The 115,343-nt window shown below is 60.1% G+C and carries 99 protein-coding genes, 1 tRNA gene, 1 pseudogene and 1 riboswitch (2 of these 102 running past the window's edge); of the genes and pseudogenes, 68 read left to right on the forward strand and 33 right to left on the reverse strand.

From position 1 onward, the window contains the following. Both KOL99_RS11335 and KOL99_RS11340 read right to left on the reverse strand, forming a co-directional pair. Positions 1–208 carry the beginning of a LamG-like jellyroll fold domain-containing protein gene (locus KOL99_RS11335; protein ID WP_216510582.1) on the reverse strand. The gene continues 2,738 nt to the left of window position 1, outside the view, so 208 of the gene's 2,946 nt are visible here — the first part of the coding sequence; the start codon lies at positions 206–208; its stop codon lies off the left edge, out of view. 199 nt (positions 209–407) lie between these two features. Beyond that, positions 408–484, reverse strand: a riboswitch (cyclic di-GMP riboswitch). A gap of 291 nt (positions 485–775) precedes the next feature. Continuing rightward, complete coding sequence (locus KOL99_RS11340) at positions 776–1,450, reverse strand: hypothetical protein (RefSeq protein WP_216510583.1); 675 nt, start codon at positions 1,448–1,450, stop codon at positions 776–778. 587 nt (positions 1,451–2,037) lie between these two features. On the opposite strand from KOL99_RS11340, the gene KOL99_RS11345 reads away from it, so the two are divergent. The 7 genes from KOL99_RS11345 (at position 2,038) to KOL99_RS11375 (ending at position 15,009) form a co-directional block, all read left to right on the forward strand. Then, a complete protein-coding gene (locus tag KOL99_RS11345) occupies positions 2,038–3,306 on the forward strand; it encodes an amidohydrolase (protein ID WP_216510584.1) in 1,269 nt (422 codons plus the stop codon). A 43-nt stretch (positions 3,307–3,349) separates the two neighbouring features. Further along, positions 3,350–4,033, forward strand: coding sequence for a trimeric intracellular cation channel family protein (locus tag KOL99_RS11350; protein WP_216510585.1), 684 nt, complete (start codon positions 3,350–3,352; stop codon positions 4,031–4,033). A gap of 539 nt (positions 4,034–4,572) precedes the next feature. After that, complete coding sequence (locus KOL99_RS11355) at positions 4,573–5,901, forward strand: tyrosine-type recombinase/integrase (RefSeq protein WP_216510586.1); 1,329 nt, start codon at positions 4,573–4,575, stop codon at positions 5,899–5,901. A 743-nt stretch (positions 5,902–6,644) separates the two neighbouring features. After that, on the forward strand, positions 6,645–9,251 hold the full coding sequence (locus tag KOL99_RS11360; RefSeq protein WP_216510587.1) for a choice-of-anchor D domain-containing protein: 2,607 nt from the start codon (positions 6,645–6,647) through the stop codon (positions 9,249–9,251). An 81-nt stretch (positions 9,252–9,332) separates the two neighbouring features. After that, positions 9,333–11,879 (forward strand): carboxypeptidase regulatory-like domain-containing protein, encoded by a 2,547-nt coding sequence (locus KOL99_RS11365; RefSeq protein WP_216510588.1) that lies wholly within the window; start codon positions 9,333–9,335, stop codon positions 11,877–11,879. Next, positions 11,858–12,442 (forward strand): hypothetical protein, encoded by a 585-nt coding sequence (locus tag KOL99_RS11370; RefSeq protein WP_216510589.1) that lies wholly within the window; start codon positions 11,858–11,860, stop codon positions 12,440–12,442. Before KOL99_RS11365 ends, KOL99_RS11370 begins: the two co-directional genes overlap by 22 nt. Before the next feature lie 2 nt (positions 12,443–12,444). Continuing rightward, entirely contained in the window at positions 12,445–15,009 is a 2,565-nt protein-coding gene (locus tag KOL99_RS11375; RefSeq protein ID WP_216510590.1) for a hypothetical protein, read from the forward strand. Positions 15,010–15,575: 566 nt separating this feature from the next. Here KOL99_RS11375 and traI read toward each other — a convergent pair. Then, positions 15,576–17,819 carry a TraI/MobA(P) family conjugative relaxase gene (traI, locus tag KOL99_RS11380; protein WP_216510591.1) on the reverse strand — a complete coding sequence of 748 codons (2,244 nt, stop codon included), beginning with the start codon at positions 17,817–17,819 and terminating at the stop codon, positions 15,576–15,578. A gap of 45 nt (positions 17,820–17,864) precedes the next feature. After that, entirely contained in the window at positions 17,865–18,227 is a 363-nt protein-coding gene (traJ, locus tag KOL99_RS11385; RefSeq protein ID WP_216510592.1) for a conjugal transfer transcriptional regulator TraJ, read from the reverse strand. A gap of 397 nt (positions 18,228–18,624) precedes the next feature. Between traJ and KOL99_RS11390 the strand changes: the two genes are divergently transcribed. The 4 genes from KOL99_RS11390 (at position 18,625) to KOL99_RS11405 (ending at position 20,241) form a co-directional block, all read left to right on the forward strand. Beyond that, on the forward strand, positions 18,625–19,005 hold the full coding sequence (locus KOL99_RS11390; protein ID WP_216510593.1) for a TraK family protein: 381 nt from the start codon (positions 18,625–18,627) through the stop codon (positions 19,003–19,005). Between the two features lie 67 nt (positions 19,006–19,072). After that, the gene (locus KOL99_RS11395; RefSeq protein WP_216510594.1) at positions 19,073–19,333 is read left to right on the forward strand and encodes a helix-turn-helix transcriptional regulator; all 261 of its coding nucleotides are present in this window, start codon (positions 19,073–19,075) and stop codon (positions 19,331–19,333) included. Positions 19,334–19,459: 126 nt separating this feature from the next. Continuing rightward, the gene (locus KOL99_RS11400) at positions 19,460–19,747 is read left to right on the forward strand and encodes a DUF4258 domain-containing protein (RefSeq protein ID WP_216510595.1); all 288 of its coding nucleotides are present in this window, start codon (positions 19,460–19,462) and stop codon (positions 19,745–19,747) included. After that, complete coding sequence (locus KOL99_RS11405) at positions 19,744–20,241, forward strand: type II TA system antitoxin MqsA family protein (RefSeq protein WP_216510596.1); 498 nt, start codon at positions 19,744–19,746, stop codon at positions 20,239–20,241. The genes KOL99_RS11400 and KOL99_RS11405 overlap by 4 nt, the downstream gene beginning before the upstream one ends. A gap of 280 nt (positions 20,242–20,521) precedes the next feature. Here KOL99_RS11405 and KOL99_RS11410 read toward each other — a convergent pair. The 3 genes from KOL99_RS11410 to KOL99_RS11420 all read right to left on the reverse strand — a co-directional run bounded on the left by KOL99_RS11410 (position 20,522) and on the right by KOL99_RS11420 (position 21,876). Continuing rightward, positions 20,522–20,596: transfer RNA gene (locus KOL99_RS11410), tRNA-Cys, on the reverse strand. 60 nt (positions 20,597–20,656) lie between these two features. Next, the gene (pgsA, locus tag KOL99_RS11415) at positions 20,657–21,247 is read right to left on the reverse strand and encodes a CDP-diacylglycerol--glycerol-3-phosphate 3-phosphatidyltransferase (RefSeq protein ID WP_216510597.1); all 591 of its coding nucleotides are present in this window, start codon (positions 21,245–21,247) and stop codon (positions 20,657–20,659) included. A gap of 14 nt (positions 21,248–21,261) precedes the next feature. Next, positions 21,262–21,876 carry a lytic transglycosylase domain-containing protein gene (locus tag KOL99_RS11420; RefSeq protein ID WP_216510598.1) on the reverse strand — a complete coding sequence of 205 codons (615 nt, stop codon included), beginning with the start codon at positions 21,874–21,876 and terminating at the stop codon, positions 21,262–21,264. Positions 21,877–22,219: 343 nt separating this feature from the next. Here KOL99_RS11420 and nadB point away from each other — a divergent pair, with 343 nt between their 5' ends. The 7 genes from nadB (at position 22,220) to KOL99_RS11455 (ending at position 30,980) form a co-directional block, all read left to right on the forward strand. Then, complete coding sequence (gene nadB, locus KOL99_RS11425; RefSeq protein ID WP_216510599.1) at positions 22,220–23,815, forward strand: L-aspartate oxidase; 1,596 nt, start codon at positions 22,220–22,222, stop codon at positions 23,813–23,815. Positions 23,816–23,825: 10 nt separating this feature from the next. Further along, complete coding sequence (locus KOL99_RS11430; protein ID WP_216510600.1) at positions 23,826–24,101, forward strand: chorismate mutase; 276 nt, start codon at positions 23,826–23,828, stop codon at positions 24,099–24,101. Between the two features lie 14 nt (positions 24,102–24,115). Then, the gene (locus tag KOL99_RS11435; protein WP_216510601.1) at positions 24,116–24,325 is read left to right on the forward strand and encodes a hypothetical protein; all 210 of its coding nucleotides are present in this window, start codon (positions 24,116–24,118) and stop codon (positions 24,323–24,325) included. Continuing rightward, complete coding sequence (glnD, locus tag KOL99_RS11440) at positions 24,325–27,009, forward strand: [protein-PII] uridylyltransferase (protein ID WP_216510602.1); 2,685 nt, start codon at positions 24,325–24,327, stop codon at positions 27,007–27,009. Before KOL99_RS11435 ends, glnD begins: the two co-directional genes overlap by 1 nt. Then, positions 27,009–27,887, forward strand: coding sequence for a site-specific tyrosine recombinase XerD (gene xerD, locus KOL99_RS11445; RefSeq protein WP_216510603.1), 879 nt, complete (start codon positions 27,009–27,011; stop codon positions 27,885–27,887). Before glnD ends, xerD begins: the two co-directional genes overlap by 1 nt. 284 nt (positions 27,888–28,171) lie before the next feature. Next, positions 28,172–29,371 carry a cofactor-independent phosphoglycerate mutase gene (locus KOL99_RS11450; RefSeq protein ID WP_216510604.1) on the forward strand — a complete coding sequence of 400 codons (1,200 nt, stop codon included), beginning with the start codon at positions 28,172–28,174 and terminating at the stop codon, positions 29,369–29,371. Between the two features lie 304 nt (positions 29,372–29,675). Then, entirely contained in the window at positions 29,676–30,980 is a 1,305-nt protein-coding gene (locus KOL99_RS11455) for an aminotransferase class I/II-fold pyridoxal phosphate-dependent enzyme (RefSeq protein ID WP_216510605.1), read from the forward strand. Positions 30,981–31,325: 345 nt separating this feature from the next. On the opposite strand, the gene lepB is transcribed toward KOL99_RS11455, so the two are convergent. From lepB to KOL99_RS11470, 3 genes are all read right to left on the reverse strand, one after another. After that, complete coding sequence (lepB, locus tag KOL99_RS11460; RefSeq protein ID WP_216510606.1) at positions 31,326–31,997, reverse strand: signal peptidase I; 672 nt, start codon at positions 31,995–31,997, stop codon at positions 31,326–31,328. Between the two features lie 55 nt (positions 31,998–32,052). After that, the gene (gene lepA, locus KOL99_RS11465; RefSeq protein WP_216510607.1) at positions 32,053–33,852 is read right to left on the reverse strand and encodes a translation elongation factor 4; all 1,800 of its coding nucleotides are present in this window, start codon (positions 33,850–33,852) and stop codon (positions 32,053–32,055) included. 166 nt (positions 33,853–34,018) lie between these two features. Then, a complete protein-coding gene (locus KOL99_RS11470) occupies positions 34,019–35,662 on the reverse strand; it encodes a methyl-accepting chemotaxis protein (RefSeq protein WP_216510608.1) in 1,644 nt (547 codons plus the stop codon). A gap of 194 nt (positions 35,663–35,856) precedes the next feature. Here KOL99_RS11470 and KOL99_RS11475 point away from each other — a divergent pair, with 194 nt between their 5' ends. After that, positions 35,857–36,963 carry a putative NPN-dependent ornithine cyclodeaminase gene (locus tag KOL99_RS11475; protein WP_216510609.1) on the forward strand — a complete coding sequence of 369 codons (1,107 nt, stop codon included), beginning with the start codon at positions 35,857–35,859 and terminating at the stop codon, positions 36,961–36,963. After that, positions 36,960–37,871 carry an arginase gene (gene rocF / locus KOL99_RS11480; protein WP_328760161.1) on the forward strand — a complete coding sequence of 304 codons (912 nt, stop codon included), beginning with the start codon at positions 36,960–36,962 and terminating at the stop codon, positions 37,869–37,871. The genes KOL99_RS11475 and rocF overlap by 4 nt, the downstream gene beginning before the upstream one ends. Positions 37,872–37,950: 79 nt before the next feature. On the opposite strand, the gene KOL99_RS11485 is transcribed toward rocF, so the two are convergent. The 8 genes from KOL99_RS11485 to rsmD form a co-directional block, all read right to left on the reverse strand. Further along, positions 37,951–38,334 (reverse strand): hypothetical protein, encoded by a 384-nt coding sequence (locus KOL99_RS11485; RefSeq protein ID WP_216510610.1) that lies wholly within the window; start codon positions 38,332–38,334, stop codon positions 37,951–37,953. Between the two features lie 87 nt (positions 38,335–38,421). Further along, positions 38,422–38,754: a hypothetical protein gene (locus KOL99_RS11490; RefSeq protein ID WP_216510611.1), complete on the reverse strand. Its 333-nt coding sequence runs from the start codon at positions 38,752–38,754 to the stop codon at positions 38,422–38,424. 176 nt (positions 38,755–38,930) lie between these two features. Next, positions 38,931–39,473 (reverse strand): beta-class carbonic anhydrase, encoded by a 543-nt coding sequence (locus KOL99_RS11495; protein ID WP_216510612.1) that lies wholly within the window; start codon positions 39,471–39,473, stop codon positions 38,931–38,933. A gap of 112 nt (positions 39,474–39,585) precedes the next feature. Then, a complete protein-coding gene (locus KOL99_RS11500; protein WP_216510613.1) occupies positions 39,586–41,835 on the reverse strand; it encodes an NADP-dependent malic enzyme in 2,250 nt (749 codons plus the stop codon). A gap of 63 nt (positions 41,836–41,898) precedes the next feature. Further along, positions 41,899–42,462 carry a helix-turn-helix domain-containing protein gene (locus KOL99_RS11505; RefSeq protein ID WP_216510614.1) on the reverse strand — a complete coding sequence of 188 codons (564 nt, stop codon included), beginning with the start codon at positions 42,460–42,462 and terminating at the stop codon, positions 41,899–41,901. A gap of 485 nt (positions 42,463–42,947) precedes the next feature. Further along, on the reverse strand, positions 42,948–43,139 hold the full coding sequence (locus tag KOL99_RS11510; protein ID WP_216510615.1) for a DUF1858 domain-containing protein: 192 nt from the start codon (positions 43,137–43,139) through the stop codon (positions 42,948–42,950). A gap of 176 nt (positions 43,140–43,315) precedes the next feature. Further along, on the reverse strand, positions 43,316–43,807 hold the full coding sequence (gene coaD, locus KOL99_RS11515) for a pantetheine-phosphate adenylyltransferase (protein WP_216510616.1): 492 nt from the start codon (positions 43,805–43,807) through the stop codon (positions 43,316–43,318). After that, positions 43,798–44,379, reverse strand: a complete 582-nt coding sequence (rsmD, locus tag KOL99_RS11520) for a 16S rRNA (guanine(966)-N(2))-methyltransferase RsmD (RefSeq protein ID WP_216510617.1) — start codon at positions 44,377–44,379, stop codon at positions 43,798–43,800. The genes coaD and rsmD overlap by 10 nt, the downstream gene beginning before the upstream one ends. 224 nt (positions 44,380–44,603) lie before the next feature. On the opposite strand from rsmD, the gene KOL99_RS11525 reads away from it, so the two are divergent. Both KOL99_RS11525 and KOL99_RS11530 read left to right on the forward strand, forming a co-directional pair. Further along, on the forward strand, positions 44,604–45,752 hold the full coding sequence (locus KOL99_RS11525; protein ID WP_216510618.1) for a deoxyguanosinetriphosphate triphosphohydrolase: 1,149 nt from the start codon (positions 44,604–44,606) through the stop codon (positions 45,750–45,752). 120 nt (positions 45,753–45,872) lie between these two features. Beyond that, positions 45,873–46,280, forward strand: coding sequence for a bacteriohemerythrin (locus KOL99_RS11530; protein ID WP_216510619.1), 408 nt, complete (start codon positions 45,873–45,875; stop codon positions 46,278–46,280). Positions 46,281–46,360: 80 nt separating this feature from the next. Here KOL99_RS11530 and yhbY read toward each other — a convergent pair whose 3' ends face one another. Then, positions 46,361–46,657, reverse strand: coding sequence for a ribosome assembly RNA-binding protein YhbY (gene yhbY / locus KOL99_RS11535; RefSeq protein WP_216510620.1), 297 nt, complete (start codon positions 46,655–46,657; stop codon positions 46,361–46,363). 489 nt (positions 46,658–47,146) lie between these two features. Here yhbY and pyrR point away from each other — a divergent pair, with 489 nt between their 5' ends. From pyrR to KOL99_RS11590, 11 genes are all read left to right on the forward strand, one after another. Beyond that, on the forward strand, positions 47,147–47,680 hold the full coding sequence (pyrR, locus tag KOL99_RS11540; RefSeq protein WP_216510621.1) for a bifunctional pyr operon transcriptional regulator/uracil phosphoribosyltransferase PyrR: 534 nt from the start codon (positions 47,147–47,149) through the stop codon (positions 47,678–47,680). 101 nt (positions 47,681–47,781) lie between these two features. Then, positions 47,782–48,714, forward strand: coding sequence for an aspartate carbamoyltransferase catalytic subunit (locus KOL99_RS11545; protein WP_216510622.1), 933 nt, complete (start codon positions 47,782–47,784; stop codon positions 48,712–48,714). A gap of 162 nt (positions 48,715–48,876) precedes the next feature. Continuing rightward, positions 48,877–50,151, forward strand: a complete 1,275-nt coding sequence (locus KOL99_RS11550; RefSeq protein ID WP_216510623.1) for a dihydroorotase — start codon at positions 48,877–48,879, stop codon at positions 50,149–50,151. Between the two features lie 207 nt (positions 50,152–50,358). Continuing rightward, on the forward strand, positions 50,359–51,483 hold the full coding sequence (gene carA, locus KOL99_RS11555) for a glutamine-hydrolyzing carbamoyl-phosphate synthase small subunit (protein WP_216510624.1): 1,125 nt from the start codon (positions 50,359–50,361) through the stop codon (positions 51,481–51,483). Positions 51,484–51,632: 149 nt separating this feature from the next. Beyond that, a complete protein-coding gene (locus KOL99_RS11560) occupies positions 51,633–52,550 on the forward strand; it encodes a radical SAM protein (RefSeq protein ID WP_216510625.1) in 918 nt (305 codons plus the stop codon). Between the two features lie 402 nt (positions 52,551–52,952). Beyond that, positions 52,953–56,198 carry a carbamoyl-phosphate synthase large subunit gene (carB, locus tag KOL99_RS11565; RefSeq protein WP_216510626.1) on the forward strand — a complete coding sequence of 1,082 codons (3,246 nt, stop codon included), beginning with the start codon at positions 52,953–52,955 and terminating at the stop codon, positions 56,196–56,198. Between the two features lie 106 nt (positions 56,199–56,304). Next, positions 56,305–56,781 carry a transcription elongation factor GreA gene (gene greA / locus KOL99_RS11570; RefSeq protein ID WP_216499045.1) on the forward strand — a complete coding sequence of 159 codons (477 nt, stop codon included), beginning with the start codon at positions 56,305–56,307 and terminating at the stop codon, positions 56,779–56,781. A 66-nt stretch (positions 56,782–56,847) separates the two neighbouring features. After that, positions 56,848–57,045 carry a DUF1858 domain-containing protein gene (locus KOL99_RS11575; protein ID WP_183346418.1) on the forward strand — a complete coding sequence of 66 codons (198 nt, stop codon included), beginning with the start codon at positions 56,848–56,850 and terminating at the stop codon, positions 57,043–57,045. 47 nt (positions 57,046–57,092) lie between these two features. After that, complete coding sequence (recG, locus tag KOL99_RS11580) at positions 57,093–59,405, forward strand: ATP-dependent DNA helicase RecG (RefSeq protein WP_216510627.1); 2,313 nt, start codon at positions 57,093–57,095, stop codon at positions 59,403–59,405. A gap of 55 nt (positions 59,406–59,460) precedes the next feature. After that, the gene (locus KOL99_RS11585; RefSeq protein WP_216510628.1) at positions 59,461–60,207 is read left to right on the forward strand and encodes an ABC transporter ATP-binding protein; all 747 of its coding nucleotides are present in this window, start codon (positions 59,461–59,463) and stop codon (positions 60,205–60,207) included. Then, positions 60,207–60,995: an ABC transporter permease gene (locus KOL99_RS11590; protein WP_216510629.1), complete on the forward strand. Its 789-nt coding sequence runs from the start codon at positions 60,207–60,209 to the stop codon at positions 60,993–60,995. The genes KOL99_RS11585 and KOL99_RS11590 overlap by 1 nt, the downstream gene beginning before the upstream one ends. A 452-nt stretch (positions 60,996–61,447) precedes the next feature. Here KOL99_RS11590 and KOL99_RS11595 read toward each other — a convergent pair whose 3' ends face one another. From KOL99_RS11595 to KOL99_RS21910, 3 genes and pseudogenes are all read right to left on the reverse strand, one after another. Then, positions 61,448–62,500: a threonine aldolase family protein gene (locus tag KOL99_RS11595; protein ID WP_216510630.1), complete on the reverse strand. Its 1,053-nt coding sequence runs from the start codon at positions 62,498–62,500 to the stop codon at positions 61,448–61,450. Between the two features lie 109 nt (positions 62,501–62,609). Beyond that, on the reverse strand, positions 62,610–63,137 hold the full coding sequence (locus tag KOL99_RS21905; protein WP_328760411.1) for a DMT family transporter: 528 nt from the start codon (positions 63,135–63,137) through the stop codon (positions 62,610–62,612). Positions 63,138–63,164: 27 nt separating this feature from the next. Further along, positions 63,165–63,506 (reverse strand): annotated as a pseudogene (locus tag KOL99_RS21910) (EamA family transporter); the annotation flags it as partial. Positions 63,507–63,702: 196 nt separating this feature from the next. Here KOL99_RS21910 and KOL99_RS11605 point away from each other — a divergent pair. The 7 genes from KOL99_RS11605 (at position 63,703) to KOL99_RS11635 (ending at position 71,170) form a co-directional block, all read left to right on the forward strand. Next, on the forward strand, positions 63,703–64,446 hold the full coding sequence (locus KOL99_RS11605) for a basic amino acid ABC transporter substrate-binding protein (protein WP_216510632.1): 744 nt from the start codon (positions 63,703–63,705) through the stop codon (positions 64,444–64,446). Between the two features lie 139 nt (positions 64,447–64,585). Beyond that, the gene (locus tag KOL99_RS11610; protein ID WP_216510633.1) at positions 64,586–65,371 is read left to right on the forward strand and encodes an amino acid ABC transporter permease; all 786 of its coding nucleotides are present in this window, start codon (positions 64,586–64,588) and stop codon (positions 65,369–65,371) included. Next, positions 65,358–66,104, forward strand: coding sequence for an amino acid ABC transporter ATP-binding protein (locus KOL99_RS11615; RefSeq protein WP_328760168.1), 747 nt, complete (start codon positions 65,358–65,360; stop codon positions 66,102–66,104). Before KOL99_RS11610 ends, KOL99_RS11615 begins: the two co-directional genes overlap by 14 nt. A gap of 153 nt (positions 66,105–66,257) precedes the next feature. Continuing rightward, complete coding sequence (locus KOL99_RS11620) at positions 66,258–67,592, forward strand: alginate export family protein (RefSeq protein WP_216510634.1); 1,335 nt, start codon at positions 66,258–66,260, stop codon at positions 67,590–67,592. A 152-nt stretch (positions 67,593–67,744) separates the two neighbouring features. Beyond that, positions 67,745–68,938, forward strand: a complete 1,194-nt coding sequence (locus tag KOL99_RS11625) for an ABC transporter substrate-binding protein (protein ID WP_216510635.1) — start codon at positions 67,745–67,747, stop codon at positions 68,936–68,938. A gap of 450 nt (positions 68,939–69,388) precedes the next feature. Beyond that, positions 69,389–70,246 carry a zinc metalloprotease HtpX gene (gene htpX / locus KOL99_RS11630; RefSeq protein WP_216510636.1) on the forward strand — a complete coding sequence of 286 codons (858 nt, stop codon included), beginning with the start codon at positions 69,389–69,391 and terminating at the stop codon, positions 70,244–70,246. Positions 70,247–70,417: 171 nt separating this feature from the next. Next, positions 70,418–71,170, forward strand: coding sequence for a TerC family protein (locus tag KOL99_RS11635; protein ID WP_216510637.1), 753 nt, complete (start codon positions 70,418–70,420; stop codon positions 71,168–71,170). A 64-nt stretch (positions 71,171–71,234) separates the two neighbouring features. Here the strand turns inward: KOL99_RS11635 and KOL99_RS11640 are convergent, their stop codons facing one another. Continuing rightward, positions 71,235–71,480: a hypothetical protein gene (locus KOL99_RS11640; RefSeq protein ID WP_216510638.1), complete on the reverse strand. Its 246-nt coding sequence runs from the start codon at positions 71,478–71,480 to the stop codon at positions 71,235–71,237. A gap of 225 nt (positions 71,481–71,705) precedes the next feature. On the opposite strand from KOL99_RS11640, the gene KOL99_RS11645 reads away from it, so the two are divergent. Genes KOL99_RS11645 through KOL99_RS11655 form a run of 3 tightly spaced genes read left to right on the forward strand, consistent with a single transcriptional unit; the run spans position 71,706 to position 77,358 of the window. Continuing rightward, positions 71,706–73,001, forward strand: a complete 1,296-nt coding sequence (locus KOL99_RS11645) for a TolC family protein (protein WP_216510639.1) — start codon at positions 71,706–71,708, stop codon at positions 72,999–73,001. Then, the gene (locus KOL99_RS11650; protein WP_216510640.1) at positions 72,998–74,239 is read left to right on the forward strand and encodes an efflux RND transporter periplasmic adaptor subunit; all 1,242 of its coding nucleotides are present in this window, start codon (positions 72,998–73,000) and stop codon (positions 74,237–74,239) included. Before KOL99_RS11645 ends, KOL99_RS11650 begins: the two co-directional genes overlap by 4 nt. A gap of 14 nt (positions 74,240–74,253) precedes the next feature. Then, positions 74,254–77,358, forward strand: a complete 3,105-nt coding sequence (locus tag KOL99_RS11655) for an efflux RND transporter permease subunit (protein ID WP_216510641.1) — start codon at positions 74,254–74,256, stop codon at positions 77,356–77,358. Positions 77,359–77,515: 157 nt separating this feature from the next. Here KOL99_RS11655 and KOL99_RS11660 read toward each other — a convergent pair whose 3' ends face one another. Then, positions 77,516–78,325 carry a transporter gene (locus KOL99_RS11660; protein ID WP_236026064.1) on the reverse strand — a complete coding sequence of 270 codons (810 nt, stop codon included), beginning with the start codon at positions 78,323–78,325 and terminating at the stop codon, positions 77,516–77,518. A 531-nt stretch (positions 78,326–78,856) separates the two neighbouring features. On the opposite strand from KOL99_RS11660, the gene KOL99_RS11665 reads away from it, so the two are divergent. From KOL99_RS11665 to rarD, 8 genes are all read left to right on the forward strand, one after another. Beyond that, on the forward strand, positions 78,857–79,732 hold the full coding sequence (locus tag KOL99_RS11665; protein WP_216499028.1) for a branched-chain amino acid ABC transporter permease: 876 nt from the start codon (positions 78,857–78,859) through the stop codon (positions 79,730–79,732). 5 nt (positions 79,733–79,737) lie between these two features. Continuing rightward, positions 79,738–80,637 (forward strand): branched-chain amino acid ABC transporter permease, encoded by a 900-nt coding sequence (locus tag KOL99_RS11670; protein WP_216510642.1) that lies wholly within the window; start codon positions 79,738–79,740, stop codon positions 80,635–80,637. Between the two features lie 34 nt (positions 80,638–80,671). After that, positions 80,672–81,445, forward strand: a complete 774-nt coding sequence (locus KOL99_RS11675) for an ABC transporter ATP-binding protein (protein WP_216510643.1) — start codon at positions 80,672–80,674, stop codon at positions 81,443–81,445. Beyond that, positions 81,438–82,139 (forward strand): ABC transporter ATP-binding protein, encoded by a 702-nt coding sequence (locus tag KOL99_RS11680; protein WP_216510644.1) that lies wholly within the window; start codon positions 81,438–81,440, stop codon positions 82,137–82,139. Before KOL99_RS11675 ends, KOL99_RS11680 begins: the two co-directional genes overlap by 8 nt. A gap of 1 nt (position 82,140) precedes the next feature. After that, on the forward strand, positions 82,141–83,055 hold the full coding sequence (locus tag KOL99_RS11685) for a DMT family transporter (RefSeq protein ID WP_216510645.1): 915 nt from the start codon (positions 82,141–82,143) through the stop codon (positions 83,053–83,055). A 109-nt stretch (positions 83,056–83,164) separates the two neighbouring features. Continuing rightward, positions 83,165–83,647: a YbaK/EbsC family protein gene (locus tag KOL99_RS11690; protein WP_216510646.1), complete on the forward strand. Its 483-nt coding sequence runs from the start codon at positions 83,165–83,167 to the stop codon at positions 83,645–83,647. A 316-nt stretch (positions 83,648–83,963) separates the two neighbouring features. Then, positions 83,964–85,331, forward strand: coding sequence for a sodium-dependent transporter (locus tag KOL99_RS11695; protein WP_216510647.1), 1,368 nt, complete (start codon positions 83,964–83,966; stop codon positions 85,329–85,331). 178 nt (positions 85,332–85,509) lie between these two features. Beyond that, positions 85,510–86,421 (forward strand): EamA family transporter RarD, encoded by a 912-nt coding sequence (rarD, locus tag KOL99_RS11700; protein ID WP_216510648.1) that lies wholly within the window; start codon positions 85,510–85,512, stop codon positions 86,419–86,421. Positions 86,422–86,433: 12 nt separating this feature from the next. On the opposite strand, the gene KOL99_RS11705 is transcribed toward rarD, so the two are convergent. Both KOL99_RS11705 and KOL99_RS11710 read right to left on the reverse strand, forming a co-directional pair. Then, on the reverse strand, positions 86,434–86,709 hold the full coding sequence (locus KOL99_RS11705) for a type II toxin-antitoxin system RelE/ParE family toxin (protein ID WP_216510649.1): 276 nt from the start codon (positions 86,707–86,709) through the stop codon (positions 86,434–86,436). After that, positions 86,706–86,969 (reverse strand): type II toxin-antitoxin system Phd/YefM family antitoxin, encoded by a 264-nt coding sequence (locus KOL99_RS11710; RefSeq protein ID WP_216510650.1) that lies wholly within the window; start codon positions 86,967–86,969, stop codon positions 86,706–86,708. Before KOL99_RS11710 ends, KOL99_RS11705 begins: the two co-directional genes overlap by 4 nt. A gap of 178 nt (positions 86,970–87,147) precedes the next feature. Here KOL99_RS11710 and KOL99_RS11715 point away from each other — a divergent pair, with 178 nt between their 5' ends. The 5 genes from KOL99_RS11715 to KOL99_RS11735 all read left to right on the forward strand — a co-directional run bounded on the left by KOL99_RS11715 (position 87,148) and on the right by KOL99_RS11735 (position 95,407). Next, on the forward strand, positions 87,148–88,593 hold the full coding sequence (locus KOL99_RS11715) for a sigma-54 interaction domain-containing protein (RefSeq protein ID WP_216510651.1): 1,446 nt from the start codon (positions 87,148–87,150) through the stop codon (positions 88,591–88,593). Between the two features lie 462 nt (positions 88,594–89,055). Further along, positions 89,056–92,070, forward strand: coding sequence for an L-glutamate gamma-semialdehyde dehydrogenase (gene pruA, locus KOL99_RS11720; protein ID WP_216510652.1), 3,015 nt, complete (start codon positions 89,056–89,058; stop codon positions 92,068–92,070). A 405-nt stretch (positions 92,071–92,475) separates the two neighbouring features. Further along, positions 92,476–93,456, forward strand: a complete 981-nt coding sequence (locus KOL99_RS11725; RefSeq protein WP_216510653.1) for a class 1 fructose-bisphosphatase — start codon at positions 92,476–92,478, stop codon at positions 93,454–93,456. A gap of 98 nt (positions 93,457–93,554) precedes the next feature. Then, positions 93,555–93,800: a hypothetical protein gene (locus tag KOL99_RS11730; protein WP_216510654.1), complete on the forward strand. Its 246-nt coding sequence runs from the start codon at positions 93,555–93,557 to the stop codon at positions 93,798–93,800. A gap of 152 nt (positions 93,801–93,952) precedes the next feature. Next, positions 93,953–95,407 (forward strand): sigma-54-dependent transcriptional regulator, encoded by a 1,455-nt coding sequence (locus KOL99_RS11735; protein ID WP_216510655.1) that lies wholly within the window; start codon positions 93,953–93,955, stop codon positions 95,405–95,407. 186 nt (positions 95,408–95,593) lie between these two features. On the opposite strand, the gene KOL99_RS11740 is transcribed toward KOL99_RS11735, so the two are convergent. Next, positions 95,594–96,637: a response regulator gene (locus tag KOL99_RS11740; protein WP_216510656.1), complete on the reverse strand. Its 1,044-nt coding sequence runs from the start codon at positions 96,635–96,637 to the stop codon at positions 95,594–95,596. After that, positions 96,634–98,958, reverse strand: a complete 2,325-nt coding sequence (locus KOL99_RS11745; protein WP_216510657.1) for a PAS domain S-box protein — start codon at positions 98,956–98,958, stop codon at positions 96,634–96,636. The genes KOL99_RS11740 and KOL99_RS11745 overlap by 4 nt, the downstream gene beginning before the upstream one ends. 202 nt (positions 98,959–99,160) lie before the next feature. On the opposite strand from KOL99_RS11745, the gene KOL99_RS11750 reads away from it, so the two are divergent. From KOL99_RS11750 to KOL99_RS11770, 5 genes are all read left to right on the forward strand, one after another. Beyond that, entirely contained in the window at positions 99,161–100,279 is a 1,119-nt protein-coding gene (locus tag KOL99_RS11750) for an efflux RND transporter periplasmic adaptor subunit (RefSeq protein WP_328760181.1), read from the forward strand. Further along, positions 100,276–103,374 carry an efflux RND transporter permease subunit gene (locus KOL99_RS11755; RefSeq protein ID WP_216510658.1) on the forward strand — a complete coding sequence of 1,033 codons (3,099 nt, stop codon included), beginning with the start codon at positions 100,276–100,278 and terminating at the stop codon, positions 103,372–103,374. The genes KOL99_RS11750 and KOL99_RS11755 overlap by 4 nt, the downstream gene beginning before the upstream one ends. 48 nt (positions 103,375–103,422) lie before the next feature. Continuing rightward, positions 103,423–104,364 carry a flagellar hook-length control protein FliK gene (fliK, locus tag KOL99_RS11760; RefSeq protein ID WP_216510659.1) on the forward strand — a complete coding sequence of 314 codons (942 nt, stop codon included), beginning with the start codon at positions 103,423–103,425 and terminating at the stop codon, positions 104,362–104,364. Next, positions 104,357–104,641 (forward strand): EscU/YscU/HrcU family type III secretion system export apparatus switch protein, encoded by a 285-nt coding sequence (locus tag KOL99_RS11765; RefSeq protein WP_216510660.1) that lies wholly within the window; start codon positions 104,357–104,359, stop codon positions 104,639–104,641. The genes fliK and KOL99_RS11765 overlap by 8 nt, the downstream gene beginning before the upstream one ends. A gap of 146 nt (positions 104,642–104,787) precedes the next feature. Then, a complete protein-coding gene (locus KOL99_RS11770) occupies positions 104,788–105,375 on the forward strand; it encodes a hypothetical protein (RefSeq protein ID WP_216510661.1) in 588 nt (195 codons plus the stop codon). 10 nt (positions 105,376–105,385) lie between these two features. Here the strand turns inward: KOL99_RS11770 and KOL99_RS11775 are convergent, their stop codons facing one another. The 3 genes from KOL99_RS11775 to purM all read right to left on the reverse strand — a co-directional run bounded on the left by KOL99_RS11775 (position 105,386) and on the right by purM (position 108,021). Continuing rightward, positions 105,386–106,228 carry a ChaN family lipoprotein gene (locus KOL99_RS11775; protein WP_216510662.1) on the reverse strand — a complete coding sequence of 281 codons (843 nt, stop codon included), beginning with the start codon at positions 106,226–106,228 and terminating at the stop codon, positions 105,386–105,388. 115 nt (positions 106,229–106,343) lie between these two features. Further along, on the reverse strand, positions 106,344–106,958 hold the full coding sequence (gene purN, locus KOL99_RS11780; RefSeq protein WP_216510663.1) for a phosphoribosylglycinamide formyltransferase: 615 nt from the start codon (positions 106,956–106,958) through the stop codon (positions 106,344–106,346). A 16-nt stretch (positions 106,959–106,974) separates the two neighbouring features. After that, a complete protein-coding gene (gene purM, locus KOL99_RS11785; protein ID WP_216510664.1) occupies positions 106,975–108,021 on the reverse strand; it encodes a phosphoribosylformylglycinamidine cyclo-ligase in 1,047 nt (348 codons plus the stop codon). 143 nt (positions 108,022–108,164) lie between these two features. On the opposite strand from purM, the gene rimI reads away from it, so the two are divergent. The 7 genes from rimI (at position 108,165) to KOL99_RS11820 (ending at position 113,693) form a co-directional block, all read left to right on the forward strand. Further along, positions 108,165–108,611, forward strand: a complete 447-nt coding sequence (gene rimI / locus KOL99_RS11790; RefSeq protein ID WP_216510665.1) for a ribosomal protein S18-alanine N-acetyltransferase — start codon at positions 108,165–108,167, stop codon at positions 108,609–108,611. Next, positions 108,601–109,410, forward strand: a complete 810-nt coding sequence (locus tag KOL99_RS11795) for a dihydroorotate dehydrogenase electron transfer subunit (protein WP_216510666.1) — start codon at positions 108,601–108,603, stop codon at positions 109,408–109,410. Before rimI ends, KOL99_RS11795 begins: the two co-directional genes overlap by 11 nt. A 2-nt stretch (positions 109,411–109,412) precedes the next feature. Next, the gene (locus tag KOL99_RS11800) at positions 109,413–110,330 is read left to right on the forward strand and encodes a dihydroorotate dehydrogenase (RefSeq protein WP_216510667.1); all 918 of its coding nucleotides are present in this window, start codon (positions 109,413–109,415) and stop codon (positions 110,328–110,330) included. Further along, positions 110,330–111,361 carry a KamA family radical SAM protein gene (locus KOL99_RS11805; protein ID WP_216510668.1) on the forward strand — a complete coding sequence of 344 codons (1,032 nt, stop codon included), beginning with the start codon at positions 110,330–110,332 and terminating at the stop codon, positions 111,359–111,361. Before KOL99_RS11800 ends, KOL99_RS11805 begins: the two co-directional genes overlap by 1 nt. 226 nt (positions 111,362–111,587) lie before the next feature. Continuing rightward, on the forward strand, positions 111,588–112,496 hold the full coding sequence (locus KOL99_RS11810) for a LysR family transcriptional regulator (RefSeq protein WP_216510669.1): 909 nt from the start codon (positions 111,588–111,590) through the stop codon (positions 112,494–112,496). 579 nt (positions 112,497–113,075) lie between these two features. Further along, positions 113,076–113,234 carry a hypothetical protein gene (locus KOL99_RS11815; protein WP_216510670.1) on the forward strand — a complete coding sequence of 53 codons (159 nt, stop codon included), beginning with the start codon at positions 113,076–113,078 and terminating at the stop codon, positions 113,232–113,234. Between the two features lie 66 nt (positions 113,235–113,300). Next, a complete protein-coding gene (locus KOL99_RS11820) occupies positions 113,301–113,693 on the forward strand; it encodes a TraR/DksA family transcriptional regulator (protein ID WP_216510671.1) in 393 nt (130 codons plus the stop codon). A gap of 173 nt (positions 113,694–113,866) precedes the next feature. On the opposite strand, the gene KOL99_RS11825 is transcribed toward KOL99_RS11820, so the two are convergent. Then, positions 113,867–114,955: a dethiobiotin synthase gene (locus KOL99_RS11825; protein ID WP_216510672.1), complete on the reverse strand. Its 1,089-nt coding sequence runs from the start codon at positions 114,953–114,955 to the stop codon at positions 113,867–113,869. Between the two features lie 85 nt (positions 114,956–115,040). After that, on the reverse strand, positions 115,041–115,343 hold the end of the coding sequence (locus KOL99_RS11830) for a SpoIIE family protein phosphatase (RefSeq protein WP_216510673.1). Its footprint extends 1,611 nt past the window's final position; only the last 303 of its 1,914 coding nucleotides appear in the window; the start codon falls outside the window, past its right edge — the gene reads right to left on this strand; its stop codon occupies positions 115,041–115,043.

A 115,343-nucleotide genomic window follows, 5' to 3' on the forward strand; every position in this document is an offset into this window, starting at 1 on the left:
CCTTCCTGTTAGTGCTGAAGGCGACCCCGTTATACCCCGTTCCGTTGTTGGAATTTCCGGAGGTATCCGACCACCCCCCGTCCATGTGCCAGATGCCGACAAGATCGGGGTCTGTAGCGTTTGACAACGCTGCCATGGATGAAACCGGCACCGTGATGAGCGCCAGCAGCATCAACATTCCCACCACCGCATAACGTACTGAATCCATTTGGAGCCTCCTTGTTGCAGAGTCACGTCAACATTGAATTTCAAATCACCGCTCTCCCGTTGAACGGGGAGTAGCTGCGGCATACAAAGATGACTCGTCTCCGGGAAGCTGGATAAAAAAAAGGAGCGCAATCATCTTCCGAAGACGATTGCGCTCCTTTTTCACGAAAAAACCGGGTGCCAGGATGCAAATCCATCTCTTCGGCAACCCGGCCATCCTAAGCTAGGACCCGTGGCTTTGCGTCACCAGATTACTCTGGTTTTGCCCGTTCGGAGAACGTTTAGTTATTTTATCGCACCATTAGCATGCATTGAGAAAAAAAACAATACTTTTATGAAGACGGCGAGCCCCTCAATTGGACCGGCGCTCCTTCCCGTGGGGCATGGAGGGACATGAGGGACATGGGGGCGCCCATGATTTCAAGGGACATGGGGACGCCCATGATTTCAAGGGACATGGGGACGCCCATGATTTCATGCGTTTCTTCCGACGTCATGGCAAAGGGAAACGCATAATTTCATGGGCGTCCCCCTGTTGTTCCCCGGGCAATGTCCACCGAAGGTAACGTTATGCGCCGCCCACGCAACTGGGGTAGGGAGCTGATTCGCCTGGAACGATGGGGCACAACTTGATGGGGGTAAGCCTTTTGAGGCGATCGGCCCATTTCTTGTCGTCGAGCTTAATTGGAGTGGGCGATGCAGCGCTTCTTTCTGCCCATTGAATGGTGTAGTAGTCGCTCTCGCCCTTGATGACGATGAGGAGCATGGATTCGCTGTATACATCGCCAGTAGGGTTTGCGATTCCGCAACCGACAACAGCGGCGAATGCATCGTAGCTGCCGAGCTTGAATGCACCTAAACCAGTTCCGCTGAATGAGGCGGGGCAGACCTTCTTGAAACCACCGGCAATCGAATTGGCAACCCCCTCCGGGGTAACCTTCGGATTCGATGCAAGCCCCTTCGATCCCGTGACCGTGACCATCTGCGACCACTTCTTTGTGTTTTCTCCGGCGAGAACTGATTCACTGATGTATTGAGTGCCATTTGTGTTTTCAAAAACCGGTGTAAATCCCTTAGGAAAGGAGAGCATGACGAGTTGGCCAAAAATGGGGCTAATCGATTTCACCGAATATCCCTGTTCCCTCAAGGTCTCAACTTCATCCATCTTTGGCAGTTTGTCATTGGCGCCGGCAAACGGACTGGTCGAGAGCAATACAAGCATTATCAGCAAAATTTTGAGCATCCCTTACTCCTTTGGCAATTTTCTGGTGGGCATTCGGCAAGCTCGCAATGGTGCCAAATTGCTTGCCAGGAACCATACCATACCAGGCTGACGTTCGGGAGCAAGAGAAAAGGGGGGGCAGGGAGGAATCCGGCAGACAAAAGCAAAGCCCCCTACCAAACTTCGATAGGAGGCTTCTACTACACAAACCAAGGAGGCTTCTTTTTACTGCAAGTTCTCTCTAATGTAAATAAAAATTAACAGCGCTGTTGCCTTTTGACCACAACTCTCGAAGAGCAGAAAGTTTCCGGCTGACATCGACCACACACGCAACTGCCGACAGATTTCGCAGGTAAAGGGGGAAAAGTGGCCTGTCCCCTTTTTCTTTGGGCTGATACAGCTTTCCACCTGGTGGAAAATGTATGAGATTGTGGCACAACCTTTTTATGGTTTACTTTACGAACCTGCGCCGTCGACAGAGAGCGAGGACCGGAGCGTGGGTCTTTGGCGGTGAATGATTCGATGCGAACACAAAAAGAGTGCCCTGACACGGGAGACGGCCGCCGGCACTTCAACCTAGCCCCACCAGTGTTGCGAGGAAGAAAGGTATGAACACAAAGACAGCAACTGCCTCGGATCTTGTCCTGAAGAATCTCGATCGGCTGATCCCCGACATCGAAGCACTCTACAAGGATGTGCATGCCCACCCCGAGTTGTCGATGCAAGAGACGCGTACCGCAAAGCTGGCGGCGGATTGGCTTGTCAGGGCGGGTTACGACGTGACAACCGGGGTCGGCAAGACGGGAGTGGTAGGCCTGCTCCGCAACGGGGAAGGGCCGACGGTCATGGTGCGTGCCGACATGGATGCGCTACCCATTGAAGAGGCAACCGATCTTTCCTATGCGAGCCAAGAGACCACGACGGATGCGGAAGGAAAAGCCGTGTCGGTCGGACATATGTGTGGCCATGACATCCATGTGGCTTGGCTTGCCGGCGCCGCCGCTTTGTTCGCTCAGGCACGCAATGCCTGGCGAGGAACGTTGATGGTCGTCTTCCAACCAGGCGAGGAGACGGCGCAGGGTGCCCAGGCCATGATCGACGATGGCCTCCTCGTCCGTTTCCCCCAACCGGTTGTCGTGCTTGGGCAGCACGTCATGCTGGGAGCGGCCGGTGACATCGCCGGAAGTGCCGGCCCCATCACCTCGGCGGCGGACAGCCTTCAAATCAAGCTGTTCGGCCGTGGTGCACACGGGTCGATGCCGCAAGCCAGCGTTGACCCCGTGGTCATGGCCGCGTCCATCGTCCTGCGGCTTCAGACTATCGTTTCCCGCGAGGTGGCCGCGACCGAGGCCGCAGTCGTCACGGTCGGCGTCGTGCAAGCCGGCACCAAGGAGAATGTCATACCGGACGAGGCCATCATAAAGCTGAACGTGCGGACATTCGATGCCGGTGTCCGCGAGCGCGTGCTGGCTGCCATCGAGCGGATCGTCAATGCCGAGGCCGCAGCTTCCGGTGCTCCCCGGAGCCCGGAGATCACGCCCTTGGACCGGTATCCGCTCAATGTAAACGACGAGGCGGCAAGCCAACGGATCGCCGAAGCCTTCCGCGCTCATTTCTCCCCGGCGCGCGTGCACCATACCGGGCCGGCGCCGGCGAGCGAAGACTTCGGCTGTTTCGGGACGGCCTGGCGCGTGCCATCGGTTTTCTGGTTTGTCGGCGGCACCGACCGGGAAACCTATGCAAAGGCCAAAGAGGCGGGAACCCTCAATAAGCTGCCGGTGAACCATAGCCCCTTGTTCGCCCCTGTGCTCCATCCAACGTTGGAAACCGGTGTCGAGACCTTGGTCGTCGCGGCGCTCACATGGCTTGCCTCATAGGGCGTGCAGGTCGCCGGTGCGGTAAGGGATCGCGGAGTGTGAGATGACTGAGAACGGGATGGGAACGCTTTTGCTGGTGCTTGATCTCACCGGCACTTTTGTCTTTGCGCTGAGCGGCGCAATGGCAGGAATAAAGCGCCGCCTTGACCTGTTCGGCGTCTTGGTCCTGTCGTTTGCGGCGGGGAATGCCGGAGGCATAGTCCGCGACTTGTTGATCGACTCTACGCCACCGGCAGCCATTAGCAACTGGTACTACCTGGCGGTTTCACTGCTTGCCGGAATGGTTACCTTTTGGCGCCCCTCCATCATCGACCGTTTGCGCAGTCCGGTCCTCCTGTTTGACGCCGCCGGACTGGGACTCTTCGCTGTTGCCGGCACGCAAAAAGCCCTCGTATTCGGTCTCAACCCCGCCATGGCTGCGGTTCTTGGCATGCTGACCGGGATCGGAGGCGGCATGAGCCGCGATGTGCTCCTGACCGAGGTTCCCGCCGTATTGCGCTCCGATATTTATGCCATGGCGGCCTTAGCCGGCGCCGCCGTAGTTGTGATCGGCTCTGCATTGCGGTTGCCGGCGACGGCGGTGACCATTGCCGGTGCGGTCCTCTGTTTCGGGCTGCGGCTCATGGCCATCCGCTGGGGCTGGCATCTCCCGATCGCCGGCGCCCCCGAGCAACCGGCCACGCCCGCCTCGAAGGAGAGGAAGGATGACGGCGAAACGAGGCGGTGAGAAAATCTCAAAAGCAGCAACGTCCCCCGTAGGCTCCTGCTAACCGCCACGTCTCTTCCAGAAGCAGCTCGGTTCCTGCCGTCGCGATTGGGCGCATGACTTTTGTTCTGAAGGGCCACCTCCAGCAAACATCCTATTCAACCCTTTGGAAAGGATGATATGCCGGCGGCGATGTCAGCGAAAGAAATTGCAGGGGAGGTGGCGCCACAGTTGTGGGCATAGGGAAGAGCTTCGTGGATTACTACGGATGTACTACGGCATAAAGAAAAAGGGCTTACAGTGTGTCACTGTAAGCCCTTTTTCTATTTGGAGGCGGCAATCGGATTTGAACCGATGAATGAAGGATTTGCAGTTTAAGCAATCCTTATTTTCAGCGTGTTTCACGGTGTTTCAAAACATTTCAAATTAAGGTCTAACATATTGACAATACGTGATTATTAGTGTAATTTTCTTTTCAGGATGTTTCACGGTATACCGTCCAAGCACAGACTTTTTTACAGCGATATTGCAGCGATCGCTGCAAAAAACACGAGGGGAAAATGGCACGAACCAAAAGCACGATGTTCACCGACACCATGATAAGGAAGCTGAAACCCGAGGAGGTGAAGTACACTCGCTCCGAGGGGAACGGCTTTACCGTCAGGGTACTTCCTTCCGGGGCCAAGGTCTGGCTTTATCTCTACCGGCTGAATGAGAAGCGCTGGGAGCTGAACCTCGGGACCTATCCACAGTTGTCGCTGGAGGAGGCGCGGGAACAGTTCGAGGCGGCCCGCAAGAAGGTGAAGGGTGGAGTGAACCCGGCAGCCGAGCCCGAGGAGGTGACGGAGGAGGTGCCTGAGGAACGAAGGCGTGACCTCACTTTCGACGAGTTGGCCCGGGAGTACATCGCCAACAACGTGGAGGGGCAACTGGTCGAATCCTCCGTGTACGGCATCAAGCGCATCCTGTTAACGACGGGGAAGAAGGGGACGCTCGATGATTTCAAGACCTGGCGCTCCAGGAAGGTCGCTAGCATCACGACGGAGGAGGCGGCGAAGCTCGTCAAGGACGTCTCGGCGAGGTCGGCTGCAGCTGCACGTAACCTGATCCGGGCAGCGCGGCCAATGTTCTCCTATGCCCTGGCGCGGGAGATGGTGAAGACGAACCCCTTCATCCTCGGTAGCGTGAAGAGTTTCCTCTCCAAGCCGGTGCAGGTGAGACTGGTGCCTGGCGTTAGGAGCAGGACCTTCAGCGAGGATGAGATAAGGCATTTCTGGAAGGAACTCTCCAGGGCCACCGGGGGCGTAGAGGCAAGGAACGCCCTGCGTTTAATTCTCCTCACCGGGCAGCGACCGGGCGAGGTGCTAGGGCTGCATTCCGACGAGATCGAGGGTAACTGGTGGACGCTTCCAAAGGAGAGGACTAAAGCCCGCTATGACAAGAACCGCATGGACCACCGTGTATTTTTGGTGCCCGAGGCGCTGGCGCTGATTGGGGACAAGAAGGGGTATATTTTCGAGTCGCGGGTAAAGAACAGGGGAGGTGGGGAGTCTGAACTGAGACCGATATCGACCAATGCTCTCGGGCACCTGGTTCTCGTGAACAAGTACCTGGGGCTGCCACCATGGGGGCCACACGATCTGCGCCGCACCTGCCGCACCTACATGTCCGACATCGACGGCATCAGCGCGAGCGCCGCCGAGGCAATACTGAATCACGCCAGGGAGGGGACTAAGAAGAACTACGACCACCACCGGTACCTGCGCCAGATCGAGACGGCGCTGACCCTTTGGCGAGACAAGCTGGTGGAGGTCATCGGCGGATCCCTGGTACCGGGGCTGCCGGACAACGTGATACCCATCCGGCGCAAGGAGGCTGTGGCAGAATAACGCGGGATGTCAGCCTCCCGAGTTGCAGGTTCCTGTTGCAGGCAAAACATCAAACACAGGTTTTCGTTGGCGGGGCTGGAGCGGTGACGGCCACCGTCAACTCGCTTGCTGATCCCGGCAGGTTGAGAGCTGGAAAGCCGAAAGAACCTGAAGTATCGGCCGCGCGTAGCCGTCCTTCAGGCAAACTATTAACCCCTCAGCGCGAAAAGTCATGCACGGAAGTCATCAACCAATGGTGGACCATACCAAGCCCCTCCGGTAAGCCTTAGTTTCCAAGATCCCGTCTCCGCTTCCGCCTCCGCTCCAGCTACGCCGCTCCCCCGAAAAACGGCTTCCTTCACAACACCGTTCCCCCGGCTGCCGTCCCCGCAGGCTGACAGGTATTATTGGGAAAATATAATTGTGTGTATTCCGCATTGTCATAGGCTGAGGTGTTCTTACTCACGGGCAAAACTAATGGCTGATTGTAAAAAAATGAACATGTGAAAAACTTTACAGTTGATCCTAAGCCACTGTCTCTGTTCCATTAACTTGCGTTTCTGATCCAGTGACTGTAAAAAAATGAACAGTTGGTGTTGTCTAATAATTCGACCTAATACGAAATAACTCGTCGGTTCCATTATCATTTTCGTGTATGGGCAATTTGGCGCAGTTTTTGTTAAGTAAGAGTTTTCTGATCATCCCGGCACCACACATTCCAGCCACCGCAAAACGGCAAGAGGCTAGGAGGCAAAGGAGAGTACATGAAAGATATAGGGTATTCAATAAGGGTTCTTGCGCTGTCCCTTCTTCTGATTGTATTGACTGCGGTGTCAGCTTTCGCTGTTGACAGCGACGGTGATGGTATTGATGATAGTACCGATAACTGCCAAACTGTGTACAACCAGGATCAGCTTGATAGCAATGGTGACGGTGTCGGAGATGCCTGTACCAGATCGTTCTGCGTTACTAGCAGTGCAGAGCTCCAGGAAGTGCTAACTTCCGCTGTGACAGACAACAGACATGACATAATCATGCTTGAACAGGGGATGTACGCGGTCCCCGACTCCAGCGGTTTCTTCGCAAATTTGGAAGACGCATACGGGATAACTCTGTCAGGAGGTTATTTCGACGGATGCCGGAAGAGAGAACTCAATCCCGCTAACACTGTTCTCTATGACCCCACCTCTTCAAAAGGTATCCTCGGAATCAATAGAGACAACAACACCTGGGTGCCCTATGCGTCCAAAGTTGTTGTAGACGGACTGACCATCAGGTCTGGGACTTCTGGCGTCGGCCTTGACGATTGTGCATATGAGGTCGTGTTTGCAAATAACATCCTCTCGGGGAACGGAGCATCTGGCTCCTTGATGTCCGGTAAACTTTCTATTAAGGACAACGTAATAACTGAAAATCACGACACCATTAGGGGGATTGGACTGCTGGTCATTGGGTATTACGATTTGCTCATGTCTAAGAACGTTATAACACGTAATACGGTCTCCAGCCGCGGTGGGCGTGGGGCAGGAGTAGAGATCTGGAATTCCGGGAACGTGTCTCTTTTGGACAACGTTGTTGCGGGGAACACACTCAACGGGTTGAGTGGCTACGGGTATGGAGCCGGTGTTTACTCCCAATCGACCAATCTTACATTGATCAATAATACCTTCACGAATAACACTGTAAGCACTTATAACCCAATCGGCCAAGGCGGAGGTATTTTCTATATTGTCGATGGCGCCGCTAATTTTTACAACAACACCATATGGGGGAACTCAGCCTCAGAAGGTGGAGATATATTTGATTCCTCAAGTGTGCCAAGAACGAATGCTTTCTATAACAACTTCACCCCGTTAAAAGCGCAGGTCATGTTGCAAACACAGGGGAGTAACATAAATGTCGACCCTCTGTTTGTAAACTCCACAACAGGCGATTATCGTCTCACTACGAGTTCACCTCTGATCAACAAGGGGAGCAATGCCGCCCCTTCTCTGCCTGTGGAAGATCTTTCTGGGCATCCCAGAATAGCGGAGGGTATCGCTGACATTGGCGCATACGAGAACAATCCTATTACTGCCTCATTCAGTGCTACGCCGCTTAAAGGCCTGTCGCCGCTAATGGTGAACTTCACGGACCTCTCTCGCTCAAACAAGGGGGCGATTGTCGCATGGTCGTGGGATTTCAACAATGACGGTATTACGGACTCCACCGAAAGGAATCCTTCGTTTCTTTACAGCGGAACTGGCAATTACACCGTTCGTTTGACCGTAACCGACGTAAGTGGCGCCGTGAACACCACCTCGAAGGAAGGATACATAGCTATTGGAGATACTACTGATAGCGATGGTGACGGTGTCATAGACGTCTTGGACAACTGCCCCCATACCTACAACCCGCAGCAGATAGATCTTGATGGTGACGGGATAGGAGATGTTTGCCAAAGCCACACTCTATTGACTCAAGCCATGTCATGTACTGGTCTCAAATCTCAGACCGCTATGGATATCAGTCCCGTTGATCAAACTGCTCTTTTGAAGGACGGCCTCACAAGCCAAGGCGTCATCATACAAAAAAGTAAAGGAATTTTCGATATTCTCAGCTTACGGGCAAACATCGACTCGACTAAACTTTCTGCAGCTGCTTTGAATCTGTACGTCAGCCAAGGGACCTCTGTTGTAGTCACGGTATATGCTTACGCTGCGGACGGTCTTTCCGTGCAAGCAACCGCACTGTCATTCACCGTCAGCACAGGATGGAACAAGCTAAATATTACCCCCATCCTCCACCTGATGGATGGGTTCGGCTTTATGAAAATAAGGATTGTAACGACAGGGAATTTTGGCGTTTCGGAGGCATATTTCTCAGAGGCTGTTGATGAACAAGAAATATCCGTAACTCCGTCAAAACTCGACTTCGGCTCAATTGAAGTCGGCACCTCAAAAGTCCTCAATCTCACTGTTTCAAATGCAGGAAAAGGTAATCTGAAAATAGTGAAAATAGTGCCGCCGGCTGTACCGTTTACGGTCACATCGGATGGTTGTACCGGAATTGTCCTTCCCTCCTTGGCAACCTGCTCTGTGGCAGTTAGTTTTACCCACGCTTCTGCTGGTACTCACTTCGACTCCCTACAAATACTCTCGAGCGATGAAGATCATTCCACCCTCCGTGTTCGGCTCACCGCCATACACGAGCCAGCGGACTTAACCGTGACCGTGACAGAGGGTGATCCTACCGGCCTTTACTACAAGCTTGGAGGGGTTCAGGTGACTGTGACAGATCCTGTAGGTCCAATCATGAAAGCAACATGGGACACGAATTCTATGGGGGGGGGGTACGCCGACTTTTATGGTCTTACTCCCGGTGCTTTTTAGGTCACCTGTCAGAAAGAGGGATACTCCAGAAAGAGTGTCAGTGGCGTATTGCAAAGCGGACAGAATACCGCAGTTGTCTCGATGGCAAGAATGTGGCCGGTCTCGGTCAGCATTGCATCGCCACAAGACGGGGCTGTTGTCAACACCTCTTCAATCACCGTCAGCGGCAGCGTTAACAATAATGCCCAAGTCACCGTCAACGGAGTTCAGGCCTCTGTTGTCAACGGATCGTACAGTGTATCGATAGCACTGATTGAAGGAGCTAATACGATAACTGTCCAGGCAAAGGACCAGGATGATCAAGTAGCTAGCCAAAGCATTAACGTGACCTGCATTATTAGTGGGAACATTATCGGCACCGTTACCAACTCATTGAGCGGCTCGGCGCTGCCATCGGCAACCGTATCCGTTACCGATTCCGCAAACGGACTTCACACTGCTGTTTCCACCGGCGACGGCAAATTTACCATTACAGGGATCCCGTTAGGGAGCTTTCGAGGAAATGTAACCAAGGATGGATATGCTACATATACTTTTTCAGGGACGATCACGCCCGGCGGAACAGTAACCATCAATGCTGGCATGGCGCCAATACTCCCCATAATAAGTGCCGCAACAGCAAACTCCTCAACCGTTGACTCGGCGATCATCTCGTGGACCACCGATCAACCAGCCGGCAGCCTGGTGGAATACGGTGCAACCGTAGGCTACGGTAACACGGCAACTGACGGGGCACTGGTGACGAATCACGTTGTTACCATTTCCGGGCTCGTTTCTGCCACCGCGTACCATTTTCGGGTATCCTCGACAAACCAGAACGGTTTTACTTCGACATCGGGAGACTTGACCTTCACGACACCGCAGTTTACCGCCAAGACGCTTGGCGATTTCGGCAACGTGACTGTGATGGAGGTGACTGGAAACTACGACATCAACAAGGGGGACGGGACCTTGAACGTCCTCCCACGTCAGGAGATCGCCAAGGAGTACTTCCGCACGCACGCGGACGCCGTTGATTTCCTGGTTATCCTCTCCAACTTCGATTACGCTATGCCCGACTCTGAGGCCAAGGGGTTCTATCTGGGCGTTAAGAATGACACTCAGGGAATAGGGCAGGCCCTCTTCGACAACTCCCCCTCATTCGGAAGCGCCGGCAAGCTTTACGGCACCATCGACCTGGGGAACGTAACGGCGCTCGCGGCGAACCCGTACGGGCCGAAACTTGACGAGACGATCATCACCCTTAACCACGAACTGATGCACCGCTTCGGTGCGTACGTCCGATTCAAGAACCCGGATGGCAGCTTGAATGATGCTCTCCTCGGGCGCGACGCGGCGCATTGGAGCTACCTCCTCGATACCCAAGGCTCCGTCATGTACGGCAACGGCTGGAGGGACAACGGCGACGGCACCTACACCTCCACGGCCATGCAAAACGGCTTCAGCCCGCTGGACCTGTACCTCATGGGTATGATCCCGAAGGAGCAGGTGTCGCCCATGCTTTTGATTGAGAATCCCAGCATCGACAAAAATCAGATTCCGCAACTAGGTGCTAAGGTTACGGGAACGGCAAAAACGGTAACTGTAGACGATATCATTGCAGCAGAGGGCACACGTATTCCCGATGCTAGCGTGTCACGGAAGTCATTCAAGGTGGGATTTGTGTTGCTCATGACGCCAGGAGGCACCACCACAACTGCGACCGCCGCTATCGAAACCTTGAGAACAGCATGGGCTGGAAAACTTGCCGAACTGACCCGGAGGGGCGGCAGCATTGAGGGGGTAGTGCCGAGCCTGACTGTGCAGATTGAAGCACCACTCGAAAACGCCACTGTCACTGGTCGGGATTGCGCTGTAAGCGGCACGGTCATCAACTCAACCGGCGCTGAGACAGGCATTATGGTCAACGGTATTCCTGCCACCATCAGCGGCAGCCGCTTCATCGCCAATCATGTTCCTTTGGTAGAAGGTACCAACTCAATCCAGATCAAGGCCACCGATGCCAATGGGCTGACTACTACGCAAAGCCGGAGCGTCACGGCCCAAATCGGCAATTATCTCCGCGTCATTTCCAATATCGAATCCGGCACGGCACCGTTGGATATATCAATCCGGTTGGACGGCAATTTCGTCATTGCCAATCCGACGGTCGGCGTTGCCGGGCCAGTGCCAGTCTTACTAACACCTAGATCGGGTCCTGCAGAATTTACCGCGAATTTCACAGTCGAGGGGACCTACACCATCACCGCCAGTGCGCTTGGGCCGGACGGGCAGATGTACACAAGCTCAGGGAGCATTACGGTCATGAGCAGGTCGCAGCTTGAGGTGCTATTGCAAGGGAAATGGGAAGGGATGAAGTCAAAGCTGATGGCGAAGGATGTGGAAGGGGCTGTAGCGCATCTCCTAACATCAGCGCAAAATGCTTACCGGACCGGCTTTACTGCTTATGTGGACAAGCTACCGCTTTTGGCTCAAGATCTGCCGTCAATTGAACTGGTTTACGCTTCCGAACAACGAGCGAAGGCACGCTTGTTTCGTGAAGAAACAGTCAAAGGGCAGAAGGTGGTGATCGGCTATCCGGTGTATTACATCCAGGAGGACGGAACGTGGAAGCTGGTCAATTTTTAGCTGTTGCTGGCAAGTACATACGCAAGCTGTTTCTTGCTGCACTATTCTTTTCTTGCGCAGGCTGTGTCAGCTTTGTGCGGGTAGACGGCCCGTATGAAGGATGGGTCATAGATGCGGTTACGAAAAAGCCGGTGGAGGGGGTAGTCGTTCATGGCGACTGGTACAAGGTCTGGGGCACGGTAGGTGGCGCCTCCAGCAAATGGTATGACAGCGCCGAGACGCTGACGGACCGAAACGGCGCGTTCAAAATTCCAGGAAAAGGCTTGCTGCTTCTTAGCAATCTTGACGAACTCCATTTGACGATCTTCAAGGCGGGGTACAAGCAATGGCCACCAAATTCTTGGTCCGGTCTCAAGGGGCAGTGGCCAAATGATGAGGTAGCTTGGGAAGGGGACCGTCCGACTTTCCGGCTGAAAGGATTGAGTATGGAAGAGCGCAGAAAGAGCTTTGTCACCATGCCAGTTGGAGTGTCAGGCAAAAAACTTGATTTGATGAAACGTGAGAGTAACAAAGAAAATATTGAGCTAGGGCTACCCTCAGACACTTTATACACCTTGGAGTGATTATGAAATCATTTTTTTATTGCGTAGCTGTAATGGCGATATTCATTGCCGGCAATTCGTATGGGTGGAACGACATCGAAACGCATCCCACCCTTTCGCAATATGCTGCTACTAGAGTCTTTGATAACGATTTCCTTAATATTTCCTTTCGACAAGGGGGAGTTGAACGAACAGTGAGGGATTGGATCCGCGAAGGGGCCGAACGGGAGGATGACTGGGCATGGTACTGGCCACCCACTGCCCGCTCGGGTAACCACTTTCATGCGCCGAACCGGTCACTGAACCGGACGGGGTGGCGGGAGACCTCCGGAATGTCGACACCTCTATGGGCACAGGATAAAACAGAACAGGAGAAATTCTTTGGGGGAGATTGGTCGTGGGGAACGGTGCGGGATCATCTTTACAACTATGTCACCGCCACTAGCAAAGAAGCAGAGGATGACAACCTGGTCAAGATGCTCAAGGGACTCGGTTACCAGATGCACTTGGTACAGGACATGTCCCAGCCGAACCATGTGCGGGACGATACCCATATACCCGATGGCTTTGGCTGGAAATGGATAGTCAACGGATTTGAGACCTGGGCTAAAGACAACGATATAAAAGTGATTCGAGAGCAAATACTGGATAAGAAGGATGCTGTCGGCGAAAATGTGTATCCTGTTCCAGAAGTTCAGGTTGATCTTACTAAGCTGTTCAATGATGATCCAACCAAGGCGCCTGTAGCCAGGTTGTCCGATACCCGCGAAGGAATGGATGTATTGGTTAAGGATGCAGCCAATAATCCTATTTCTTATGTTATTACGCCATCTACCTCGCTTTCCCAAGGGTTGGCTCAATATACTAACAGCAACTTTTTCTCGGAGAGTACCGCCTTTGCCGCTGACCGCTATGCACCGACCGAAACGCGCTATCACTTCCCATACCCGCGGAAGAGTGAAACGAATTTGCAGGATTTCATTGATAACTATCTTGACCCCGTGGTGCGAACCGATGTTGACGGGAAGAGTTATAAGACCTTCCAGATTGCCAAGCAGAACACAACCGGTGAACCTCTCAACTGCCTAACCATGCCCGGCCCCAACACTCTTAAATTCTTTGAGGAGTATGGAGGGGAAGGAGGGATGTTTTACAGTTCGTTTCGTCTTGATGAAAGCTGTATGAAGGAATACGCAGAAAAACTGATTCCTCGCACGGTAGGCTATTCAGCAGCCATGCTGAACTATTTTTTAAGGGGAAATCTGACCGTCACGGTTCCGCAAGACATGCTACCCACCAGTAAGCAAATCCGCCTAAATGTCCGCAACAACACGCAGACGGGTGAAGCCATGAATGGTGGCTCGGTCGATCTAATGGTTATCTTCAGGCAGTACAAGAAAAATGGCACCGCATCAGCTGGAACACTTGTGCCTGACGGCGATTATATATTCCGTAAGTACTCGCTTAGGGGGTGCACAAGAGAAAATCCTGTTTGTACGATCGACACATCCGGCACATCACTCGATTTTGATTTGTCTAATGATCCGCTACCGCCATTGGCCCGGGATGTCTCTCTGATTGTTGTATACCGAGGCCGACTCGGCAATGAACCGGATGCTGTGGCCTATGAGCAGATATTCCTGGATGGTGTTGCTGGCGATCTGGATATTTCACTACCGCCACGTGGCGTCTATGCTTCGGTGAGTGGAGAGAGCACGGCAAAGACCTTCAATGATTTTGCTTTGACTGCAAAGAACACATCGCCCACTGCCACTGGTCCCGGGAGCACAGAGTTGCTGGTGATTTTTCGTGACGCCTTGGGCAATCCTTTCCTGTCTCAGCCCGTTGATTCTTCTCCTGAAATCAAATATGCAAGTGCGACCGTTGCAGATCAGTCCTCTATTCCGGCGAATGGTGCTGCCGAGTTGCTATTCTCCTTGGCAAATGCGCAGATTCCGGTAACTGCAACGGATGTGTATGTATATCTGATCCATACTGCGCAAGATGGTACGACTGTTCATGGCTATCGCGACATCTCCGAACCAACACCGGTCGACATCTTCAACAACACCGATTTCGTCTGCCTGCAGAATGAATGGCACCCTGCGGGAGAGCCGTCTACGATCACTTTGGCTGACCAACTAGGTAATCACAACGGAAGCGACGATGATATTGATGCCTTCAGACACGATCTTGCCAATATCTATTACGAACTGACGTCGCAGGCTCAACCGGTCACTGTCTCTGCAACTGATTATACATTCTTCGAACCGGGGTCTGTTGCCCCTGCAACCGTCAAGCGTCTGGGGTTTGTCCTCACAGATTATGCGTTACAGTACAGTTCCATGCGCGACTTCGTTCATATCGATCCAAATGACGGGTGGATTGGAGGCGTCGGTACTGTCGCCACCCTCGAACCGGGCATGGGTGTCAGAAACCAGACCGATGCAAGTGGGAAATATACCTATCCCCTTATGTACAATATGCGCGGGAAGCCGATGTGGGGGAGCACCGGCACGATATATGGGAATGGGAAGTTACCGGTTAACTCGACCTGCGACTGGTCGCTACTGCCCGTTGTTCCATAAGTACCCCACACCTTGCAAAGGCGTTTGACCCGGCTTGATCGGCCAGCCGTCATGAAAGTATCTCCGCAATAACGCTGCAATTGAGACTCATCCCTCCTCTCCTTAGAGGAAGAAGGGGGCTTAACCACTGAACACGAGAAAACTAATGGCATCTTTTATGGGCAAGGACTTGTCCTACCGGATTACAAATGGATCGTTATATAGGGTGGCGACCCGAGGGTGGTCTAGAGAGTTCAGCAGCCAAATTGGAAGGGCCCCTTGGGCGGCCCTTCCAATTGAAAGCGAGGAACCGTGCATAAAGCGGCCACCAATACGGGAGCGCCTGGGGGGATGCAGCCCTCCCGACAACCCTAATGAGCGCCTGACCCAACTCAATCTGACCTTGGAAGGTTTGACCGCTTCGGTCAGTTTTCTGCGCGGGATTGGGGCGGCTATTGGTTGCCAAGCCGGTGAGGAACGAGAAGCCTCTTTTCGGCGGCGATCTGGTCTGCACCCATATCTTCCTGTGGGGGCAGAGAAGCTCGCCCGTTGTATGCCGTTTTCACGGGGGGACTTTGGTGTCTTGATCAAATTCGTGGGGGGCGGCCTTTCGTTTTTTGGCCGGAGTCTGCCCCTTCGGTTCCACCGCGCCCCCTATTTCGTGTAACGGAACCATTTGCTGACACGGTGATGCTTTCCCCTATTTGGACGCGCTTGAGTCGGAGAGCGGTACCGGCGCCGATAGGCAGGACCATGATCTCCTCGTCCCGTTTCAGAAGCACCAGGAACTCACCATCCACCTTGCGGAGTCCGGCAAAGTCGGCGGCGCCTCTGTCTGCCGGGTCGTAGCGGCGGTGTTTAGGCATGTCTGAGGATTTCAGCCGAATTGCCTCGCGATCGGCAACGTATTTCTCAGCGGCTGCCTGGCCTAGCGTCATTTCTACTAGCCGGGAAATATCCCGTCGAACGGGGTAATCCGGTTTGGTCCCTTGCCGCTCCAAATGATCAGGAACATCATGCGGCAATAGCACCTCACCTCCGCCGGCCAACTGAAGCACACCGAGTTCTGACAGCTCTCGCAAACGATTCTGGCCTTGGGGCGGCGGCTTTCGTCCAATGCCTTCGACCGTGGGCTTACAGTAATGGGCTGCGTGTCCACTTGTTTTCTCCCGGAGGATTCCGGATTCCAGCAGTTCCTGGCGATGGCGCTCCAATGCGGCATCGTCAAAGGTAATGGGCAACCTGCCGACGGCCGCCACCCGGACGACCTGTTCCTTGAAGGCTTCGGTACCGTTGACTGCGATGCAACAACCATACTTTTCCGACGCCAAGAGTAGCGCGTCCTGCAGCCCCTCTATTGTGTACCCCCTCGAAACCTGAAGCCTGTCCCCGTCATCGCGTATCGCGGTCGAGCCGATGTAATAGATGACCGTTCCTTTTTTGGTGATGCCGTCTCGTTCTGCCACTATCGGTGCATTCTTCCGGCCGCCCTTGCCGGTTACGGTGTTTCCTTTCAGACCGGTTGCCGCATCGCGGGCGCGCAAAACGGCTAGGGCCTCGGGGTCTCCCTCGACGGCCTTCGCCCTCAACCAGTCGGCCCATGACCGCCATGGGTATTTTCCATCGACGGCCAGACGCTCGGCTGTGCATTGTCTTTTGATCCTCCGGATATCCTCACGGAGTATGTTGTTGATCACGCCATAGAGGACTCTTTTAATCCGCCCGTTGGCTTTCACGGCCTTGATCTTATCCCGCTTTAGCTTTGCCATTCGTTTGGCCGAGTCGACCAGACGCTCTTTCCGCTCCGCTATTTTGGTCTTTTCTGCCGCCCGCGCCGTCGCGGCTATTTGGTGGTTCTCCCGGTACTTCGCGTACAGCTTGCCGGTGTCGTATCGGGAATGCATCGGCTGCGCTCGGTAACGCCTGCCGCTTGTTTTTACTGCTTCAAGATTCGAGAGGTTCCGCAGGACGGTTTGCCTGTTCGGTGGGGGTATGGCACCTATGTTGCCCGTAGGCTGCGATTGCGCCAGACGCGCCTGCATGGCCCGCATGGTGTCCACCTCGTCGAGCGGCTCGAAAGCCCCCAATCGTTTCTCCAGCTTGCTTTTCGACAGTTCCCTTGAAACCGAACTTGCCTTGACGCCAAGCCTGTCACCGTTCGTGATGACGAGACCGTTGCCTCTTTCCTCAAGTTTCAACCCGCTGTTGGCCAGCATGGCGTGCAATTGGGCCCAACTTTCGGCTAGACGCATCTCTTCGACACACTCGCGCTGGATCCACCCCAACAGGCTTTGCACCCCGGCATGCCTTTCCATGTCGGCAGCACGGTTCTCGCTTCCATTCCTCAACACCTGGTGGTTGTCTGGTTGGAGACCGTATTGTTGTTCGAGTTTTTGGCAGACTTTCGCCAGGGTTGTGTGATCGTAGTAAGGATCGTGAATGGTGTGGCGTGTCGGGTGAATCTTGTTGATCGCGATGTGAAAGTGCAGATTGTCTGTGTCGTTGTGGACGACACAGACCCGCTGATGCTCGCTGTAACCTAACTCGTTGCAGATCCTCTCCTCGATCGCTTTCAAAGTGGCGTCAACCGGTTCCTCCCCTGCACGAAAACTGACTATCAAGTGATAGGTTTTGTCTGATACCGCCCGTGTATTGCGAGCCTGGGTGTTGAGGACTTCGAGGATGGCGACCTGCCACTTTTCAGATTGACAATTGCTGACGGTCACATAGCCGAGACGTTGATGCTTTCCCTGTCTATCGGTTAGATACTTCACCAAACCACCGTAATCGCTCCTGCCCACGGACCTCATCGGTACCTTCTTCGCGATCATGCAGCGGCCTCCCGGGAACGTTGTTTTTAGCGGCTGAAAATTTCCTCACCGCGAGGCCTTTGGTAGAACCACCGTCTGCATGATTTCCTGCATCTTGCCCTGAGTGTTTTCGATTTGGGCAAGGACGGCACGGATGAGTCTCTCGCCATACTGCGCCGTGCGCGGGTCATCGGTGAGCCATAGCTTTAGGAGGCCGCCCAGACGGCCAAGATCTCCGTTGATACGTGCTAACTCGTCAACTTGGTCACGGTCCAGGATGCTATGCACCTGGTAGCCCAATCCCACGTTCCGCAGATAGGCGGCGACAGGGAGGCCGGTGGACGCGGCCAACTTCTCGATAGTGGCTTTCTCGTCCGGTCGCACCGGGACGTGCAGTTGTTGCGCACGTGGCCTGTTCTTTTCAGCCATGATGGCCTCTTTGAGGAGTACGACTTCAAGGGGGGGACGGCGGCAGCCGTCCAGCCTCGCAGAGCAGGATACCCGTTGAGCACGTAGTGCGAATAAGGGGAGGTGAAGATAGTTAACCGGCTCGCCGGTTAGCTAACTTCACATATCCTGCCCCGCTCCGGACCGCGATTTTTCCGATACGGTTTTTCGACCTTCGCTATTTTACCGCAACGCTACATGGAATTAGTGATATTGAATTAGATTTTTACAAAATTCTGCAAGATCGGCGGTAGAATTTCGATGCCGCGGTAAAGTAGCGTTAAAGTAGCGGTAACGAAGCGGTAGCGTGGCTGTTGCAAAGGCGACAGCGTAGCGATTAAATAGCGGCAAAATCCGATGGGCAAAATGAGGTGGGCAGATGAAAACTCTCTCTGAACGCATAGCGGCCAGGGCAGTCGATAATAAGCCGATGACCTCCAATAAAAAAAAGAACCGGGCCGTTTTCCTGACTTTGCGTCCCGACATCATACAGGCGCTCAACGACGGGTGGCCGGTCAGGGAAATCTGGGAAACCCTGCATGAGGAGGGAAAGGTGGCTTTCGGTTATTCCGCATTCTGCGGTTACACAAACCGCCTGATCCTGGCTCAGTCCAGCCGCCATCAGGAACCGCCTGTCAATGAGCTTTCCGAGGCACACAAGCCGGCAAACACTGGTAAGAAGGCACCGGAAACAAAAGACACCCCCAAAACAAGCGGGTTCACCTTCAACCCTTCACCCAAGAAGGAGGACTTGATCTGATGGTTAAAGTCCATGTTGTGTTGCAGGCAAGGCATCTGACGTTCTTTTACCAGGGAGGAGGTCTCGCGTGGAGAACGATAAATTGATCAGGCGCAGACAGTTGTTGGAGCTGATCGGAATGAGCCATACGACGCAGTGGAGACTGGAGAGGGCGGGGCGGTTCCCGGCGAGGGTGAGGATAGGGGCCGGATCGGTCGGCTGGCACTTGGCGGAGGTTGAGGAGTGGGTCAGGGAGCGGGAGAGGGTGCAAGGGGGCGCCCAGCAGGATAGGGCAGCTGTGACGCTGGAGGCGGGCGTTACCGACGACGGCTTCCGTGGGAAGAGATGACCTGACCAAGCCCACCTTGCTTCGCAATATTTTTTCCTATAAGTTGTACCATCTCTCTGTCGCCCTTCTATTAAGTTGTGTTGAGCACAACTTTTGTTTTGAACGCAACCCCTAAAGGTGTATAGTATGCTTAACGAACCGTTGAAGCGAACCGAGACGAAGAAACTGATCCTGTCCATCTTGAAAGACGGGGATGTCTCATTTGCTCAACCCCACGCGCTGGAGCGGCTGGAAAAGCACGGCATGTCCACCCTGGATTGCCTGAACGTACTGCGCGGCGGGACCGTCGAGGAGGCGGAGTACGAAAACGGGGAGTGGCGCTACCGGGTGCACACCGGGAAGATGACGGTGGTGGTCCGGTTCGAGGACGAGACGGAATTGATGATCGTAACCGCATGGAGGATGCTGAAATGAGATGCCCGGTTTGCGAGCGAGCCGAGTTGGTGGAAAAGGTGCAGAACTACCACTACCGCGAATGCGGCCTCGGGAACGTGGTCCTTACAGGGATCACGGTGAGGAGTTGCCCGGAGTGCGGGGCGCTGGTGCCTAAGATACCCAGGATGGAGGCCCTGCACGACTGCATCGCCCATGCCCTGGTGAAGAAGGAAGAACGGCTCACCCCGGAAGAGATCGTATTCCTAAGGAAGTCCCTCGGCTGGTCTGGTGCCGATTTCGCCGACAACCTGCACTGCGACAAGTCCCAGGTCTCCAAGTGGGAGAACGGGCGGGTGCCGATGAGCAAGCAGAACGAGTTGCTCTTCCGCGAGATCGTCGCGCGCGGTAAGAAGATCGACGACTACAAAAGGACCGATGCGGCACGCAAGGAGGCGGGCAAGGTTGTCTCCCTCTTCGTCAGCATGGATGACAGTAAACGCCAGTGGACCGACGAGTGGAGGGAAGCGGCGTAGCGGTTCCAAAAAAAGGGAAGGCGCCAGGCGCAAAAAGACCCGGCCACCTAGAAGTGGTGCCGGGTTTTTTTTATGGTTCGGTCATTACGGTCTGGATTTATTACGGCATCTATTACGGCATGAAATGATTTCCGTGTCGTTCACTGAGGCCTCGATGGAGGGGGACGTGCCGGTTCCTGCCTTGCCATGTGGTGGCTGGGGGGCTGCAAAGTTATTGCAGCGATTTTTACAGCGATGAAAAAAGGGCTTACGACCTGAAATCGTAAGCCCTTGTTTTTATTGGAGGCGGCAATCGGATTTGAACCGATGAATGAAGGATTTGCAGTCCTTTGCCTTACCACTTGGCCATGCCGCCTTGTGCATCGAAGGAGCCCGTTTATAACCTGATTCCCTCGCCTGTGTCAATACGAAATTTTTATTTGGCTATCACTCGCACAAATTTGCTCAGGTAGTCGACACCGCTCCAGATGGTGATGATTGTCGCGATCCAGAGATAGAACATGCCGACGTTGTGCATGTTGACAATCACCAGCGGATGGTGGATGCCGAAGAACCAGTGGTAGTCGTAGTGCAGCAAAAGCCCGATGATGGCCACCAACTGGAAAATGGTCTTGAACTTGCCCAGGTTGCTGGCGGCGATCACGATCCCCTCGGTGGAGGCGATGCCGCGCAGGCCGGTGATGATCATCTCGCGCCCGAGGATCACCAGCACCATCCAGGCGGGCACCCGGTTGAAGGGGAGAATCATGATCAGCGCGGCCATGACGATCAGCTTGTCGGCGATCGGGTCCAGGAACTTGCCGAACACGGTGACGATCCCCATCCTCCTGGCGAGATACCCGTCCAGCCAGTCGGTGACCGATGCGGCGGCGAACAGCGCCGCGGCCCAGAAGCCGGGCTCGCGGTCGGGCGACAGCAAAAGCACGCACAGAAGCGGGATGGCCGCTATGCGCAGCATGGTCAGAATGTTCGGGAGGTTCATGATCTGGGCTGGGGTGGAGGGCATGCTTGGCCTTTGCGCTATCTGTAGCTGTTACGGTAACTGAGTACCTTGGACACGTAGGTCTGGGTTTCGGGATAGGGGGGGACGCCGCCGTACTTGGCCACCGCGTTGAGCCCGCAGTTGTAGGCGGCGACGGCCAGCGACTCGTTGCCCTTGAAGGTGTCCAAAAGGAACCTGAGGTAACGCACCCCGCCGCGGATGTTGTCTGAGGGGTTGAATGAATCGGCGACCTTCAGCCCCTGGGCGGTCTTGGGCATGAGTTGCATCAGACCCTGGGCCCCCTTGGGCGACACCGCGCTCGGGTTGTAGCCGCTCTCGGCATGGATCACCGCCTTCACCAGCGAACTGTCGACACCGAACTCGCGCGAGCAGGAGCTGATGATGGGTTCGAACTCGGCGGGGTTTCTGGCATAGCCGGAGAGCTTGAAGGCGGTCCTGAGCCGCTTGTCCTTCTTGATGTCACGCATGAAGATCTTGAAACGGTTGTCGGTGGGGGCGTCGGTGAAGTGAACGGTGCCGTCGGGATCTTCGTACTTATATATGTCGGCGCGCGCCGGTGCCGGGATGCACCACGACAACGCGGCCACGGTCAGGATGGCTGCTGCAAAAAGTCGGTGTGACGTCAAGCGCATGAGCTTCCTTTTTTAATGGGACAGGGAATTCCGCCACGGAAATATATAGACTAATAAGCATGATAATTCAAGGTCTAATGTAAGGTTGGCGGGCTATAACCAGTCAAAAGTCTTGACAAAAATCTTGGGCGGATCAATAATTTGCGGGTTTTCCCGAGCCGGTTACGCGAAGAACGCAAGGTACCCGCGACGCACACCAAGAAATCTCCTTTGAGGGCAAAGGCCCAACGTTGCCGCCATGACCCCCTAAGCCTTTCCTGAAGTACTCGCGACTGCTGCACGACTTCGTCTCAAACATTCGGTCTCAAGAAACGCCTAATCCAGCTTACCGGGGGGTAGTTTGATGAAGGAGAAAACTGATTTTCTGGTGATCGGCAGCGGTATCGCGGGGCTTTCCTTCGCGTTGCAGGCCGCGGCCCACGGCAAGGTCGCGGTGGTCACCAAAAGGGATATCTCGGAGTCGGCCACGAACTACGCGCAGGGAGGGATCGCCACGGTCTCGTCCGAAGAGGACACCTTCGACGCGCACGTGCAGGACACCCTGGTCGCCGGCGCCGGCATCTGCCACGAGGACGTGGTGCGCATGGTGGTCGAGGAGGGGCCCCAGGTGATCCGCAACCTGATCGACTGGGGGGTGCAGTTCACCAAGAGCGGCGACGACTACGATCTCACCCGCGAGGGTGGCCACAGCGCGCGGCGCATCCTGCACGCCGAGGACATCACCGGCCGCGAGATCGAGCGCGCCCTGGTGGCGGCTGCCAAGAAGCACGAGAACATCACCATCTACGAGAACCACATCGCCATCGATCTCGTCACCGAGTCGAAGGTGCTGAAGCAGAAGCTGGAGCACAACCGCTGCCTGGGCGCCCACGTGCTCGACAAGGACTCCGGCGTGGTGCGGACCTTCACCGCCCGCATCACGCTCCTCGCTTCCGGCGGCGCCGGCAAGGTCTACCTCTACACCTGCAATCCGGACGTCGCCACCGGTGACGGCGTCGCCATGGCCTACCGTGCCGGCGCGACCATCGCCAACATGGAATTCATGCAATTCCACCCGACCACGCTCTACCACCCCAACGCCCGTTCCTTCCTGATCTCCGAGGCGGTGCGCGGCGAGGGGGCCGTTCTCAAGCGCCGCGACGGCACGGCCTTCATGGAGAAGTACCACCATCTGAAGGACCTCGCCCCGCGCGACATCGTGGCCCGCGCCATCGACAACGAGATGAAGACCTACGGCGACGACTGCGTCTACCTGGATATCAGGCACCGCGGCGCCGAGTACATCACCTCCCGCTTCCCCAACATCTACCAGACCTGCCTCGAGTACGGCATCGACATGACCACCGAGATGCTCCCGGTGGTCCCCGCGGCGCATTACCTGTGCGGCGGCGTGCAGGTGGACTTCAACGCCGAGACGGACATAAAGCACCTCTACGCCATCGGCGAGGTCGCCTTCACCGGCTTGCACGGCGGCAACCGCCTGGCCAGTAACTCGCTCCTCGAGGCGGCGGTGTACGCGGGGCGCGCCTACGAGCACGCGGTCAAGGTCTTGAAGGACGAAACGTTCTCCTTCCCGCAGATCCCCGAGTGGGACGCCGGCACCGCGACCAACTCCGACGAGATGGTGGTGGTCTCCCAGAACTGGGACGAGATCCGCCGCTTCATGTGGAACTACGTCGGCATCGTGAGAAGCGACAAGCGCCTGGCGCGCGCCATGCGCCGCATCGAGCTGATTCAGGACGAGATCGAGGAGTACTACTGGAACTTCATCGTCACCTCGGACCTGATCGAACTCAGGAACATCGCCACCGTCGCCCAGTTGATCGTCGCCTGTGCCCAGATGCGCAAGGAATCGCGCGGGCTCAACTACAACATCGACTACCCGGGCGTGGACGACGTGAACTGGAAGCGCGACACCCACATCAAGAAGAAGTTCTGAGGACGCCGCCATGGGCATTGACGACATCAGGGACGAAATCGACCGGCTGGACAGCGAACTGCTGCGCATCTTCAACGAGCGCGCCTCCCTCGCCCTCAAAATAGGGGAGATCAAGAAGGGGCTCGACCTGCCGGTCTATGATCCGTCCCGGGAGAAGCGGATCTTCGCCCGGATGACGGCGGAGAACGAGGGGCCCCTGGACGACCAGGCCATCGTGCGGCTCTTCGAGAGGGTGATCGACGAATCGCGCCGCCTGGAGCGCATCATGACCCGCGGCGAACACTAAAGGGAGGTTGGCAGGTGCTGATCGTTATGCGTAAGACGGCCGACGAAAAGGCCCAGGAAGAGATCAAGTCGTTCCTCATCGAGCGTGGCTTCGACATCCACCAGTCCACCGGCGCGAACCGGGTCATCATAGGGGTCATCGGCGACACCGAGAGCCTCACCGAGTCGGACATCCAGGCTTTCCCGGGTGTCCTGCAGGTTGTGCGGATCGCCAAGGAAGAGTGATGCGCCTCAACATAAACGCATACCTCTCCGAGGCGATGAAGGGAAACGGCAAGAGCTTCGAGGAGAAGCGCGGCGCCTACCTCGCCGCGGCGCGCGAATTCCTCGAGCACTTCCGCGAGGAGTCCAAGCGCTCGCACCGGGAAGGGGAAGACGGCATCGCCGTGGTGCAGTCCATCACCGCCATGACCGATGCCCTGGTTACCCGGCTCTTCACCGCGCTTTCGGATGATTTGCAGATGCACAAGACCGGTCAGCTCGCCCTTATCGCGGTGGGTGGCTACGGGCGGCGCGAGTTGAACCCGTACTCGGACCTGGACCTCCTTTTCCTGTACTCCGGCAAGGACTCCAAGGTGGTGGAGGAGGCGGCCAACCGTCTGCTCTACTTCCTGTGGGATCTGCGCCTGGACGTCGGCTACTCGGTGCGCACCATAGCCGACTGCGTCGAGATGGCGGGCAACGACGTCACCGTGAAGACCGCGCTTCTGGACGCGCGCCTGCTCATCGGCAGCGAGCACCTCTTCTCGGAGCTGAAGAAGATAATGGTGACCCAGGTGCTCGCCAAGAGAAGCGACTCCTTCATCAACGAAAAGCTCGAGGAACTGAGGAAAAGGCGCGAGAAGTACGGCTCCAGCGTCTACATCCTGGAACCCAACATCAAGGAAGGTGAGGGGTGCCTCAGGGACCTGCACACCGCGATGTGGGTCGCCAAGATCAAGTACAAGGTGGACGAGCCGCGCGAGCTGGTCATGAAGGGGGTCCTCTCGGAAGAGGAGCTCGGCATGTACTACAGCTCGCTCTCTTATCTGTGGCGCATCCGCAACGAGCTGCATTATCTCGCCGGCAGGAAGAACGACCAGCTCACCTTCGAGGCCCAGACCTCCATCGCCCGCTTCTTCGGCTACGAGGACAAGGGGAAGACCCTCGCCGTCGAGCAGTTCATGCAGGACTTCTACCTGCACGCCAACCGGGTCGAGCACTTCAGTTCCCTCCTCATCACCAAGTGCAGCCAGCGCGAGGACTCCACCCGCAAGATCCTGGGCTACTTCACCCGCCGCCCGGTCGGGGACGGCTTCTACGTGATGAAGGGCGAACTGGTGGTCCCGGACGAAACCGTGATCGCCAAGGATCCGGTGCGGCTCATCAAGATCTTCGAACACGCCCAGAAGCAGGGGGTGGCGCTCTCCCTGGCCACCAAGACCCTGATCCGCAACAACCTGGACCTGGTCAACGACAAATTCCGCCGCTCCAAGGAGGCCAACGCCTCCTTCATCAACATCCTGCAGTCCGAGAAGAAGGTCTACGACACCCTGCAGCAGATGCACCACCTGGGCTTTCTGATCCGCTTCATCCCTGAGTTCGAGCGCATCTACTGCAAGGTGCAGCACGACGTCTACCACATCTACACCGTCGATACCCATACCCTCTTCGCCGTGGAGGAACTCGCCAAGCTCTGGCGCGGCGAGCACAAGGACACCCTGCCGCTTTTGACCCAGCTCGCCATGGAGGTCGACAAGCGCTGGCTGCTCCTTCTCGCCGTTTTGTTCCACGACATCGGCAAGGGGGGAGGGGGCGGACACGCGGAAGTGGGCGCCGAGTTGACCAAGACTATCGCCCGCCGCATGGGGCTCATCAAGGAAGATTCGGAACGGCTTCAGTTTTTGGTGCGCCAGCACCTCCTTCTGGCCCACATCGCCCAGCGCCGCGACCTGCACGACGAGCGCATGATCATCCAGTTCGCGCGCCAGATGGAGAAGAGCGAGAACCTGAAGATGCTCTACCTTCTGACCTACGCCGACATCAAGGCGGTGGGGCCGGAGGTGTGGACCGAATGGAAGGCGCTCTTGCTGCAGGAACTCTACGAGAAGGCGTTCACCGTGCTGGAGCGTGGCGACTTCAAGCTGGAGGCGTCCGGGGACCGGGTGCGCCGCGTCAAGAGGACGGTATTCGACCTGTTGGCGGACGACTATCCGGGGCAGCTCATCAAGGAAGAGTTACAGGCGCTCACGACGAGGCACCTGCTCTCCTACTCCCCCGAGGTCCTTTCAGGGCATGTGCGCACGCTGCTCGAGATGCCCAAGAAGCTTTTGGTGCTGCAGCTCTCCCACGAGGTGGACCGGGGCTATACCAACTGCACCATTTGCACCTACGACATCCCGGGGCTCTTCTCCATGATCACCGGCGTGATGGCGGCCAACGGCATGAACATCCTCGGCGCCCAGATCCACACCAACACCAACGAGAAGGTGCTGGACATCCTGCAGGTGAACTCCCCGCAGGGGTTCGTGATCACCGAGGAGAGCCGCTGGACCCGCTTCGAGTCTGATCTGAGGCAGGTACTGGAAGGAAAGGTCCGGGTGGGACAACTGGTGGCCAAGCGCAACCGTCCCAGCATCCTCACCGAGAAGGCGAAACCGACCGTGCCGGCGCGGGTCGAGATCGACAACGAGGTCTCCTCCGACTACACGGTCATCGACATCTACGCCCACGACAAGGTGGGGATTTTGTACAGCATCACCAGCACGCTCACCAGGCTCGGGCTCTACATCGGCGTGTCCAAGATCTCCACCAAGGTCGACCAGGTCGCCGACGTGTTCTACGTGAAGAACATCTTCGGGCAGAAGATCACCGAGCCTGGCAAGCTCGAGGAAATCCGCAAGGAGCTCCTCGCCGCCGTGGATGGCTAGTGGACCGCTACCTCGACCTGTTTCTGAACTACCTGGTCGTCGAGAAGGGCGCCGCCGCCAATACGGTGGCCGCCTACAGCCGTGACCTGACCCGCTACCTCGCCTACCTTGGGGAACGGGAACCCGCACAGGTGAAGGCGAGCGACGTCACCGGCTACCTCGCCAAGCTCAAAGGGGAGGGGATCTCCCCCCGGAGCCGCGCCCGGGCGCTTTCGGCGCTCAGGATGCTGCACCGTTTCCTGGTGCGCGAGGGGTATTGCGAAGTGAACCCGACGGCAATCGTCGAGGCGCCCAAGGGGCTCCAGAAGCTGCCGAGCGTGCTGAGTGCGCGCGAGGTTGAGGCGCTTTTGGCGTCGCCGCTGGACACCGGCGCCATAGAGTTGCGCGACAAGGCGATGCTGGAACTCCTCTACGCCACGGGGCTCAGGGTTTCCGAGCTGGTGGGACTGAAGATCGGCGACGTCAACATCGACGCCGGGTACCTGATGACCATCGGCAAGGGGGATAAGGAGCGCTTGATCCCGATGGGGGCGAGCGCGTGTCACGCGGTGGGCGAGTACCTGGAGCAGGCGCGCCAGGAGCTCTTGAAGCAGAAGAGTTCGCCGCTGCTCTTTCTGAGCCGGCTCGGCGAGGGGATGACGCGGCAGGCCTTCTGGAACATCATCAAGAAGAGGGCGCTGCAGGCGGGAGTGAGGAGCGGCATCTCGCCGCACACCTTGCGGCACTCCTTCGCGACGCACCTGTTGGAGAACGGCGCGGATTTGCGGAGCGTGCAGATCATGCTGGGGCATGCCGACCTCTCGACGACGCAGATCTACACACACGTGACGCGCGAGCGGCTGAAGCGGCTGCACGAGAAGGCGCACCCGAGGGGATAACTAATAAAAGCCTCAACGCAAAGACGCAAAGGCGCGGAGACGCTAAGAAGGTCTTTCGGGTTACACCATCAGTTCGTTTGCACTTTGCGCCTTTGCGGCTTCGCGTCTTTGCGTTAATGATTTAAAAACGAAACGAACAAGCCCATATTTTTAACGCAAAGGCGCAGAGGCGCTAAGAAAACCTGGAAAAGCTTTTGGATTGTTTTACCCTTTTACCCTTTGCGGCTTTGCGTTAACAAAACTGTTTTTATCTCAACATAGAACACTGATAAAGGATGGATGCTATGAAGTATGTTGTGTTGCTCGGAGACGGGATGTCGGACCAGCCGGTCGGGGCTTTGGAAGGGAAAACGCCGCTGCAGGCGGCTAAGACGCCTAACATGGATTTCATGGCCAAGCGCGGTACTCTGGGCCTCGCCCACACGGTGCCGCAAGGGTACGCTCCGGGCTCGGACGTCGCCAACCTCTCCATGTTCGGCTACAATCCGGTCGACTGCTACACCGGCCGCTCGCCGCTGGAAGCGGCCAGCATGGGCGTGTCGCTGGGCCCTGACGACGTAGCTTTCCGCCTCAACCTGGTGCACCTGGAGGCACGCGGCGGCAAGCTGATCATGGAGGATTACTCCGCCGGCCACATCTCCAGCGCCGACGGGCGTGAACTGGTCGAAGAACTGCAGCGCCAGCTCGGGAACGAGGAGTTCTCCTTCCACCCCGGCGTCAGCTACCGCCACCTCATGGTCTGGCACGGCGGCAGGACCCAGATCAAGATGACACCGCCCCACGACATCTCCGGGCAGTCCATCACCGAGCACATGCCCACCGGCGAGGGCGCCGACAAGCTCATCTACCTGATGAACTCCTCGCAGATGATCTTCCACAACCACCCGCAGTACAAGCGTCGCGCCGCCGCAGGCGAGGTGCCGGCCAACTCCATCTGGCTGTGGGGACACGGCAAGGCCCCGGCCATGGACACCTTTGACGCACGCTTCGGCCTCACCGGCGCCGTTATCTCGGCGGTCGACCTGATCAAGGGGATCGGTGTCTACGCCGGCCTCGACATCATCAACGTTCCCGGCGCTACCGGCTACCTCGACACCAACTTCGACGGCAAGGCCCAGGCCGCCATCGACGCGCTTAAGACGCACGACTTCGTCTTCGTGCACGTCGAGGCCCCGGACGAGGCGTCGCACTCCGGCAAGCTCGCCGACAAGATCGAGGCCATCGAACTCTTCGACGAGAAGGTGGTGGGGGCGGTGCTGCAGGGAGTGAAGCAGTTCGGCGACTACCGCATCCTCTGCGCTCCCGACCATCCCACCCCGATCACCCTGATGACCCATAGCTCCGATCCGGTTCCCTTCGTGATCTACGCCGGAGAGGAGAAGGAGAAAGCGGGCGTGGCCGGGTACGACGAGGCTTCGGCAGCTGCGACCGGGCTCAAGGTGGAGCCGGGGTACAAGCTGATGGAGATGCTGCTGGGACGGTAGGGGCAGAACCGGTTGCTGGAAAGGAGACCTTCCTTGCGGCACGGGCGGCTGGGCAAATGATTATTTGCCCCTACAGCGGTGGTGTCGTAGGTGGTTCCGGTAGGGGCGAATAATCATTCGCCCCTTACCCGCTTCGCACGCCTCTCCCGCCTGCTTTTTGTTTAATAGATGAGAACATCTCCCCGTATCCTCACATTAAGCGTTGACAACTGCCTGGCCTCGGGTTTTAATGGCCAGTCTATTACTTCCTAATCTCATCGGTCCTGCCCCCGGGCATATCACATTAAGCTTCAGGAGGAATTTGATGAATCCATTAGCCGCGGAGTTAAACGAGTCTCTGGCCCAGCACAGCCCCCATGTCCTGGAGATGCTGTCTGATCTCGGCAAGAACCTCTTCTTCCCCAAGGGAATCCTTACCCAGTCGGCTGAAGCCAAGGAAAAAGCTACCAAGTTCAACGCCACCATCGGTATCGCCACCGAGAATGGCGGCCCGATGTACCTCTCCTGCATTCAGGATAAGCTGACCGCCTTCGACCCGAAGGACATCTACCCGTACGCACCGCCGGCAGGCAAGCCGGAGCTGCGCGCCCTGTGGCGCGAGAAGATGCTGCGCGAAAACCCGAGCCAGGTCGGCAAGCATTTCAGCAGCCCCATCGTCACCAACGCGCTCACCCACGGCCTCTCCATCGTCGCAGACATGTTCGTCGACAAGGGGGATCACCTGATCCTGCCGGACATGCTCTGGGGTAACTACAACCTCACCTTCGGCACCTGCAGCGGCGCCATCGTGAAGAAGTACCCGACCTTCACCGCCAACGGCGGCTTCGACGTGGACGCCTTCAAAGCGACCCTGCAGAACTCCGCCGAGGAGAAAGGGAAGGTCATCGTACTGCTGAACTTCCCGAACAACCCGAGCGGCTACACCCCGACCGTCGCCGAGGGCGATGCCCTGGTCGCCGCCATCAAGGAAGTCGCGGAGGGTGGCTGCAACGTGGTCGCCATCAGCGACGACGCCTACTTCGGCCTCTTCTACGAGGACAGCCTGAAGGAGTCCCTCTTCGGCAAGCTGGCCAACCTCCACCCGCGCATCCTCGCGGTCAAGCTGGACGGTGCCACCAAGGAAGAGTTCGTCTGGGGCTTCCGCACCGGCTTCATCACCTTCGCCGATGGCAACGAGTACGAGAACGCGCCGGTAATGACCGCCCTGGAGAAGAAGGCCATGGGCATCATCCGTGCCCGCATTTCCAACTGCCCGCACCCCTCCCAGACCTTCGTCATCGAGGCGCTGCGCTCCCCGGACTTCCTCAAGCAGAAAGAGGAGAAGTTCCAGATCATGAAGGGACGCGCCCTGAAGACCAAGGAAGTGCTGAACAGCGGCAAGTACGAGAAGGCCTGGGATTACTACCCGTTCAACTCCGGCTACTTCATGTGCCTAAAGCTTAAGACCGTGGACGCCGAGAAGCTTCGCGTGCACCTGCTGGACAAGTACGGCGTTGGCGCCATCTCCACCACCAAGACCGACCTCCGTATCGCCTTCTCCTGCATCGCCGAGCAGGATATTCCGGAGCTCTTCGACATCATCTACAAGGGCGTGCAGGACCTGGCGTAGAGGAACGGCCGTTCTAAGTTCAACGTTCCAGGTTCTACGTTTTAACCTTAAAAAGCCCCTGACCGCGTTCGCGGCAGGGGCTTTTTTCTTTTCAGCGAGTTCACCGTACCTGTAGGGGCGAATAATCATTCGCCCGCCTCTGTCCACTCGAATGAACAAAGACAAACAGGGATAAAGGGGGTAAAGGGGATAAACCAGCAACGTCTTGGTCCTGATCCCCTGCATCCCGTTTATCCCTGTCAAAACGTCTGTGGGGTGCAAAAGAAAAGGGCTCTCCGATGCCGAGAGCCCTTCGCGTACCGTAGGTTTAACGTAGAACGTAGAACCTAGAACGTAGAACCTGTTTTAGTCAATAAGCTTGCCGATGGCGTTAAACCGGGGGCGCATCTTGTCCTTGTCCCAGGACCAGTACTTGATGAAGGCCAGACCCTTGATCTTGTCCATCTTCACGAAGCCCCAGAAGCGGCTGTCGTAGGAACGGTCGCGGTTGTCGCCCATGACGAAGTAGGAGTCGGCGGGGACGGTGACCGGATCCTTGAAGTCCCTCGGGTTGTACTCCTTGGGAACGGTGTCGGGCTCCTTGTGCACTTCGTGCGGATTGGTGTAGAGCTTCCCGTTCACGTAGACGCGCTTGTCCCTCACTTCGACCACGTCGCCGGGGACGCCGATGACGCGCTTGATGAAGTCCTTGGTCGGGTCCTCGGGGTACTCGAACACGATCACGTCACCCCGCTTGGGGGAGCGGATCTTGAGGATGCGGCCCTCGAGCCCGGGAATCTTGGTGCCGTAGATGAACTTGTTGACCAGCAGGTGGTCCCCGATAGCCAGGGTGTCTTCCATGGAGCCGGAGGGAATCTTGAACGCCTGCACGATGAAGGTGCGGATGACCATGGCCAACAGCACCGCGATGATGATCGACTCGAGGTACTCGCGGACGATGTGCTTGGCCTTGGCCGGCCGTACCTCTTTGGCAGGATCGGCGGGTTTATCTTCGCAAACGTTCTTGTAATCTTCCATTCGCTGTTGCTTCCTTTTGGGGGGATGGGAGGGCGCGAGCCGTCCTTGATTGCGGCTAACCTTCGACTTTGAGGATGGCCAGAAACGCCTCTTGCGGCAGTTCGACGTTGCCCACGTTCTTCATGCGCTTCTTCCCTTCTTTCTGCTTCTCCAGGAGTTTGCGCTTCCTGGTGATGTCGCCGCCGTAGCATTTGGCGAGAACGTCCTTCCTCATCGCCTTCACGGTCTCGCGGGCGATGACCTTGGTGCCCACCGCCGCCTGGATGGCGATTTCGAACATCTGGCGCGGGATCAGTTCCTTCATCTTGGAGACCAGCTCCCGGCCGCGGTAGTAGGCCTTGTCCTTGTGGATGATGAGGGAGAGGGCGTCGACCACCTCGCCGTTGATCATGATGTTGAGGCGCACCAGCTCGCTCTGCCGGTAGTCCAAAAGTTCGTAGTCGAGGGAGGCGTACCCCTTGGTGATCGACTTGAGGCGGTCGTAGAAATCGAGCACCACCTCGTTCAGCGGCAGCTCGTAGACCACCATGACCCGGGTCGGGGTCAGGTACTTGATCTCGCGCTGCACGCCGCGCTTCTCTTCGCAAAGCGCCAGGATGCCACCCACGAACTCGTTGGGGACGTGGATTGAGGCGAGGATGAACGGCTCCTCGACGTAGGCGATCTCCTGGGTCGGCGGGAGCTGGTTCGCGCTCTGGATGTGGACCATGTTGCCGTCGGTGCCGTGCACGCGGTACACGACGGTGGGGGCGGTGGTGATCAGTTCCAGGTTGAACTCGCGCTCCAGACGCTCCTGGATGATCTCCATGTGCAAAAGGCCCAGGAAGCCGCAGCGGAAACCGAAGCCGAGCGCGAGTGAGGTCTCCGGGTCGTAGGAGAAGGAGGAATCGTTCAGCTTGAGCTTCGCCAGTGCGTCGCGCAGGCTCTCGTACTGCGAGGTGTCGATCGGGTAGAGCCCGGAGAACACCATCGGCTTCACTTCCTTGTAGCCGGGGAGCGCCGCGTCGCAGGGGTTGTGCACCAGCGTGACGGTGTCGCCTACCTTGGCGTCGGCGACTTCCCTGATCCCGGCGATGATGAAACCTACCTCGCCGGCGCTGAGCGCCGCGACCTCGCGCATGTCGGGGGAGAAGACGCCGGCCTTCAGCACCTCGTAGCTCTTCCGGTTGGACATGAGTTGGATCTTGTCGCCCTTCTTCACCGTGCCGTCCACGATGCGCACCAGGATGATGACCCCCTGGTACTGGTCGTACCATGAGTCGAACAGGAGCGCCTTGAGCGGCTTGCCCGGGTCGCCCTGCGGCGGCGGGATCTTCTTGACGATCTCTTCAAGGATGTCCTTGGTGCCGATACCTTCCTTCGCGCTGGCGAGGACGGCGTCGTGGGTGTCGAGGCCGATGATCTCCTCGATCTCGGCCTTGACCCGCTCCGGTTCGGCCGCGGGGAGGTCGATCTTGTTCAGCACCACGAAGACTTCGAGGTTCGCGTCCAGGGCCAGGTACACGTTGGCCAGGGTCTGCGCCTCGACCCCTTGGGAGGCGTCGACCACGAGCAGGCCACCCTCGCAGGCGGTCAGCGAGCGGGAGACCTCGTAGGTGAAGTCGACGTGCCCGGGGGTGTCGATCAGGTTCAGGACGTAGTCCTTGCCGTCCTCGGCCCGGTAGTTGAGACGGACGGTCTGGGCCTTGATGGTGATGCCGCGTTCGCGTTCCAGGTCCATCTTGTCGAGGAACTGGTCCTGCTTCTCGCGGGCCGAGAGTGTGCCGGTGAATTCGAGAAGGCGGTCGGCCAGGGTGGATTTGCCGTGATCGATGTGGGCGATGATGGAAAAGTTGCGGATATGCTCGAGTACCATATTGTCCTTTATCACGCGGAGGTTAACTCGCGAATGATATAGAACGAAGGGGTAATTGTAAAGGGATTTCTAGGCGTAGACGGGAGTTAGCGCGGGAGCCGCCGGCGGCGGCGCGGGAGACGGGGGAAGGGGGGAGAGGGGTGTCTTCCCCTCTCCCTTGGAGACATCAGGCCAGCCTGAACTGACCGACCAGGCGCTGCAGGTCTTTCGAGAGGGCGGCCAGGTTGCTGGCCGCGTTGGCGCAGCTGTGCGCTCCCCGGGAGGTGTCCTGCACCACCTCGGTGATCTGCATGATGTTGTTGGTGATCTCGCCCGTGGTCGCGGTCTGCTCCTCGGCCGCGGTGGCGATCTGGTTCACCTGTTCGGTCACCTCGCTGATCTGCCGCAGGATCTCCTGCAGCGATTCGCCGGATTTCGCCGCCTCGCGGGTACCGTTCTCGACCTGGCGCACCCCTTCCTCCATGGCGCCCACGGCCTCGCGCGTCTCGTTCTGGATCGACTTGATCATCTCGCCGATCTCGCGGGTGGCGCGGGTGGTCCGTTCGGCGAGCGCCCGGACCTCGTCGGCGACCACGGCGAAACCGCGCCCCTGCTCGCCGGCGCGCGCCGCCTCGATGGCCGCGTTCAGGGCCAGGAGGTTGGTCTGGTCGGCGATATCCTCGATGGTGCCGATGATGGCCCCGATCTGGTCGCTGCGCTCGCCAAGCCCCGCCACCGTCGCCGCCGAGGTCTGCACCTGGGCCGCGATCCGGCTCATCACCTGCACGGTCTGCTCGACCACCGCCCTGCCTGCCTGGGCGCGTCCGGTCGCCTGTTCGCCACCTTCGGCGGCCCTGTGGCAGCTCTGGGCGATGTCGGCGGAAGTGGCGGCCATCTCCTCGCTTGCGGTCGCCACGGTACTGGTCTGGGACGCGACCTCCTCGGCGCCGGTGGCGATCTGTTCGGAGGTGCTGTGCAGGTCGTTGGCAGCGGCGGCGACCTTGAGGCTGTTAGCCACCACCTGGTTCATGGTGTCGTTGAGCTTCTGCGCCATCTCGTTCACTTCCGCTGCCAGCATCCCCATCTCATCGCGGGTCCTGATGCTGGAGCGGGCGGTGAGGTCACCCGCCGCCACATCGGCCAGGGTGTCGAATACCATCTTGAGCGGCCTGCTGATGGAGTTGGCGATCAGGAGCCCGATCACCCCAAGCAGCACGGCTGCGAGGGCGGTGAGGCCGATCATGAAGATCTGTGATGAGTGGAAGGCGGCGAGGTCCTGCTGGTAGAGGTCCTTGGCACTCTTCTCGTTGTCGGCCACGAGCTCGCTGATCGCGTCGGCCGGCTTCTTGTATAGCGGCGCTACCGAGTTGGTTGCGAAGTTGACCGTGTCCTTGCGGGCCTCGGGGTTGCCGGCGCTTTGCTGGGTCAGCTGCTGCAGCTTGGCTCCCTGTACCAGGTACTCGTCGTACCCCTGCTTGAACACGGCGATTAGGCTCTTCTCCTTGGCGTCAAGGTTGTACTTCAGGAACTTGGCCTGCGTTTCCTCGATGCGCTGCTTCCTCTTTTCCAGGTCGTCCACCCGCTCCTTGATCTTCGCGGGGTCTTCGAGCAGCATCATGTAGACCAGGTCCAGCCTGATGGCCAGCAGGTCGTTCTTCATGTTGTTGAGCATGCCCACGTGGGACACCGAGGTGTTCATATCCGCCTGGTCGTCCGACATGACCCGCATCTTGTGCAGGCTGGCACCGGCAATGACAACCAGCGTGGCTACGGCTATGGCCACAAGGCACAACGACTTCGTTTTCACCTTCAGGTTCATCCAAAAGCTCATAACAGTCCTCCTTGCTGCGATTCGGTTGCAGGATCGATACTGAGTACTATCGGCCATATTCCCACAAACTTGAGGAGGCAATCGACAACATCAATCATGACTGTGACGCAGTGTGAGCCGGTCATTGTAACCCGTCGGATGCATGATAAAGTTTCCCTTCGCACAGCCCTAATCCGATGCCAAGGAGGGTTTCCATGTCCCATAGCGACGTCATTCCTTTCTATACTCCTCCCGACTTCCGTCGGCCCAAACTGGCCGCTGCGCCGGCGGCGACGTTCGTGCCCGCTCCTGCGGACGGCGTGCTGCCGGAGAACTTCCACGCCACCTCCAACCACCCGGAATACGTGCACCTGGGGGGAGGGGAGTGGCTCATCGCGCCGCAGAGCCGGATGGACTGCGTCCTCGTGCTGCGCGACAGGGAGCTGGACGTGGTGGAACCGCGCCGGGTGCGCCGGGGCGACATGGTGGCCGTCGGGCGCACCGAGAACGGTGAGGAGGGTATCTATCTCCACATCGGCGGCTTCTTGAACCTCGCCGAGCCCTTCGCGGACAAGTTCTCGTTCAGAAGCCGCGGCACCAGGGAGACCCCCTTCTCCCGCTCCTACGACGAGCTGTACCAGGTGCTGCGGCACGACCGCGACCACGGCTATATCGTCTGGGTGCTCGGGCCGGCGGTCGCCTTCGACATGGACTGCAGAACCGCCATGCAGGGGCTGATCGAGGCGGGGTACTGCCATGCGCTGTTGGCCGGCAACGCCCTCGCCACCCACGACCTCGAGGCGGCCCGTTTCCGCACCGGCCTTGGCCAGAACATCTACACCCAGGCGATCATGCCCATGGGGCACTACAACCACCTGGACATCATCAACGAGGCGCGCCAGGCGGGGGGGATCCCGCAGACCATCGAGAAGCTTGGGCTCGACGACGGCATCATGTATGCCTGCACCAGGAAGAAGATCCCCTTCGTGCTGGCCGGCTCCATCCGCGACGACGGGCCGCTGCCGGAGGTGATCCCCGACGCCTACCAGGCCCAGGACGCCATGCGGGTGCACGCGAGGAAGGCCACCACGGTCCTAGCCATCGCGACGCAGCTCCACTCCATCGCCTTCGGCAACATGGTGCCGAGCTACCGGGTCGAGGCGGACGGGCGGGTACGGCCGGTATATTTCTACGTGGTGGACATGGCCGAGTTCTCGGTGGACAAACTGGCCAACCGCGGCTCGGCGCAGGCGGTAGGGCTTTTGACCAACGCGCAGGACTTCGTGGTGAATCTCTGGAACCATCTCAAGAAGCTTCAGTGATCAGGAAAGGTTACGTCATGGAAAACGGCATCAGGATGATAGGGGTACCGCTGGATTTGGGGCAGGAGCAGCGCGGCGTCGATCTGGGGCCGGGCGCGCTGCGCTACGCGGGGCTTTCGTCGCGGCTGTCGGGACTAGGCTACATAGTCGAGGATATCGGCAACCTTCCCGTGCCGGTGCGCGACGTGTTGGGCGCCGAGCGGGAGGCACGCTACCTCCCCTCCATCCGGCAGGTCTGCGAGACGGTCTACCAGGCCGGGCACAGCGCGGTCACCCAGGGATTCATGCCCATCTTCATGGGCGGAGACCATTCCATGGCGATAGGGTCCATCGGCGGGGTGACCGAGGAGCAGCCGTCGGCGGTGATCTGGGTCGACGCCCACGGCGACTACAACACCCCGCAAAGCAGCCCCAGCGGCAACATCCACGGCATGGCGCTGGCGGCGCTTTTGGGTGAGGGGTTCCCGGAACTGGTCAACGTGGGGCGCCCGGGGGCGAAGCTGCACGCCTCGGACATCATCCTGATCGGCCTGCGCGAGCTCGACAAGGAGGAGAAGCTGCGCCTGCGCGCCTCGGGAATCAAGGGGTACACCATGCGCGACATCGATGAGCGGGGCATGGCGGCCATCGCGCACGAGGCGCTGGGGCGGCTCGCCCACCGCACCCGCCTGCACGTGAGCCTCGACCTGGACGGGCTGGATCCGCTTGAAGTGCCGGGGGTCGGGACCACGTCGCCGGGCGGGATCACCTACCGCGAGGCGCAGCTACTGATGGAGATCATCGCCGACACGGGCCTTTTGCGGTCGATGGACATCGTGGAGATAAACCCGATCCTCGACAACAGTAACCGCACCGCCAAGATCGCGGTGGAACTGACCGCGTCCGCCTTCGGGGCATCCATCCTCTAGAGGCGCGGCAGCGTCGCGACAAAAAAAAGCCTGTCCGGGTGCCGGACAGGCTTTTTCATATTTAACGACAGGGGTATGGTTAGCTGCCGACCTTGGCGGGTTTCACCACCTTGAGCTTCTCGGCGATGAACATGTAGCCTTGGGGGTACTTGGTGAACTTGCCGGTCGCGTTGATCTCGTCGCCCACCTTGGGGGCCTCGGCGGGGTACTTCACCGGGATGAAGACCTTTTCGCATCCCTTTTTGCACTGCGCCTCATTGGTGTCCATGACCCCGATCACGCCTTTGTCGTAGGGAGAGATGCCGGCCATGACGCCGTTTAGGGTGATGGTTTCGGTAAAGAGCTGCGGGTTGGTGCCTACCTCGGCGACGCTGACCGTTTTTACCTGCCCGACCTTGCCTACGGTGACGGCAAGCACCACGCCGAGTACGATGGCTACCGCGATGATGATCGTCTTTTGCACGCTGATTCTCCTGAAAGTGTTATGTGCCGCGAGGGAAGGGTTGCTTCCCGCCCCGCAGCCGGATCCCGGGTGGAACGATGGAGGGTGCTACGCCGCCTCGGGCGGGTAATCGATACTGCGCACGAAGGCGCTCAATGGGGGGCGCTTGGGAGGATGCTGGGGCAATTCTTCCTGGTAGATGGGAGCGCGTTGCACCGTCACCGGGGCGTGGAGGACCATGGTGATGCAGGCGAAACAAGGACAATCGGGGGAGGAGCTGTGGCCCGGGCCGGTGGCCGGGTGATCGCCGCCGGTATCGCAACAGGCCGCATGAACGGGGTCCTGTGCCAAGGTGGCGGCCGTGGCAGCCATACCGCTCAGGGTCAACAGGGAGACAACCAGTATCAGAGCTCCGAATATGCGCAGAAATTCCCGTTTCACGCCGACCACTTTATGAACTTTCCTTCTTCGTTGTCAAGCTGAAAAAATGCCTGATCCAGTCGGGAAAGCCGCTGTTTCAAGGCAGGCGTCGTCGACATAAAAGAAGGCCCGCGCCTCCATCGAGGAGGGGCGGGCCTTTGACACCGGTGAGGGGATGCCGAGAGGAAGAGCTCGCTTCAGTACCCCGGCACCACGACCTCGAGGTGGCCGTCGTTGGGGCAGAAGATGAGCCCGTGCACCGGCACGTCCTTGGGTATGAGCGGGCTGTTGCGGATGATGCCGGTGACCCGCTCCACGTTCTCCTCCGGGCAGCTGAAGGCGCCCACCCACTGGCCGAGATCGGGGACCAGGGCGTCGATGGCAGCCGGGTCGACGCCCCGCTCCACCATCTTCTCCTTGAGCTGCTCCACGTCCACCGACCCCATGCCGCAATCCTTGTGGCCGATCACGAAGATCTCCTCGACGCCGAGCAGGAAGACGGCGGCAACCAGGCTGCGGATCACGCCGCCGTTGGGGTCGACCAGGGTGTTGCCCGCGTTCTTGATCACCTTGGCGTCGCCGCGCTTGATCCCCATGGCGGGCTCGAGGAAATCGACCAGGCGGGTGTCCATGCAGGTGAAGATGGCAAGCTGTTTCTTGGGGTCCTTGGGAAGGGGAGGGAACGCTCCGGGGCGGACGAATTTTTTATTGTGGGTCAGGACTTTGTCGAGAAGAGTCATTGTTCTCCGTTTCCTTGTCGTTAGATGTGCAAAACGGCTTTTTTAAGCCGAAACTTCGCGCAAGTCAAGGAAAAGAGGCCTCCGCCCGGTATACGGGCGGAGGCCTCATGGTCTAGGCGTTCTGAACGTCCACGACCGCGATGGCGGCCATGTTGACCACGTCGTGCACGTCATCGCCGCGCTGCAGCACGTGCACCGGCTTGTTCATCCCCATGAGGATGGGGCCGATGGCCTCGGCGCCACCCAGGCGGCGCAGCAGCTTATAGCAGATGTTGCCGGAGTTGAGGTCCGGGAAGATGAGCACGTTGGCCGGGGTCTTCAGCTTTGAGAAGGTGAAGCCGTCGAGCAGTTCCGGCACCACCGCGGTGTCGGCCTGCATCTCACCCTCGACGATCAGGCTGGGCGCGCGCTCCTTGACCAGCTCCACGGCGCGCTTCACCTTCCTGGTCTGCGGGTGGTCCACCGAGCCGAAGTTGGAGAAGGAGAGCATGGCGATGCGCGGCTCGATGCCGAGCATGGTGACCTTCTCCGCGGCTAAGATGGCGGTCTCGGCCAGCTCCTCCGCGGTCGGGTCGATGGTCACCGTGGTGTCGGCCAGGAAGTAGACCTCCTTCTTGAACACCATCATGTACAGGCCGTGCACGCTGGAGAGGCCGGCCTGCTTGCCGAGCACCTGCAGCGCCGGACGGATCGTTTCCGGGTAGTGGGTGTCGATGCCCCCGAGGAGGGTGTCGGCGTGCCCCTGGGCCACCATCATGGTGGCGAACTGCACCCGGGATTTCCTGCGCATGATGCGCTGGCATTCCGAGAGGGTGAGCCCTTTTCTCTGGCGCCTGCGGTAGAGCTCCTGCGCGTAATCGTCGGTGTGCTCGCTGTCGGTCGGGTCGACGATGGGGACGTCGAGGTCGAGGTTCAGGTCGTCCATCTTCTGCTGGATCTTCTTCCGGTCGCCAACCAGGATCGGCTGGGCGATCCCTTCTTCCACCAGGGTCTGTGCCGCGCGCAGGATCTTCTCGTTGTCACCCTCGGGGAAGACCACCTTTTTCGGGTCGCTCTTCGCCTTGTTGATGATCATGCGCATCACTTCCTTGGAACGCCCCTGGGTCGACTCGAGCTGCTCGATGTACTTCGCCATGTCCTCGATGGGCATGCGCGCCACGCCGCTGTCCATGGCCGCCTGGGCGATGGCCGGCGCCACGTGCAGAAGGACGCGCGGGTCGAACGGCTTGGGGATGATGTAGTTCGGTCCGAAGGAGAATTTCTCGTTGCCGTAGGCCTTGGAGACCGAGTCCGGCACCTCCTCCTGGGCGAGTTTCGCCAGCGCGTGCACCGCGGCGAGTTTCATCTCCTCGTTGATGGCGGTTGCGCGCACGTCCAGCGCCCCGCGGAAGATGAAGGGGAAGCCGAGCACGTTGTTCACCTGGTTCGGGTAGTCGCTTCTGCCGGTGGCGATGATCACGTCGCCGCGCACCGCGTGCGCCTCCTCCGGGGTGATCTCCGGGTCGGGGTTCGCCATGGCGAAGATGATCGGATTGGGCGCCATGCTCCGGATCATCTCCGGCGTGAATGCCCCCTTGGCGGAAAGGCCGAAGAGGACGTCGGCACCCTTGGCCGCCTCCTCCAGGGTGCGGAAGGGGGTGTCGGCGGCGAAGAGCTCCTTGTACGGGTTCATCCCCTCGACCCTGCCCTTGTAGATGACCCCCTTGGTGTCGCACATGATCATGTTGTTGGGTTTCACGCCCAGGGCGATGGCGAGCTTGGCGCAGGAGTTGGCCGAGGCGCCGGCGCCGTTCACGACGATCCTTATGTCCTCGATCTTCTTGCCCACGAGCTGCAGCGCGTTCAAGAGCGCCGCCGACGAGATGATGGCGGTGCCGTGCTGGTCGTCGTGAAAGACCGGGATGTTCATGGTCTTTTTAAGCTCTTCCTCGATGTAGAAGCACTCCGGCGCCTTGATGTCCTCGAGGTTGATGCCGCCGAAGGTCGGCTCGAGGAGCTGGCACGCCTTGATGATCTCGTCCGGGTTCTCCGTGTTGAGCTCGATGTCGAAGACGTCGATGTCGGCGAAGCGCTTGAAGAGGACCCCTTTACCCTCCATGACCGGCTTGCCGGCGAGCGCGCCCAGGTTGCCAAGGCCAAGGACCGCGGTGCCGTTGGAGACGACGGCGACGAGATTGCCCTTGGCGGTGTACTTGTAGGCGTCGTCGGGGTTCTCCTGGATGGCGAGGCAGGGCTCGGCGACACCGGGAGAGTAGGCAAGCGACAGGTCCGCCGCGGTCTGGCACGGTTTGGTGGCGATGACTTCTATCTTCCCTTTTCTACCGCTGGAGTGGTAGTCGAGTGCTCCCATTTTCTTGCTCATGTACTTCCTCCTTTGACCCATAGGATGAGCGGCTGCCCGCCATCGAATCCGTTCTGCTTGTATTTATTTCGTCACGACCACCAGAACCTTTACCTCTTTGCCGTCGTGGCTCAGAAGCCGGTGCCCGATGCTCGATTCGAAATAGAGGGAATCCCCTTCGTGCAGGGTGATCTTCTTGTCGTCCAAGAGAAAATCGGCGTTGCCCTTCATGACGTAGATGAACTCCTCGCCGTCATGGCTGTAGGTGTTGGCCTCCGGCGCCTTCTCGGTCAGGGTGACCATGAAGGCGTCCATCTTCTTGTTCTGCTTGTAGAAGGAGAGGGACTCGTAGAAGTATCCCTGCTTGGTCCCCTCCTTGGAGATGACCCGGGGGACGATGCGCCGCTCGTGCGCGCGCACCACCTCGAACTTGCGGTCGTCTTCGTCCTCGCTGAAAAGCTGCGCCAGCTTGATGTCGAAGAACTTGGCGATCTTGGAGAGGGTGGCTATCGGGGGGGAGACGTTGTCGTTCTCGATCTGCGAGATCAGGGCCGGGGAGAAACCGGTCTCGTTGGCCACCGCCTGCAGGGTAAGTTTCCGGGCCTGTCGCAGTTTCTTCAGTCTCGACCCGATGTTGTACTCTGACATGACGCTGCTCCTGTGGTGAATAATCCAGCGTTTTACTTCGGCTAAAATTATTCAGTTTTGGTAAAAAGTCAATTTAAATAGTGAAACCAAGAAAAAATTAATCGAGCCGGTAAGCTGGCGAGGTGACAGAGGGTAGCACGTCCGGCGGCGTTCAGGCAAGGGTACGTTGGGGCTTGGGCGAATGTCTTTACCGTGTTTTAAAATCGCGTTTACTGATATCGAACCGGTGGCGGTTGATGTGTCGTTTTTCGGGCTTTGGACGCGGTGGTGAGGCCGGGCTTGCTGGTATGGGTGGATATGCTTTCGGAGTGATCGATGCGACACGGCGTCCCCTCTCCCTCCGGGAGAGGGTCAGGGTGGGGGAGTCTGAAGCAGCCGGCGGGCCCTCACCCGCCCTTTGGGCACCCTCTCCCGGAGCGAGAGGGTAGGGGAATGGAAGGCCCTCGTTAACCTCGCCGAGGATGAGGTGTGGCGGGGGGCACACCTCAGGAGATGCTTTTGTTCAACTCGTCGAGAAGGGCCTTGAGGTCGGCTTTGTGCACGGTCGCCCCGTGCTCCAGTTGCTCGAAATCGGCGATTTGGCAGTCGTAGCAGTCCAGTCCGTAACGTTCGAAGACGGGGAGGGTTTGCGGGTAGCGCCTGAGGATTTCGCTGATGGTCATGTCCTTGCTGATCATAGGGCCTCCTGTGACTTCGTCCTGTGGAAATGAAAAAAGGCGCTGCTATCCGCAAACGCCTCTCATGCTATCCAACGTGAAGGAGAAAAAAAGGGGAGAGGCTACTCTTCCCGTTTCCCTGTCTGCCGGGTCTTTCCAAAAGTAGCCTGTCCCCTTTGTTCTTGCGGTCGGTCATGTCAGCGCCCCGGCCTGAACTTGTTGTCGAGCGCGCTCTTCACCAGCGGCGGCACCAGCTTGTCCACCGGACCGTTCAGGTGGCTCACTTCCTTCACGATGGAGGAGGAGAGGTAGCTGTAGGGGACCGAGGTCATCATGAACAGCGTCTCCACCTCGCGGGTGATGTTGCGGTTCATCTGCGCCAGCTGGAACTCGAACTCGAAATCGGAGACCGCCCGCAAGCCGCGGATGACCACGGTGGCGCCGGCGCGGCGTACATAGTCGACCAGGAGTCCCTCGAAGGTCTCGACCCGCGCCTGCGGGCGATCCCTCAGGATCTCCGTGAGCATGTCGATCCGCTCCTGGACGGTGAACAGGGCGTTCTTCTCGGAGTTTCTGGCGACGGCCACGATCACGCCGTCGAAAATCTTCAGGGCGCGGTCGATGATGTCCAGATGTCCGTAGGTTACGGGATCGAAAGAGCCTGGATAAACAGCCACTCTCAGGGGCACGGTTCACCTCTGTCTGAAAGGGTCAGGAAGGAGAGGGCGGTGTCGCCGTAGACGCGGCGCTCGCTTTCAACCAGCCTGCCGAAACGCGTTGGTACATCCTCTTTGGCGGAGAACTCGGCGACCACGGTGGTGCCGGCATCGATGAACGGCGAGGTCGACAGCAGCTCCAGCAGCCGTTGCGTGTGCCCCTCGGCGTAAGGAGGGTCGAGGAACACCAGGTGGAACGCGGGCTCGCCGCGGGAGAGCCATCGTACCGCCGCGGCTGCATCCTGCACCACGACCTTGGCGCGGTCGGTGAGCCTGGTCGCTTCCAGGTTCTTGCGGATCAGCTCCGCGGACTCCCGGTGCGAGTCGATGAAGAGCGCGCTCTCCGCGCCGCGGCTGAGCGCCTCGATGCCGAGGTTGCCGGTGCCGGCGAAGACGTCCAGCACCCGCATCCCGGAGAAGTCGCCCAGGCGACTCACCAGGATGCTGAAGAGCGCCTCCTTGACGCGGTCGGCGGTGGGGCGTACCCGATGATTTTTCGGGGCCAGCAGCTGCCGGCCGCGGGCGCTTCCCGCGATCACACGCATGAAGAGCATCTCCGCTGTGGATAGGTCATAAAGAGAACAACTCCCTGGTCTGCGCAGGTCTTGATGCTATGGCAGCGTGTCGGGCGGCACGTATGTATGACATTGCCCCCGCAAGCTGCTCTATTAGCACGATGCATGGATAAGGTCAATCAAGTTTGCTGTTGACAGGGTTGCCGGCCAGTATATAAATTACCTACTTTTAACTGACTTGAGCAGGGGGGCGGATGAAAGAGGGCAATGCCTTGGAGCGCAGCGATCTCGCCGGTTACGCGGCCACCAGCGCCACATCCCGCGGACGCAGGTACCATGAGGAATTCAGGGACAACCGTCCCGCTTTCGAAAGGGATCGCGACCGCATCATTCACTGTGCCGCGTTCAGGCGCCTGGAGTACAAGACCCAGGTTTTCGTCAACCACGAAGGGGATTACTACCGCACCCGCCTCACCCATTCGCTCGAAGTCGCCCAGATAGGGAAGGGGATCGCGCGAAGGCTTGGCCTGAACGAGGAGCTGACCGAGGCGCTCGCGCTGGCCCACGACCTCGGGCACACCCCGTTCGGGCACACCGGCGAGGAGGTGCTGAACCGCCTCATGGAGGGGTGCGGCGGCTTCGAGCACAACCTGCAGTCGCTGCGCGTGGTGGACGAGTTGGAGGAGCGCTATCCCGGCTTCAACGGCCTCAACCTCTCCTGGGAGGTGCGCGAGGGGATCGCCAAGCACTCCTCTCCCTACGATTCCCCCGCCCCCATCTTCGCCGAATTCCTCCCCGGCACCGTCCCCACCATCGAGGCGCAGCTCATCAACTTCGCCGACGAGATCGCCTACAACAACCACGACATCGACGACGGCCTGAAGTCGGGCTACATCAATCTCGCCCAGCTCAAGAACGCCGAGCTCTGGAACGAGGTGTACGAAGGCATCCTGGTGCGCTACCCCGACCTGGATGTGGACCGTGCCGTCTGCCAGACTGTGAGCGCGCTGATCGGGGTGCTGATCAACGACCTCGTGCAGACCACGGCGGACAACATCGCCAAGCTGAAGATCAAGACCCAGGAGGACCTGAGGCGGGTGAACGTCCCGGTGGTCTCTTTCAGCCCGGCCATGACCGAGCGCAACGCGCAGCTCAAGCGCTTTTTGTTCCAGAACCTGTACCGCCACTACAAGGTCGAGCGGATGCGGGTCAAGGCGGAGCGCTACCTGACCGAGCTGTTCGAGGTCTACCTGAAGCACCCGACGCTGCTCCCCATGAAGCACCAGATGAAGATGGAGCGCGAAGGGCGCGAGCGGGTCATCTGCGACTACATAGCCGGCATGACCGACCGTTTCGCCCTGGACGAGTTCAAGAAACTGTTTGAGCCTTACGAGAGGGTCTAGCAGCAGTGCCGGTCGAAGTAATTCCGTAAACAAAGAACAATCATTCTGTGACTTGATCCTTAGCCAAAAGGTGTGATAATTACGCGCTCAGGGGAAATCAATACTGTTGAGGTGATTGGGATGGCTTATCTTGAGTGGAGTGATGCACTGAGCGTTAAGGTGAAGGAGATCGACGACCAGCACAGGAACCTGGTGGACATGCTGAATGCGCTGCACGACGCGCACATGGCGCGGGCGGGGAAGGAGGCGCAGAAGGAGATCATCGCCTCGATGGTGACCTACGTGGCCAGTCACTTCCGGATGGAAGAGGCCTACATGCAGAAGTTCCAGTACCCCGAATTCCTGGCGCACAAAAGAGAGCACGACGAGTTCGCGGCAAAGGCCATGGACCTGCAGCACCGGGTGGACAACCAGGGCCTCATCTTCACCGCCGAGATCCTGGAATTCCTCAAGCGCTGGCTGCAGGACCATATTCTGGGGACCGACATGAAGTACGCCGCCCTGTTCAACGCGTCCGGCCTGCGCTAGCCGTTTTCTCCTTCCAAATGAATAAAAGCCTCCCTGGCATGTCCTGGGAGGCTTTTTTCGTAGTGGGTGCGGCTTTTTCGTTATTTCGCCTTGGGCAGCTCCAGTTTCGGCTCCTTGGCCTGCTTGTAGAGCAGCAGGGTGCGTCCCAGCACCTGGGCCAGTTCCGCCTCGCAGGCGGTGCAAAGCTCTTCCGCCACACTGTGGCGGTCCATGAGGCAGCTTTCCAGGACCTTTACCTTGATCAGTTCATGGCTCGCCAGCGCCTCGATGGTTTCCTTGATCAGCGCCTCGCTGACGTCGCTCTTGCCCACCTGGATCACCGGTTTCAGGCCGTGCCCGAGCGCCCGGAGAAATCTCTTCTGCTTTCCTGTCAACATCACTTCTTCCTTTGTACCCATGCAGGTTGGCGGGACGGGCCCGCTACGCTCTGCAAAAAGTCTTCATTATTCCGAGAACGGTGCGAGCTTTATAGCATTTTGACCCCGCTATGGCAAGGACCGTGAAGGTGGTGCGGTCGGCAGCGCGTGCAGTGAGTTACAGCAGCGGCTCTGCCGTCACATTGGGATAAGGAACCAGTGGCTGATTCACTCGCCAGTGTGAGTGAAACTTAATCGTATTCTGCCAGTTCCAGTCCTCCTTTTTCTTGACTCTGCCGGGCCTCGATGCTACTTTGTCTCAAATTTATCCGTGCCTTTTAAATTAGCCCCGTGAGGTTAGCAAAGGTGAAGCATAAAGCACTCTTTTACTATCTAAAGAAAGAGCCTTTTCGCCCATCTGCGCGGAAAGGCTCTTTTTAATTACGCGCCTCGGCGCGGCACGAAAAACCGATTCACGACAGGCGCTTACGCCGATGACAGGGGGTTATTATGGCTGAAAACACTGTGATACTGGATGGCACCGGCGTAAAAAGGGCCCTGACCAGGATAGCCCACGAGGTGCTCGAGAAGAACAAGGGGGTCGAGGGACTCGTGCTGGTCGGCATCAGGACCGGCGGCGTGCACCTGGCCCAGGAATTGGGCGCACGCCTGAGCGAGATCGAAGGGGTAGACGTCCCGGTCGGTGCGGTGGATATCACCATGTACCGCGACGACATCAAGGGGCACCACGAGCACCTTCCGGTCGGCAAGACCGAGCTTCCCTTCTCCGTGGAAGGAAAGAAGGTGGTGCTGGTTGACGACGTCCTTTTCACCGGCCGCACCATCCGCGCCGCCATGGACGCCATCTTCGACCAGGGGCGTCCTGCGTGCCTCCAACTCGCCGTTCTGGTGGACCGCGGGCACCGCGACCTCCCCATCCGGGCCGACTTCGTCGGGCGCAACGTGCCGACCAGCCGCAGCGAGAACATCATGGTTGCCTTCGACGCCGACAACAAGCCGACCGAGGTCATCCTGCAAAAGTAGGGGCGAATAACCATTCGCCCTGGAACTGCTTCAACTCTTTGAATGTTTTTGAACGCGCCACGTACGGTGCGTGGCGCAAAACTAGTTTCTGGGGGGGGACCATGGGTTTCAGGCACAAAGACATCATCGCCCTGAAGGATCTGACCAAGGAGGAGATCGAGCTGCTCCTCGACACGGCGGACAACCTAAGCGAGATCAACCAGCGGGACATCAAGAAGGTGCCGACTCTGCGCGGCAAGACGGTGATCAACCTTTTCTACGAGGCTTCCACCAGGACCCGTACCTCCTTCGAGATCGCCGCCAAGCGGCTGTCCGCCGACGCCGTCAACATCACCGCGTCGACCAGTTCCGTGGTCAAGGGCGAAACCCTCTCCGACACCGCCGCCAACATCCTCGCGATGAAGCCGGACATCATCGTCATGCGCCACTCGGTTTCCGGCGCCCACGAGTACCTCGCCAAGCGCGTCTCCTGCTCCGTGATCAACGCCGGTGACGGCGCCCACGAGCATCCCTCCCAGGGGCTTCTGGACATGCTGACCATGCGCCAGAAGTTCGGCAAACTGGCCGGTCTGAAGGTCGCCATCGTCGGCGACATCACCCACAGCCGCGTGGCTCGCTCCAACATCTACGGCCTCACCACCATGGGCGCCCAGGTCTTTTTGGCCGGCCCGCCGACCATGATGCCCCCCGGCATCGAGCGGCTGGGCAACGTGACCGTCTGCAAGGACATGCGCGAGGCGGTGGACCAGGCCGACGTGGTCATGATGCTCAGGATCCAGCTGGAGCGCCAGGGCAAGACCCTGGTTCCCAGCATGAGGGAATATTCCCGCTACTTCGGCCTCAACCCCGCCGTGCTCGACCTGGCCAAGAAAGACGCCATCGTCATGCACCCCGGCCCAATCAACCGCGGTGTGGAACTCGCCTCCTCGGTGGCCGACTGCGACCAGTCCGCGGTCCTGAAGCAGGTGGAGAACGGCGTGGCGGTCAGGATGGCCATGCTGTACCACGTCTGTGGCGGAGAGCCCGTCGAGTAGAGGCCGTTCTACGTTCTATGTTCTACGTTCTACGTGGACATAGACCACTGAACCTTTTTACGAATATCGAGAGGCTGTTCTTCGTACTACCCTGCGCTCGGGCCGTGGCCTTTAACGTAGAACTTAGAACGTAGAACATAGAACTTGTTTTTGGAGGTTTGCATGAATCTTCTGATAAAAGGTGGGCGCGTGATCGATCCTTCGCAGGGGATCGACGAAACCATGGATGTGCTGATTGCCGACGGCGTGGTCCTGGAGCTGGGGCAGGGGCTGACCGCACCGGATGGGACCTCGACCATCGACGCCTCCGGGCTCCTGGTGACCCCGGGCCTGATCGACATGCACGTGCACCTGCGCGATCCGGGCCTCGAGTACAAAGAGGACATCGCCACCGGCAGCCGCGCCGCAGCGGCAGGGGGCTTCACCTCGGTCGCCTGCATGCCCAACACCTCGCCGGTGATCGACAACAAGGCGGTCGCCTGCTACGTGGTCAACAAGGCCAAGAGCGAGGCGCTGGTCAACGTCTTCCCGATCGGCTCCATCACCAAGGGGAGCAAGGGGGACAGCCTGGCCGAGATGGGCGACCTCAAAGAGGCGGGCTGTGTCGCGGTCTCCGATGACGGCAAGCCGGTGTGCAACTCCGAGCTGATGCGCCGCGCCCTCGAGTACGCCAAGGGGATCGGCATCACCGTGATCTCCCATTCCGAGGACCTCGCCCTGGTGGGTGAGGGGGTGATGAACGAAGGGTTCGTCTCCACCGAGCTCGGGCTCAAGGGGATCCCCTGGGCGGCCGAAGATATCGCGGTGGCCCGCGAGGTCTACCTCGCCGAGTTCGCCTGCGCCCCGGTGCACATCGCCCACATCTCCACCGCCGGCTCCGCGCGCATCATCCGCAACGCCAAGGCCCGCGGCGTCAAGGTGACCTGCGAGACCGCGCCGCACTACTTCACCCTGACCGACGACGCGGTGCGCGGCTACAACACCAACGCCAAGATGAACCCGCCGCTTCGTGGCGAGTCCGACGTGGCAGCCATGAAGGCGGCGCTTGCCGACGGCACCATTGACGCCATCGCCACCGATCATGCTCCGCACCACCCGGACGAGAAGGACGTCGAGTTCAACGTCGCGTTGAACGGCATCGTCGGCCTGGAAACCTCCCTGCCGCTGTCGCTGAAGCTGGTCGAGGAAGGGGTACTGGATCTTAAAGGTCTGGTTTCGGTGATGTCCTGCAACCCCGCGAAGATCCTCGGGATCGATCGCGGCACCCTGAGGGTCGGCGCGGTCGGCGACGTCACCGTCATCGATCCTGGCAAGGAGTGGCAGGTAGAAGCGGACAAGCTGGAATCGAAGTCGAAGAACTCGCCGTTCCTGGGGTGGAAGATGAAGGGGAAGGCGGCGTACACCGTGGTCAAGGGACAGGTGGTGTACCAGGCGTAAGTTCGCGAGTGCGAGGCGCTGTAGGGGCGAATAATTATTCGCCCAACCACCGGTGCCTCGCCATCGCCCATGGCTAGTCGGTCAGAGATGCAAGAGAAGGGGGGTGAATGATTATTCGCCCCTACAGTTGCCGATGGGCGACAAGGCATAGGTCGCAATATCGCGCTCACTGCGCGGCAGAAATATAACGGATTCGGGAGAAGATACATGAAAGCAGTGCTGGCTCTGGCGGACGGCCGGATTTTTAAAGGGAAGGCCTTCGGTGCAACGGGCGAAACCAGCGGCGAGGTGGTGTTCAACACCGCCATGTCGGGATACCAGGAAGTGCTCACCGACCCCTCGTACAAGGGGCAGATGGTCACCATGACCTATACCCAGATCGGCAATACCGGGATCAATCCGGAGGACATCGAGAGCAACCAGCTCTACCTCTCCGGTTTCATCGTGCGCGAGTACCTTGATTGCTACTCCAACTACCGCGCCACCATGAGCCTGGACGCCTACCTCAAGGAGAACGGCGTGGTTGGCATCCAGGGGATCGACACCCGCGCCCTGACCCGGCACCTGCGCGACAAGGGGGCACAGAACGGCATCATCTCCACCATCGATTTCGATCCGGAGAGCCTGGTCAGAAAGGCCCGCGCCATCCCGTCCATGAGCGGCCTGGACCTCGCCACCGGCGTCACCTGCTCCGCCCCCTACCACTGGACCCAGGGGCTTTGGGACCTGCAGACCGGCTACCCGGAAGTCGACAAGAGGGATCTCAAGTACAAGGTGGTCGCCTACGACTTCGGCATCAAGCTGAACATCCTGCGCTGCCTGGTCTCCGCGGGCTGCGATGTGACCGTGGTGCCGGCCACCTTCCCGGCCGAATCCGCGCTTGCCATGAATCCGGACGGCATCTTCCTCTCCAACGGCCCGGGCGACCCGGAGCCGATGAAGGAAGTCATCGAGAACATCAAGAAGTTCGTCGGCAAGAAGCCGATCTTCGGCATCTGCCTCGGCCACCAGCTCCTGGGGCTCGCCCTGGGCGGCCGCACCATCAAGCTGAAGTTCGGCAACCATGGCTCGAACCTCCCGGTCATGGACATCGCCACCAGGAAGGTCGAGATCACCGCCCAGAATCACGGCTTCTCGGTCGACATCCTGTCGCTCTCCAACGTGGCGGGCCTCGCCCACGAGAACCTGAACGACCAGACCGTCGAGGGTATGGCGCACAAGACGCTCCCCATCTTCTCGGTGCAGCACCACCCCGAGGCGTCCCCCGGTCCGCACGACTCGCACTACCTGTTCGACAGGTTCGTGGAGTTGATGGAGAAGCATAAAGGGTAATAGACCTTCCCCCCTCCCAGCCTCCCCCCTCCGGGGGGAGGAGCTAACGTCACTCCCGCGGTGAGCTGCAGTGTTCCCGCCCCCGGAGGGGGAGGGGTAGGGAGGGGGAAGCAGTTCGGTGATAAGTTGAAGGACGTGGCAGTAGGTAGATGAAATATCTAGAGCTTTACGAAACCGGCGAGCTGTCCCGACGCATCAAGATGGCCTACGCACGCCTCACCGCCTGCGACCTCTGCCCCCATGCCTGCGGTGTGAACCGGATGGCTGGGGAGACGGGGCTGTGCGAAAGCGGCAAAGAGGTGCGCATCGCCTCCGCCAACGTGCACCGCGGCGAGGAACCGCCCATCTCCGGCACCAAGGGGTCCGGCACCATCTTCCTGTCGGGATGCACCCTGAACTGCAAGTTCTGTCAGAACTTCCCGATCAGCCAACTGAGAAACGGCACCGACCTGACGGTGGGGCAGTTGGCGGACAAGATGGTGGGGCTGCAGAAAAAGGGCGTGCACAACATAAACTTCGTCACGCCGACCCACTTCACGCCGCAGATCCTGGCCGCTCTTTACCTCGCCATCCGCAAGGGGTTCCGCATCCCCATCGTGTGGAACACGAGCGGGTACGAAAGCCTGGAGACCCTGGCCCTGCTGGATGGCGTGGTGGATATCTACCTGCCCGACATGAAGTACTGCTGCAACGATGTCGCCGTAAAGCTCTCCGGCGCCAAGGGTTACACCGAGGTGAACCGGAAGGCGCTGCCGGAGATGCTGAGGCAGGTTGGACATCTTGAGTGCGACGAGAACGGCATCGGCGTGCGCGGCTTGATCGTCAGGCACCTGGTTCTGCCACAGGGGCAGGCGGGGAGCCCGGAGACGCTGGCCTGGATTGCTGAAAACCTTGGGACGGAAACGCACATTGCTTTGATGAGCCAGTATTTCCCGGCCCACGCCGCCGCGCAGACGCCTGGGATTGAAAGAAGGATCACCAGCGCAGAGTACGCCGAGGCGGTAGAGGCGCTGGAAGAGCTGGAGTTGGAAAACGGGTGGGTGCAGGAAGAACCTTTGGGCGAATGATTATTCGCCCCTACAACGACCTGACCTGCAGACGCATCATGATTCTCCGCAAGGGGACCTCGGCACCCTGTAGGGGCGAATAATCATTCGCCCTTACAACGACCTGACCTGCAGACGCATCATTGTTCTCCGCCAAGGGACCCGGCACCCTGTAGGGGCGAATAATCATTCGCCCTTACAATGACCTGACCTGCAGACGCAACATGATTCTCCGCAAGGGGACTCCGGCACCCTGTAGGGGCGAATAATCATTCGCCCTTACAATGACCTGACCTGCAGACGCAACATGATTCTCCGCAAGGGGACCCCGGCACCCTGTAGGGGCGAATAATCATTCGCCCGCCTTTAAAGATTCGCTTTCGACGGAACGTGTTTAATAAAGAGTAAATGGAGTGATTTACAATGCCTAAACGCACAGACATCAAGAAGATCCTCATCATCGGCGCGGGCCCGATCGTCATCGGCCAGGCGTGCGAGTTCGACTACTCCGGCACCCAGGCCTGCAAGGCCCTCAAGGAGGAGGGATACCAGGTAGTCCTCCTCAACTCGAACCCGGCGACCATCATGACCGACCCGGACTTCGCCGACGCCACCTACATCGAGCCGGTCACCCCGGAGGTCCTGGCCAGGATCATCGAGAAGGAGCGTCCGGACGCGGTGCTGCCGACCCTGGGCGGCCAGACCGCGCTGAACACGGCGGTGGCGGTGGCCGAGAACGGCACCCTGGAAAAATTCGGGGTGGAACTGATCGGCGCGAAGCTTCCGGCCATCAAGAAGGCCGAGGACCGCACCCTGTTCAAGGAGGCGATGGTCAGGATCGGCCTCGATATCCCGAGGTCCGGTCTGGCGCATAACTACCAGGAATCCATGGAAGTCATCAAGTACGTCGGCTTCCCGGCCATCATCCGCCCCTCCTTCACCCTGGGGGGCACCGGCGGCGGCATCGCCTACAACATGGAAGAATACGAGCGCATGTCCATGGCGGGCATCGAGGCTTCCCCGACCGACGAGATCCTGGTCGAGGAGTCCCTGATCGGCTGGAAGGAGTACGAGCTCGAGGTGATGCGCGACACGGCCGACAACGTCGTCATCATCTGCTCCATCGAGAACTTCGACGCCATGGGCGTGCACACCGGCGACTCCATCACCGTGGCACCGGCGCAGACCCTGACCGACAAGGAATACCAGATCCTGCGCGACGCCTCCTTGAAGATCATCCGCGAGATCGGCGTCGACACCGGCGGCTCCAACATCCAGTTCGGCATCAACCCGAAAAACGGCCGCCTCATCGTCATCGAGATGAACCCGCGCGTTTCCCGCTCTTCGGCGCTCGCCTCGAAGGCGACCGGCTTCCCGATCGCCAAGATCGCCGCCAAGCTCGCCGTCGGCTACACCCTGGACGAGATCACCAACGATATCACCAAGGAAACGCCGGCCTGCTTCGAGCCGACCATCGACTACGTGGTGACCAAGATCCCGCGCTTCACCTTCGAGAAGTTCCCGGCTGCCGACGCGACCCTCACCACCCAGATGAAGTCGGTGGGCGAGGTGATGTCCATCGGCCGCACCTTCAAGGAGAGCTTCCAGAAGGCGCTCCGCTCGCTGGAGATCGGTTCCTGCGGCTTCGAGTCCCGCTTCTTCGGCGTGGGCGGCGACACCCGCCGGGCGCTTACCGAGAAGGAGCGCAACCTCCTTCTGGACAAGCTCAGAACCCCCAACTGCGACCGCCTCTGGTACGTCGGCGACGCCTTCCGCTGCGGCATGACCGTCGAGGAGATCTACGCCCTCACCGCCATCGATCCCTGGTTCCTGCACAACATCCGCCAGATCATCGAGATGGAGGAATGCCTGAAAGAGGCCGACCTGAAGGCTGGCGGCGAAGTGTTGCGCGACACCCTCTGGGAGGCGAAGCGCTACGGCTTCTCCGACAAGTACCTGGCCCAGATCTGGAAGATCACGGAAGGGGAGGTGCGCGAGCTGCGTCTTTCCGTCGGTGTTAAGCCGGTGTTCAAGCGGGTGGACACCTGCGCCGCCGAGTTCGTGGCCCACACCCCGTATCTCTACTCGACCTATGAGGAGGAGTGCGAGGCGGAGCCGACCGATCGCAAGAAGATCATCATCCTGGGCGGCGGACCCAACCGTATCGGCCAGGGGATCGAGTTCGACTACTGCTGCGTGCACGGCGTCTTCGCTCTCTCCGAGGACGGCTACGAGACCATCATGGTCAACTGCAACCCGGAGACCGTCTCCACCGACTACGACACCTCCGATCGCCTCTACTTCGAGCCGCTCACCCTGGAGGACGTGCTCAACATCGTGGACGTCGAGAAGCCGACCGGCGTCATCGTGCAGTTCGGCGGCCAGACCCCGCTCAAACTTGCCGTCGCCCTTGAGAAAGCTGGCGTGCCCATCATCGGCACCTCGCCGGACGCCATCGACCGTGCCGAGGACCGCGAGCGTTTCCAGGAGATGCTGCAGAAGCTGGGTCTGCGCCAGCCCGAGAACGGCACCGCCCGCTCCTTCGAGGAGGCCGAGGCCGTCGCCGACCGCATCGGCTACCCCGTGGTGGTTCGTCCTTCCTACGTCCTGGGCGGTCGCGCCATGGAGATCGTGTACGACGTCGATAACCTGCGCCGTTACATGCACACCGCGGTGCAGGCTTCCCCGGAGCACCCGATTCTGATCGACAAGTTCCTCGACGAGGCCATCGAGATCGACGTGGACGCCCTGTGCGACGGTAACATCGCCGTCATCGGCGGCATCATGGAGCACATCGAGGAGGCGGGCATTCACTCCGGCGACTCGGCCTGCTCGCTGCCGCCGTACTCCATCTCCCAGGAGATCGTCGAGGAGATCAGGCGCCAGACCAAGGTGATGGCGCTGGAGCTGAACGTCAAGGGCCTGATGAACGTTCAGTACGCGGTGAAGGACAACGACATCTACATCATCGAGGTGAACCCGCGCGCCTCGCGTACCTCCCCCTTCGTCTCCAAGGCGACCGGCAGGCCGCTGGCGAAGATCGCGGCGCGCGTCATGGCCGGCAAGTCCCTCACCGAACTCGGTGTCACCGAGGAGATCATCCCCGAGCACATCTCGGTGAAAGAGTCGGTGTTCCCGTTCGCCAAGTTCCCTGGCGTCGACACCATCCTCGGACCGGAGATGAAGTCGACCGGAGAGGTCATGGGCATCGGCGACACCTTCGCCAAGGCCTACGCCAAGGCCCAGATGGGCGCCAACGTGAAGCTGCCGACCACCGGTAAGGTCTTCATATCAGTGAAAGACTTGGACAAAAAACATATTGTCAGCGCGGCAAAAAGACTGTATGATCAGGGCTTCGAATTGGTTGCCACGCGCGGTACGGCGAGCTACCTGCAGGAAAAGGGGATTCCGGTCCAGGTGGTCAACAAGGTGCTCGAAGGGCGCCCCCACATCGTGGACGCGATCAAGAACAACGAGATCTGCATGGTGATCAACACCACCCACGGGGCACAAGCCGTGGCGGACTCCTACTCGATCCGCAGGAACACCCTGATCCACAACGTTGCCTACTACACGACGGCATCGGGGGCGCGTGCCGCGGTCGACGGCATCATCGCCACGTCGCAGTCCAAGCTGGAAGTGAAGTCCATCCAGGAATACCTGAAGTAACCGACCGGGGAGCGCCGCACAAGGCGCTCCCTTTCCAAATCCAGCACATGCAGCACAGCGGGGGGCCTCCAGGCCCCCCTATAAGTTCATCAAGGAGCAAAATACGATGTCTCAGACAGTTCCATTGACCAAGGAGAGTTACGAGGCCCTCCAGGAGGACCTCAAACGCCTGATTAAGGAAGAGCGCCCCAAGGTAATCCAGGATATCGCAGAGGCCAGGGCACACGGCGATCTCTCTGAAAATGCGGAGTACGATGCGGCCAAGAACCGTCAGGGTTTCATCGAGGGGCGCATACTGGAGCTGCAGGACAAACTGGCGAGGGCCTACGTGGTCGACCTCTCCAACTTGAAGCCTGACAAGGTGGTTTTCGGCGCCACGGTCACCGTGTACGATACCGCGACCGAGGAAGAGATCACCTACAAGATCGTCGGTGAGGACGAGGCTGACATCAAGCTGGGCAAGATCTCCTGCACCTCGCCGGTGGGCAAGGCGCTCATCGGGCACAAGCTGGATGACACCGTCCGCGTCAGCGTTCCCTCCGGGATGAAGGAATACGAGATCATCGAGATCCGCTACGAGTAGCAGCAGCACACACCCGATTCGCACCACAACCAACATGCGCGCCAGCGCGTGACCAGGAGGATTTACATGGCTCAGGTAACCAAGGACATGACTTTTGCCGCAGTGATGAGGATGCACCCGGACGTCGTCAAGGTGCTCGCTAAATACAACCTCGGCTGCATCGGCTGCATGGGCGCTCAGAACGAGTCCCTCGAGCAGGGCTGCGCCGCCCACGGCATCAGCGTGGACGACATCGTCGCCGACCTCAACAAGATCTTCGAATAACACGACCGGCGCCCGGAGCTTGTTCCGGGCGCCTTTCTTTTCCTTCCATGCCAATCATAACGCTCGCGCCAGACGGGTCGCTCAAGCTTCCGGAACAGCTCAGGGATTGCCTGAAGCTCGCTCCCGGCGATCAGGTCAGCGTCGAGATCGTCGACGGCGCCCTCCGCGTTGCCAGGCACGTCCCGGCCAAGCCCGCCAAACCCGTTAAGCCAGTCAAGCCCGCAGCAGCCTCCATCGTTTTAGTCCCCGAAGAACTGAAGACCCCGATGACCGCCATCAAGGGGGTGGGGCCCAAGCTTGCCGATCTTCTGTCCAAAAGGGGGATCGCTACCGTCGAGGATGCCCTGTTCCTCCTCCCCAACCGTTACGAGGACCGGCGCCAGTTGAAGCGCATCGCGGAACTGCGCCCCGGCAACTCCGAGGCCTTCTTCGCCACGGTGGTTTCCGCCGAGGCACAGGTCACCAAGGGGGGGCGGCGCTACTTCGAGGCCATCGTCAGGGACGAGACCGGGAGCCTGCCGCTCAAGTGGTTTCACTTCCATCCCCAGTTCCTGAAGAAGCAGTTCACCCCCGGCCGCCGCGGCATCTTCATCGGCGACGTGGCCCAGTTCGGGTTCCAGCGCGAGATGCACCACCCCGAGGTGGAGTGGGCCGGCGAAGGGGAGGGGATCGAAGAGGTCATGGCACGGGATCCCGAGAACTTCGGCAGGATCCTTCCTGTGTACCCGCTCACCGAGGGGGTGAGCCAGAAGGTCATGCGCCGCATCATGCGTGACACGGTGCCGCGCTACAGCCGGTACGTGAAGGAGGCGCTCCCGGAAGAGCTCTTGCGCCGGCATCATCTCCTGAGCCTCCCGGTAGCGCTCAGGGAAGCGCACCAGCCCGACCCCGCGAGCAACCTTGCCGATCTCAACAGCGGGCGCTCGTCAGCCCACCGCTCACTCGCCTTCGACGAACTGTTCTTCCTGCAGCTTGGGCTGGCCATGAAGAAGCGCGGCATCGCGCTCGAGGACGGCATCAGCTTCCAGGTAAGTCATCGCTACACCAAGGAGCTGCTCAAACTGCTCCCTTTCAGCCTGACCGGCGCGCAGAAGCGGGTCCTCTCCGAGATAAAGGAGGACATGATCGCGCCGCACCCGATGCACCGCCTGGTGCAGGGGGACGTCGGCTGCGGCAAGACGCTGGTGGCCCTCATGGCCGCGCTCATCTGCGTGGAAAACGACTACCAGGTAGCCATCATGGCGCCGACGGAACTGTTGGCAGAGCAGCACTACCTGAATATCCACGGCTACTGCGAGAAGCTCGGCATCACGGTTGCGCTTTTGACCGCCAGCATCAAGGGGAAGAACGACACCCTGGAGAGGATCGCGTCCGGGGAGACCCGCATCGTGGTCGGGACCCACGCCATGATCCAGGATAAGGTCGAGTTCAACCGCCTGGGCTTGGGCATCATTGACGAACAGCACCGCTTCGGCGTGGTGCAGCGTGCCCTTTTGAAGAAGAAGGGAGCCAACCCGGACATCCTGGTCATGACCGCGACCCCGATCCCGCGCACCCTGTCCATGACCGTTTTCGGCGACCTCTCCCTGTCGGTGATCGACGAACTGCCGCCGGGCCGGACCCCCATCGAGACCCGCATGGTGCGCGAGTCGCGCCGCCGCGAGATCTATGCGCTGGTACGCGAGGAGGTGGGGAAGGGAAGGCAGGCCTACGTCATCTACCCGCTGGTCGAGGAGTCGGAGAAGATCGACCTGAAGGCGGCGGTACAGATGGCGGAGCACCTGGCCCAGGAGGTTTTCCCGGACCTGCGCGTGGCCGTGCTGCACGGCAGGATGAGTGCAGCCGAGAAGGAAGCGGTGATGAAGGGGTTCAAGGCGGGGGAGACCGACATCCTGGTCTCCACCACCGTCATCGAGGTCGGCATCGACGTCCCCAACGCCACGGTCATGGTGATCGAGCACGCGGAGCGCTTCGGGCTCTCCCAGTTGCACCAGTTGCGCGGCAGGGTAGGGCGCGGCAGCGAACGCTCGCGCTGCATCCTCCTGGCAGGCGACAGGCTCTCCGAGGATGGCCAGAAGCGGCTGGAGGTGATGGTGAAAAGCTCGGACGGCTTCGTCATCGCCGAGGCGGACCTGCAGATCCGCGGACCGGGCGACTTCCTCGGTACACGGCAGGCGGGCCTGCCGGAGTTGCGCGTTGCCGACATCCTGCGCGACGGGGGCGTCCTGGAGCAGGCGCGCAAGGATGCCTTCGCCCTGGTCGAGAAGGATCCGGAACTGGGCCAGCCGGGGCATGAGAGACTACGTGGAGAGCTGATGCTGCGTTGGGGTGGGCGGCTGGAGCTGGCGTCGATCGGCTAGCGTCGGATTCCGTGTCAGCCGAAGAGGCACATTTTTTGGGGAGGCACACACAGACATGGTCACGGTTGATGATGTCTCCTTTTTAGGACGCGGCGCCGATGGCGCCAGCGTCACGTTGCTGGATGGCATCTCCTTCACCGCCAAGGCGGGGGAGATAACCGCCATCATCGGGCCGTCGGGAGGCGGGAAGAGTACGCTGATCCGGCTGATCAACCGGCTCACCGAGCCGAGCGGCGGACGGATATCCGTTGGCGGCACCGACATCGCCACCATGGACCCGCTTCAAATGCGCCGGCTGGTGGCGCTGGTGCCGCAGAAGCCCTTCATGTTCGAGGGGACGGTCCTCGATAACCTGCAGATGCCCTTCCGCTACCGGCACGAGGTACCACCTGCCGCAGAAAGCGCTGCGGTTGCCGAGGTACTCACCCTGGCGCGGCTGGACCGTGAACTGCTGCAACGGGACGCACGCTCCCTGTCACTTGGACAGCAGCAGCGTGTCGGCGTGGCGCGAGCCCTGATCACCAAGCCCCAGGTGTTACTGCTGGACGAACCGACCAGCGCGCTGGACCGCAGGACCTCCGACGAACTCGCCGCCACCCTGCGCGAGATCTGCCACGGCCGAAACCTCACCATGATCATGGTGACTCACGATCTGCGCCTGACCGAAAAGGTGGCCGACTACTGCTTCTACCTGGAAGCGGGGCGGATCCTGGAGCAGGGGAGGGGAGCCGAATTGCTGGCGCACCCGGCCACCACAGAGTTGAAGATGTTCCTATCCGAACCTTCGGACGGGGAGGGGTGATGGACAATCAGGGCTTGGTCAATCTCGGCATTCTCGACCTCGTCGTCGCCTACAGCCTGGTTCTGGTTGCGATCGGGCTCGCCAAGCTGAAGCGGATCGGCCAGGAAGGGCAGATGCTCTGGGCTTCGCTGCGGATGGTGTTCCAGTTGCTCGCGGTTGGGTACCTGCTTCATTTCATCTTCGCCGTGCGGCACCCGCTGCCGGTGCTGGCTATCCTGCTCGTCATGGGCGGCTTCTCGCTCCAGGTGATCGGTGCGCGCATCAAACGGAAGATGCCGCGCTTCTACCAGGTGGTGGGGACGGCGCTCCTGATCGGCTGCGGGGGCGTCACGTTCGTCTTCTGTTCGCTGGTGGTGCACTATTCCCCCTGGTACGACCCGCGTTACCTGATCCCCCTGGCGGGGATGATCATCGGCAACTCCATGAATGCCGCAAGCCTCGCCGCCGAGCGCCTTGGGGCGGAGATGCGTGAGCGGCGCGAGGAGATAGAGACCGCGCTCTGCCTGGGGGCGAGCGCGCGCCAGGCGGCGAAGCCGGCGCTACGAAACGCCTTCCGTGCCGCCATCATGCCGACCGCCAACACCATGGCCGCCATGGGGATCGTCTCCCTGCCCGGCATGATGACCGGTCAGATCCTCTCCGGCACCGAGCCGATGGTCGCCGTTCGCTACCAGGTCGCCATCATGTGCGCCATCACCGGTGCCGTCGCCATCACCGCCTATCTCATCGTCATGCAGGGCTACCGGAGCTACTTCACCAAGGCTCAGCAGTTGGAACGGTGGGAGTAAGCTCGTCCGCGCATTTCCCCGGCATGTCAGCACGTTTGGCCTGCATGCGTGCATGTTTCACCAAAATGCGTGCATGTTTTGATGGAAACATACATAGTTTTGGTAAGAAACACACATGTTTTGATGAAAAACGTGCATGTTTTGATGGAAACATACATAGTTTTGGTAAGAAACACACATGTTTTGATGAAAAACGTGCATGTTTTGATAAGAAACACACATGTTTTGATGAAAAACATATGTGTTTTTGTGAGAAACATACATGTTCTTGTGGAAAACATACATCTTTTACCGAAATGCATGCATGCTTCCGCGAAAAGTACGCATGTTTCCCCGACATGCGTGCATGTTTCGCCGAGATGGGGGGCGGAGGGGCCGCGAGCTGAATGAAGAAGGGGCGCTGATTGCAGTCAGCGCCCCTTCTTTGCGTCGTCTATGGTCAATTGCCCTTTTTAAACCACTGCCTTGATATCGGCTACCAGGTTGGCGACCTCGTCCACCTTGGTGTCCCAGGAGCACATGAAGCGGGCGCCGCCCGAGCCGATGAAGGTGTAGAAGTGCCAGCCGCGACCCCTCAACGCCTCCAGCGCTTCCGGTGCCATCTCCAGGAATACGGAGTTGGCCTGGCTTTCGAACATGATGCGGACCTGCGGTATCTTCTTGATCTCGTTGGCCAAGAGACGCGCGCAGCTGTTGGCGTGGGCCGCGTTTCTGAGCCAGGCGCCGCTTTCCAGCATGCCGATCCAGGGCGCCGTGAGAAAGCGCATCTTTGAGGCCAACTGACCGGCCTGCTTGCAGCGGTAATCGAACTCGTAGGCCAGCTCCTTGTTGAAAAAGACCACGGCTTCACCAACGGCAAAGCCGTTCTTGGTCCCGCCGAAGGTGAGGACGTCGACGCCAGCCTGCCAGCTGATCTCCTTGGGCGCGACGTTCAGGGCGGCCACCGCGTTGGCGAAACGCGCACCGTCCATGTGCACCCGCAGGTCGAACCTCTTCGCCAGTTCCCCGATCGCCTGGAGTTCAGACACGGAGTACAGGGTGCCGAGCTCGGTGGCCTGGGTGATGCTCAATGCACGAGCCTTGGGGTAATGAATGTCGCTACGCTTGGTGATGGTGTGTTCGACGGCATCGAGATTGATCTTGCCGTTGTCGCCCGGGACCAAAAGCACCTTGGTGCCGTTGGAAAAAAATTCGGAGGCGCCGCACTCGTCGGTCTCGATATGCGCCATCTCGTGGCAGACGATGGAGTGGTAGGACTGGCACAGCGAGGCGAGCGCCAGCGAATTGGCCGCTGTGCCGTTGAAGACGAAGAAAACCTCGCAGTCGGTCTCGAAAACCTCGCGGATCTTCTCACACGCCTGGGCGGTCCAGCGGTCGTCGCCGTAGGAACTGGCCAGCCCGCTGTTGGCTTCCGCCATCGCCTGCCATGCCTCTGCGCAGATCCCCGCGTAGTTGTCGCTGGCGAAATGGTGCTTGAGCTCGCTGTGGTCTCCCGTGTTTATCATCGCTTCCCCTTCTGGCGCGGCGGCGTCGCCGCTCGTGCGTCTTAGGATGGTGTGGTCCGATCGAAAAAATTATTATAAGGCGAAACCGGTGTCAACCGATAAGTGAGCATCACCCCTCGGCGGCGACGGTCACGCCCTCGGTATCCTGGGGCCCGTCAGGGAGCAGTTCAGAAACAACCATGCCTGCGAGGATCAGTGCCGCGCCCAGGAACCCGAGAGCGCCCAGTCGCTCGCCGGCGGCGTTGTAGGCGTAGGCGGCGGCGAAAACGGGCTCGGTGCAGAATATGAGCGCCGTATGCGCCGGGCTGATCCACTTCTGCATCGTGGTCTGCACCAGGAAGGCGAAGATGGTGGCTATCAGCACGCAGACCACCAGGGTCCAGAGCAATTCAGGGTGCCAGACGAAAACCTCCTGGCCGCGCAGCGACGCCGAGGCGAGGCTCAGTACGCCGACCACCGAAAGCTGCAACGTGGTGAGGAGATAGACGTCGCTGTCGGCGTGGCGGGTGAAATGGCTGGTGTAGAGGAGATGCAGCGCGACGCACGCCCCGCATATCGCCCCCAGGATGTCGCCAACGTTGAAACTCAAGCTGCCGTCGGTGCACAGCAGGAAGAGTCCCGGAGTGGCAAGCCCCACACCCCACCTGATTCCGGTTCCTACGGAGTGCCGGAAGATGGCGGCACCGAACAGCGGCACCAGTAAAACGCTCAGGCCGGTCAAAAAGCCGGTGTTCGAGGCGCTCGTGTACTTCAAGGCGACGGTCTGGAAGGCGTAGGAAGCAAATAAGAATATTCCAAGAATAGTTCCGTGTGTGAACAGCTTAATTTTTATTCTATTAGTCCGTGTTAAAGCTATGGGGAGCATGATTGCAGCTGCAATTAGAAATCTTTGAGATAGGAAAACGAATACGTCCACCTTGCTGATGGCATCTTTCACCACAGTGAAAGTTACGCCCCAGAAGAACGTCGTTATCAAAAGAAGTATACCCGCACGAAATTTTTTCATAGATCCCAAAGTAATTTTGACCTCATAAAACCTTGAATTCACTAAATTGTGGTAAGACAAGTTAACATGAGCTTAAAACGAGCGCAACGCCAAATTAATAAGTGGTTGACAAGAGGGTGGAATAGCTTTAAAAGTATGCGGCGGTAAGCTAAATGGTGTATGCCGTTTAATATTAAAGACAATTTAGGGAGGAAGCATGAAAGCACTTCGTACTCTGACTGCAGTTTTGGCTTTGGGACTCTGTTTTGTGTCCGCGGCTTTCGCCGCACCGAAGGCGATCACCGTTGCGTCCGACGCAACCTGGCCGCCGATGGAGTTCGTTGACGCCAACAAGAAGATCGTCGGTTTCGACATCGACTTCATGACCGCGGTCGCCAAAGAGGCCGGCCTGCAGGTCACCTTCAAGAACACCGCTTGGGACGGTATCTTCGCCGGCGTTGAAGCTGGCCAGTACGACGCCATCATCTCCTCGGTCACCATCACCCCGGAGCGCCAGGCCAAGTACGACTTCACCAACCCGTACGTCCAGATCGGCCAGATCCTCGTGGTACCCAAGGCTGAGAAGGGGACCAAGATCGCCGACCTGAAGGGCAAGAAGATCGGCGCCCAGATCGGCACCACCGGCGCCATGGAGGTCAAGAAGGTTGCCGGCGTCGAGCTGAAAACCTACGACGAAGTCGGTCTTGCTTTCGAGGACATGGCTGCCGGCCGCATCGCCGGTGTCGTCTGCGACGAGCCGACCGCCATCACCTACGCCCTGCAGAAGAAGGAGTACAGCTCCAAGTTCAAGATCGTGGGCAAGTCCTTCACCAAGGAGGCCTATGGCATCGTGGTCAAGAAAGGGAACAAGGAACTGGTGGCCCAGTTGAACAAGGGGATCGCGGCGGTTCAGAAGAAGAAGATCGACGTACAGCTCAAGAAGAAGTGGCAGCTTAAGTAACACCTCAAAGCTCCTGCAGAACGGAACACTACCCGACAGTAGTAACCGATTCTGCAGGAGCTTTCTTTAAACAGAAACCGCAGTATAGCGGTGCATCAACAAAAGCCGGTACACCGGCCCGGGACGGTCACAAGAAAGCATGAGTACTGAAGCAAAGAAGCAGATCATCGATGTAGGGGACGGCGCCGCCATTCCCCGTAAAAGCGACCGCGGCCTGTTCACCGCCTGGCGCATAGCGTTCTTTGGCGCCATCGGCACCATTGCCTACCTGGTCTGGAGCAGGCCGGACCCGTACCTCAACATTCTCAAGTTCGTTCCCGACGGCATCGCGGTAACCTTCCAGGTGACCCTCGGGGCGATACTCCTGGCCATCGTCATCGGCCTGATCACCGGCCTGGGCCGGATCTCCAAGAACCGGTTCTTCAATGGCGTCGCCTCCCTGTACGTGGAGGTCATCCGCGGCATTCCGCTTCTGGTGCAGATCTTCTACATCTACTACGCGCTCGGCACCATTGTTAAGGTTCCGGCCATCCTTTCCGCCATAATCGCCATGGCCGTCTGCTATGGCGCCTACATGGGCGAAGTGGTGCGCGCCGGGATCGAGTCCATCGCCAAGGGACAGCGCGAGGCCGCCCTTTCCCTGGGGATGAACGGCCGACAGACCATGATCCACGTCATCCTGCCGCAGGCGGTGAAGGTGATCCTCCCGCCGGTTGGCAACGAGTTCATTGCTCTTTTGAAGGATTCCTCCCTGGTCTCCATCATCGCTGTCGCCGACCTTTTGCGTCGCGGCCGCGAGTACGCCTCCGAATCCTTCACCTATTTTGAGACCTACACGGTCATCGCGCTGATCTACCTGATCATCACCTTGTTCTTCTCGAAGATCATCGGCGTAATGGAGGAGCGTGTCAGTGTCAACAAATAGCCGCAGGAAAATGGTAGAGGCGAAGGAGATCATCAAGGTCTACGGCTCCTTCCGGGCCCTGGACCGGGTCTCCCTGGATGTTTACGACGGCGAGAAGGTGGTCATCATCGGGCCTTCCGGTTCCGGCAAGTCGACGCTGCTGCGCTCGATCAACAGGCTCGAGGAGATTGACCGCGGCACCATCGTGGTCGACGGCATGGACCTTTACGACCCGAAGACCGACATCACCAAGGTTCGCGAGGAAGTGGGCATGGTGTTCCAGTCCTTCAACCTCTTTCCTCACAAGACCGTGCTGGAGAACCTGACGCTCGCCCAGATCGTGGTGCGCAAGCGCTCGAAGCAGGAGGCCGAGGAGAAGGCAATGGCGCTTCTGGAGCGCGTGGGCCTTGCTGCCAAGGCGAAGTCGTACCCGGGCAAGCTTTCCGGCGGTCAGCAGCAGCGCGTGGCCATCGCCCGCTCGCTCGCCATGGATCCGAAGCTCATGCTGTTCGATGAGCCGACCTCCGCCCTCGACCCCGAGATGATCGGGGAGGTGCTCGACGTCATGAAGGATCTCGCCAAGGACGGCATGACCATGGCCGTGGTCACGCACGAGATGGGCTTCGCTCGCGAGGTGGCCGATCGCGTCATTTTCATGGACGCGGGTCGCATCGTGGAGGAGGGGACTCCAGAGCACTTCTTCACCGCGCCCACGCACGAGCGCGCCAAGTTGTTTTTGAGCCAGATATTGTAATTTATCCCTGGCCCCTGCGTCGGTAGGGGCCAGTTCTGTATCCGGGGTTTCTCATTCATTGCAATGAAAGGGGGGATAGGGTTCTTCTCAGTTTTACCGGGCAACACAGTTTAAAAATGCTGTAATGCAATTACTACACAACGAGGAGGCAGTATGAAAAAAAGCAACAAGAAGCTGTTAGTAGTAGCCATCGCAACCGCACTCACCGCAGCATCCGCAAGCTCCGCTCTCGCTCTCGAGAACCAGTTCAGCGGCGCATTCACCACGTTCTTCGATGTTGGCAACTTCGCAGGTACCAACCTCATCGAGAAGAACGCCCCGACCGCCAACTACTTCGTACAGCGTTTCCGGCTGGGCTACACCGCCAAGGCAGATGATCACGTCAAATTGGTCACCAAGTTCGAGTTCGACTACAACTTCTGGGGCAACAGCTCCTATGCTCCCAACTCACATGACAACTCTGCTGCACGTGGCTCCGGGGGCGCTCTGGGTGCCGACTCCGTCAACATGGAGACCAAGAACATCTACCTCGACCTGAACTACCCGCTGGTCAACGCCAAAATCGGTATGATGCCGTACAACGATTCCTTCAAGGGGATCCTGTTCGACGCCGACATGGCCGGTGTGCTTCTCTCCCACGAATACTCCAATGCCAGCATCGCAGCCGGTTACTTCCGTTTCCATGACTCCGCTGATGCCGGCAAGGCCGGGGAAGACGTACTCGGCAAAAACACCTTCGACATGTACTCCCTCGACGGCAAGTACAACATCTCCAAAGACCTATCTGTCGGTGCGGCCTACTACTTCATCCGCGACCAGCACACCCCGGGCTTCTACACCGTTTACCCGGATGCCAAAGTCCACACTCTTGGCCTGAACGCTGCCGCCAACGTGGGCTCGGTTGCTCTGAACGGTTTCGCTGTGAAACAGTTCGGCGACATCACCACCGATCGTGACGCCAAAGGTTACGCCTTCAACGTCGGCGCGAAGATGCCGCTTGCCGGCGGTACCGCTCGTACCGAATTCCTCTACGTTTCCGGCGGCAAGAACGCCTTCTACGTACCCTCCTCCGATAACGGTGCTACCGAGGGCGGCCAGTTCTACGACTCCGAAATGATCATGCTGGGCCGCGACAAGTACGCGACCACCATCGACAACGCCATCATCTACGATGTGAACAACAACGAAGAAGGCGTCATCATGGGTACCCTCGGCTACGACTACACCTTCAACGACAAGGTTTCCGCCAGCGCCAACGCAGGCTTCGCTGCCGTTGCCAAGGACCTGCAGGCACGTAGCGCCAACGGCGACAGCAAATATCTCGGCACCGAAATCAACGCAGAAGCTTACTATAAGCTGACCGCGAACGTGACCCTCGGCGCCCGCGCCGGCTACCTCTTCCTCGGCGATCACTTCAAAGGCATCAGCGCTGGCGAAGACGCAGACAACCCGTGGGATGCCAAACTCATTGTCAAGTACAACTTCTAAGACAGATACTTCTTCCTCTCCGGCTTGAACAGAGCCGGAGAGGGGAAAATCAGTGCCACTGTCTTGACAAACGAGTAGTGACAATTAGAATCTGTTGACGTACAGAAGCTGGACCTAACAATGTGATAAATCAACCCAAGGAGGTAGTCTGCATGAGCTTTAAAAAGATCAGCGCGTTGCTGCTCGTAGCGATGCTGGCAGTTGGCGCATTCGGCTGCAAGAAGAAAGAAGAGGCCAAAGAAGGCGCAGCTCCGGCTGCAGCACCGGCTGGCAACACCATCAAAATCGGCTTCCTCGGCGCCCTCACCGGCGACGTGGCCATGTTCGGCAAGCCGACCCTCGAAGGCATGAAGATGGCTGCCGACGAGCTCAACGCTGCTGGCGGCGTTCAGGGCAAGAAGATCGAGATCGTCGAAGCCGACAACCGCGGCGACAAGCAGGAAGGCGCTTCCGTAACCCAGAAGTTCATTTCCCGCGACAACGTCACCGCCATCGTTGGCGACCCGACTACCGGCATCACCAAGGTTGCTGCTCCGATCGCGCAGAAAGCGGGCGTGGTGCTCCTCTCCGCAGGCGCAACCGGCCCGGGCGTCGTCGAAGTGGGCGACTTCATCTTCCGCGACACCCTGCTCGACTCCATCGCCATCCCGGCCTGCATCGAGTACTTCGCGAAAGACCTCGGCTTCAAGAAAGTCGCCATCGTCACCTCCGACAACAACGACTACTCCGTAGGTCTGTCCCAGACCTTCCGCGACGCAGCCGCCAAGGTTCCGTCCATCAAGATCGTTGCTGACGAGAAAGTGAAAGACGGCGACAAGGACTTCTCCGCCCAGATCACCAACATCAAGGGCAAGAAGCCGGATGTCATCCTGTTCTCCGGTTACTACACCGAAGGCGCTCTCATCATGAAAGAGGCCCGCAAGCAGGGTCTGAAGGCTCCGATGTTCGGCGGCGACGGCCTGTTCTCCCCGAAATTCATCGAGCTGGGCGGCCCGGCTGTCGAGGGCTCCATGTCCGCTCTGGGCTTCTCCACCGAGCAGGCAGCACCCGCTACCGCCAAGTTCATCGAGGCGTTCAAAGCCAAGCACAACGGCGAGCTTCCGGGCCTCTTCGACGCCCAGGGCTACGACGCTGTGATGCTGCTGGCCGACGCTATGAAACGTGCTAACAGCGTTGACCCGAAAGTCTTCAAAACCGCTCTGGCACAGACCAAGAAGTTCGAAGGCGTTTCCGGCACCATCAGCATGCAGGCTAACCGCGAGCCGATCAAGAGCCCGCTGAGCCTCCTGGCTGTCAAGGACGGCAAGTTCGTCCTCAAGGCAAAAGTACCCGTCAAGATGGACTAATGCCTGACCCTGCAGTAACGACGGCCCCTGCTTCGGCAGGGGCCGTTTTTTTTTGGGAAAAAGCGAAAGGCTATTAACGCAAAGGCGCCAAGCCGCTAAGGCGCAAAGTCAGCATCGGGTTTAAACCAAAAAGTCTTTACTTTTGCGTCGTTGCGGCTCCGCGTCTTTGCGTTGAGTCTTGTGTCTTTGCTTGAGGTTTTTGGGTTTGCGATTGCCCTTGACAACTGGCATAGGAAAAATTATATTTCAAATCGTTAAAGGGGAGTAGTTATCGGCCAGAGAAAAGGCCGACCCGGACTTCGTCAATACGGTCGCAAGACCCGGAGCCGGGACAGTTAACCTGTCAACAAGACCTTTATCCTGGTAACTGCGCCTAGGGTAAAGGTCTTTTTTATTTACCCTCGGTTGAACCAAGTCCTTCGGGACATAACTCTCGTAGAGGTAAATGTTATGCAAAGACTGAAAACGACGTTCCTGTTAGCTCTTCTCACCGTGCTCATGGTTGCCATGGGACAGGCCCTCGGCGGCAGGTCCGGCATGATGATGGCCTTCGTCCTCGCCCTGGGCATGAACTTCTTCTCCTACTGGTTCTCCGACAAGATCGTCCTGAGCATGTACGGCGCCCAGGAGATCGGCCCGCAGGACCACCCCATGTTCTACAACCTGGTGCGCAACCTGGCTGCCCGGGCCGGGCTCCCCATGCCCAAGGTCTACATCATCCCTTCCGACAGCCCCAACGCCTTCGCCACCGGGCGCAACCCGGAGCATGCTGCGGTCGCCGCGACCGAAGGGATCCTGCGCATCCTGTCGCCGGAAGAGCTGGAAGGGGTGATGGCGCATGAGCTGGCCCACGTGCAAAACCGCGATATCCTGATCGGCACCATTGCGGCCACTTTCGCCGGCGCCATTTCCATGATCGGCAACATGCTGCAGTGGGGCGCCATGTTCGGGGGGGGACGCGACGATGAGGAGGGGGGCGGCATCGGTGGCCTGGTCGGCTCGCTCGCCATGGCCATCATCGCTCCCATCGCGGCCATGCTGATCCAGATGGCTGTTTCCCGCTCGCGCGAATACCTGGCCGACGCCACCGGCGCCGAGATCTGCGGTCGTCCGCTCGCGCTTGCCGCCGCGCTCAGGAAACTGCACATGGCTTCGCACCAGCTTCCCATGCAGGAAGCGCGTCCCGCCACGGCGCACATGTTCATCGTGAACCCGTTGACCGGCGGAGGGGTGATGGCGCTCTTCTCCACCCATCCTCCGATGGAGGAGCGTATCGCGCGGCTGGAGCAGATGGCGGTGCGCAGGTAACTGGCGCCATCGTTGTCGTTGCTGTAGGGGCGAATAATTATTCGCCCAGCCACCGTGCCCTGATCGGTGGCGATGGCCAGAGAGATCATGGGGCGGCTAAGGGGGGCGAATGATTATTCGCCCCTACAGCGGCTGTGAACCCACGCACAAATTAGATATAGAGGAGACACAATGGACTGGCTCACCGACCCGCAGGTCTGGATGGCCCTGGTTACCCTGAGCGCACTGGAGATCGTGCTCGGCATCGACAACATCATCTTCATCTCTATCCAGGCGAGCAAGCTTCCCCCGGCCCAGCAGGAGAGGGCGAGACTGACCGGGCTGGGACTGGCGATGTTCATCCGCATTGCGCTGCTCTTCTCGCTTACCTGGCTCATGGGGCTCACCACGCCGCTGTTCAGCCTGCTGGGCAACGCCATCTCCGGCCGCGACCTGATCCTCATCAGCGGCGGTCTGTTCCTGATCTGGAAGAGCACCATCGAGATCCACGAGAAACTCGAAGGGGAAGAGGTGGTGCACGCCGCGAGCGTCGGCGCCACCTTCGGCGCGGTGATCGTGCAGATTCTGCTGCTCGACATCGTCTTCTCGCTCGACTCCATCATCACCGCGATCGGCATGGCCAGCCAGCTCTTCATCATGGTCGCCGCCGTGGTAATCGCCGTCGGCTTCATGATGCTTTTCTCCGGCAAGATCAGCGCGTTCGTTGAACGGCACCCGACCATCAAGATGCTGGCACTGAGCTTCCTGCTCCTGATCGGCGTCTCCCTGATTGGAGAGGGCTTCGGGATGCACATCCCCAAGGGATACATCTACTTCGCCATGGCATTCTCGGTGATGGTGGAGATGCTCAACCTGAGGATGAGGCGGGGCACGCCGGTCAAACTGCATGAGCCGCATCTTGACACAGAGGAGAGGGGCGAATAGCATTCGCCCTTTTGTCTTGACACTTTCTGTACTCATTCGTTATCTTCGCCAGTGCATGCGTAAGTTATTCCCTATCAAATTTTTCTCTTTCCTGCTGCTCGCAGTGATCTTCTGCACCTTTTTGAGTGGAGCCTGTGACAACGCGCACGCACTGGAGCGCTGCGGGGCCGTCACTGACTGCGTGCAGGCCGATTCCCATGTCGACCATGGCTGCGACACCCCCGACTGCCCTTTGCAGGGGGATGCCGGCCATGACGTTTGTGACTTCTGCTGTGACTGCGCCTGCCATGTCTCGCTGAGCGTTGGTCATTTCTCTCTCGGCTACCATCCTGTTTTCGCCGCACTCCAAAGTTTCGACCGCTTTACCTTCATACCCGAAGTTTTCCTTTCCAAGTTCGTTCCCCCGCAGTCACGCGCCTAACACCCCTTTCACGGCCGTAGTACGTCCTTTGCCGGAGCTCGTTCTCCTGGCGTAGTCGCGCCGTGGTCTGCCCATTTTCTTCGTTTATCCCAAAACGCATGCAGGAGGTTTTTCTTGGCAACAACCGCCTTCAGGGGCGCGCGCCTAGCCGTGGCCGTCGCCCTGTCTCTATTGGCAGCCGTACCCGTATTTGCCGAGCCTCAGCCGGTTTCGCTGCAGCAGGCCGTGGCAGCAGCGCTCAACAGCAACCCGGAGCTCGTCTCCTTGCGCAAAGAAGCCGGTGTCCTTGACGCTGCCGCTGTTCGTGCCGGGGTGATCCCCAATCCTACGCTGGAACTGGAAGCGGCCAGTGGCGCACTTACCGGCAGCAGCGACGACAACAACCTCTCCCTGGGGATCTCGCAAGAGTTCCTGCTGGGAGACAAACGAAATAAGCGTCGTGCCGTAGCTGAGCGCGATCAGGCGGTTTTCCGCTGGCTGTTGGCCGATCGCGAGCGCTTGCTCGCGGAGCAGGTCCAGGGCGCTTACTGCGACGTGCTGCTTGCCCAGGAGCGGGTGGGCCTGGCGCGGCGTGCCATCGAACTTAACCGGCAATTGCTCCAGGTCGCCGAAGACCGGCTCGCCGCCGGGGACATCCCGGAACTGGAGATGTACCTGGTGAAGGTCGAACTGACCCGCAGCGAGGGGAGCCTGATCGAACTGCAGCGGGGCCTGCTCGACAGCAGGGCGAAGCTTTTCACGCTGATGGCTCTTGCCCCGGGTGAATCACCCGCTTTGAGCGGCGCCTTTGAGGCCAAAGATGTTCCGGCCAAGGGGGCGGCTGACCTGAAGCAGGTCGCCCTGCAGAACCGTCCCGACCTGAAGGCGCTGCAGGCGACGCTCGGGAAAAGCGACGCGGAGGTCGCACTCGCCGATGCAGAAGGGATCCCCAATCTCACCGCCGGGGTGGCTGTGAGTCGCGACGCCTCGTCCATGGAGATCGGTGGTGTCGAGGGGAAGGAAACTGCCTACACCATCGGCCTCAAGCTCTCCATGCCGATCCCGGTCTTTGACAGCAACAAGGCGGGGCAGCAGGAGGCGCGGGCGAAACGCTCCAGCGCCGAGGTACGTTTCCAGGGTGCGGTCGCCAACGTGGAACGCGAGGTGGAGACGGCCCACGCGAGCCTCGTCAACGCCGAGAAAGTACGGGCCCTGTACCGCTCCAACATCCTGGGTCAGCTCGACGAGAACCTAAAACTGACGCAGGAGGCCTATCGCCTGGGTGAGGTCGGCATTGTCGCGGTGATCGAGGAGCAGAAGAAATACTTCGAGGTCAGCGACAACTACCTCGCCGCCCTGCATGCCAGGGAGGTAGCTTTCAATAGACTTCAATCGGCAGTCGCCGCTGACATCAACGGAGGTGCGCAGTGAACAAGAAGGGAATCATCATCGGGTTGGTCCTGGCAATAGCACTCGGTGGCGGCGTCGCCTACCGTCTCATCAATACCCCCGGAGGTGCCGAACAGGCCGAACATGGCGAGCATGCGGAACCAGGGCACGCCGAAGAGAAGGGCGGCCACGCCGAGGGGAAGGAAGGGAAGGGGCACGACGAGCATGGCGAAAAGCTCGTGAAGATGGCCGTCGAGGTGCAGAAACAAAGCGGGGTGGCGGTGGCTCCCGCCAAGAAAACACAGATGCCCGGCGTGATCAGTGCCACCGGCAAAGTCGAGGCCAATGCCGACCGGATCGCGCACGTCTCGCCGCGCATTTCCGGCAAGATCGTGGCGGTGCGGGCGTCGCTTGGGGAAAGCGTTGGGGCAGGGCAGGTGCTGGCGACCCTTGACAGCGTTGAACTGGGCGAGGCGTTGAGCCGCTACCACCAGTCCAAGACCCGGCTCGCCCTGGCCCAGTCCAACATGGAGCGTGTGAAGGCCCTGGTGGACAAGAAGATCGCGGCAAGAAAGGAGATACTGCAGGCGGAGACCGACTACAAGACGGTGCAGACCGAACTGCACACCGATCAGGAGCGTCTCGCCCTGTACGGCGTTTCGGCGGCGGACCTGAAGGCGGACAGAAGACCGCTCCTCCCGGTGCGCGCCCCGATAGGCGGCGTCATTACCGAGAAGCACGCCATCGTGGGCGAACTCTCCGACCCCGCCAAGAGTCTTTACACCATCGCAGATCTCTCCTCGGTCTGGGTGCTGGTCGACATCCATGAAAAGGATTCGGCCAAGGTGCGCCGGGGCCAAGCCGCGACCGTTGTCGTTAGTGCCTTTCCGGAGACCAAGTTCCGTGGCCGCATCACCTACCTGGCCGACGTCGTCGACCCGACGACCCGCACCATCAAGGCGAGGGTCGAGGTCGCCAATCCCGGCCGAAAGCTGAAACCGGAGATGTTCGCCACCGTGGAACTGGCTACCGCGGCGGATGCTGCGCCGATTCTGGCCGTCCCGGAAGGGGCGATCGTTGAGCTGGAGGGGAAAAAGCTCGTCTTCGTCGCCGAAGGGGACGCCGCTTTCGAGCCGCGCAAGGTTGAACTGGGGCGTGCTTCCGGCGGCATGGTCGAAGTCCTCTCCGGTCTCAAGGAAGGCGAACTGCTGGCCGTTAAGGGGGGCTTCGTCCTTAAATCAGAGTTATTAAAGGGCGAGATCGCGGGACACGACCACTAAGGAGACCAGCACCCATGCTTGAAAGAACAGTTGCTTACATGCTGAAGCAGAAGGGAATGGTCATCTTCCTGGCGCTGGTGATCGTCGTCTTCGGCTTCTATTCCTATCAAAAACTCCCCATCGACGCTTTCCCTGATGTAACCAACATCCAGGTCGAGGTGGTGAGCCATGCGGACGGGCTCTCGGCGGTCGAGATCGAGCGCAACGTCACCTATCCCATCGAGATGGCGATGCGCGGCCTTCCCGATATCGAGCAGCTCCGCTCCGTCACCAAGTTCGGCCTTTCCATCGTAACCGTGGTCTTCAAGGACAACGTCGACATCTACTTCGCGCGGCAGCTGGTCTTCGAGCGGCTGGCCGAGGCGCGGGAAAAGGTCCCCAAGGGGGTCGAGGTGGCCATGGGCCCCATCGGTACCGCCATGGGGGAGATCTACCAGTACACGCTTGAAGGAAAGGCGCCGCAGGACCCGGATGCGAAGCGGGCATACCTGACCAATCTGCGCACCGTCCAGGAATGGGTGGTCTCCCCGCAGTTGAAGAGCGTCCCGGGCGTCAACGAGATCAACTCCTTCGGCGGCTACTTCAAGCAGTACCAGGTGGTGGTTTCCCCTGACAAATTAATCAAGTACGGTGTCACCGTGGACGACGTGCACGACGCCATCGGTAGCAACAACAGTAACGTCGGCGGCAACGTGCTGGAACGCGACAGCGACCAGTACATCGTGCGTGGCGTTGGCCTGATCCAGAGCACCTGGGACATCGAACATATCGTCCTCAAGTCGCAGGGGGGGACGCCGGTCTACCTGCGCGACGTGGCCCAGGTAAGAATCGGCGAGGCCGTTCGCATGGGTGCCGCCGTCAAGGACGCCTCGGGCGAGGCGGTAGGGGGCATCGTGATGATGCTCCGCGGTGAAAACAGCCGCGACGTGGTGGCCCGGGTAGCCGCCAAGGTTAAGGAGATCAACGAGAGCAACATGCTCCCCGAGGGCGTGAAGCTCGTGCCGTACTATGACCGCAGCGACATCGTCAAGGCGAGCGTCGCCACGGTGAACAAGGCGCTCATCGAGGGCGCCTTGCTGGTACTCGTGGTCCTGTATCTTCTCCTGAACAGCATCCGCGGCAGCATCGTGGTGCTCATGGCGCTGCCGTTGTCCCTTCTGGCGACCTTCATCGTGATGAAGCTGACCGGCATCACCGCGAACCTCATGTCCCTCGGCGGTCTCGCCATCTCCATCGGCATGATCATCGATACCACCATCATCCAGGTGGAAAACGTGCAGCGACACCTGAGCGAGGCGGGGGAGGGGCAGCCGAAGCTTAAAACCGTACTGAGGGCCGTGATGGAGGTGCGCAAGCCGAGCATCTTCGGGGAGCTCATCATCGCGCTCACCTTCATCCCCATCCTGACCCTGGAGGGGATCGAGGGGAAGATGTTCGGCCCCCTCGCCATCACCGTCGCCATCGCGCTATTGGCGTCGCTGCTCCTCTCCATCTTCATCATCCCGGTCCTTTGCAGCATCATCCTGAAACCGCAGCCGGAGCAGGAAAGCCGGATTATGGTCTGCGCCAAGGAGCAGTACCTGCCGCTTCTGGAGTACGCGCTGAATAAAAGGAAAGTCGTTCTCGCCGTTGCGGGGGGGCTGCTGGCCTTCTCGCTGTTCCTGGTGACGAGGCTTGGCACCGAGTTCATGCCCATCATGGATGAAGGTTCCTTCGACATGGACATCGCCATGCTCCCGGGGGTCTCCCTGGCGAAGGCTCTCGAGGTGAACCAGCAGGCCACGGCGAAGCTGAAGAAGTTCGACGAGCTGGACGTGGTGGTGGGGCGGATCGGGCAGACCGGCGTCGCCCTCGACACCCGCGGGCCCGACAAGACCGGGTATGTCGGCGTGTTCAAGCCGAAGGAGCAGTGGAAGCGTGACATCTCCAAGGAGGAGTTGACCAACGAGATGAGGGAGTCGCTTGAGACCATCCCGGGCATAAGCTTCGGCTTCAGCCAGCCGATCCAGTGCCGCATCGACGAACTGGTGGCGGGTACGCGCGCCCAACTCATCGTGAAGCTGTTCGGCGAAGACCTCGACGTGCTGCGCGACAAGTCCGCCGAAATCGCCAAGATCCTGGGTACGGTGCGCGGCGGCACGGACCTGAACACCGAGAAGGTTTCCGGGCAGCCCTATCTCACCGTGACCATCGACCGCGCCAAAATCGCCCGTTATGGGCTCAACATAAGCGACGTGCAGAAGGTGATAGAAATCGCCGTGGCAGGAAAGGCCGCTTCCACCTTCTACGAGGCGAGCCGCAGTTTCGACATCACGGTCCGGCTGCCGGAGGAGAAGAGAAATTCACTGGAAGCGATCCAGAACCTCCTCATCTCCACCAAGTCCGGCATGAATATACCTCTTGACCAACTGGCCGAGGTGAAGATGGTGGAGGGGCCGGTGCAGATCAGCCGCCAGGACGGGGTGAGAAGGATCGGTATCGAGATGAACGTGAGTGGCCGGGATATCGGGAGCTTCGTAGCTGAAGCCAAGCAGAAGATCAAGGACCAGGTCAAGCTTCCCTCCGGCTACTACCTCACCTGGGGCGGGCAATTCGAAAACCAGCAGCGCGCCATGAACAGGCTGATGATCATCGGCCCGGTGGCGGTCGCCCTGATTCTGCTGCTGCTCTACGTCACCTTCCGTTCAATTCGCCTCGCGCTCCTGGTGATCTCGAACCTCCCCTTCGCGCTGATCGGCGGGATCTTCTCGCTGTTCCTCTCGGGGCAGTACCTTTCGGTGCCCGCATCGGTCGGCTTCATCGTCCTCTTCGGGGTCGCGGTGCTGAACGGCCTCGTGATGGTATCCCGCATTGCCCAGTTGCGGGAGGAGGGGCTTGGTCTTGAAGAAGCGGTACGAAAGGGAGCCCTGGATCGGCTCCGACCGGTCCTTATGACGGCTTCCATAGCGATCTTCAGCCTCATGCCCATGTTGCTGGCAACGGGTACCGGGTCCGAGATCCAGAAGCCCCTTGCGACCGTCGTGGTCGGTGGTCTGATAACCTCGACCTTGCTGACATTGCTGATTATCCCATCGGTCTACGGGTGGTTCGAGAAGAAGGACGACGCTGAAGTTCGATGACCTGCCAAGCGTACGGCATGAGGAGGTTCACAATAAACGTAACGGTTCAAACGATGTAATGTAATTGCGCCATAGCACTCCTCCTCGTGCTATGGCGCCTTTTTTTTGGCAACGGTTACTGTCGTGCTCCGCGCCCGGAACAGTACTACACCCGGGATCAAAACAAGGAGTGCTCGAACGAGAGGTAGGCGAGAACCCCGTATTCGTGGTCGCTCGGGCCAACGCCGATAGGAAAGGAGATTCCCGGCACGATCTGGAGACCCGAGGCGAAGTTGATCGCCCACCGCACACCGGGATTTACAAACAGCGCCGACTCTGATTTCGTGGTGCCGGGGCCGGTCACCGACTGCCCTGAGGTACCTGCGACCTCCAGCATGAGGTTGAAATTAGGACTTGCAAGATAGATCACACTGGCGCCGTAATTCATGCCAACGGTATCAGCCTTGTTACCCGCTTCGTCCTTGGCGTCGGGCGCATAAGTAAAGCCGAGGTTCAGGTGGGTAACAACCTTGTCGCTGAGTTCGACGCTGACCGGGAGGTTGGTCTGGAATCCGACGGTGCCCGCACCTAACCCCTTGTGATAATCGCCAGTGGGCAGGATGAGGGAGAGCCGCGGCGCAAAGGCGGTTTTTTCCGTGAACAGGGCCTGGTAGCGGTAGTTGAGGAGTACGTCACCCAGCCCCGTCTCCGATGGAGTGCTGTCGGTCCGCTGAACAGGCAACGTGTATGAAAGCTGGTGCGTCTGCCCCGGTACCGGCCATTCCTGAGTGAACGTGTAGAGCCAACCGCCGCCTTTCATGTACTGCCACGACTGGATGTGCTGGACCACGCCCGGTTCCTGGTTGTATGCCTCCTCAATCAGGAAGGAATTGTCCTGGATCTTCTTCTCCTCAGCCGTGTAGGCGTTGACCGCCGGCATGAGCATAAAAATAGCAAGAGCGAGTAACGTTCTGACTGAGGTTGGCATAGGAAGTCTCCTGACTTGAGATGGGGTGACGTGGTCGCCACTTTATAGTTTATCGGCCCTGATGCCGCATCGCTTTAAGCAAAACAAGCCACACTCGCAACAACTCCTCAAGCCGCCTCCTCCTTCATGCCTTCAGTGTTCCCCCCCCTTGTCTTTGCCTGATCAAACAGGTGCCGCGCCTGGAAACTCTGGTTTGGGGGGCGGCCTCCCTGTAGAACATTTCGACAATTTTTACTTCTTTTTCCGTTTGATCAAAAGTTTGCCTTTACTAAACCGTCAGAGCTGTTGTAAAGTGTCGCGCGGTCGGGGGTCAGGCCACTCATTAGAGAGCCTGCTCGTGTTCTATTTTCAACCTCTGACTTATTTGCCAATCCGTATCAGGTTTACCAACAGCTTGCTTATTTCCAAACGCTTATGGTATACATCGGTAGCTATTCCCCTGTTTTATTTTGAGTAAAATTTAACCTTGATCCCGGCCCGATGACGGGTCGTGATTTTTGGTCAGACAAATCCAGTCGGAAGGAAGTCGACATGTTCTTACAACAGCTAGTAAACGGCGTGGCCCTGGGGAGCGTCTACGCGCTCATCGCCCTCGGCTACACCATGGTGTACGGGATCATCACCCTGATCAACTTCGCCCACGGCGAGATCTTCATGGTCGGGGCCTTCATCGGACTGCTGCTGGTCTCCTACTTCAAGGTCAACGTCTTCGTCGCCATCATCGGTGCCATGATCTTCTGCATGATCATGGGGGTCCTCATCGAACTGATCGCGTACCGCGCCCTGAGGAAGTCGTCCCGCCTTTCCGCACTGATCTCCGCGATTGGCGTTTCCATCTTCCTCTCGTCGCTGGCGCTGATGGTATTCGGTGCAGACGCCAAGGGCTTCCCGGACGGTGCCTTCCCGGTGCGGCAGATCCATGTCGGGAGCGCCGACATCTCCACCCTGCAGATCCTCATTATCGGTGTTTCGGCGGTCCTCATGATGGGCCTCGAGTTCATCGTCCAAAAGACCAAGATCGGCAAGGCGATGCGTGCGACCTCCGAGGACTACAACACCTCGGCGCTGATGGGGATCAACGTGAACCGCGTCATCTCCTTCACCTTCGCCCTCGGCTCCGCGCTCGCGGCGGCCGGCGGGGTGCTGGTCGGCGTCCTCTTCAACGCGGTCTCCTTCAACATGGGGCTGATGGCCGGCCTCAAGGCCTTCGCCGCCGCGGTCCTGGGCGGGATCGGCTCCATCCCCGGCGCGATGCTGGGCGGTCTGCTCCTGGGCGTCTCCGAGGTGTTCGGCGTCGCCATCGGCTACTCGTCCTACCGTGACGCCATCGCCTTCACCATCCTGGTGCTGGTGCTCCTCGTCAAGCCGACCGGCCTGCTTGGTCAAAAAATTACAAAGAAGGTATAGATTCGATGGCAGACTTCCTGAACAGCTTGGTCGGCTCGATCGACCCGTACATGTTGCAGATCCTCGTCAACGTCGGCATCGCTATCGTGCTGGCGCTGGGGCTTAACGTCATCACCGGCCTGACCGGGCAGCTCTCCCTGGGGCACGCCGCGTTCATGAGCATCGGCGCCTTCACCAGCGCCATGGTGACCATCAAGACCGGCCTTCCCTTCGTGGCCAACCTCGCCGTGACCGGCGTGGTGACCGCCATCGTGGCGGCGGCGATCGGGTTCCCGATCCTGAGGCTCACCGGCGATTACCTGGCCATCTGCACGCTGGGCTTCGCGGAGATCGTCAAGGTCTTCTTCCTGAACTTCGAGCCGACCAACAAGGCGCTCGGCCTCACCGTGCCGCCGGCAAAAACCTCCATCCCGATGCCGATCTACGTATGGGTGGTGGCCATCCTCGCCATAGTCCTCGTCACCTTCGTACAGAACTCCCGCTTCGGGCGCGCTCTGAAGGCGATCCGTGAGGACGAGATCGCGGCCGACGCCATGGGGATCAACACGGCGCGCTACAAGATCCAGGCCTTCGCGCTGGGCTCCTTCATGGCCGGCATCGGCGGCGGTCTCTACGCGCACTTCCTGAGCTACATCAATCCCTCCGACTTCGGCTTCCTGAAATCGGTCGACATCCTGGCCATGGTCGTTCTGGGCGGCCTGGGCAGCGTCCCGGGTGCCGTCATCGGCTCCTCCGTGCTCGCCTCGGCTCCGGAATTCCTGCGCTTCATGTCCCAGTACCGCATGCTGGTGTACGGCGCGCTGCTGGTGTTCCTGATGGTGTTCCGCCCCAACGGACTTCTGGGCGGCGTCAACGTCACCGAACTGCTGCTGCGGGCAATCGGCAGGAAGCCGGCTGGAAAGTAACTTACTTAAATAACTCACGAAACGAGAGTAACGCATGGCTATTCTTAAACTCGATAACGTCACCATCCGCTTCGGCGGCCTGGTCGCCGTGGACAAGGTAAATCTCGAGGTCGAGAAGGGGAACATCATGGCCCTGATCGGGCCCAACGGCGCCGGCAAGAGCACCATGTTCAACCTGATCACCGGCATCTACACCCCGACCGAGGGACAGATCTCCTTCATGGGTGAGAGCATCTCCGGCAAGCCGGCCTTCAAGATCGCCGCCTCCGGCATCGGCAGGACCTTCCAGAACATCAGGCTCTTCACCCAGCTGACCGTGCTCGAGAACGTCCTGATCGGCGCCCACACCCAGGGGAGCTTCGACCTCACCGGCGCCGCCCTCAAATTCCTGCCGTGGGTGCGCCGCGAGGAGAAGGAACTGACCGAACTGGCCATGTCCTGTCTGAAGCAGGTGGACCTGACCCACAAGGCCTACGAACTGGCGGGGAACCTCCCGTACGGCGAGCAGCGTCGCCTCGAGATCGCCCGCGCCCTCGCCATCAAGCCGCAGATCATTCTTCTGGACGAGCCGGCCGCCGGCATGAACCCGCAGGAGAAGCTGGTTCTCGCCGAGATGGTCAAGGCCATCAGCAAGACCGGCATCACCGTCTTCCTGGTCGAGCACGACATGAAGTTCGTCATGGGGATCTCCGATCGCATCGCCGTTCTCGACTACGGTGTCAAGATCGCCGAGGGTACTCCGGAAGAGATCCGGAAGAACCCGAAGGTCATCGAGGCGTATCTCGGCAAAGGAGCAGCGGATGCTTAAGGTAGAGAATATCAGCGTGAACTACGGCGCCATCAAGGCGCTGCAAAACGTTTCCTTCCAGATCAACCAGGGTGAGATCGTGGCGCTGATCGGCGCCAACGGCGCCGGCAAGACCACCATCCTGAACACCATCTCCAACATCGTCCCGTCGGTAGCCGGCAAGATCACCTACCTGGACAAGGAGATCACCAAGCTGCCGCCGCACGAGATCGTCAAGCTGGGCATTTCGCAGGTCCCGGAAGGGCGCCGCGTCTTCGCCAAGATGAGCGTGCTCGAAAACCTCGAGATGGGCGCTTATACGAGAAGCGACAGCGAGATCGGCTCCGACATGGAGAAGATCTTCCAACGTTTCCCGCGCCTTAACGAGCGCAAGAAGCAGCCCGCCAAGACCCTTTCCGGCGGTGAGCAGCAGATGCTGGCCATGGGCCGGGCGCTCATGTCCCGCCCGAAACTCCTCCTCCTGGACGAGCCCTCCATGGGCCTCGCCCCGATGCTGGTCGAGCAGATCTTCCAGATCATCCAGGAGATCAACGCCAGCGGCACCACCATCCTCCTCGTCGAGCAGAACGCCAACATGGCGCTCTCCATCGCCCATCGCGCCTACGTCCTCGAGACCGGCGAGGTGGTGCTGCAGGGCGACGCCAAGGAACTCGCCTCGAACCCCGAAGTGAGAAAGGCTTACCTGGGAGAGTAGGGTGTCTGACACCACAACCAAACCTTGGATCAACCCCTACCTGGCCATCCTGGTAGGGGTTTTTGCTGTCTCCTTCTCCTCCATCCTGGTGAGGGTCTGCACGGCTCCCCCCCTGGTGATCGCGGCCTACCGGCTCATCTTCACCTTCTGCTTCCTCGCGCCCTTCACCCTTTGGGGCGGCGCGCCCGCCCTGCGCGGCATGACTGCGCGGCAGGTCCGCCTCTCCGCCGCCAGCGGTGTATTCCTCGCGCTGCACTTCGTCACCTGGTTCATCTCGCTCAAGTACACCTCCATCGCCAGCTCCGTGGTACTGGTTACCACCCAACCGCTTTTCGTCGTGCTCGGCTCCTGGATCTTTTTCAAGGAGCGGGTGCCGCGCAAGGCGCTCTACGGCTGTTTCCTGGCCTTCGTGGGAAGTGTCGTGATCGGTGCCACCGACTTCCAGGTGGGGCAGCAGGCCTTCATCGGCGATCTTTTGGCACTCTTCGCCGCGGTCATGGTGTCCGGGTACCTTTTGATCGGCAGGAGGCTGCGCCACGGCCTGCCGCTGACTGGCTACACCTTCGTCACCTACGGCGCCAGCGCGGTTACTCTGAGTGCGGCGGCTGCCGTGGGCGGAGTGCCGTTCTACCCGTACCCCGGTCAGGACTGGCTTATCTTCGTCGCTCTGGCGCTGGTTTGCACCATCCTCGGGCACACCGTGTTCAACTGGGTGCTGCGCTACGTGCAGGCTTCCGTGGTTTCGGTCAGCATCCTGGGGGAGCCGTTGGGGGCCATCCTGTGGGCGGCCGTGTTCCTCGGCGAGAACCCGACGCAGCGTCAGGTTCTCGGCGGATCGATCATCTTCGCCGGGCTGTACCTCTTTACCAGGGTTACGGCTAAAACCGACAAACCATTAGCCACGGAGAACATCTGAGAAAATCGGAGCAAACCTTTAAACGGGTTATGGCCTTTCTCAGACGTTCTCAGATTTTCTCCGTGGCCAACGGTTTTGATTCTATGACTTTCTCAGGAGGAAGGCAGGAATGGATTCAGCATTGAGTGCAAGCGCGAAACGGGTACAGGATGCACTGAACAGCTTCGGTGTCGATTGCCGTGTCAAGGAGCTCGGGGAGAGCACCCGCACCGCCGTCGATGCGGCTAACGCCGTCGGCTGTGAGGTCGGGCAGATCGTTAAGTCGCTGGTGTTCCGCGGCAAGCAGAGCGGCAAGGCGGTGTTCGTGGTCGCAAGCGGCGCCAACATGGTGAACGAGAAGGTGCTGGCCGCCCTTATGGGTGAGAAGATCGAGCGGGCGACCCCGGACTTCGTGCGCGAGCAGACCGGCTACGCCATCGGCGGGGTATCCCCGGTAGGACATCCGGCACCGCTTACCACCTTCATAGACGAGGACCTGCTTGGCTACCAGGAACTCTGGGCCGCCGCCGGCACGCCCAACGCCGTCTTCGCGCTGACTCCGGAGCAACTCTGCCACATCACGGCAGGGGAGGTCGCGGCTATCAAAAAATAGGCGCCGCCGTCGTCGTATCGGGTCCACTGTAGGGGCGAATAATTTTCGCCCTCCATCGCCCAGATTGCCTCTCTAGCCGTCTGCGTTGCTGGGGCACCATCGCTGGGCAAATGATTATTTGCCCCTACAGAACCTCACCCGACCCCTTTCCGGGGAAGGTGGCGAGATGGTAGGCAATGGTTTCGTTGTAGGGGCGAATAATCATTCGCCCGTCCACTCCCTCGCCCTGAGGGAGAGGGAGCTTTTTTTGACCGGGATGTCGCGGCAATGCTGCCGCTAATTTACAAAGAGCAGAGCAAAGGACACAGGCAAGGACATGCAAAACGTAAAAGTAACCAAGGCACGGGACAGCTTTACCACGGGTTTAGGAGTCATCGCCGCAACGCTCGGTTCGGCGGTGGGATTGGGCAACATCTGGAAGTTCCCCGCGCTGACCGGCCTGAACGGCGGGGCCGCCTTCATCATCGTCTACCTGCTCTCGACCCTGATGGCGGGCCTCGTGGTCATGGTCGCCGAACTCATGCTGGGGCGCCGCTCCAAGTCGGACGCGCTCACCACCTTCAAGGTGCTGCACCCGAAAAATCCCGCCTGGGCCCTTATCGGTGCGGCGGGCGTACTCTCGGCCTTCCTGATCCTCGCCTTCTACACCGAGGTGGCGGGCTGGGTCTTCGCCTACATCTTCAAGGCGGCCTCCGGCAGCATCCTCTCCGCCGACCCCAAGGTCACCTCGGCCGGCTTCGAAAAGCTGATCACTGACCCGGTGCAGTCCGTATTCTGGCAATGCCTGGTGCTGGTGTTCGTCGGCGCCATCATCATCGCCGGCGTCTCCAAGGGGATCGAGAAGACCACCAAACGCCTCATGCCGGTACTGTTCCTGATCCTGGTCATGATCGGTGTCCGTAGCCTGATGCTCCCCGGCGCCGCGGCCGGCCTCGAATTCCTGTTCCGCCCCGACTTCTCCAAGGTGACCGGCGGCGTCGTCCTCACCGCCATGGGGCTCGCCTTCTTCAAGCTTTCCGTCGGCATGGGCACCATGATCACCTACGGAAGCTACTTCCGCGATGACCAGAACATCCCGATGACCGCGCTGCGCGTCATGCTGGCCGACCTCACGGTTTCCATCCTGGCCGGCGTCGCGATCTTCCCGGCCGTCTTCACCTACGGCTTCAAGCCGGAAGCGGGGCCCTCGCTGCTCTTCATCACCATTCCCGCGGTGTTTTCGCAGATGCCGTTCGGCAACGTGTTCGTGGTGCTCTTCTTCGTGCTCGGCGCCATCGCCGCGACCGGCGCCATGCTTTCCATTCTCGAAGTCCCGGTTGCCTACCTGCACCAGCGCTTCGGCGTGTCCCGCTTCAACTCGACCGTGCTGACCGTGGCCCTGCTGGCAGTGATCGGCTCCACCGCCGCGCTCTCCAACAGCCTGCTGGCCAACTTCAAGCTCTTCGGTATGACCATGTTCGACCTCTACGACTTCCTGACCTCGAACTTCCTGATGCCGGTCGGCGGCCTGTTTATCTGCCTCTTTGTCGGCTGGGTGTGGGGGGATGAGAAGGTGAGGGCGGCTCTTTCCAACGACGGGCAGTTGAAAAACGGCGCCATCATCAGTATCTTCTTGTTCCTTGTGAAGTACGTTGCGCCCATCACCATCACCGTTATCCTGCTGCGCGGGCTCAAGATTATCTAGTCACCGAAAAATAAAAGCTCCCTCCCCCGGAGGGGGAGGGCTGGGGAGGGGGAAGGGGACGTCGTTAGCGTCAGGCTTTCCCCCCACCCGACCTCCCCCCTCCGGGGGGAGGAAAAATGGACCTGCTCCCCCTCCTAGGGAGGAGACGTGGACCCGTTAGTATAAGGATATCTGCCACATGAGCAACTCTTCCGAACATACCGAGCTCACCGCTGCGCAAAAAAGCCGCCAGGGCGTCATCTACGGCCTGGCGGCTTACCTTTGCTGGGGCTTCTTCCCCGTATACTTCAAGAGCGTCAAGGTCGTCCCGCCCCTGGAGATGGTCTCGCACCGGATCGTCTGGTCGCTCGCGTTCCTAGTGCTGCTCATCACCTGGAAAGGGGGGTGGCCCGCCACGATCGAGGTGTTGAAGCGCCCGAAGTCGCTGGCTGTCCTCTTTGCCACCACCATCCTCATCGCCACCAACTGGCTGGTCTTCATCTACGCCATCAGCGTGGGCGAAGTGCTGCAGTCGAGCCTGGGCTACTTCATCAATCCGCTGGTTAACGTGCTGCTCGGCTTTCTGTTTCTGCGCGAGCGGCTGGAGCGCCCGCAGTGGATCAGTCTCGCCCTTGCCTTCACCGGCGTCCTCTATCTTGCCATCCAGTACGGCAGCATGCCGTGGATCTCGCTGATCCTGGCGCTCTCCTTCGGGCTCTACGGGCTGATCCGCAAGGTGCTGCACGTCGAGCCGTTGGTCGGTCTTACCGTCGAAACCCTGCTCCTCATGCCCTTCGCGCTCTTCTACCTGGTGCAGTTGAACCACAAGGGGACCGGCATCTTCCTCACCCACGGTGTCGCGTTGGACGTGCTGATCCCGATGTCCGGCGTGGTGACCGCCATCCCCTTGCTGCTCTTTGCCGCCGCCGGGAAGAAGCTGCGCCTGGCCACCATCGGCTTTCTGCAGTACATCACCCCCACCATGCACTTCCTGCTCGCCATCACCCTCTTTGGCGAGACCTTCACCCACACTCACTTGATCAGTTTCCTGTTCATCTGGGCCGGCCTCGTTCTCTACTCCATCCACGCCTACCGCACTGTCAGAGGGTAGTTCGGAACTGGTTTAGTAGACAGTGTCGTGGTCGCCGATGTTCACCGGGGTGATTTGTTCATCGACTACCAAAAACTCCATGGTAATTCGGTACGACAGCGTGATTGATATGGAATGAAGGCCGCTCAGCCGCCCCGTTAGTCGGTGCAGCCTGAGCGAGGGGTGGAAAGGGTTTGCCTGCAGTAGCTTGAGAGTCTTTAGGTATGCCGGTTCCAACTCAGGGTGAAGTTTCAGAAAACGTCTTGCTCGCTTCTCGTACTGCTTGGTGAAGACCAGGCGGTACTTCATGCTTCATCACCTGCTTTTATTCTCTTCAAATGTTCTTCAGGGGTTGATACCACATACCGACCTGCTGCGATGTCATCGTTGCTTTGAGCCAGCGCTGCTTCTAATTCACATTCGCGCAGGTAATGAAAATGCTCAATAGGCATGACCACATAACGGGTCTTACCGCGAACCGAGATGATGGCTTCCGAATCCTGACTCAATGCTGCCTCTATCGCAGCAACACCGCGGGTCTTAAGCTCGTTTGCGCTTATCGATGACATCCTGCTTCACCTCTTTCTTATAGTGTCCTTTATGGTTCTCTCTAGAGTACGGTTAAAAGTATCATGTCCCGTTTGATGCGTCAATTTCTCTTGCGGTCCTTGCCTGCCGTATTCCCCGTTGCATATTGCATGCGTTTATGCATAATGGTCGCCGGCGCTATTTCTGCCGGAGGTTTTTATGACTGAAGCAGTACCCGGAACTATTGCAGCACTTGATCTGGAAGAGATGGCGCGGCAGATGCGAGCGTTTCAGGATCTGACGCGTGAGCTTGACGCCATCATCGATTCTTCCTCGGACGGGCTCTGGATTTGCGACGCTGATGCAGTTGTTATCCGCATCAACCCGGCTTCCGAGCGGATCAATAACATCACCGCCGCCGAGGTTATTGGCAAGAACATGCACGAACTGCTGGACCAGGGCTTCATCGACCGCTCGGCGGCTCTGGAAGCTTTGACCACGGGCAAGGTGGTAAGCCAGTTGCAGAACCGGCAGGGGCGCAAGCTGATCTCGACCGGTACACCGGTCCTCGACGCCAACGGCCACGTGATCCGGGTCGTGGTCAGCGAGCGGGACGTCACGGAGATCGACAACTTGCAGCGCGAGCTGGAGGAGCAGGAGGCGCTTCGGGACCAGTTCCGCAGCCACATGCTGGAGATGCAACAGGCCGACCTCGCCTCGCGCAGCGTCATCGCCCGCAGTCCGCTCATGGTCAACGCGCTGAAGCAGGCGCTCAAGGTGAGTGCGGTGAACTCGACCGTGCTTATCCTCGGCGAATCCGGCGTCGGCAAGGGGCTGATCGCGGAGTTGATCCACAAGAACTCCAGCCGCGCCGACAAACCGCTCATCGAAATCAACTGCGGCGCCATTCCCGAATCCCTCATAGAATCCGAGCTCTTCGGCTACGAGAAGGGGGCCTTCACCGGCGCGCAGGCGAGCGGCAAGCCTGGTTATCTCGAACTTGCCGACGGCGGCATCCTGTTCCTGGACGAGATCGCGGAACTGCCCCAAGCCGCCCAGGTAAAGCTGCTCCGGTTCCTGGAAAATGGACGCGTGGTGCGGCTCGGGGGGACCAAGGCCCGGACGCTCGATGTCAGGATACTGGCGGCAACGCACCGGAATCTTGACCAGATGGTCAAGGACGGGACCTTCCGGCTCGACCTCTACTACCGATTGAACGTGATCCCGATCCATGTGCCGGCGCTCCGGGAGCGGCGCGACTGTATCCTGCCGCTGGTTCGCCATTACGTGGACCTGTTCGGCGCCCGCGACTCGATCCGCAAGCGTCTGACCCGCGCCGCCTCGGACGCGCTTTTGGCCTACGATTACCCCGGTAATGTCAGGCAGTTGATGAACATCTGCGAGAGGCTCGTGGTCATGACGGAAACGGACCTTATCGACGTCAAGGATCTGCCTGCGGAAATTGCCGCGGGCGGAGGGCAGGCCGCGGCGGCCGGCGGGGTCTGGCACGACGAGGTGACCCTGCAGGAAACGCTGGATAAGGTGGAAAGGGCGATCCTGGAAAAGGCGCTCGCCAAGCACGGCAACCAGGTGCGCATGGCGGAGGCGCTGGGGGTGAACCAGTCGACCATTGCCAGGAAGTTGAAGAAGCACGGGATCGCCTAGGCCGACTGGGCAACCTTTGCTACGGTGTCACGATCCTGTAGGGGCGAATAATTATTCGCCCAGCGCCGATGCCCCCACGATTGCCCGTGCCACCGACGGCGCCGGTGCGGTACGGGGGGGCGAATGATTATTCGCCCCTACAGTGGACCTGGAATACGGTGGTATGCAATGCTGCATATTGCGCTCCGGCCATTCTGACTTTGCTGCCGCTTTAAGATGTAGTTTGCCATGTATCGATCTATAAAATCCCTCCCTCATTCATTACCATTCTCCCCAGAAATGCTATAATACTTCCGGCTGTTTAGCCGGATGAAGCGCCTTCCCTTACGGCTGTTCCTTCCTGCCGACCGCCTCCACGTCTCCACTAGGATCGAAATCGTATACCGGCTGGCACAGCTTGTGCTCTTGCTTTACACGTTTATGATTTCCTCTTGGAACAACCTGTAATAAAGGAGCCTTTGGATGAACAACACCGAACTGAACAACAAAGTCATTGCACGGGGCAAGGAGTTCTTCTCCACCATCTCCGGCGAAAAGCCGTCTCTCTTCAACAAGGGCGCCTGGATGGGCAAGGTGATGGACTGGAGCATGCAGAACGAAACCTTCAAGATCCAGATGTTCCGCTTTGTCGACGTCTTCCCGTCCCTCACCACCGGCAAGCTCCTCACCGACCACATCCGCGAGTACTTCGGCGAAGAGAAGGATATGCCGCCGGTCCTCTCTACCGGCGCCAAGGTGGCCGGTATGCTCGGCTCCTTCGGCGGGGCGATGCTGAACAAGTTCCTCACCACCAACATCCAGGAGATGGCGCGCCAGTTCATCGTGGGCGAGAACACCAAGGAAGCCATCAAGAACATGGAGCGCCTGAGAAAGGACGGCTTCGCGTTCGTCGTGGACGTGCTTGGCGAGGCGACGCTTTCCGAGAAGGAAGCGGACATCTACATGAACACCTACCTTGAGCTCCTCGATTCGCTCAAAAAGGAGTACAAGGACTGGAAACCGCTGCCGGGCAAGGGGGGCGACGCCAACCTCGACTGGGGGCACGCGCCGAAGGTCAACGTGGCCGTGAAGCCGACCGCGCTCTTCTGTCTCGCCAACCCGCAGGACTTCGAAGGCTCCGTGGTCGCCATCCTGAACCGCGTCAGGAAGATCGCCCAGAAGGTCATGGAACTGAACGGCTTCCTCTGCATCGACATGGAGTCCTACCGCCACAAGGACATTATCATCGAGGTGTACAAGCGGCTTAAGCTGGAGTTCCCCAACTACGACCAGTTCGGCATCGTGCTCCAGGCGTACCTGGTGGACACCGACAAGGACCTGCCGGAACTGCTCGCCTGGGCCCGCCAGAAGAACGTGAAGATCTCCATCCGCCTGGTGAAGGGCGCCTACTGGGACATGGAAACCGTCAAGGCAAAGCAGAACGACTGGGCCATCCCGGTCTGGACCATCAAGGCCGAGTCCGACGCCGCCTACGAGCGCCAGGCGAGGATGATCCTCGAGAGCTCCGACATCTGCCACTTCGCCTGCGCTTCCCACAACATCCGGACCATCTCCGCGGTCATGGAGATGGCCAAGGAGCTGAACGTTCCCGACGAGCGTTACGAGTTCCAGGTGCTCTACGGCATGGCCGAGCCGGTCAGAAGGGGCATCCTGAAGGTCGCCGGCCGCATCCGCCTCTACTGCCCGTACGGCGACATGGTGCCTGGCATGGGCTACCTGGTCCGCCGCCTGCTGGAGAATACCGCCAACGAATCCTTCCTGCGCCAGAGCTTCGCCGAGGACGCGCAGATCGAGCGCCTGCTCGAGGACCCGGAGATCACCGCCCAGCGCGAACGCGCCGCACGCGCCGCCACGAAGAAGGCGGAAGCCAAGGGCCCCGGAGGCCTGAAGCCGTTCTACAACGAGGCCATGGTCGACTTCACCCGCGCCGACCACCGCTCCGCGTTCCCGAAAGAAATCGCCGAAGTGAGAAAGCAGCTCGGCAAGACCTACCCGCTCTTCATCAACGGCAAGGAAGTGAAGACCGCCGACACCATCCCGTCGGTGAACCCGAACAAGCCGTCCGAGACCATCGGCGTCATCTGCCAGGCCGGCACCAAGGAAGTGGGCGACGCCATCCAGGCCGCCAAGAAGGCATTCCCGGCATGGCGCGACACCGACCCGAAGGACCGCGCCCAGTACCTGATCAAGGCAGCCGCCGTTGCGCGCCGCCGCATCTTCGAGCTTTCCGCCTGGCAGGTACTCGAAATCGGCAAGCAGTGGGACCAGGCCTACGCCGACGTCTGCGAGGCGATCGACTTCCTCGAGTACTACGCCCGCGAGATGATCACCCTGGGCACCCCCAAGCGCGTGGGCAACGCGCCGGGCGAGCTGAACCACTACTTCTACGAGCCCAAAGGGGTCGCCGCGGTCATCGCTCCCTGGAACTTCCCGCTGGCCATCAGCCTCGGCATGACCTCCGCCGCCATCGTGGCCGGTAACTGCGTGGTGTTCAAGCCTTCCGGCATCACCTCCGTCATCGGCTACCACATCGTGGAACTGTTCCGCGAAGTCGGCCTCCCCGAAGGCGTCTTCAACTACACCCCGGGCCGCGGCTCCGTCATGGGCGACTTCCTGGTGGACAGCCCCGACGTCTCCCTGATCGCCTTCACCGGCTCCATGGAAGTCGGCCTCAGGATCATCGACCGCGCCGCCAAGGTCTACCCGGGCCAGGAGAACGTCAAGAAGATCGTCTGCGAGATGGGGGGCAAGAACGCCATCATCATCGACGACGACGCCGACCTGGACGAGGCGGTGCCGCACGTCCTCTACTCCGCCTTCGGCTTCCAGGGGCAGAAGTGCTCCGCCTGCTCGCGCGTCATCGTGCTCGACGCGGTGTACGACAAGTTCGTCGAGCGTCTGGTCTCCATGGCGCAGGCGACCCTGGTCGGCCCCTCCGAGGATCCGGCGCACTACATGGGCGCCGTCGCCGACGACAAGGCGATGAAGACCATCAAGGAGTACGCCGAGATCGGCAAGAAGGAAGGGCACGTGCTCTACGAGAGCAAGGTCCCCAGCGACGGCGGCTACTACGTCCCGATGACCATCATCGGCGGCATCAAGCCGGAGCACAGGATCGCCCAGGAGGAGATCTTCGGACCGGTCCTCGCCGTGATGCGCGCGAAGGACTTCGACCAGGCCATCGAGTGGGCCAACTCCACCAAGTTCGCCCTGACCGGCGGCGTCTTCTCCAGAAGCCCCGAGCACCTGGCCCAGGCGCGTCGCCAGTTCCGCGTCGGCAACCTGTACCTGAACCGCAACAACACCGGCGCCCTCGTCGGCCGCCAGCCCTTCGGCGGTTCAAAGATGTCCGGCGTCGGCACCAAGGCGGGCGGGCACGACTACCTGCTGCACTTCATGGACCCGAGGGTGGTCACCGAGAACACCATGCGCCGCGGCTTCGCACCGGTCGAGGAGGACGACGACTGGGTCGCGTAAGTGGGCAGGGGTGGTGGTTGAACTGTTGTAGGGGCAGATAAATATGTGCCCAGCCGCCGTGGGCCGATCGGTGACGATGGCGAGAGAGGCCGAGGCGGCAGATGCTGTAACGGCGGGCGAATCATTATTCGCCCCTATCGAAGCAATCGAGGTGACAATGGCGCCTGCACTTTTTAAGAGTGCAGGCGCTTTTTCCGTTTGAACTTCCTCTCTCAGTTCCTCCCATAAATCCACGCCGTGGAGGCGGAAGCTCATAACCTATTGCTCTCACTATGTGGTCAATTTTGTTTACCAAGTACCCCTTTACGGTTTACGTATTGCGCCCTTTTTTTCCTTGATTTGTGCCCTTTTTTGACATAATCTACCGGGTCGTAAAATAATTTTAATTTAATCTTGGAGGGTCCTATGCCTGCTGCACCGGGAACGTCGAAATTCCAGATAGAACTGCGCCGTCATCTGCGCGGCCAGAACATCAGTGACAACCTCGTGCACCTCATCTGCGAGATTGCCGAGGCCAGCAAGTACGTCATTAACGCGGTGCGCACCGGTGACCTGGGTGTCGCCGGTACTTCGAACCTCTACGGCGAGGAGCAGCTTGCCCTCGACGTGCTCTCCGACCGCATCATGCGGAAACGTCTGATCCACTCCGGCGTCGTCTGCAACATCGCCTCCGAGGAAATGGACGAGATCTACCAGGCCCAGGCCAGCGCCGACGGGCTGTACTCGGTCGCCTACGATCCCTTGGACGGTTCCTCCCTGGTCGACGTGAACCTCGCCGTCGGCACCATCGTCTCCATCTATGAAGGGTGCGACCTGCTCCAACCGGGCCGCAACCAGGTCGCCGCCATGTACATACTGTACGGACCGAGGGTCTCCCTGGTCTACACCGTGGGTGACGGCGTGCACGAGTTCACCATGAACAACCTGATGGAGTTCACCCTGACCCGCGAGAACATCAGGATGCAGGAAGAGGGGAACATCTACGCTCCGGGCGGCCTCAGGAACAAGTACAACGACGGCGACGAGAAGTTCATCCGCCACCTGGAGGCCAAGGGGTGCAAGCTGCGCTACTCCGGCGGCTTCGTTCCGGACATCAACCAGGTGCTGATGAAAGGGAAGGGGCTCTTCATGTACCCGGCGCTCAAGGGCTCGCCCAACGGGAAGCTGCGCGTGTTGTTCGAGCTCAACCCGATGGCGTTCATCATCGAGCATGCCGGCGGCGCCGCCAGCAACGGGAAAATCCCGATCCTCGACATCGTTCCCGAGTCGCTCGACCAGAGGGCGCCGATCTACATCGGCTGCAAGTCCGACGTCAAAGTGGCCACCGACTTCCTCAAGGAGGGAGTTCAGGAACCCGCAGCTGCCGCATCGTTTGTCAACGGCTAGGCTTTTGTTGTAACATTGGTCGTCCCGCGATGATTTTCGCTAAAGTTGTCACGCTGCGGGGCGATAAAAGTATTGACCGCAATTCTCAGAGGTAAGAAATGGATACTAGTACCAAAAGGTTGTGCAGCGAAATCCAGCTTTTCGATCTGTGCGATCTCGACACCTGCACCTGCAAGGAAGGGCGTTTCTGCACCAATCCGGCCATACTGGCCCGTTTCGAGGCTATCAAGGAAGAGGATGACCGCCCGCAGTACCTCGCCGACGAATTCGACGAGGAAGAAGAGGATGCTGACGACGACCTTGATGCATTCGGTGATGACGATTACGAGGACGAAGAACAGTAATCGTTTCGATCTTTAGAGGTGAACCAAGAGAACCGCTTCTCCAAAAAAGGGCGGTTCTTTTACTATCGCCCTGTGCTGCTGACAGAGACTTTGATACGCCCGGCTTGGCAAAAAGTCGGTGCGGATTATAATAGCCCATCGGGAGGGCGGCCATGACTGCTAAACTGCTGATTCTGGATGACGATCACGACATCCTGCTCATGCTGAAGACCATCTTCGCGGGCGAGGAATACGAACTGCTGCTGGAAAGCGACAGCGAAGGGGCGTTGAAGCGGGTCATCTCCGATCGTCCCAACGTGGCGATCATGGACATCAGCCTCCCCCAGAAGTCCGGCATCGAGGTGCTCAAAGAGGCGAAGAAGATCGATCCGGGACTCGCCGTCATCATGGCCACCGGCTACAAGACCACCCAAAACGCCATCGAGGCGATGAAACACGGCGCCTTTGACTACGTCACCAAGCCGTTCGACATGAACAAGCTGAAGGGGGCCGTCAAGAAGGCGCTCGAATGCAACCTCCTGAGCCGCAAGGTGCGCTACACCAGAGAGCGGCCTCAGGCCGAGGAGGATCTCACCGAGGACCTGATGATCGGTTCCTCGCCCGAGATGATCGAGATCTGGAAGATGGTCGGGACGGTCGCCGATTCGGACGCCACCGTCTTGATCCAGGGGGAATCGGGCACCGGCAAGGAACTCCTCGCCCGCGCCATCTATAACAACTCCCGCCGCAAGAACCGCCCCTTCCTGGCGGTCAACTGCGCGGCGCTCCCCGAGGCCCTGCTGGAGTCCGAGCTCTTCGGCCACGAGAAGGGGGCCTTCACCGACGCCCACTCCCGCCGTATCGGCAAGTTCGAGCAGTGCAACGGCGGCACCATCTTCCTGGACGAAATCGGGGAGATGAGCCCCGCCAACCAGGGCAAGTTCCTGCGCGTCCTCGAGAACCAGGAATTCGAGCGGGTAGGGGGGAACGAGACCATCAAGGTCGACGTCCGGGTCATCGCCGCCACCAACCGGTCGCTTCTGGCCTGCGTCAAGGACAAGAGTTTCAGGATGGACCTCTTCTACCGCCTGCGCGTGGTGAACTTCTTCCTGCCGCCGCTTCGGGACCGGACCGAGGACATCCCGCTGCTGGTCGACCTCTTCGTCAAGAAGTTCGCCAAGAAGTACGGCAAGAACGTGAAGGGGGTCGCCCCCGACACCATGGCGCTCTTGATGAACCACCAGTTCGACGGCAACATCAGGGAGCTGAAGAACGTCATCAACTCGGCCGTGGTCTTTTGCCGTGGCGACATCCTCGTCCCCGGTGATTTCGAGTCCTTCCTGACCGCCAAGGCGGGGTTCAAGGAAGTCGACCTCGAGGTGGTGGGGGATGACTACTACGAGGTGTTCTGGAGCATGCTGGAGCCGGTTTTCGACGGCATCTGCCAGAAGAACAAGGGCGCCATCTACGAGAGCGTCAACATGGGGCTGGAAAAGGCGCTGATCCACATGGCGATGGAGAAGAGCAACAACAACCAGGTTTTCGCGGCCAAGCTGCTCGGCATCAGCCGCAACACCCTGCGCGACCGGCTGGAGCGTTACCGGATCGGGATGGGCGAACAGTCCTAGAAGGCAGGCGGGCAGAGAACGAGAGAGCCGGCGACCAGATGGTCCGCCGGCTCTTTTCATTTTGGGCATCTTGTTTCTGTAGGGGCGAACGATCATTCGCCCTCGTTCTTTGTCTTGCGTGGGCAGTCCTGGGTGCCACCAGCGCTGGGCGAATAATTATTCGCCCCTACAGCGTGAGGATTCAGGTTACAGTGTCTTCCCGGCGGCCTTCTCCCACTCCTCCTTGGGGATGGAGAGGAACACGTCCACGAGCTTCGGGTCGAACTGCTGCCCCGAGCAGCGCACCACCTCGTCCAGCACGGCCTGGAAGCTGAGCGCCTTGCGGTAGGGGCGGTCCGAGGTCATGGCGTCCAGGGTATCCACCAGCGAGAAGATGCGCGCGCTGATCGGGATTGCCTCGCCGGCGACGCGGTGGGGATAGCCGGCGCCGTCGTAGCGCTCGTGATGGAACAGGACCAGTTCGGCGGCGTCGGAGAAGTACTTGATGCCTGCCAGGATGTCGTAGCCGATCTTCGGGTGCTGGCGCATCACCTTCCACTCCTCGTCGTCGAGTTTCCCCGGCTTCAGCAGGATGTTGTCCGATACGCCGATCTTGCCGATGTCGTGCAAGAGGGCGCCTTTGCCCATGATGACCCGCTCTTCCGGCCCGATCCCCGCTCTCTCCGCCAGCAGGCAGGTATAGGCCATCACCCGCTCGGAGTGCGAGCCGACTTCCTTTTCCCTGGCGTCCAGCGCCCGGATCAGCGCCGCCAGCGTGTGCTCGTAGGCGAGGTTGATCTCGCCCATGACGGTCCTGATCACCTCGGTCTGCTCGCGGACCTTGAGCTCGAGGTTGGCCTGGTACTCCTTGTTCTCCATGACCAGGCGCCGCTTCTCCAGGGTGTTCTTCACGGTCAAAAGCACCCGGTCCAGGTTGAACGGCTTGGTGATGTAGTCCTCGGCACCGTTGTGGATGCAGGACAACGCGGTGTCCATGTCGTTCATGGCCGTGATCATGAGCACGGTGGTGTCCGGCGTGACCTGTTTGATGTCCTTCAACAGGTCGATCCCGGAGCGGCCGGGCATCATGATGTCCAAAAGGGCCAGGTCCAGTTGCTGGCTGTTGATTATCTCCAGACCTTCTTCCGCGCTGGCGGCTTGGAAGCAGGTGAATCCTTCCTTGGACAGAGTGATGTTGATCAGTTCTCTGATCATGTCCTCGTCGTCGGCTATCAGTATCTTCCCTTTCAATTGCTACCTCCTGAAATCGCCCGTGTCGCTTCCTGCGACTCGGTCCCCTGCAGGGTGTCCCTCACCTTTCTGATCAGGGCGTCACTCGTGAAGGGTTTGGGCAGGAACTGCATTCCCTTTTCCAGCGTCTTTTCGAAACTCACCCGGTTGTCGGTGTGCCCCGACATGAAGAGCACCTTGAGCTTCGGCTTCTTGGCCAAAAGTATCTCGGCCAGGGTGGGGCCGCTCATGAACGGCATCACCACATCGGTCAACAGCATGTCGATCTGGTCGGCGTGCTGCTCGAACAGGGTGACTCCCTGCTCGGGGTCTGTCGTCTCCAGCACGGTGAACCCGCGCATCCTCAGGGTGTGCACCACGAGGTTCAGCACCCCGGGCTCATCCTCAACTACCAGAATGGTGTGATCGGTGTCAATGGGCTCATCCTGTTGCCGCTTGCCCTGGGACTCCGCCTCCTGGTACGTGCGCGGCAGGTAGATGTCGAAACGCGCCCCTTGGCCCGGCTCGCTGATCACCTCGATGTAGCCGCCGCACTGCTTCACGATGCCGTACACGGTGGCGAGGCCGAGCCCGGTGCCGCGCCCCATCTCCTTGGTGGTGAAGAAGGGTTCGAAGAGCCGCTGCTTCACCTCGTCGGTCATCCCCTGGCCGCGGTCGGTGACGCTCAGCTTGACGTAACTGCCGACCTGCGAGCCCGGGTGCAGATGCCGGTACCCCTCGTCCAGTTCGCTGTTGCCGGTTTCCACCGTGATCACGCCGCCGGTGTCGGAGGCGTCGCGGGCGTTGACCACCAGGTTCATGACGATCTGCTCCAGTTGCCCCGGGTCCATCTTGATCAGCCCGGCGTCCGGCGCGAGATCGGTTATGAGCCGGATGTTCTCGCCGATGAGCCGCTCCAGCATCTTCTGGACCGACTTCACCTGGCGGTTGATGTCCAGCACCCGCGGCTCCATGATCTGGCGCCGGCTGAAACTGAGGAGCTGCCTGGTGAGGTCCGCGGCCCGCTCGCCGGCGCGCAGGATCTGCTCCGCCTCCTTGTGCATGGGCGAGCTCTCGTCAAGGGCCCGGATCAGCAGCGTGCTGTAGCCGTTGATCACGGTGAGCAGGTTGTTGAAGTCGTGGGCGATCCCTCCCGCCAGCTGCCCCACGGCCTCCATCTTCTGCACCTGTCGCAACTGGTCCACGGCGAGCTTTCTCTCGGTGATGTCCTCCTTGACCCCGACGAAGTGGGTGATCTGTCCTTCCGGGTTTTTCACCGCGGAGATGGAGCAGCTCTCCCAGAACAGCTCGCCGTTTTTCTTCCGGTTGTGCAGCTCGCCATGCCACTCCTTGCCGGAACAGATGGTCCCCCAGAGTTCCCGGTAGAACTCGACCCCCATGGTGCCGGACTTGAGGATGCTGGTCTTCACGCCGATCAGCTCGGCTTCGGGGTAGCCGCACACCTCGATGAACTTCGGGTTCACGTATTCGATGCATCCCTTGAGGTCGGTGATCACCACCGACACGGGGCTTTGTTCGACGGCGCGCCACAACTTGCTCAGTTCGGCCTCGGCGCGACGGCGCTCGGTGATGTCGAGCAGGGTGCCGATGACGGCGTCCGAGCCGTTGATCAGGGTCCTGGTGCCGTTCACCTCAAGGTCGATGGCGGCGCCGTCCTGCCGTTTGCCACGGAAGAAGAAATGCAGCGGCTCGCTCCCTTCCTTGAGCGGGCGCAGAAACTGGGTCAGCACGCGGATCTGGTCGTCGGGGGCGACCAGGTCGAGGAGGCTGCGCTTTTCGATCAGCTGCTCGGGGGCATAACCGAAAATGGCGCACAGCTTCGGGTTCGCGTAGATGAAGATGTCCTCCTGCAACATGAAGATGCCGACCAGGGACTGCTCCACGAGGCTTTGGAAACGCGCCTCGGTCGCGGAGAGCGCCTCCTCCGCCACGCGCCGCTCGCGGCGCACCACCGCCTCTCGCAGTTCCCGCTTGATGGCCGGGATCAGCCGTGACAGCCGGTCCTTGATCAGGTAGTCATGGGCGCCGGCGCGCATCGCCTCGACGGCGGCATCCTCGCCCATCTGTCCCGACACCATGATGAAGGGGAGGTCGATGCCGCGCTCGTGCATGAGCTGCAGCGCTCCCGGGCCGCTGAAACGCGGCATCACGTAGTCGGAGATGACCAGGTGCCATCCTCCCCGGTCCAGCGCTTCATCCATCTCGTCCGGAGTCTCGACCCGCTCATAGACGGGAGCGAACTCCTTTTGCAGGTGCCGGACGATGAGGGTGGCGTCCTCGGGGGAATCGTCTACGATCAGGATGCGCAATGGATGTTTCATCTGGGTCGGACCCCTCGCGTCGGTGCATCTGATTCGTAACCTTCCTTCACCTCCTTATCGGCCGCCCCCCCGGATAGGTTTAGCCGCGCGGCGAATTTTATGAAAAAAGGAAAGAATATGAAACCGGCTTTCTTGGCTACTATTTGACGCCGGAGTATGCTATGAATCTTCCAGCTTCCCCCGCCGTAAAGGAGAAATCAGCGTGCACATCCTTTCTCTTGCCCGTCCCTTTTCCAAGATCCTGCTGCTTGTGCTGTTGTCCGCCTCCCTGGGCGCAGGCTGCTCCAAAGAGAGCGAGAAACCGAAGGCGAAAGCCCCTGCGCCGGTCACGGTGGCCCGGGCCTCCCAGAAGGACGTTCCCATCGAGCTGCGCGCCATCGGCAACGTCGAGCCCTACGCCACCGTGGCCCTCAAGTCCCGCGTCGCCGGCATGATCACCGGGGTGCAGTTCAAGGAGGGGGACGACGTCGCCAAGGGGGCGCTTTTGTTCACCGTGGACCCGCGCCCGTTCCAGGCGCAGCTGGCGCAGGCCCAGGCGAACCTCGCCCGCGACACGGCCAGCGCCAACAACGCCAAGGAACAGGCGAAGCGCTACGCCTCGCTCTGGCAGGAGGGGATCGTGACCCGGGAGCAGTACGACCAGCTCCAGGCCACCGCCGATTCCCTCTCCGCCTCGGTGGCCTCGCTGCGCGCCGCGGTGGACAACGCCAAGCTGCAGCTTGATTACTGCTTCATCCGATCCCCCATGAGCGGGCGCACCGGCGGCCTCACCACCCACGCCGGCAACCTCGTCAAGGAAAACGACACCGCACTGGTCACCATCAACCAGATCACCCCGCTTTACGTCACCTTCTCCCTGCCGGAAAAGGACCTGGCCGCCATCAAGGTGAGGATCGGCGGAAAACTCCCGGTCCAGGCGCGGGTCGCCGGGAGCGCCGTGGCGGAGCAGGGGACGGTGACCTTCCTGGACAACGGCGTTGATCCCGCCACCGGCACCATCAAGGTGAAGGGCACCTTCGCCAATGCCCGCAAAACGCTCTGGCCCGGCCAGTTCGTCAACGTCTCCATCACCCTCGACACCAGGAAGGGAGCGACCGTGGTCCCCACTCGCGCCGTTCAGACCGGGCAGCAGGGTGAATTCGTCTACGTCGTGAAGCCCGACGCCACGGCCGAGGTGCGCCCGGTCAGTACCGGGCCGTCCCTCGACGGAGTGACCGTCATCGAGAAGGGGCTTTCCCCTGGTGACACGGTCGTCACCGACGGGCAGGTGAAACTGGTTCCCGGCGCAAAGGTGGCGGTGAAGGGCGGGGCGCCCTCATGAACCTCGCGGAACTCTTCATCCGGCGGCCGGTAATGACCAGCCTGGTCATGCTCGCCATAGTGCTGGCGGGTGTGATCGGTTACCAGCTCCTCCCGGTGAACGACCTCCCCAACGTCGACTACCCCACCATCCAGGTCACCGCCAACCTCCCCGGGGCGAGCCCCGAGACCATGGCCAGCGCCGTCGCTACGCCGCTTGAGCGGCAGCTCTCCACCATCGCCGGCATCGACACCATGAACTCCACCAGCGGCCAGGGCGTCACGCGCATCACGCTGCGCTTCGCGCTGGAGCGCGACATCGACGCGGCGGCGCAGGACGTGCAGTCCGCCATCACCAAGGCGAGCCGCCAGCTCCCCCAGGACATGCCGTCCCCCCCCTCCTACCAGAAGGTGAACCCCGCCGACCAGCCGGTGCTCTACCTGGTGCTCAGTTCGAAAACGCTGCCGCTGTCCCAGGTGAACGAGTACGCCGACACCATGATCGCGCAGCGCATCTCCATGGTGAGCGGGGTGGCGCAGGTGCAGGTCTACGGCGCCCAGAAGTACGCGGTCCGGGCGCGGCTGAACCCGATGGCGCTCGCCTCCCGGAAGATCGGTATCGACGAGGTGTCCCAGGCGCTCTCCGGCGGCAACGTAAACCTCCCCACCGGCACCCTGCAGGATGCCAGCAAGTCCTTCGCCATCCAGTCCCAGGGTGAGCTCCTCGACGCGGCCGCCTACCGCCCGCTGATCGTCGCCTACCGCGGCGGCGCACCGGTGCGCCTCTCCGACCTGGGGAGCGTGGTCGACTCGGTCGAGAACGACAAGATCGCCGGCTGGTTCAACGGCAACGTGCGCGCCATCATCCTCGCCGTGCAGCGCCAGCCCGGCACCAACACCATCGAGGTGGTCGATTCCATCAAGAAGCTTCTCCCCGGCTTCCGCGACCAGCTTCCCGGCGCGGTGACCCTGCACGAGCTCTACGACCGCTCCCAGGCGATCCGGCACTCGGTGGCGGACGTGAAGTTCACCCTGGTGCTCACCATCGGTCTGGTGATCATGGTGATCTTCCTGTTCCTCAGGAACCTCTCCGCCACGGTCATCCCGAGCCTTGCGCTTCCCATCTCGCTCATCGGCACCTTCGCCGCCATGTACGGCCTGGGCTTCTCGGTGAACAACATCACCCTGATGGCGCTCACCCTCTCGGTCGGCTTCGTCGTCGACGACGCCATCGTCATGCTGGAAAACATCGTGCGCCACATGGAGCAGGGGGAGCGCCCCATGGAGGCCGCGCTCAAGGGTGCCAGGGAGATCGGTTTCACCATCGTCTCCATGACCATCTCGCTGGTGGCGGTGTTCATCCCGGTGCTCTTCATGGGAGGGATGCTGGGGCGGCTCCTGCACGAGTTCGCCGTCACCATCACCTGTGCCATCCTGATCTCGGGGGTGGTCTCCCTGACCCTCACCCCGATGCTCTGCAGCCGCTTCCTGCATCCCCCCGCCGAGGAGCGCCACGGCCGGCTCTACCTTTTCCTGGAGCGCGGCTTCGACGCCTTGCTCGCCGCCTACAGCGGGACCCTCACCGCCGTGCTCAGGCACCGTCGCGCCATCCTCGCCCTCACCCTGGTGATGACCGCGGTGACCGTGTACCTGTTCAAGGTGATGCCCATGGGGCTTCTCCCCAGCGAGGACCTCGACTCCTTCTACTGCACCACCGAGGGGGCGCAGGGGGCATCGTTCGACGAGATGGTCACCCACCAGCAGGAACTCGCCAAGCGGATCGCGGCCGATCCAAACATCAAGGGGTTCATGTCCACCGTCGGCGCCTCGGGCTCCCGGGTCGGCTCCAACTCGGGATTCATGTTTGTCACGCTGAAGCCGAGAAGTGAGAGGAAGGATTCGGTCGACCAGGTGATCCAGCGGCTGCGCCCGAAACTGGCCGAGGTGCCGGGGATCCAGGCCTTCATGCAGAACCCGCCCCCGATCAGGCTGGAGGCGCAACTTTCCAAGAGCCAGTACCAGTTCGTGCTGCAGAGCCCGGACACCCAGGTGCTCTACGAGAGCGCGGCCGCCTTCGAGCAGAAGCTGAAGCAGGTGCCGCAACTGCTCGATGTCACCAGCGACCTGCAGCTCAAGAACCCGCAGGTCGACCTGAAGATCGACCGGGACAAGGCGACGGCGCTCGGGGTGACGGCGCAGCAGATCGAGGACGCGCTCTATTACGCCTACGGGTCCCGGCAGGTGTCGACGATCTTCGCGCCGACCAACCAGTACCAGGTGATCCTGGAGCTGGAGCCGCAGTACCGGCTCGACCCCTCCGCCCTGGGGCTCCTCTACGTGAGGTCTTCATCGGGCGCGCTGGTGCCGCTTTCGACCATGACCACGCTGACCAAGTCGCTGGGCCCCTTGTCGGTGAACCACCTGGGGCAGATCACCAGCGTCACCGTCTCCTTCAACGTGAAGCCGGGGGTCCCCCTGGGAGAGGCGGTGGCCGCGGTCGAGAAGATGGCGGCGAGCACGCTGCCGCCGGGGATCAACACCGGCTTCCAGGGGGCGGCGCAGGCGTTCCAGTCCTCCACCAAGGGGCTCACGCTCCTTTTGCTGGCCGCCGTGGTCGTGATCTACCTGGTGCTCGGGATCCTGTACGAGAGCTACGTCCACCCGATCACCATCCTCTCGGGGCTTCCCTCGGCGGGGCTCGGGGCGCTCCTGACCTTGATGCTGTTTCACAAGGAGTTGGACCTGTACGCCTTCGTGGGGATCATCATGCTGGTCGGGATTGTGAAGAAGAACGCCATCATGATGATCGACTTCGCGCTCGACGCGCAGCGGCGCGAGGGGAAGAGCCCGCTGGATGCGATCCACCAGGGATGCCTGGTCCGTTTCCGACCCATCATGATGACCACCATGGCCGCGCTCATGGGGACACTCCCCATCGCGCTCGCCATCGGGGCGAGCTCCGAAGGGAGGAGGCCCCTGGGCCTGGCGGTAGTGGGTGGACTCCTGGTATCGCAGCTGTTGACGCTCTACATCACGCCGGTGGTCTACTACTACCTCGATCGTGCCGTGCAGAGGGGGCGGGAGTTCTTTCGGAGCAAAGCGCCGGCGAGAACGTAGAACCTAGGACGTGTTTCGCCTTTCGTCTTTCGCCTTTTGGGGGCGGCCATGCTGATCAACGATGAAGCCCAAAAGCAGGTACTGACCATCCTGGCCAAGACGGCGGTGACCCCGACCGCCGACGTTCAGGAGCGCGCCAGCTCGCTGCTGCAGCTGAACCCCGGGCAGCAGGTCAAGGCCGAGATCATCGCCAACCTGCCCAACAACTTGTACATGGCCCGGGTGGCCGGGGAGCTCTACAAGCTGGAGATCCCGCTCAACGTGCAGCCGGGGGAGACCCTGGAGCTTACCTTCGTCACCGCCGATCCCCGCGTCACCTTCCAGATGCTGCGCCCCCAGACCGAATCGGTGCAGCTAAGTTCCATGGGGAAGTGGCTTGCCGACGTGGTGGAGAACGCGCCGGGGCTACCGCCTGCGTCCGAGCCGTTGGTCGAGCATCCGGAACAGGCCATCGCCCAGCTCGCCGGGAGGCTGAAGGAGAGCCTGACCCAGAACGGGCTGTTCTACGAGTCGCACCTGGCCCAGTGGGCCCTGGGAGGGCTCTCCTTGAAGGAACTGCTCAAGGAGCCCCAGGGGAAGCTCTCCCGCCTGCTGTCGGACGGGGAGGGGCGTTCGGCCGAAGACGCCGCTGGTGGCGCCATCGCCGACGGCAGGACCCTGCCGCTCATCAAGGAGCAGCTCCACCTGTTGAATACCGGGGTGCTGGTGTGGCAAGGGGAGGCCTGGCCCGGGCAGGAGATGAAGCTTGTGGTGGGGGAGGGGAGCGCTGAGCAGTGGGAGCAGGGGATCGAGGCGAACCTCTCGCTGGAACTGCCCCGCCTGGGCGGGGTCGCGGCTAAGCTTCGCTTCACCCCCGAGGGGATCGACGTGGAACTGGTCTGCGACCGCCCCGGCGCATCGGAGCTTTTGCGGCAGGCAAGCGGAGAACTGCGTTCCTCGCTCGCGGGCCAGGGCCTGCACCTGAACAAGATGGCGGCCAAGGATGGCTAGGAAAACCTCCGACATCAAGCGGGCCGTGGCCATGGCCTACAACCCCGACGAGGCGGGCGCCCCCAGGGTCATCGCCAAGGGAGCCGGCATCAGCGCGGAGGCGATCATCTCGCTCGCCACGGAGCACGGCGTCTACGTGCACCAGTCTCCGGAGCTGGTCGCCATGCTGATGCAGATCGATCTCGACGCCGAAATCCCACCCGAACTGTACCAGGCGGTCGCCGAACTCCTGGCCTGGCTCTACTCGCTGGACCAGCAACTGGACCGGCAGCTCTAGGCGTTACTCTGCCACTTTCCCCGTTGACACATTCCCGCCTTTATCATGTGACAATTATAACTGCCCGCCTATCTTGCCGGTTTAACGGCGCATTGTAAAATGGTCAGTCCCAGCACACGCTGTACTTCTCGCTCGCGGGAGGAGGTATGGTTCCTTTAAAGTCCCTCCGGATGCTGTCCTGTTTCGCGATGACCTCGGCTCTTCTTGCCGGCTGCCCGGAGAATTTCACCTTGATCAGCAGGGGAATAGAGGGGCGGAGCCCTTGTGAATGGGTGAAGTTCACGCCCCCCAAGGACCCCGACAAGCCGCAGGAGATCGCCGCCCTGGAGGCGGCCCAGGGGCTGTGCACGATCTCGCGGGATGGGGTCGACGCGATGTACGTGAATTCGGACGCGGGATGCCAGCTTGTCGCGGTGGTGGAGCAGGCACATGAGGGGGCGGACTGGTTGACGCCACGGCGGGTGGTCAGGTACCGGGTGGAGGGGGGCAAGATCGTCGCGAGGACGGTACCTTCGGTTGAGGTATTCCCGGATGTGCAGTTCGAGCGGGCGGTCATCCTCACCGCGCACAAGGCGAACTCCCTCGATCCGGTCACCCTGTACGAGGGGGGGAAGCTGAGGGTGTCCATGACGGCGCGGCCGTTGAGCCGGTGCTCGGCGACGGTGAGGATCTTCGACCAGGATCTGAACGACCGTCGCCCCGTCGCCGAAAAGGTGGTCGATTTCTGCCGTTAGCCCGAGGCGTCTAGAAGCGTTCCAGCAGCAGGTAGTCGGCGTCCCGGAGGGTGACGCTCTCCTCGTCCAGCGGCGGAACGGGGGGGAGCACGATCCGGTACTCCAGGTTGCCCCTCAGTTCGGAAGGGATCCCACCGATACCACGGGCGTGCGCGCCACCCGCGATCACCACCATGACCTTTCCGGGATGCGCGGTCAGGTAGTCGTTGACGCGTCTTGCCATCACCGCGTTGCGCAGCATCTGCGCCTCGGCGATGTTGCGGAAGCCGTCGCCGCTTCGGCCGTGGCTGGGCGAGTAGCCCCGCATGAAGTTCAGGAATTCATCGGTCACCCTGGCGTCGACATCAGGCGGCAGTTCCGCGAGTTCCGCGCCGCTCAGGGAGGCGAATCCCCCCCGGGCCACGGACTGGACGATGTCACGGGGCGCGTTCAGCGCGACGATCGGGATATGGTTGTCGCGGGCGAAGCGGAGGATGTCGCTGTACATGTCCCAGGGGATGTGGCGCCAGCTCCACTGGTACACCTTGCGGAAGGCCGCCTCCGGCACCTTGCCCGCGCTCCAGGCGTCCAGAGCCGGCTGGCTCACCTTCTCGAACATCTCCATACCGATGGCGAGGTCCTTGCCTTGGGCCTTGAGCGCCTCGAGCACCCGCAGTTGCAGCTCGTGATGCGCGGAGGCGTCGTGCCGCTCCCCCAGGAAGAGGACGGAGGTGTCGGAAAGGTCGGCGATCATCGTCTTCACGTCGACCCTTTCGCGGTCGCTCACCCGCAGGGCCTGCGTGATGGAGCAGCCGCAGAGCTGGGCGGCCAGAAGGATGAAGAGCAGCAGCTTGGCGGGGTATCGAATGGGCATGGGCGTGGTTATAGCAGAAACCGTGGCCGTTGGCCATCGGGAAAGGGGAAACGCGGGCAAAGAAAAACCCCCTCGGCATCGAGGGGGTTCTTTCGTTTTCAGTGTCGCGCTGGCGTCAGGCGGAGACGGTGACCACCCTGCCGTCCACCTGCAGGAGCCCCTCGCAAAAAAGCCGGACCGCTTCCGGGTAGATGCGGTGCTCCTCCTTCTGGATGCGGGCGCACAGGCTCTCCTCGGTGTCACCCTCAAGGACCGGCACCGCCGCCTGCATGATGATGGGGCCGGTGTCGGTGCCGCAGTCCACGAAATGGACGGTGCAGCCGGCGACCTTGGCGCCGTATTCCAGCGCCTGGCGTTGCGCGTGCAGCCCGGGGAAGGCGGGGAGCAGCGCAGGATGTATGTTCATGACCCGCATCGGGAAGGCGTCCAGCAGCACCGAGGTGATGATGCGCATGAAGCCCGCCAGCACCACCAGTTCCACGTCGAACTCGCGCAGGGTCGCCACCAGCGCCTCGTCATAAGCCTCGCGGCCGGAGTAGGCACGGTGGTCCAGGTGCAGCGCAGGGAGCCCCGCCTTCCTGGCCCGCTCCAACCCGAAGGCGTCGGCCTTGTTGCTGATCACGCAGACCACGCGCCCGTTGATGGCGCCCGCCGCGCAGGCGTCCATGATCGACTGCAGGTTGCTGCCGCTGCCCGAGATCAGTACCCCTATTTTGAGCTCTTTTCCCATACAGGCTCCGCGCGGACTACACCAGCTCCACGCACTCCTTGCCGGCTTCGCACTTGACGACGTCGCCGATGACAAATGCGGTTTCGTTGAGGCCGGAGAGCCTGATCATGATGTCGTCGGCCTCGTTCTCCGGGACCACCAGGACCATGCCGATGCCGCAGTTGAAGGTGCGGAACATCTCGTTCTCCTCGATGTTGCCGCCTTTCTCGATGATCTTGAAGATCTCGGGGACCTCCCAGCTGTCCTTCCTGATCACGGCCTTGCAGCCGTTGGGGAGCACGCGGGGGACGTTCTCCAGCAGGCCGCCGCCGGTGATGTGGGCCAGGCCGCTGATGTTAAAGTCCCGAAGCAGGTTCAGCACGGAACGGACGTAGATGCGGGTCGGGGTGAGCAGCTCCTCGGCGACGGTCTTGCCAAGGCCCGGGATCTCGTCGTTGATGTTGAGCCCCATGTGCTCCAGGATCACCTTCCTGGCCAGCGAGTAGCCGTTGGAGTGCAGGCCCGAGGAGGAGAGGCCGATCAGCTTGTTGCCGACGGTGATGGAGGAGCCGTCGATGATCTTCTCGCGCTCGACCACGCCGACCGCGAAGCCGGCCATGTCGTACTCGTCGCCGGTGTAGAAGCCGGGCATCTCGGCGGTCTCGCCGCCGATCAGGGCGCAGCCGGCCTGGACGCAACCCTCGGAAACGCCCTTGATGATCGAGGCGCCCTTTTCGGGGTCGAGCTTGGCGGTGGCCAGGTAATCGAGGAAGAAGAGGGGTTCGGCGCCCTGCACGATGATGTCGTTGACGCACATCGCCACCAGGTCGATGCCGATGGTGTCATGACGATCCGCCAGGAAGGCGAGTTTCAGCTTGGTGCCGACACCGTCAGTGCCGGAAACAAGTACGGGATGTTTGTACTTGCCGGTGTTCAGCGAGAAGAGACCGCCAAAACCGCCGATGTCGGCGAGGACTTCCGGGCGGGAAGTGGCCTTCACCAACGGCTTGATCATCTTGACGAAAGTATTGCCGGCGTCTATGTCTACCCCGGCGTCTTTATATGTGATTTTCTTCTCTTTCAAGGCGAAACCTCCGATAAAGTAAAGACGAAATCTATCCCATTCCCCTGTAAAAGTCAAAGTGAAAAAAATGTTTACTTCGCCATGTCCTTTGCTTAATATGCCTTGCTGTGCCAGCCCCCGGGAAGAAAATAACACTGCGTTCCATGTCTATTGAGGACTTAGACACGGTCCTCAAAATCGAGTCAGCCTCCTTCCCCCGCCCCTGGACCAGGCGTCATTTCCTGGACGAGATGGAACATCCCGGCAGCTTCCCGACGGTCGCCGCGACCGGCGACGGGGAGGTCGCGGGATACCTCTGTCTGAAACAGGTGCTGGACGAGGCGGAGATCCTCGACGTCGCCGTCGACCCGACTTTTCGTGGGAGCGGCATCGGTCGCGCGCTGGTCGACTGGGCCATCGCCTTCTGCCGCGTGCGGAAGTTGCGGCTGCTCTGCCTCGAAGTGCGGGTGGGGAACCACGAGGCGATCTCCCTGTACCGGCACCTGGGGTTCGCCGAGGTGGGGCGGCGCAAGAACTACTACGAAAATGGCGACGACGCCATTCTGATGGACCTATCCATAGCTCAAGTAGAGGAATGCGATGCAGTTTAAATCAATGGTTATCTCCAACGTCGAGGTGTCGCCCAAGTACTTCAGGATGAGGATGACGGCCCCCCAGGAACTCGCCTGCGCGGTGCCCGGGCAGTTCGTCATGCTGAAGGTGAACGACGCCATCGATCCGCTGCTGCGGCGTCCCTTCGGTCTCTTCGACGTCGGCAGCTTCGTTCCCGAGTACGCCGGCTGCGGCGCCCAGGTGTACTGCGAGATCCTGTACAAGGTGGTGGGGAAGGGGACCAAGCTTCTCTCCGCGCTGCACCACGGCGACCTGGTCGATCTCCTGGTCCCCCTGGGCAAGGGGTTCCAGATGGGTCCCGCCGGCGAGGAGAAGGTGCTGGTCGGCGGCGGCGTCGGCCTCGCCCCGCTCTACTATCTCGCCAAGGAGCTCAAGGAGCGCGGCGAGAAAGTCCGTCTGTTCGCCGGTGGCCGCAACCGCGACGACATCCTCTGCATCACCGAGTTCGAGAGGCTCGGCGTCGAGACCTACGTGGCGACCGACGACGGCACCCTGGGGGAACAGGGCTTCGTGACCCAGGTGCTGGAGCGCCATCTCGGTTCCGGCATGCGCATCTTCGCCTGCGGCCCGACCCCCATGTTGAACGCGGTGGCCAAGATGTCCCAGAACCTCGGGGTGCCCTGCCAGGTCTCCATGGAGGCGTACATGGCCTGCGGCGTGGGCGCCTGCCTTGGCTGCGTCATGAAGGGCGCCAACCACAGCGACGAGACCCCCGACTACCGCTGCGTCTGCAAGGACGGTCCCGTCTTCGACAGCTTTGAACTGCAATGGAGTTAGCAATGCAACGACCTGACATGTCCGTGGTCCTCGCCGGGATCCCGATGCGCAACCCCGTGATGACGGCCTCCGGCACCTTCGGCTACGGCGCCGAGTTCGCCGATTACCTCGACCTGGAAAGCATCGGCGCCATGGTGACCAAGGGGCTCTCTTTAAAGCCCAAGGCCGGCAACCCCACCCCGCGCATCGTGGAGACGCCGGGAGGGATGTTGAACGCGATCGGCCTGCAGAACGTGGGGATCGACGCCTTCATCGAGCAGAAGCTCCCCTACCTGAAGAACGTCAACACCCCGGTGATCGCCAACCTCTACGGCAATACCCTTGAGGAGTACGGCGAGGTGGCGAGCCGCCTGGACGGCCTGGCCGGCGTGGCCGGCATCGAGGTCAACATCTCCTGCCCCAACGTGAAGCAGGGGGGTATCGTCTTCGGCACCGACCCGGCGGCCGCGCGGGAGGTGGTCTCCCTGGTGAAGCGCAACACCTCCAAGCCGCTCATCGTGAAGCTTTCCCCGAACGTGACCGACGTGGTGCTCATGGCGAAAGCCAGCGCCGACGCCGGTGCCGACGCGCTCTCGCTCATCAACACCCTGACCGGCATGGCCATCGACCTCGAGCGGCACCGCCCGGTGCTCGCCAACGTCACCGGCGGCCTCTCCGGTCCCGCCATCAAGCCGGTCGCCCTCAGGATGGTCTGGCAGGTGGCCCGCGCGGTCAAGCTGCCGCTCATCGGCATCGGCGGCATCATGAACGGCCGCGACGCCCTCGAGTTCATGCTGGCCGGTGCCACCGCAGTCCAGGTCGGGACCGCGAGCTTCCTCGACCCTTCCGCGGCTCAGCGGATCGCGCAGGAGATGGAACAGTACCTGGTTGAGCACAACATCGAAAGCGCCCGCTCCCTGATCGGTGCCCTCGAGGTCTGATGGAAGCCTGGGAACAGAGCCTTAAAAACTGCATCACCAGCCCGGAGGAGCTTGCCGGGCTTTTTCATGCGCCGGGACGCGACCTCGACGCGGTGGTGGGGCGCTACCCCATGCGCATCACGCCGTACTACCTCGGCCTGATCCGGGAGGCGGGGGACCCGATCTGGCGCCAGTGCGTGCCCGACCCGGCGGAGTTGCACGACCTCACCCAGTCCCCGGATCCGCTCGACGAGGAGCGCCTTTCCCCGGTCCCCGGCCTGATCCACCGTTACCCGGACCGGGTGGTGTTCCTGGTCTCCACCGCCTGCGCCGTTTACTGCCGCTTCTGCATGAGGAAGAGGGGGGTGGGGTGCCAGGGGATGAGCGCGGCACCACTGGACGAGGCCGTGGCCTACATCGCGGGGACGCCGCAGATCCGCGATGTCATCCTCTCCGGCGGCGATCCGCTCTTGCTCCCCGACGATCGCCTGGACCAGATCCTCACCGCCCTGCGCCGCATCCCCCACGTCGAGATCATCAGGATCGGCACCCGGGTGCCGGTGACCCTCCCGGAGCGGATCACGACGCGGCTCGCCCGCATGCTGAAGCGTCACCAGCCGCTCTACGTCAACACCCACTTCAACCACCCCCGCGAGATCACGGCGCACTCCGCCCGGGCCTGCGCTCGGCTTGCCGACGCCGGGATTCAGCTGGGCAACCAGAGCGTGCTTTTGAAAGGGGTGAACGACGACCCGATGGTGATGCGCGAACTGATGCGGCGCCTGCTGGTCATCAGGGTGCGTCCCTACTACATCCACCAGATGGACCTGGTCCAGGGAACCGCGCATTTTCGGACCCGGGTGGCCGACGGCATCGCGGTCATGGCGGCGCTACGCGGCCACACCTCCGGCCTCGCCGTCCCGCACTACGTCATCGACCTCCCCGGCGGGAAGGGGAAGGTGGAGGTCGCCTCGGCCCGGTTCAGCGCGGACGCCAGCCGCCTTTTCGTGCGCACCTACCTGGGTGAGGAGGTCGAGTACCAGGAAACCTGACCTTCGGTCGCCTCTTTTGCCTTCCACCTGCCGGACGCATTTCTTGTGTCCGGCTTTTTTGCGTCCGCGAGCATTTCCGTTCATAAAGTGTGACAATATCGACGGTAACTTAGGGAGTTTCTCCTCCATCGGGCGATTTTTTTGGGAAAGGAATCTTGCCTTGTCGGCGCCTCGCATGCTATAAGCGTATACTCAAATAAAGATTATTATATATAGGCCGAATTGAATGCAAACTGAGTATCTTAAAACGCTGGTGGTGTTAGGGCAGGTTGGCAGTTTCTCCAAGGCCGCGACGGATCTTTCCATCACGCAGTCGGCGGTGTCGCAGCGCATCAAGTACCTGGAGGACCATTACGGTTGCCAGTTGGTGGACCGCTCCGGGAAGCTGCTGCTGTTGACGGAGGCCGGCAAGGTGGTGGTGCAACGAGCCGAGCAGATACTCCTTTTGGAGGCGCAGCTGGCCAACGACCTCAAGCTGCGCGGCGAAAAAAGCCGTCTCTCCATCTGCTGCACGCCGACCTTCGGGGTGGGGTTCCTGCCGCAGGTCATGGAAAAGTTCATGTCGCGCAAAGACGACAACGTCGATCTTCGCTTCATGTTCCACTCGCTGGACCGCGCCGTGAAGGAGCTGCAGGAAAACGAATTCGACCTGGCGGTGATCGAACACTGCGAAACGATGGATGTCACAGGGTTCGATATCGTGGAGCTCCCCAGCGACCAGCTGGTCTTCGTGAGCGCGCCGGCCCTGGGGCTTGCCGCTGGCGAGGTGGAGCTTGACCGGCTGTTGCGGCACTGCCTGATCGCCCGCAAACCCGATTGCACTTCGCGCCGGTTGCTGGACGTGAACCTCGCGCGGTACGGCCGCAAGGTCGAGGATTTCAAGGCCGTGATCGTGGTCGATGACCTCCGCCTGGCGCTGGAAACGGTGCTTGCCGGGGGCGGGGTCTCCTTCGTTTCCCGCAGTATAGCGGCACGCGAACTTGAAGCCGGACAGGTGCTGGAGCATGTCGTACCGGGATTCGAGCAGACCCGTCGACGCAGCGTCGTGGTGAAGAGCGAGCGCAGGCAGGATCCGGCGGTGGTGGAGTTTCTCGATTGCATCGAGTCCGGCTTTTCCGTTGGCGGGATCTGCTGAGTAGTCGCCGCTCACCGGCATCAGATAAAAAAATGGCCCCGGAGGCTGCCGACATCCGGGGCTTAAATTGCAGTGCTGCAGGGAAATGGTCGGCCGTTGCCATCCGGCCGCTTATCGTCGTTTCTTTTTGTTCAAGGCATAACTGCCGTTAACGTTCCCGCCCACTTCCTTCCTTTTCGCTTTTCCACTGTCACCAGCACACTCCGCATCTGCATCCACCGACAGACCAATCGGTGTGCCGTTTATTATTTGTTGTGGCTAACAAAGTGAAGGCTTTATACCAGTTATGTAAGACTATGTCAATGATTACATTTCAATGTCTATGGCGATAAAATGCAGCATTCAGATGTCACCGTGTTGTCTAGATATGGTATCAAAGGCGATTATGACAGTAGCAAGGGTGAAAAGTAGTAGTGTGTCTTCTATAATAATTACATTATGTTTTGTTAAGTTGTGTGGTCGCGTGGTAGCTCGAGGTGGGGAGCCGCACGAAAAGGGGCTGCAGGCTCCGAGCCCTTCTGTCTTTTTGGGGTATACTTTGGGCTGTTTTGGGTGAGCTGTTCAGCCAAAGGAGGCGACATGAGAAGAGTAAGCGTGGAAGAGGACATTCTGAAGGACAAGCCGGTCGTGGTAAAAGAGGCGACGGAGGTCTGCGCGCTTTGCGGCTCACAACTCCAAAGGGACAAGGAGAGCGGCGAGCTCTTTTGTCCGCTGTGCGATGTCGAGGACGTTCCCTGATGCGGTGGCCCCCCACGGGGGCAAGGCGCCGGTGGCCTGGGCGGGCGCCGGTTTTAGGAGGACGAGATGCCGGAAAAACTTGAAGGGGATCAACTCGAGTTCAGGAACCTGCTGGCGGAGTACAAGCGCCGGCTTTGGACCGAACTGCGCGACGAGGTATTCTCACAGACCGGAGAGGCTCTGGCGAGCCAGTACGACATACCGCAGGATCCCGGCGAGAAGAGCATGCTTGACGTGCTTTCCGACGCCGGACTCGCCGTGGCCGATATCAGGCGGCAGCAGCTCACCGCGCTTGAGGAGGCGCAAATGCGCGTGGAGTCGGGAACCTACGGGAAGTGCGAGGGGTGCGGCCAGCCCATCGGCTTGCCGCGGCTGAAACTGATGCCCTTCACCGCGTTCTGTGTCGAATGCCAGAAGGAGCAGGAGCTGCCCGGGCGGCCGCCGGGAACCCAGATCTGAAAGGAAGGGACGAGAGGCAGGGGCGAGGGAAAGGCACAGGCGGGGACTCCGCCAAGGGCCAAAACAGCTGGAAAAGGCAAGGGCAGGGGGAGCGAGAGGAAGGGGCAGGGATTAGGGAGGGGACTTGTTGTTACTAGCCCCCAGCCCCTAGCCCCTAGCCCCTGTTTTCGTTCTTACAACAGCGCGTCGATGGCCGCGAAGTCGACGTCCCTTTCGGCGTTGGCCATGATCCAGTTCAGCTTCTCCTGGTCTTCATAGGTGATCTTGGCCACGTCGTCGGACAGGGCGGTGAAGACCTCGGCCGTGGTTTCTTCCACCCGGATGTAGGGGATGTGCGAGTCGTGCAGGATCTGCTGGCTCACCTCGGATACCGGCACGTGCCCCGATATCACCAGGCCCGCGATCTTATCCTTGTAGGCCGGGATGTGGTACAGCGAGGAGAGGGTCACGATCAGCTCGTCGCGCGAGCTGGTCACGATCATCAGGGTCGAATCGAGCAACCCGTCGATGACCCGCTGCGAAGAGGCCGCCCCGAGCTGGATGTTGTGGATGATCCTGCTTTTCTCGTTCAAGTTCCCCTGCAGGGGGAGGTCGAAAAGTTTGGAGATGTGACTCAAGGTCGGGTTGGCCAGGATGGGGGAGTAGTTGAAGCCGTCGATCACCTTGATCTGCGGCTCGAAGGCGCGCTTTAGGTACTTCGAGGTGACCTCTTTCTTGCTGGGCATCATCTTGTTGACGATGATCCCCCTCACGTCCGCCCCTTCGCGCTCGTACAGCGCCAGGTTTAGGTGCACGGCGTCGATCACCTTGCCGATGCCGCTCTCGCTCACGATCATGACCGGCGCGCCGATCAGCTTGGCCACCTTGGCGTTGGAGAGGCCGATGACGGCGCCTACGCCCCCATGTCCCGCCCCCTCGATGATGAGAAAGTCGTATTTCTGCTCCAGTTCCCGCACCGCCCCGAGGATGCAGTCCGCCAGGGAGAGGTCGTCCAGCTTGCCGGCGAGGTAATCCTTGGTGAAGTCACGGTACAGCGCCACCGGCGACATCAGCGCGATGTCCTCTTCCAGTCCGAAGGCCTTGGCCATGAGCAAGGCGTCCATGTCCACCATGAAATCGTCGTAGAGCAGCACTTTCGGGCCGAAGGGCTTCACGAAACCTACCCGCCGATATTTTTTCATGGCCTGGTGCATGAGCGAAATGCTGATGGTCGTCTTGCCACAGTTTTGTCCGGTCGCCGCAACGAAGATCTTTTTCGCCATGTCCGCCCCTTTGTTTGGAATGGCGTATGTTTACACCATCACGGCGGGCGGCGTCAAGAAAAGTAATACGTGGGGGGATTGCGGGTCAGGGGAGGAATTTCAGCAGGAGCATGGAGATGTCGTCATCGAAGCTGCTGTTGCCGGTATAGTCGCGCAAGGCATCCAGCACGGCGTCGATGATGGCGACGGAGGACTTCCGGTGTTCACGGGCCAAAACCCCCTTCAGCCGGTCCACCCCGAAGAGTTCGCCGGAGTGGCTCTGCGTCTCGGTGATGCCGTCGGTGTACAGAAGGAGCAGGTCGCCTTTTTTCACCTGTATGACCGGCTCGTCGAAGGCGACCCGGCGCTGCACCCCGAGGATGAGCCCCTCGGCGTCGAGCTGGAAGAA

The organism is Geomonas azotofigens (genome assembly GCF_018919395.1).
Lineage (GTDB): Bacteria > Desulfobacterota > Desulfuromonadia > Geobacterales > Geobacteraceae > Geomonas > Geomonas azotofigens.

Bases quoted from the DNA above. Each gene is read 5' to 3' on its own strand.
- KOL99_RS11475 (WP_216510609.1), top strand. From the start codon at position 35,857: ATGTCCCATAGCGACGTCATTCCTTTCTATACTCCTCCCGACTTCCGT.
- KOL99_RS11350 (WP_216510585.1), top strand. From the start codon at position 3,350: ATGACTGAGAACGGGATGGGAACGCTTTTGCTGGTGCTTGATCTCACC.
- glnD (WP_216510602.1), top strand. From the start codon at position 24,325: ATGCGCCTCAACATAAACGCATACCTCTCCGAGGCGATGAAGGGAAAC.
- KOL99_RS11430 (WP_216510600.1), top strand. From the start codon at position 23,826: ATGGGCATTGACGACATCAGGGACGAAATCGACCGGCTGGACAGCGAA.
- KOL99_RS11795 (WP_216510666.1), top strand. From the start codon at position 108,601: ATGCAGTTTAAATCAATGGTTATCTCCAACGTCGAGGTGTCGCCCAAG.
- rimI (WP_216510665.1), top strand. From the start codon at position 108,165: ATGTCTATTGAGGACTTAGACACGGTCCTCAAAATCGAGTCAGCCTCC.
- carB (WP_216510626.1), top strand. From the start codon at position 52,953: ATGCCTAAACGCACAGACATCAAGAAGATCCTCATCATCGGCGCGGGC.
- KOL99_RS11400 (WP_216510595.1), top strand. From the start codon at position 19,460: ATGCTTAACGAACCGTTGAAGCGAACCGAGACGAAGAAACTGATCCTG.
- KOL99_RS11365 (WP_216510588.1), top strand. From the start codon at position 9,333: ATGGCAAGAATGTGGCCGGTCTCGGTCAGCATTGCATCGCCACAAGAC.
- KOL99_RS11505 (WP_216510614.1), bottom strand. From the start codon at position 42,462: ATGTCAGAGTACAACATCGGGTCGAGACTGAAGAAACTGCGACAGGCC.
- KOL99_RS11590 (WP_216510629.1), top strand. From the start codon at position 60,207: ATGGACAATCAGGGCTTGGTCAATCTCGGCATTCTCGACCTCGTCGTC.
- KOL99_RS11530 (WP_216510619.1), top strand. From the start codon at position 45,873: ATGGCTTATCTTGAGTGGAGTGATGCACTGAGCGTTAAGGTGAAGGAG.
- purN (WP_216510663.1), bottom strand. From the start codon at position 106,958: ATGGGAAAAGAGCTCAAAATAGGGGTACTGATCTCGGGCAGCGGCAGC.
- KOL99_RS11345 (WP_216510584.1), top strand. From the start codon at position 2,038: ATGAACACAAAGACAGCAACTGCCTCGGATCTTGTCCTGAAGAATCTC.
- KOL99_RS11390 (WP_216510593.1), top strand. From the start codon at position 18,625: ATGAAAACTCTCTCTGAACGCATAGCGGCCAGGGCAGTCGATAATAAG.
- KOL99_RS11640 (WP_216510638.1), bottom strand. From the start codon at position 71,480: ATGACCAACGCTCAGCGAGACATGGCAGGCGCAGTCACAGCAGAAGTC.
- yhbY (WP_216510620.1), bottom strand. From the start codon at position 46,657: ATGTTGACAGGAAAGCAGAAGAGATTTCTCCGGGCGCTCGGGCACGGC.
- pgsA (WP_216510597.1), bottom strand. From the start codon at position 21,247: ATGCCCTCCACCCCAGCCCAGATCATGAACCTCCCGAACATTCTGACC.
- KOL99_RS11755 (WP_216510658.1), top strand. From the start codon at position 100,276: ATGAACCTCGCGGAACTCTTCATCCGGCGGCCGGTAATGACCAGCCTG.
- nadB (WP_216510599.1), top strand. From the start codon at position 22,220: ATGAAGGAGAAAACTGATTTTCTGGTGATCGGCAGCGGTATCGCGGGG.
- KOL99_RS11625 (WP_216510635.1), top strand. From the start codon at position 67,745: ATGAGCTTTAAAAAGATCAGCGCGTTGCTGCTCGTAGCGATGCTGGCA.
- KOL99_RS11820 (WP_216510671.1), top strand. From the start codon at position 113,301: ATGCCGGAAAAACTTGAAGGGGATCAACTCGAGTTCAGGAACCTGCTG.
- KOL99_RS11455 (WP_216510605.1), top strand. From the start codon at position 29,676: ATGAATCCATTAGCCGCGGAGTTAAACGAGTCTCTGGCCCAGCACAGC.
- KOL99_RS11710 (WP_216510650.1), bottom strand. From the start codon at position 86,969: ATGTCATCGATAAGCGCAAACGAGCTTAAGACCCGCGGTGTTGCTGCG.
- KOL99_RS11675 (WP_216510643.1), top strand. From the start codon at position 80,672: ATGGCTATTCTTAAACTCGATAACGTCACCATCCGCTTCGGCGGCCTG.
- KOL99_RS11355 (WP_216510586.1), top strand. From the start codon at position 4,573: ATGGCACGAACCAAAAGCACGATGTTCACCGACACCATGATAAGGAAG.
- KOL99_RS11545 (WP_216510622.1), top strand. From the start codon at position 47,782: ATGGGTTTCAGGCACAAAGACATCATCGCCCTGAAGGATCTGACCAAG.
- traI (WP_216510591.1), bottom strand. From the start codon at position 17,819: ATGATCGCGAAGAAGGTACCGATGAGGTCCGTGGGCAGGAGCGATTAC.
- KOL99_RS11695 (WP_216510647.1), top strand. From the start codon at position 83,964: ATGCAAAACGTAAAAGTAACCAAGGCACGGGACAGCTTTACCACGGGT.
- KOL99_RS11725 (WP_216510653.1), top strand. From the start codon at position 92,476: ATGCCTGCTGCACCGGGAACGTCGAAATTCCAGATAGAACTGCGCCGT.
- KOL99_RS11420 (WP_216510598.1), bottom strand. From the start codon at position 21,876: ATGCGCTTGACGTCACACCGACTTTTTGCAGCAGCCATCCTGACCGTG.
- KOL99_RS11735 (WP_216510655.1), top strand. From the start codon at position 93,953: ATGACTGCTAAACTGCTGATTCTGGATGACGATCACGACATCCTGCTC.
- KOL99_RS11560 (WP_216510625.1), top strand. From the start codon at position 51,633: ATGAAATATCTAGAGCTTTACGAAACCGGCGAGCTGTCCCGACGCATC.
- KOL99_RS11825 (WP_216510672.1), bottom strand. From the start codon at position 114,955: ATGGCGAAAAAGATCTTCGTTGCGGCGACCGGACAAAACTGTGGCAAG.
- KOL99_RS11775 (WP_216510662.1), bottom strand. From the start codon at position 106,228: ATGCCCATTCGATACCCCGCCAAGCTGCTGCTCTTCATCCTTCTGGCC.
- KOL99_RS11340 (WP_216510583.1), bottom strand. From the start codon at position 1,450: ATGCTCAAAATTTTGCTGATAATGCTTGTATTGCTCTCGACCAGTCCG.
- KOL99_RS11550 (WP_216510623.1), top strand. From the start codon at position 48,877: ATGAATCTTCTGATAAAAGGTGGGCGCGTGATCGATCCTTCGCAGGGG.
- KOL99_RS11715 (WP_216510651.1), top strand. From the start codon at position 87,148: ATGACTGAAGCAGTACCCGGAACTATTGCAGCACTTGATCTGGAAGAG.
- KOL99_RS11450 (WP_216510604.1), top strand. From the start codon at position 28,172: ATGAAGTATGTTGTGTTGCTCGGAGACGGGATGTCGGACCAGCCGGTC.
- lepB (WP_216510606.1), bottom strand. From the start codon at position 31,997: ATGGAAGATTACAAGAACGTTTGCGAAGATAAACCCGCCGATCCTGCC.
- KOL99_RS11605 (WP_216510632.1), top strand. From the start codon at position 63,703: ATGAAAGCACTTCGTACTCTGACTGCAGTTTTGGCTTTGGGACTCTGT.
- KOL99_RS11690 (WP_216510646.1), top strand. From the start codon at position 83,165: ATGGATTCAGCATTGAGTGCAAGCGCGAAACGGGTACAGGATGCACTG.
- KOL99_RS11405 (WP_216510596.1), top strand. From the start codon at position 19,744: ATGAGATGCCCGGTTTGCGAGCGAGCCGAGTTGGTGGAAAAGGTGCAG.
- KOL99_RS11510 (WP_216510615.1), bottom strand. From the start codon at position 43,139: ATGATCAGCAAGGACATGACCATCAGCGAAATCCTCAGGCGCTACCCG.
- KOL99_RS11470 (WP_216510608.1), bottom strand. From the start codon at position 35,662: ATGAGCTTTTGGATGAACCTGAAGGTGAAAACGAAGTCGTTGTGCCTT.
- KOL99_RS11765 (WP_216510660.1), top strand. From the start codon at position 104,357: ATGGCTAGGAAAACCTCCGACATCAAGCGGGCCGTGGCCATGGCCTAC.
- KOL99_RS11745 (WP_216510657.1), bottom strand. From the start codon at position 98,958: ATGAAACATCCATTGCGCATCCTGATCGTAGACGATTCCCCCGAGGAC.
- traJ (WP_216510592.1), bottom strand. From the start codon at position 18,227: ATGGCTGAAAAGAACAGGCCACGTGCGCAACAACTGCACGTCCCGGTG.
- KOL99_RS11620 (WP_216510634.1), top strand. From the start codon at position 66,258: ATGAAAAAAAGCAACAAGAAGCTGTTAGTAGTAGCCATCGCAACCGCA.
- KOL99_RS11810 (WP_216510669.1), top strand. From the start codon at position 111,588: ATGCAAACTGAGTATCTTAAAACGCTGGTGGTGTTAGGGCAGGTTGGC.
- KOL99_RS11805 (WP_216510668.1), top strand. From the start codon at position 110,330: ATGGAAGCCTGGGAACAGAGCCTTAAAAACTGCATCACCAGCCCGGAG.
- greA (WP_216499045.1), top strand. From the start codon at position 56,305: ATGTCTCAGACAGTTCCATTGACCAAGGAGAGTTACGAGGCCCTCCAG.
- KOL99_RS11585 (WP_216510628.1), top strand. From the start codon at position 59,461: ATGGTCACGGTTGATGATGTCTCCTTTTTAGGACGCGGCGCCGATGGC.
- KOL99_RS11360 (WP_216510587.1), top strand. From the start codon at position 6,645: ATGAAAGATATAGGGTATTCAATAAGGGTTCTTGCGCTGTCCCTTCTT.
- KOL99_RS11815 (WP_216510670.1), top strand. From the start codon at position 113,076: ATGAGAAGAGTAAGCGTGGAAGAGGACATTCTGAAGGACAAGCCGGTC.
- KOL99_RS11770 (WP_216510661.1), top strand. From the start codon at position 104,788: ATGGTTCCTTTAAAGTCCCTCCGGATGCTGTCCTGTTTCGCGATGACC.
- KOL99_RS11730 (WP_216510654.1), top strand. From the start codon at position 93,555: ATGGATACTAGTACCAAAAGGTTGTGCAGCGAAATCCAGCTTTTCGAT.
- lepA (WP_216510607.1), bottom strand. From the start codon at position 33,852: ATGGTACTCGAGCATATCCGCAACTTTTCCATCATCGCCCACATCGAT.
- KOL99_RS11610 (WP_216510633.1), top strand. From the start codon at position 64,586: ATGAGTACTGAAGCAAAGAAGCAGATCATCGATGTAGGGGACGGCGCC.
- pyrR (WP_216510621.1), top strand. From the start codon at position 47,147: ATGGCTGAAAACACTGTGATACTGGATGGCACCGGCGTAAAAAGGGCC.
- KOL99_RS11800 (WP_216510667.1), top strand. From the start codon at position 109,413: ATGCAACGACCTGACATGTCCGTGGTCCTCGCCGGGATCCCGATGCGC.
- recG (WP_216510627.1), top strand. From the start codon at position 57,093: ATGCCAATCATAACGCTCGCGCCAGACGGGTCGCTCAAGCTTCCGGAA.
- htpX (WP_216510636.1), top strand. From the start codon at position 69,389: ATGCAAAGACTGAAAACGACGTTCCTGTTAGCTCTTCTCACCGTGCTC.
- KOL99_RS11500 (WP_216510613.1), bottom strand. From the start codon at position 41,835: ATGAGCAAGAAAATGGGAGCACTCGACTACCACTCCAGCGGTAGAAAA.
- KOL99_RS11375 (WP_216510590.1), top strand. From the start codon at position 12,445: ATGAAATCATTTTTTTATTGCGTAGCTGTAATGGCGATATTCATTGCC.
- KOL99_RS11705 (WP_216510649.1), bottom strand. From the start codon at position 86,709: ATGAAGTACCGCCTGGTCTTCACCAAGCAGTACGAGAAGCGAGCAAGA.
- KOL99_RS11665 (WP_216499028.1), top strand. From the start codon at position 78,857: ATGTTCTTACAACAGCTAGTAAACGGCGTGGCCCTGGGGAGCGTCTAC.
- pruA (WP_216510652.1), top strand. From the start codon at position 89,056: ATGAACAACACCGAACTGAACAACAAAGTCATTGCACGGGGCAAGGAG.
- KOL99_RS11670 (WP_216510642.1), top strand. From the start codon at position 79,738: ATGGCAGACTTCCTGAACAGCTTGGTCGGCTCGATCGACCCGTACATG.
- carA (WP_216510624.1), top strand. From the start codon at position 50,359: ATGAAAGCAGTGCTGGCTCTGGCGGACGGCCGGATTTTTAAAGGGAAG.
- KOL99_RS11595 (WP_216510630.1), bottom strand. From the start codon at position 62,500: ATGATAAACACGGGAGACCACAGCGAGCTCAAGCACCATTTCGCCAGC.
- KOL99_RS11655 (WP_216510641.1), top strand. From the start codon at position 74,254: ATGCTTGAAAGAACAGTTGCTTACATGCTGAAGCAGAAGGGAATGGTC.
- KOL99_RS11575 (WP_183346418.1), top strand. From the start codon at position 56,848: ATGGCTCAGGTAACCAAGGACATGACTTTTGCCGCAGTGATGAGGATG.
- rsmD (WP_216510617.1), bottom strand. From the start codon at position 44,379: ATGCGTGTGATCGCGGGAAGCGCCCGCGGCCGGCAGCTGCTGGCCCCG.
- KOL99_RS11680 (WP_216510644.1), top strand. From the start codon at position 81,438: ATGCTTAAGGTAGAGAATATCAGCGTGAACTACGGCGCCATCAAGGCG.
- KOL99_RS11525 (WP_216510618.1), top strand. From the start codon at position 44,604: ATGAAAGAGGGCAATGCCTTGGAGCGCAGCGATCTCGCCGGTTACGCG.
- KOL99_RS11495 (WP_216510612.1), bottom strand. From the start codon at position 39,473: ATGACTCTTCTCGACAAAGTCCTGACCCACAATAAAAAATTCGTCCGC.
- KOL99_RS11660 (WP_236026064.1), bottom strand. From the start codon at position 78,325: ATGCCAACCTCAGTCAGAACGTTACTCGCTCTTGCTATTTTTATGCTC.
- KOL99_RS11635 (WP_216510637.1), top strand. From the start codon at position 70,418: ATGGACTGGCTCACCGACCCGCAGGTCTGGATGGCCCTGGTTACCCTG.
- fliK (WP_216510659.1), top strand. From the start codon at position 103,423: ATGCTGATCAACGATGAAGCCCAAAAGCAGGTACTGACCATCCTGGCC.
- rarD (WP_216510648.1), top strand. From the start codon at position 85,510: ATGAGCAACTCTTCCGAACATACCGAGCTCACCGCTGCGCAAAAAAGC.